The 115,343-nt window shown below is 72.1% G+C and carries 100 protein-coding genes and 2 riboswitches (1 of these 102 running past the window's edge); of the genes, 48 read left to right on the top strand and 52 right to left on the bottom strand.

From position 1 onward, the window contains the following. Nucleotides 1-754: the 3' portion of a ricin-type beta-trefoil lectin domain protein gene (locus tag IF22_RS0124760; protein WP_030335950.1), read on the top strand. Its footprint begins 356 nt before the window's first position; the window shows 754 of its 1,110 coding nt (coding positions 357-1,110); its start codon lies beyond the left edge, outside the window; the stop codon is at nt 752-754. 76 nt (nt 755-830) lie between these two features. Here the strand turns inward: IF22_RS0124760 and IF22_RS0124755 are convergent, their stop codons facing one another. Then, entirely contained in the window at nt 831-1,796 is a 966-nt protein-coding gene (locus tag IF22_RS0124755) for a hypothetical protein (protein ID WP_051708765.1), read from the bottom strand. Between the two features lie 145 nt (nt 1,797-1,941). Here IF22_RS0124755 and IF22_RS0124750 point away from each other — a divergent pair, with 145 nt between their 5' ends. The 4 genes from IF22_RS0124750 to IF22_RS0124735 all read left to right on the top strand — a co-directional run bounded on the left by IF22_RS0124750 (nt 1,942) and on the right by IF22_RS0124735 (nt 5,938). After that, nucleotides 1,942-3,051: an esterase-like activity of phytase family protein gene (locus IF22_RS0124750; RefSeq protein WP_245233727.1), complete on the top strand. Its 1,110-nt coding sequence runs from the start codon at nt 1,942-1,944 to the stop codon at nt 3,049-3,051. Nucleotides 3,052-3,080: 29 nt separating this feature from the next. Continuing rightward, nucleotides 3,081-4,130 carry an NAD(P)H-dependent flavin oxidoreductase gene (locus tag IF22_RS0124745; protein ID WP_030335944.1) on the top strand — a complete coding sequence of 350 codons (1,050 nt, stop codon included), beginning with the start codon at nt 3,081-3,083 and terminating at the stop codon, nt 4,128-4,130. A gap of 67 nt (nt 4,131-4,197) precedes the next feature. Continuing rightward, complete coding sequence (locus IF22_RS0124740) at nt 4,198-5,289, top strand: SRPBCC domain-containing protein (RefSeq protein WP_030335942.1); 1,092 nt, start codon at nt 4,198-4,200, stop codon at nt 5,287-5,289. Nucleotides 5,290-5,302: 13 nt separating this feature from the next. Then, nucleotides 5,303-5,938 (top strand): CG0192-related protein, encoded by a 636-nt coding sequence (locus IF22_RS0124735; protein WP_030335939.1) that lies wholly within the window; start codon nt 5,303-5,305, stop codon nt 5,936-5,938. A gap of 55 nt (nt 5,939-5,993) precedes the next feature. Here the strand turns inward: IF22_RS0124735 and IF22_RS0124730 are convergent, their stop codons facing one another. Then, on the bottom strand, nt 5,994-8,021 hold the full coding sequence (locus IF22_RS0124730) for a glycosyl hydrolase family 28-related protein (RefSeq protein WP_036412224.1): 2,028 nt from the start codon (nt 8,019-8,021) through the stop codon (nt 5,994-5,996). Between the two features lie 217 nt (nt 8,022-8,238). Here IF22_RS0124730 and IF22_RS0124725 point away from each other — a divergent pair, with 217 nt between their 5' ends. Continuing rightward, nucleotides 8,239-9,321 carry a PIN domain-containing protein gene (locus tag IF22_RS0124725; RefSeq protein ID WP_030335936.1) on the top strand — a complete coding sequence of 361 codons (1,083 nt, stop codon included), beginning with the start codon at nt 8,239-8,241 and terminating at the stop codon, nt 9,319-9,321. Nucleotides 9,322-9,602: 281 nt separating this feature from the next. Beyond that, a complete protein-coding gene (locus tag IF22_RS0124720; RefSeq protein ID WP_030335934.1) occupies nt 9,603-9,824 on the top strand; it encodes a hypothetical protein in 222 nt (73 codons plus the stop codon). Nucleotides 9,825-10,261: 437 nt separating this feature from the next. Here the strand turns inward: IF22_RS0124720 and IF22_RS0124715 are convergent, their stop codons facing one another. The 4 genes from IF22_RS0124715 to IF22_RS0124700 all read right to left on the bottom strand — a co-directional run bounded on the left by IF22_RS0124715 (nt 10,262) and on the right by IF22_RS0124700 (nt 14,139). Further along, the gene (locus tag IF22_RS0124715) at nt 10,262-10,810 is read right to left on the bottom strand and encodes a DUF1062 domain-containing protein (RefSeq protein ID WP_030335932.1); all 549 of its coding nucleotides are present in this window, start codon (nt 10,808-10,810) and stop codon (nt 10,262-10,264) included. A gap of 222 nt (nt 10,811-11,032) precedes the next feature. Continuing rightward, nucleotides 11,033-12,094 carry a Gfo/Idh/MocA family oxidoreductase gene (locus IF22_RS0124710; RefSeq protein ID WP_030335930.1) on the bottom strand — a complete coding sequence of 354 codons (1,062 nt, stop codon included), beginning with the start codon at nt 12,092-12,094 and terminating at the stop codon, nt 11,033-11,035. Nucleotides 12,095-12,193: 99 nt separating this feature from the next. After that, nucleotides 12,194-12,859, bottom strand: a complete 666-nt coding sequence (locus IF22_RS0124705) for a response regulator transcription factor (protein WP_030335928.1) — start codon at nt 12,857-12,859, stop codon at nt 12,194-12,196. Beyond that, nucleotides 12,847-14,139, bottom strand: coding sequence for a sensor histidine kinase (locus IF22_RS0124700; RefSeq protein ID WP_030335926.1), 1,293 nt, complete (start codon nt 14,137-14,139; stop codon nt 12,847-12,849). Before IF22_RS0124700 ends, IF22_RS0124705 begins: the two co-directional genes overlap by 13 nt. A 162-nt stretch (nt 14,140-14,301) precedes the next feature. Here IF22_RS0124700 and IF22_RS33995 point away from each other — a divergent pair, with 162 nt between their 5' ends. Next, nucleotides 14,302-14,997: an SDR family NAD(P)-dependent oxidoreductase gene (locus IF22_RS33995; RefSeq protein ID WP_030335924.1), complete on the top strand. Its 696-nt coding sequence runs from the start codon at nt 14,302-14,304 to the stop codon at nt 14,995-14,997. After that, nucleotides 14,991-16,625, top strand: coding sequence for an MFS transporter (locus IF22_RS0124690; protein ID WP_030335922.1), 1,635 nt, complete (start codon nt 14,991-14,993; stop codon nt 16,623-16,625). The genes IF22_RS33995 and IF22_RS0124690 overlap by 7 nt, the downstream gene beginning before the upstream one ends. A 39-nt stretch (nt 16,626-16,664) precedes the next feature. Here the strand turns inward: IF22_RS0124690 and IF22_RS35185 are convergent, their stop codons facing one another. Both IF22_RS35185 and IF22_RS0124680 read right to left on the bottom strand, forming a co-directional pair. Then, nucleotides 16,665-17,270: a hypothetical protein gene (locus IF22_RS35185; RefSeq protein WP_156057846.1), complete on the bottom strand. Its 606-nt coding sequence runs from the start codon at nt 17,268-17,270 to the stop codon at nt 16,665-16,667. A gap of 119 nt (nt 17,271-17,389) precedes the next feature. Continuing rightward, nucleotides 17,390-20,566, bottom strand: coding sequence for an AfsR/SARP family transcriptional regulator (locus tag IF22_RS0124680; protein ID WP_030335917.1), 3,177 nt, complete (start codon nt 20,564-20,566; stop codon nt 17,390-17,392). A 375-nt stretch (nt 20,567-20,941) separates the two neighbouring features. Here IF22_RS0124680 and IF22_RS0124675 point away from each other — a divergent pair, with 375 nt between their 5' ends. From IF22_RS0124675 to IF22_RS0124660, 3 genes are all read left to right on the top strand, one after another. Beyond that, complete coding sequence (locus tag IF22_RS0124675) at nt 20,942-22,645, top strand: FG-GAP repeat domain-containing protein (protein WP_030335916.1); 1,704 nt, start codon at nt 20,942-20,944, stop codon at nt 22,643-22,645. 118 nt (nt 22,646-22,763) lie between these two features. Beyond that, the gene (locus IF22_RS33990; RefSeq protein WP_051708764.1) at nt 22,764-24,662 is read left to right on the top strand and encodes a GH25 family lysozyme; all 1,899 of its coding nucleotides are present in this window, start codon (nt 22,764-22,766) and stop codon (nt 24,660-24,662) included. 109 nt (nt 24,663-24,771) lie between these two features. Next, nucleotides 24,772-25,539: a TetR/AcrR family transcriptional regulator gene (locus IF22_RS0124660; protein WP_030335913.1), complete on the top strand. Its 768-nt coding sequence runs from the start codon at nt 24,772-24,774 to the stop codon at nt 25,537-25,539. 15 nt (nt 25,540-25,554) lie between these two features. Here the strand turns inward: IF22_RS0124660 and IF22_RS35180 are convergent, their stop codons facing one another. Then, complete coding sequence (locus tag IF22_RS35180) at nt 25,555-25,710, bottom strand: hypothetical protein (RefSeq protein WP_156057843.1); 156 nt, start codon at nt 25,708-25,710, stop codon at nt 25,555-25,557. Nucleotides 25,711-25,841: 131 nt separating this feature from the next. On the opposite strand from IF22_RS35180, the gene IF22_RS0124650 reads away from it, so the two are divergent. The 3 genes from IF22_RS0124650 (at nt 25,842) to IF22_RS0124640 (ending at nt 29,209) form a co-directional block, all read left to right on the top strand. Further along, nucleotides 25,842-26,777: an SDR family NAD(P)-dependent oxidoreductase gene (locus IF22_RS0124650; RefSeq protein WP_030335911.1), complete on the top strand. Its 936-nt coding sequence runs from the start codon at nt 25,842-25,844 to the stop codon at nt 26,775-26,777. Nucleotides 26,778-26,873: 96 nt separating this feature from the next. Further along, nucleotides 26,874-27,056, top strand: coding sequence for a hypothetical protein (locus IF22_RS0124645; RefSeq protein ID WP_030335909.1), 183 nt, complete (start codon nt 26,874-26,876; stop codon nt 27,054-27,056). Beyond that, nucleotides 27,053-29,209, top strand: coding sequence for a hypothetical protein (locus tag IF22_RS0124640; protein WP_051708763.1), 2,157 nt, complete (start codon nt 27,053-27,055; stop codon nt 29,207-29,209). The genes IF22_RS0124645 and IF22_RS0124640 overlap by 4 nt, the downstream gene beginning before the upstream one ends. 66 nt (nt 29,210-29,275) lie before the next feature. Here the strand turns inward: IF22_RS0124640 and IF22_RS0124635 are convergent, their stop codons facing one another. The 3 genes from IF22_RS0124635 to IF22_RS0124625 form a co-directional block, all read right to left on the bottom strand. After that, the gene (locus IF22_RS0124635; RefSeq protein WP_030335905.1) at nt 29,276-29,674 is read right to left on the bottom strand and encodes a hypothetical protein; all 399 of its coding nucleotides are present in this window, start codon (nt 29,672-29,674) and stop codon (nt 29,276-29,278) included. Next, entirely contained in the window at nt 29,671-30,120 is a 450-nt protein-coding gene (locus IF22_RS0124630) for a hypothetical protein (RefSeq protein WP_156057840.1), read from the bottom strand. Before IF22_RS0124630 ends, IF22_RS0124635 begins: the two co-directional genes overlap by 4 nt. Before the next feature lie 369 nt (nt 30,121-30,489). Beyond that, complete coding sequence (locus tag IF22_RS0124625) at nt 30,490-31,368, bottom strand: alpha/beta fold hydrolase (protein ID WP_030335902.1); 879 nt, start codon at nt 31,366-31,368, stop codon at nt 30,490-30,492. A gap of 138 nt (nt 31,369-31,506) precedes the next feature. Here IF22_RS0124625 and IF22_RS0124620 point away from each other — a divergent pair, with 138 nt between their 5' ends. Both IF22_RS0124620 and IF22_RS0124610 read left to right on the top strand, forming a co-directional pair. Then, nucleotides 31,507-34,836: an ATP-binding protein gene (locus IF22_RS0124620; protein WP_030335900.1), complete on the top strand. Its 3,330-nt coding sequence runs from the start codon at nt 31,507-31,509 to the stop codon at nt 34,834-34,836. A gap of 112 nt (nt 34,837-34,948) precedes the next feature. Further along, entirely contained in the window at nt 34,949-36,526 is a 1,578-nt protein-coding gene (locus IF22_RS0124610; RefSeq protein WP_030335898.1) for a Na+/H+ antiporter, read from the top strand. A gap of 27 nt (nt 36,527-36,553) precedes the next feature. On the opposite strand, the gene IF22_RS0124605 is transcribed toward IF22_RS0124610, so the two are convergent. From IF22_RS0124605 to IF22_RS0124590, 4 genes are all read right to left on the bottom strand, one after another. Then, nucleotides 36,554-37,297 carry an amino acid ABC transporter ATP-binding protein gene (locus IF22_RS0124605; RefSeq protein ID WP_030335896.1) on the bottom strand — a complete coding sequence of 248 codons (744 nt, stop codon included), beginning with the start codon at nt 37,295-37,297 and terminating at the stop codon, nt 36,554-36,556. Then, nucleotides 37,294-38,064: an amino acid ABC transporter permease gene (locus tag IF22_RS0124600; protein WP_030335893.1), complete on the bottom strand. Its 771-nt coding sequence runs from the start codon at nt 38,062-38,064 to the stop codon at nt 37,294-37,296. The genes IF22_RS0124605 and IF22_RS0124600 overlap by 4 nt, the downstream gene beginning before the upstream one ends. A gap of 39 nt (nt 38,065-38,103) precedes the next feature. Further along, nucleotides 38,104-38,970: an ABC transporter substrate-binding protein gene (locus IF22_RS0124595; protein ID WP_030335891.1), complete on the bottom strand. Its 867-nt coding sequence runs from the start codon at nt 38,968-38,970 to the stop codon at nt 38,104-38,106. Between the two features lie 273 nt (nt 38,971-39,243). Next, a riboswitch (SAM riboswitch) is annotated at nt 39,244-39,355 on the bottom strand. 86 nt (nt 39,356-39,441) lie between these two features. After that, nucleotides 39,442-41,397: a hypothetical protein gene (locus IF22_RS0124590; RefSeq protein ID WP_051708762.1), complete on the bottom strand. Its 1,956-nt coding sequence runs from the start codon at nt 41,395-41,397 to the stop codon at nt 39,442-39,444. A 154-nt stretch (nt 41,398-41,551) separates the two neighbouring features. Here IF22_RS0124590 and corA point away from each other — a divergent pair, with 154 nt between their 5' ends. Beyond that, entirely contained in the window at nt 41,552-42,676 is a 1,125-nt protein-coding gene (corA, locus tag IF22_RS0124585; RefSeq protein ID WP_030335888.1) for a magnesium/cobalt transporter CorA, read from the top strand. A gap of 15 nt (nt 42,677-42,691) precedes the next feature. Here corA and IF22_RS35175 read toward each other — a convergent pair whose 3' ends face one another. Both IF22_RS35175 and IF22_RS0124575 read right to left on the bottom strand, forming a co-directional pair. Beyond that, entirely contained in the window at nt 42,692-42,877 is a 186-nt protein-coding gene (locus tag IF22_RS35175) for a hypothetical protein (protein ID WP_091401337.1), read from the bottom strand. Nucleotides 42,878-43,085: 208 nt separating this feature from the next. Continuing rightward, complete coding sequence (locus tag IF22_RS0124575; protein WP_030335886.1) at nt 43,086-43,601, bottom strand: 2'-5' RNA ligase family protein; 516 nt, start codon at nt 43,599-43,601, stop codon at nt 43,086-43,088. A gap of 79 nt (nt 43,602-43,680) precedes the next feature. Here IF22_RS0124575 and IF22_RS0124570 point away from each other — a divergent pair, with 79 nt between their 5' ends. Further along, nucleotides 43,681-44,190, top strand: a complete 510-nt coding sequence (locus tag IF22_RS0124570; protein WP_030335884.1) for a mycothiol transferase — start codon at nt 43,681-43,683, stop codon at nt 44,188-44,190. 9 nt (nt 44,191-44,199) lie between these two features. On the opposite strand, the gene IF22_RS0124565 is transcribed toward IF22_RS0124570, so the two are convergent. Then, nucleotides 44,200-45,246 (bottom strand): NAD(P)-dependent alcohol dehydrogenase, encoded by a 1,047-nt coding sequence (locus IF22_RS0124565; RefSeq protein WP_030335882.1) that lies wholly within the window; start codon nt 45,244-45,246, stop codon nt 44,200-44,202. Between the two features lie 164 nt (nt 45,247-45,410). On the opposite strand from IF22_RS0124565, the gene IF22_RS0124560 reads away from it, so the two are divergent. Beyond that, the gene (locus IF22_RS0124560) at nt 45,411-45,869 is read left to right on the top strand and encodes an SCP2 sterol-binding domain-containing protein (protein WP_030335880.1); all 459 of its coding nucleotides are present in this window, start codon (nt 45,411-45,413) and stop codon (nt 45,867-45,869) included. Next, nucleotides 45,866-47,923 carry an amylo-alpha-1,6-glucosidase gene (locus IF22_RS0124555; RefSeq protein WP_030335878.1) on the top strand — a complete coding sequence of 686 codons (2,058 nt, stop codon included), beginning with the start codon at nt 45,866-45,868 and terminating at the stop codon, nt 47,921-47,923. Before IF22_RS0124560 ends, IF22_RS0124555 begins: the two co-directional genes overlap by 4 nt. A 40-nt stretch (nt 47,924-47,963) precedes the next feature. Here the strand turns inward: IF22_RS0124555 and IF22_RS0124550 are convergent, their stop codons facing one another. Then, nucleotides 47,964-48,467 (bottom strand): DinB family protein, encoded by a 504-nt coding sequence (locus tag IF22_RS0124550; protein WP_030335876.1) that lies wholly within the window; start codon nt 48,465-48,467, stop codon nt 47,964-47,966. A 134-nt stretch (nt 48,468-48,601) separates the two neighbouring features. Here IF22_RS0124550 and IF22_RS0124545 point away from each other — a divergent pair, with 134 nt between their 5' ends. Then, nucleotides 48,602-49,507, top strand: coding sequence for a DUF72 domain-containing protein (locus tag IF22_RS0124545; RefSeq protein ID WP_051708761.1), 906 nt, complete (start codon nt 48,602-48,604; stop codon nt 49,505-49,507). A 37-nt stretch (nt 49,508-49,544) separates the two neighbouring features. Here IF22_RS0124545 and IF22_RS0124540 read toward each other — a convergent pair whose 3' ends face one another. Together IF22_RS0124540 and IF22_RS0124535 are read right to left on the bottom strand one after the other, a co-directional pair. Next, nucleotides 49,545-49,916: a hypothetical protein gene (locus tag IF22_RS0124540; RefSeq protein ID WP_030335872.1), complete on the bottom strand. Its 372-nt coding sequence runs from the start codon at nt 49,914-49,916 to the stop codon at nt 49,545-49,547. A gap of 218 nt (nt 49,917-50,134) precedes the next feature. Then, a complete protein-coding gene (locus IF22_RS0124535; protein WP_036412220.1) occupies nt 50,135-50,764 on the bottom strand; it encodes a hypothetical protein in 630 nt (209 codons plus the stop codon). 198 nt (nt 50,765-50,962) lie between these two features. Between IF22_RS0124535 and IF22_RS35170 the strand changes: the two genes are divergently transcribed. After that, nucleotides 50,963-51,130, top strand: coding sequence for a hypothetical protein (locus tag IF22_RS35170; RefSeq protein WP_156057837.1), 168 nt, complete (start codon nt 50,963-50,965; stop codon nt 51,128-51,130). Nucleotides 51,131-51,164: 34 nt separating this feature from the next. On the opposite strand, the gene IF22_RS0124525 is transcribed toward IF22_RS35170, so the two are convergent. The 3 genes from IF22_RS0124525 to IF22_RS0124515 form a co-directional block, all read right to left on the bottom strand. Continuing rightward, on the bottom strand, nt 51,165-52,028 hold the full coding sequence (locus IF22_RS0124525) for an alpha/beta hydrolase family protein (RefSeq protein WP_030335868.1): 864 nt from the start codon (nt 52,026-52,028) through the stop codon (nt 51,165-51,167). Between the two features lie 126 nt (nt 52,029-52,154). Next, nucleotides 52,155-53,411 carry an SGNH/GDSL hydrolase family protein gene (locus IF22_RS0124520; protein WP_030335866.1) on the bottom strand — a complete coding sequence of 419 codons (1,257 nt, stop codon included), beginning with the start codon at nt 53,409-53,411 and terminating at the stop codon, nt 52,155-52,157. A gap of 174 nt (nt 53,412-53,585) precedes the next feature. After that, nucleotides 53,586-54,272, bottom strand: a complete 687-nt coding sequence (locus IF22_RS0124515; protein ID WP_030335864.1) for a hypothetical protein — start codon at nt 54,270-54,272, stop codon at nt 53,586-53,588. A gap of 278 nt (nt 54,273-54,550) precedes the next feature. Between IF22_RS0124515 and IF22_RS0124510 the strand changes: the two genes are divergently transcribed. Continuing rightward, nucleotides 54,551-56,608 carry a DNA gyrase/topoisomerase IV subunit B gene (locus IF22_RS0124510; protein WP_030335863.1) on the top strand — a complete coding sequence of 686 codons (2,058 nt, stop codon included), beginning with the start codon at nt 54,551-54,553 and terminating at the stop codon, nt 56,606-56,608. Nucleotides 56,609-56,640: 32 nt separating this feature from the next. After that, nucleotides 56,641-59,124: a DNA gyrase/topoisomerase IV subunit A gene (locus tag IF22_RS0124505; RefSeq protein ID WP_030335860.1), complete on the top strand. Its 2,484-nt coding sequence runs from the start codon at nt 56,641-56,643 to the stop codon at nt 59,122-59,124. A 260-nt stretch (nt 59,125-59,384) separates the two neighbouring features. On the opposite strand, the gene IF22_RS0124495 is transcribed toward IF22_RS0124505, so the two are convergent. Then, entirely contained in the window at nt 59,385-62,198 is a 2,814-nt protein-coding gene (locus IF22_RS0124495; protein ID WP_030335858.1) for an AfsR/SARP family transcriptional regulator, read from the bottom strand. Nucleotides 62,199-62,547: 349 nt separating this feature from the next. Between IF22_RS0124495 and IF22_RS33365 the strand changes: the two genes are divergently transcribed. Next, a complete protein-coding gene (locus tag IF22_RS33365; protein WP_245233726.1) occupies nt 62,548-62,886 on the top strand; it encodes a peptidoglycan-binding domain-containing protein in 339 nt (112 codons plus the stop codon). Nucleotides 62,887-63,032: 146 nt separating this feature from the next. On the opposite strand, the gene IF22_RS0124485 is transcribed toward IF22_RS33365, so the two are convergent. The 7 genes from IF22_RS0124485 to pseB are packed head-to-tail and all read right to left on the bottom strand — an operon-like array spanning nt 63,033 to nt 70,349. Then, the gene (locus IF22_RS0124485; protein ID WP_030335857.1) at nt 63,033-63,668 is read right to left on the bottom strand and encodes an alpha-ketoglutarate-dependent dioxygenase AlkB; all 636 of its coding nucleotides are present in this window, start codon (nt 63,666-63,668) and stop codon (nt 63,033-63,035) included. 55 nt (nt 63,669-63,723) lie between these two features. After that, on the bottom strand, nt 63,724-64,779 hold the full coding sequence (locus IF22_RS0124480; RefSeq protein ID WP_030336033.1) for a PseG/SpsG family protein: 1,056 nt from the start codon (nt 64,777-64,779) through the stop codon (nt 63,724-63,726). Further along, nucleotides 64,776-65,540 carry a cytidylyltransferase domain-containing protein gene (locus IF22_RS0124475; RefSeq protein ID WP_280940613.1) on the bottom strand — a complete coding sequence of 255 codons (765 nt, stop codon included), beginning with the start codon at nt 65,538-65,540 and terminating at the stop codon, nt 64,776-64,778. The genes IF22_RS0124480 and IF22_RS0124475 overlap by 4 nt, the downstream gene beginning before the upstream one ends. After that, nucleotides 65,537-67,363: a class I SAM-dependent methyltransferase gene (locus IF22_RS0124470; protein WP_030335855.1), complete on the bottom strand. Its 1,827-nt coding sequence runs from the start codon at nt 67,361-67,363 to the stop codon at nt 65,537-65,539. Before IF22_RS0124470 ends, IF22_RS0124475 begins: the two co-directional genes overlap by 4 nt. Then, nucleotides 67,353-68,201 carry a hypothetical protein gene (locus IF22_RS0124465; protein ID WP_030335854.1) on the bottom strand — a complete coding sequence of 283 codons (849 nt, stop codon included), beginning with the start codon at nt 68,199-68,201 and terminating at the stop codon, nt 67,353-67,355. The genes IF22_RS0124470 and IF22_RS0124465 overlap by 11 nt, the downstream gene beginning before the upstream one ends. Nucleotides 68,202-68,211: 10 nt before the next feature. Continuing rightward, complete coding sequence (locus IF22_RS0124460) at nt 68,212-69,369, bottom strand: DegT/DnrJ/EryC1/StrS family aminotransferase (protein ID WP_030335853.1); 1,158 nt, start codon at nt 69,367-69,369, stop codon at nt 68,212-68,214. Further along, nucleotides 69,369-70,349, bottom strand: coding sequence for a UDP-N-acetylglucosamine 4,6-dehydratase (inverting) (gene pseB, locus IF22_RS0124455; protein WP_030335851.1), 981 nt, complete (start codon nt 70,347-70,349; stop codon nt 69,369-69,371). The genes IF22_RS0124460 and pseB overlap by 1 nt, the downstream gene beginning before the upstream one ends. A gap of 365 nt (nt 70,350-70,714) precedes the next feature. Here pseB and IF22_RS0124450 point away from each other — a divergent pair, with 365 nt between their 5' ends. After that, a complete protein-coding gene (locus IF22_RS0124450; RefSeq protein WP_167337336.1) occupies nt 70,715-72,451 on the top strand; it encodes a hypothetical protein in 1,737 nt (578 codons plus the stop codon). A gap of 102 nt (nt 72,452-72,553) precedes the next feature. Here IF22_RS0124450 and IF22_RS0124445 read toward each other — a convergent pair whose 3' ends face one another. After that, complete coding sequence (locus IF22_RS0124445) at nt 72,554-73,063, bottom strand: peptide chain release factor 2 (RefSeq protein WP_030335847.1); 510 nt, start codon at nt 73,061-73,063, stop codon at nt 72,554-72,556. A 100-nt stretch (nt 73,064-73,163) separates the two neighbouring features. On the opposite strand from IF22_RS0124445, the gene IF22_RS0124440 reads away from it, so the two are divergent. From IF22_RS0124440 to IF22_RS0124425, 4 genes are read left to right on the top strand one after another with little or no spacing between them, the layout of a single operon-like run. Continuing rightward, the gene (locus tag IF22_RS0124440) at nt 73,164-73,415 is read left to right on the top strand and encodes an acyl carrier protein (RefSeq protein WP_030335845.1); all 252 of its coding nucleotides are present in this window, start codon (nt 73,164-73,166) and stop codon (nt 73,413-73,415) included. Continuing rightward, nucleotides 73,412-74,677, top strand: coding sequence for an AMP-binding protein (locus tag IF22_RS0124435; RefSeq protein ID WP_030335843.1), 1,266 nt, complete (start codon nt 73,412-73,414; stop codon nt 74,675-74,677). The genes IF22_RS0124440 and IF22_RS0124435 overlap by 4 nt, the downstream gene beginning before the upstream one ends. Next, a complete protein-coding gene (locus tag IF22_RS0124430; RefSeq protein ID WP_030335841.1) occupies nt 74,670-75,425 on the top strand; it encodes an SDR family NAD(P)-dependent oxidoreductase in 756 nt (251 codons plus the stop codon). Before IF22_RS0124435 ends, IF22_RS0124430 begins: the two co-directional genes overlap by 8 nt. Then, nucleotides 75,409-75,885, top strand: coding sequence for a hypothetical protein (locus tag IF22_RS0124425; protein WP_245233725.1), 477 nt, complete (start codon nt 75,409-75,411; stop codon nt 75,883-75,885). Before IF22_RS0124430 ends, IF22_RS0124425 begins: the two co-directional genes overlap by 17 nt. A gap of 68 nt (nt 75,886-75,953) precedes the next feature. Here the strand turns inward: IF22_RS0124425 and pseI are convergent, their stop codons facing one another. Together pseI and IF22_RS0124415 are read right to left on the bottom strand one after the other, a co-directional pair. Then, a complete protein-coding gene (gene pseI / locus IF22_RS0124420) occupies nt 75,954-77,006 on the bottom strand; it encodes a pseudaminic acid synthase (RefSeq protein WP_030335838.1) in 1,053 nt (350 codons plus the stop codon). 121 nt (nt 77,007-77,127) lie between these two features. Then, nucleotides 77,128-78,288: a glycosyltransferase family 2 protein gene (locus IF22_RS0124415; protein WP_081883988.1), complete on the bottom strand. Its 1,161-nt coding sequence runs from the start codon at nt 78,286-78,288 to the stop codon at nt 77,128-77,130. Nucleotides 78,289-78,575: 287 nt separating this feature from the next. On the opposite strand from IF22_RS0124415, the gene IF22_RS0124410 reads away from it, so the two are divergent. From IF22_RS0124410 to IF22_RS0124395, 4 genes are all read left to right on the top strand, one after another. Beyond that, on the top strand, nt 78,576-79,805 hold the full coding sequence (locus IF22_RS0124410) for an acyltransferase family protein (protein ID WP_030335834.1): 1,230 nt from the start codon (nt 78,576-78,578) through the stop codon (nt 79,803-79,805). A 92-nt stretch (nt 79,806-79,897) separates the two neighbouring features. Then, entirely contained in the window at nt 79,898-80,320 is a 423-nt protein-coding gene (locus tag IF22_RS33985) for a hypothetical protein (protein ID WP_051708760.1), read from the top strand. Between the two features lie 129 nt (nt 80,321-80,449). Further along, nucleotides 80,450-81,220 (top strand): hypothetical protein, encoded by a 771-nt coding sequence (locus IF22_RS0124400; RefSeq protein ID WP_030335828.1) that lies wholly within the window; start codon nt 80,450-80,452, stop codon nt 81,218-81,220. A 284-nt stretch (nt 81,221-81,504) separates the two neighbouring features. Beyond that, nucleotides 81,505-81,646, top strand: a riboswitch (cyclic di-AMP (ydaO/yuaA leader). 232 nt (nt 81,647-81,878) lie between these two features. Beyond that, entirely contained in the window at nt 81,879-82,727 is an 849-nt protein-coding gene (locus IF22_RS0124395; RefSeq protein ID WP_030335825.1) for a C39 family peptidase, read from the top strand. Nucleotides 82,728-82,800: 73 nt separating this feature from the next. Here IF22_RS0124395 and IF22_RS0124390 read toward each other — a convergent pair whose 3' ends face one another. Beyond that, entirely contained in the window at nt 82,801-83,838 is a 1,038-nt protein-coding gene (locus IF22_RS0124390) for a hypothetical protein (protein ID WP_209444597.1), read from the bottom strand. Between the two features lie 136 nt (nt 83,839-83,974). Here IF22_RS0124390 and IF22_RS0124385 point away from each other — a divergent pair, with 136 nt between their 5' ends. Continuing rightward, nucleotides 83,975-84,721, top strand: coding sequence for an alpha/beta fold hydrolase (locus IF22_RS0124385; protein WP_030335822.1), 747 nt, complete (start codon nt 83,975-83,977; stop codon nt 84,719-84,721). A gap of 4 nt (nt 84,722-84,725) precedes the next feature. On the opposite strand, the gene IF22_RS0124380 is transcribed toward IF22_RS0124385, so the two are convergent. The 4 genes from IF22_RS0124380 to IF22_RS0124365 form a co-directional block, all read right to left on the bottom strand. Next, nucleotides 84,726-86,396: a CDP-glycerol glycerophosphotransferase family protein gene (locus tag IF22_RS0124380; protein WP_030335820.1), complete on the bottom strand. Its 1,671-nt coding sequence runs from the start codon at nt 86,394-86,396 to the stop codon at nt 84,726-84,728. Nucleotides 86,397-86,429: 33 nt separating this feature from the next. Then, a complete protein-coding gene (locus tag IF22_RS0124375) occupies nt 86,430-87,947 on the bottom strand; it encodes a bifunctional cytidylyltransferase/SDR family oxidoreductase (RefSeq protein ID WP_030335818.1) in 1,518 nt (505 codons plus the stop codon). Nucleotides 87,948-88,094: 147 nt separating this feature from the next. Further along, on the bottom strand, nt 88,095-88,871 hold the full coding sequence (locus IF22_RS0124370; protein ID WP_036412239.1) for an ABC transporter ATP-binding protein: 777 nt from the start codon (nt 88,869-88,871) through the stop codon (nt 88,095-88,097). 34 nt (nt 88,872-88,905) lie between these two features. Then, nucleotides 88,906-89,799 carry an ABC transporter permease gene (locus IF22_RS0124365; RefSeq protein WP_030335814.1) on the bottom strand — a complete coding sequence of 298 codons (894 nt, stop codon included), beginning with the start codon at nt 89,797-89,799 and terminating at the stop codon, nt 88,906-88,908. 180 nt (nt 89,800-89,979) lie between these two features. Between IF22_RS0124365 and IF22_RS0124360 the strand changes: the two genes are divergently transcribed. The 3 genes from IF22_RS0124360 to IF22_RS0124350 all read left to right on the top strand — a co-directional run bounded on the left by IF22_RS0124360 (nt 89,980) and on the right by IF22_RS0124350 (nt 94,844). Beyond that, nucleotides 89,980-90,618, top strand: coding sequence for a TetR/AcrR family transcriptional regulator (locus IF22_RS0124360; RefSeq protein ID WP_030335812.1), 639 nt, complete (start codon nt 89,980-89,982; stop codon nt 90,616-90,618). A 125-nt stretch (nt 90,619-90,743) separates the two neighbouring features. Beyond that, nucleotides 90,744-92,858 carry a DUF6077 domain-containing protein gene (locus IF22_RS0124355; RefSeq protein ID WP_051708758.1) on the top strand — a complete coding sequence of 705 codons (2,115 nt, stop codon included), beginning with the start codon at nt 90,744-90,746 and terminating at the stop codon, nt 92,856-92,858. 228 nt (nt 92,859-93,086) lie between these two features. Then, nucleotides 93,087-94,844 (top strand): CDP-glycerol glycerophosphotransferase family protein, encoded by a 1,758-nt coding sequence (locus tag IF22_RS0124350; RefSeq protein ID WP_030335808.1) that lies wholly within the window; start codon nt 93,087-93,089, stop codon nt 94,842-94,844. Between the two features lie 123 nt (nt 94,845-94,967). Here IF22_RS0124350 and IF22_RS0124345 read toward each other — a convergent pair whose 3' ends face one another. Further along, complete coding sequence (locus IF22_RS0124345; RefSeq protein WP_030335806.1) at nt 94,968-95,306, bottom strand: DUF952 domain-containing protein; 339 nt, start codon at nt 95,304-95,306, stop codon at nt 94,968-94,970. A gap of 113 nt (nt 95,307-95,419) precedes the next feature. Here IF22_RS0124345 and IF22_RS0124340 point away from each other — a divergent pair, with 113 nt between their 5' ends. The 3 genes from IF22_RS0124340 (at nt 95,420) to IF22_RS0124330 (ending at nt 97,941) form a co-directional block, all read left to right on the top strand. Then, nucleotides 95,420-95,731, top strand: a complete 312-nt coding sequence (locus IF22_RS0124340) for a hypothetical protein (RefSeq protein WP_030335804.1) — start codon at nt 95,420-95,422, stop codon at nt 95,729-95,731. Between the two features lie 98 nt (nt 95,732-95,829). Continuing rightward, nucleotides 95,830-96,486, top strand: a complete 657-nt coding sequence (locus IF22_RS0124335) for a response regulator transcription factor (protein WP_030335802.1) — start codon at nt 95,830-95,832, stop codon at nt 96,484-96,486. A gap of 9 nt (nt 96,487-96,495) precedes the next feature. After that, nucleotides 96,496-97,941 (top strand): sensor histidine kinase, encoded by a 1,446-nt coding sequence (locus IF22_RS0124330; RefSeq protein WP_030335800.1) that lies wholly within the window; start codon nt 96,496-96,498, stop codon nt 97,939-97,941. 9 nt (nt 97,942-97,950) lie between these two features. Here IF22_RS0124330 and IF22_RS0124325 read toward each other — a convergent pair whose 3' ends face one another. The 4 genes from IF22_RS0124325 to IF22_RS0124310 form a co-directional block, all read right to left on the bottom strand. Continuing rightward, nucleotides 97,951-98,898, bottom strand: coding sequence for a TAXI family TRAP transporter solute-binding subunit (locus IF22_RS0124325; RefSeq protein WP_425339855.1), 948 nt, complete (start codon nt 98,896-98,898; stop codon nt 97,951-97,953). A 71-nt stretch (nt 98,899-98,969) separates the two neighbouring features. After that, on the bottom strand, nt 98,970-99,713 hold the full coding sequence (locus IF22_RS0124320) for a hypothetical protein (RefSeq protein ID WP_245233724.1): 744 nt from the start codon (nt 99,711-99,713) through the stop codon (nt 98,970-98,972). A gap of 107 nt (nt 99,714-99,820) precedes the next feature. Continuing rightward, a complete protein-coding gene (gene yaaA / locus IF22_RS0124315; protein WP_030335794.1) occupies nt 99,821-100,618 on the bottom strand; it encodes a peroxide stress protein YaaA in 798 nt (265 codons plus the stop codon). A gap of 64 nt (nt 100,619-100,682) precedes the next feature. Beyond that, complete coding sequence (locus IF22_RS0124310) at nt 100,683-102,368, bottom strand: ArnT family glycosyltransferase (protein ID WP_030335792.1); 1,686 nt, start codon at nt 102,366-102,368, stop codon at nt 100,683-100,685. 172 nt (nt 102,369-102,540) lie between these two features. Here IF22_RS0124310 and IF22_RS0124305 point away from each other — a divergent pair, with 172 nt between their 5' ends. Continuing rightward, nucleotides 102,541-103,581 carry an App1 family protein phosphatidate phosphatase gene (locus tag IF22_RS0124305; protein WP_036412232.1) on the top strand — a complete coding sequence of 347 codons (1,041 nt, stop codon included), beginning with the start codon at nt 102,541-102,543 and terminating at the stop codon, nt 103,579-103,581. A 17-nt stretch (nt 103,582-103,598) separates the two neighbouring features. Here the strand turns inward: IF22_RS0124305 and IF22_RS35160 are convergent, their stop codons facing one another. From IF22_RS35160 to IF22_RS0124290, 5 genes are all read right to left on the bottom strand, one after another. Further along, the gene (locus IF22_RS35160) at nt 103,599-103,772 is read right to left on the bottom strand and encodes a hypothetical protein (RefSeq protein WP_156057831.1); all 174 of its coding nucleotides are present in this window, start codon (nt 103,770-103,772) and stop codon (nt 103,599-103,601) included. Next, nucleotides 103,769-104,101: a DUF6036 family nucleotidyltransferase gene (locus IF22_RS33980; RefSeq protein ID WP_051708756.1), complete on the bottom strand. Its 333-nt coding sequence runs from the start codon at nt 104,099-104,101 to the stop codon at nt 103,769-103,771. Before IF22_RS33980 ends, IF22_RS35160 begins: the two co-directional genes overlap by 4 nt. Beyond that, entirely contained in the window at nt 104,098-104,490 is a 393-nt protein-coding gene (locus IF22_RS33975) for a hypothetical protein (RefSeq protein ID WP_156057828.1), read from the bottom strand. Before IF22_RS33975 ends, IF22_RS33980 begins: the two co-directional genes overlap by 4 nt. A 70-nt stretch (nt 104,491-104,560) precedes the next feature. Beyond that, nucleotides 104,561-106,663, bottom strand: coding sequence for a 1,4-alpha-glucan branching protein GlgB (gene glgB, locus IF22_RS0124295; protein WP_030335788.1), 2,103 nt, complete (start codon nt 106,661-106,663; stop codon nt 104,561-104,563). Then, entirely contained in the window at nt 106,651-108,945 is a 2,295-nt protein-coding gene (locus IF22_RS0124290) for an alpha-1,4-glucan--maltose-1-phosphate maltosyltransferase (RefSeq protein ID WP_030335786.1), read from the bottom strand. The genes glgB and IF22_RS0124290 overlap by 13 nt, the downstream gene beginning before the upstream one ends. 227 nt (nt 108,946-109,172) lie before the next feature. Between IF22_RS0124290 and IF22_RS0124285 the strand changes: the two genes are divergently transcribed. The 3 genes from IF22_RS0124285 to IF22_RS0124275 all read left to right on the top strand — a co-directional run bounded on the left by IF22_RS0124285 (nt 109,173) and on the right by IF22_RS0124275 (nt 110,989). Continuing rightward, a complete protein-coding gene (locus IF22_RS0124285) occupies nt 109,173-110,117 on the top strand; it encodes an inositol-3-phosphate synthase (RefSeq protein ID WP_030335783.1) in 945 nt (314 codons plus the stop codon). 78 nt (nt 110,118-110,195) lie between these two features. Next, nucleotides 110,196-110,594: a fluoride efflux transporter FluC gene (locus IF22_RS0124280; RefSeq protein WP_051708754.1), complete on the top strand. Its 399-nt coding sequence runs from the start codon at nt 110,196-110,198 to the stop codon at nt 110,592-110,594. Further along, nucleotides 110,594-110,989 (top strand): fluoride efflux transporter FluC, encoded by a 396-nt coding sequence (locus IF22_RS0124275; RefSeq protein WP_030335780.1) that lies wholly within the window; start codon nt 110,594-110,596, stop codon nt 110,987-110,989. Before IF22_RS0124280 ends, IF22_RS0124275 begins: the two co-directional genes overlap by 1 nt. Before the next feature lie 18 nt (nt 110,990-111,007). Here IF22_RS0124275 and glgA read toward each other — a convergent pair whose 3' ends face one another. After that, nucleotides 111,008-112,213, bottom strand: a complete 1,206-nt coding sequence (glgA, locus tag IF22_RS0124270) for a glycogen synthase (protein WP_030335778.1) — start codon at nt 112,211-112,213, stop codon at nt 111,008-111,010. A 72-nt stretch (nt 112,214-112,285) separates the two neighbouring features. On the opposite strand from glgA, the gene glgC reads away from it, so the two are divergent. Beyond that, complete coding sequence (gene glgC, locus IF22_RS0124265) at nt 112,286-113,518, top strand: glucose-1-phosphate adenylyltransferase (protein ID WP_030335777.1); 1,233 nt, start codon at nt 112,286-112,288, stop codon at nt 113,516-113,518. 31 nt (nt 113,519-113,549) lie between these two features. Beyond that, nucleotides 113,550-115,193, top strand: coding sequence for a phosphoglucomutase (alpha-D-glucose-1,6-bisphosphate-dependent) (gene pgm / locus IF22_RS0124260; RefSeq protein WP_030335775.1), 1,644 nt, complete (start codon nt 113,550-113,552; stop codon nt 115,191-115,193). Nucleotides 115,194-115,343 lie beyond the last annotated feature (150 nt).

Here is a 115,343-nt window from a genome sequence, read left to right as displayed (position 1 = left end):
CATCGGCACCAACGACGTGAACCAGAACTACGACCTCGCCAACGCTCCGGCACGCCTCTCCGGTCTCATCGACAAGATCAGGTTGACGGCTCCGCTGGCGGACGTCTTCGTCGCCACCATCACCCCCGAATCCGACCCGAACCGGGAGGCGCGGGTGCAGGCGTACAACGCGGCGATCCCCGGCATCGTGGCGCAGAAGGGCAGCCGGGTGCACCTGGTCGACATGCACGCCGCGCTCACCACCACCGACCTCGCCGACGGCGTCCACCCGAACGCCGGCGGGTACGACAAGATGGCGGCCCGCTGGTACGCCGCGCTGCAGTCGGTGCCCGGCAGCCTGGTCCCGGCGGGCGGACCGCCGGTGGGCACCGCCGTCGGCCTGGTCAACCCCGCCTCCGGGCGGTGCCTGGACGTCTCCGGAGCCAGCACCACGACCGGTACCCCCACGATCATCTGGGACTGCCATGCGGGCACCAACCAGCGTTGGACCCGTACCGCCGCCGGGGAGCTGCGGGTCTACGGCGATCGGTGCCTGGACGTGAACGGCGCAGCGAGCGCCGACGGCACGAGGGTGCAGATCTGGACCTGCAACGGCACCGCCGCGCAGCGCTTTACGTTCCGGACGGACGGCACGATCGTGCTCACCTCCGCCGGCAAGTGCGTCAGCGTGACCTCCGCCGGGACGGCCAACGGCACGACCACGCAGCTCTGGACGTGTGACGGCACCGGCGCCCAGCGCTGGTCCGTCCGCTAGCGGACGCCCAGGGTCCGGCCCACGTCGTACCCTGGCGGGGCCGGCCCTGGGCGGGCCCGGACCGGTGCGACGGCGGTCAGCCGGTCGCCGCCTCGGGTGTGGTGCCCCGACGGGGTCCGGCGGCCAGCCCCAGCGCCAGCAGCGCGCACCCGGCGCCGACCAGGAAGAGCAGCGAGGCGGTCGGCTGGCCCAACCACTCCCAGTACGGATGCCAGGCCGGGTGTGGCTCGTCCCGATGGTGCCCCAACAGGACGGGGACGCTCAGCGGCACCGGCAGCCACCACAGCACCGTGGCCACCCCGACCAGGCCGTTCACCGCGCCCCGGCGTCGACGCCCCTCGGTGCGCCGGCTGACCCAGCCGAAGACCATCCAGCCGGCCACCGCGCCGAGCACCGTGGCGAGCACTCCGGCGGGGACCACCAGGGGCGGCGGCGCCCGGTGCAGCTCGACCGAGAGGTACGTGGCGTCCACGGCTGTCTGGGAGGAGATCGAGGCATTCAGGATGGTGTCGCCACGTCGGGCGGTCAGCGCGGTGTCGCTGATCGCCTCCGGGGTGGCGCAGAGCTTGTCCGCGCAGCCGACCCGGTCGGACACCTGAGGGTCGTACACCCGCCAGCCGGCACCGGTCAGGCGCTCCCTGGCCACCGCGACGGTCTGTGCGGCGGGCACCGATGGCGCGCCGAAGGCAGCGGCGCCGGTGGCGCTCTCCTGATATTCGCCGCCGTCACCGAACAGCAGTGTCTTGACGGTCTTCAGACGCAGCGCGTGCCCGTAGACGACGAAGAGGGCCGGCGGGGTGTCGATCTCACCGAGGTCGTGCCCGGGAAAGACCTCGGTGAGGATGGCGGCGGCCTCGGCCCGGTCGGGTTGCGGCCGAGACGTCTCCCAGGCGGCCCGGCTCGCCAGCGCGCCGGTGAAGAGGCCACAGATGACCGCGGCGAGCGGCACCCACGCGACGGCGGCGCCACCGGCCGGGCGGCCGAGGCGGCGCAGCAGCCGTCGCCCGAACCGGTCGGCCGGCCTGGTGTCGCGCACGGTCATGGACATCCTCCGGCTGCAGAATCGGGCGCAGCGACAGTACATCGACCAGGGGTCCGGGTGCGTCCCCCGGATGACCGCCGCCGCTGGCCGGGATCGGCCAGGATGGGCGGGTGGCCGCTGACGGCCGCGACGAGGAGGGTGGGCGATGCGGGTACGCGGACGGTTGACCTGGGGGCGGCGTGCTCGCGCGCTGGCGGTGCTGACCGTGTTGCTCGCTGGCGTGCTGCCGCCGGCGGTGGCGCTGGTGCCAGGCACCGCCTCGGCGGGCGCGGCGGCGGGCACGCCGGTCTGCGAGGTGCGGGACAACCGGCTCCGCGAGATCTCCGGGATGGTCGCCACCGACGACGGGTACGTGGTGATCAACGACGGGGCCGACGACGAGGCGCGCCGCCGGATCTTCTTCCTCGACCAGCGGTGCGCGGTGCGGCGAACTGTCTCCTTCCCGTCCCGGCCCCGGGACACGGAGGACCTGGCCGTCGGCCGGGACGGCACCGTCTGGGTCGCCGACATCGGCGACAACGACCGGTCCCGGCCGACGGTCGGGGTGTGGCGACTCGCGCCGGGGGCGGAGCAACCGGTGCTGCACCGGATGACCTACCCGGACCGTCCGCACGACGCCGAGGCGCTGCTGCTCGACGCGTCCGGTCGGCCGCTGATCATCACCAAGGGCGGCAGTGGCACCGGCTTCCTCTACGCGCCGACCACCGCGCTGCGGGCGGACGCGACGACGCCGTTGACCGCGCTGGGCCAGGTGACACTGCCGACGACCACGACCAGCAACCCGTTCTCCTTCCTGGGGCGCGGGGTGATCACCGGCGCGGCGGCCGCCCCGGACGGACGGCGGGTGGCGCTGCGCAGCTATGCCGACGCCTTCGAGTACGACGTGCCCGACGGCGACGTGGTCCGCGCGTTGACCACCGGCACCGCGCGGATCACCCCGCTGCCGGACGAGCCCCAGGGCGAATCGATCACCTACAGTCGCGACGGCCGGTCGTTGCTCACCGTCTCCGAGGCCGCCGGCCAACCCACCAGCCGCCCGACGATCCTGCGCTACCCGGCCACCGCCACCACGGCCACCGCCACTCCCGCCACGGAGTCCGTCGACCCGGTGTCGCCCACGGCGGTCCGTCCGGCCGCCGGGGAGATCGGCGGCGCGGGTGGGCGGACGTGGCCGCTGGTGGCCGGAGCGGGGACGCTGGTGCTCCTGCTCGGGCTGGCCGGCGTGCTGCGCTGGAGGCACACCGCGCGCCAGTGAGCGGCCCGGGCCTGCGGCAGGATGGAGGGATGTCCGTCCTGTCCACGTTGCGCCACCCGATCATCGCCGCCCCGATGGCCGGCGGCCCGTCCACCCCCGCGCTCGTGGCCGCCGTGTCCGCGGCGGGCGGACTGGGCTTCCTCGCCGCCGGAATGATCGACACCGAACGGTTGGTCGCCGACGTCGCCGAGGTCCGCGCCCGCACCGACCGGCCGTTCGGTGTCAACGTCTTCCTGCCCGACCCCGGCGGCGTCGACGAGGCGGCCATCCAGGCGTACGCCGAACGGCTCGCCCCGCAGGCCGGGCAGCGCGGGGTGAGCCTGGGCGAGCCGGTGGGAGGCGACGACGCGTACCCGGAGAAGCTGGCCGCGCTGCTCGCGGACCCGGTTCCGGTCGTGTCCTTCGTGTTCGGTCTGCCCGACCGGGCGGCGGTGACCGCCCTGCGCGAGCGGGGCACCGAGGTGTGGGCCACCGTCACCCGCCCGGACGCCGCGACCGCCGCCGCCGACCTCGGTGTGGACGCCGTGGTGGTGCAGGGCACCGAGGCCGGTGGGCATCGTGGCGGCCTGCCGGACGACGACGACTACGGGGTGCTGCCGCTGCTCCGGCTGACCGCCGCCCGCTGTGACCGGCCGCTGGTGGCCGCGGGCGGCCTCGTCGACGGTCCCGCGGTGGCCGCCGTGCTGGCCGCCGGCGCCGCCGCCGCGCAACTCGGCACGGCCTTCCTGCGCTGCCCGGAGGCGGGCAGCTCGCCGATGCACCGGGCGGCGGTGGCCGGCGCCACGCCGACCGCGTTGACCCGGTCGTACACCGGTAAGCGGGCCCGTGGGGTGGCCAACGACTTCCTGCGCCAACACGACGCGGTGGCACCGCGCGGTTACCCCCAGGTGCTCCACCTGACGCGCCCACTGCTGGCCGCCGCCCGGCGCGACGGGGACGCGTCGGTGGCCAACCTGTGGGCCGGGCAGGCCCACCCGCTGGCCCGGGAGCTGCCGGCGGCGCAGGTGGTCGCCGAGGTGAGTGCCGACGCCCGGGCCGCGCTGGCCACAGTGGTCGCACGGTCCGCTCGCTGGGGCTGATCAGGGCGCCGGCAACCGGCTCGGGCGGGCGGGACAGGCCCGGCGGGCAACCGGTTAGAGTCTCGCCGTGATCGAGATCGGTGCGCAGGTCGACCTGTCCCACCCGGCTGAGCGGGTCTGGCTCGCCCTGACCGACCGGCAGTTGCTCGGCCGGTGGTTCGCCGAGGCCGAGACGGTCGAGGGCGTGCCGGACCGGCTGCTGCTGCACACCGCCGGCCTGCCCGGCTTCGACGCCAACGTCGAGGTCGAGGTGACCGAGCGACAGGAGCCGGACCTCCTCGTGCTGTCCTGCGACGAGGCTGGCCGGCTCAGCGAGCTGACCTGCACGGTCACCGCCACCAAGCAGGGCTGCCGGTTGGAGCTCCGGGAGGTCAGCACGCACGGCGCGTGGTCCGGCGAGCAGCACGAGCCCCGTGAGCAACAGCTGCGGCAGGCGCTCACCGTGCGGCTGCCGGCCATTCTCGACTGGCTCGCCTTCCAGCAGGTCGACCTGCGCCGCGCCGACGGTGGGATGACAGCGGAACTGCCGGTGCTCGGCGTACGCGGCGGGGCCGGCCGCAACCCCCGCCGGCGTCGCACGCTGGTCGCCGTTGTGGCCGGGGCGGTGCTGCTGGCCGGGACAGCGGCCTGGGTGACGTTGCCGCCCGACCCGGAGCCGGTCGCCGCGCCCGCACCGGCCCCCAGCGCGTCGCCGACGGTGACCCCGGCCCGGAGCACCGTCGCGCCCACGGCGACCCCCTCGGCGCGCCCCACGCGGGTCACCGCGTCACCGACCACCCGGCCGAGCCGGACCCCGTCGGCGAAGCCCTCGCGCACCACCGAGTCGGCTGCGCCACCCCCGCCACCGACGCCCATGACGGCCCGCTACCAGACCGACTCCAGCCGGCTGTTCGGCTACACCGGCGAGATCGTGGTCGGCAATCCCGGCACCGCCGCGGTGGCGGACTGGGCGGTGGTGGTCACCCTCGCCGAGGGCACCACAGTCGACGACGTGGACGGCGCGAACTGGCGACAGGACAAACGGGTGATCACCTTCACCGGAACCGCCGTGCCGGCCGGGGGATCCCAGACGATCAGCTTCGACGTCCGCGACAGCCGGCCGAAGGCCCGGGAGCCGGAGAGCTGCACGATCGGCGGGCAACAGTGCGCCGGCCTCTGACTAGGCTGCCGTCATGGCACTGCTGCACAGGGCGACCCTGCACCCCACGAAGCTGAACCTGCTGACGGCCTGGCTGCCCGACCGACAATGGTTCGCCGGACCGACCGGCGTCGAGGTGGTGAGCCGGGGCGCCTACCGCTTCGACGACCCGGCCGGCGAGGTCGGCATCGAGACGATGCTGGTCGCCGCCGCCGACGGGCCGGTCCACCAGGTCCCCCTCACCTACCGCGCCACCCCTCTCGACGGTGCCGAGCAGTGGCTGGTCGGCACCACCGAGCACTCGGCGCTCGGCCGACGCTGGGTGTACGACGGCTGCGCCGACCCGGTGTACGCCGCCGCGCTCGCCCACGCGATCCTCACCGGTGGCGGCCAGGCGGAGCAGTACTTCGAGGTCGACGGCCGGCGCGAGGTACGCGAGCCGACGATGACGATCGAGGTCAGCGAGACCGGCAGCGACAACCCGCCCCCGGTCGGCGCCCTGCGCCGGGTCGTCGACGGGGACAGCACGCTCATCAGCACCGACACCGTCGAACTGGTGGTCGTCCGGCGGCCCGGGGCCGGGGCCGACGGGGCCACCGGGGCCACCCTGAGCGGCAGGTGGGATGGTCAGCCGACGAGCGTGCCACTGGCGTACGCCCGGGTGCGCTGACCCGCCTGTCCCGAGTGTGCGGTGGGCGGCCCGGATGCCGGACCGCCCACCGCGTTCACCACCGCGCAGGAGGCGGGGGCGGCGACACGGGCGGCCGGTCGTCGCAGGTGATGGTGTTGGGCAGCAGCCACGGTGCGAGCCACCCGCCGTCGTTACCGCCGAGGTCGGTCACTGTGAACTCCGAGCCGGCCGCGGTGAAGTGGAACGATCCGCAGTTGTTGACGCCGACCGCGCCGACGTTGCGGGCGTCCACGTTGGCGAACGAGGCGGACCCGGCCGTGCGGGCGCTGACCACCGAGGTGCCGGTGCCGTCGACCCGGACGTCCCGGAACCGCACGTCGGAGATCGAGTAGAGGTCCTTCACCGGCCAGTCGCTGACCAGCATGATCGCGTTGTACGTGTTGTCCAGGTACGCGTCGCCGGTCACCTCGATGCCCGCCTCGATGCTGCGATCCAGGGCGAAGAGCCAGATCGCCCCCAGGCCGATGTTCCAGTTCAGCTCGTACGTGCCGGCGCGGGCGGTGGTGTTGTTGGTGAACCGCAGGTGCCCGGTGAACGGCTCCGCGCCGAAGCGGGACCCGGCGTGCAGGCCGCTGCCCTCACGTACCGGGTCGGCGACGAGGTTGTGCGAGACGGTGGTGTCGGTGCCGCCGTAGATGGCGATGCCGTTGGCCAGGGTCGGTGACTGCACGGTGTTGTGGTCGAACGTGTTCCGCGCGTTGGCCGTCTTCTCCGACCACATCGCCAGGCCGTCGTCGCCGGTGTTGCGGACGAAGTTGTGCGCGACCAGGGAGTCGGTCACCCCGGTGTGGAAGTTGAGGGCGTCGGCGATCTGGTCGACGATGATGTTGTTGGTGACCCGGACGTTGCGCATCGGGCCGTCGAACCACAGGCCCGCCTTGGTGTGGTGCAGGTAGAGCCCGTCGATGGTGGAGTCGCTCATCGCCCCGCCGATCGCGTTGACCTGGTCGGTGTCGATGCGCTCCCGCACGTCGCCCTCGATGGCGAAGCCGGAGAGGTGCACGTTGCGGCTGCCGCCGTCGGCGGCGTCCCGACCGTAGAACCCGACTCCGGTGTGCACCGAGCCGTCCGGCGCGGGGGCCGGCAGGGCGACCTCGCGGCCCTTGATGATGGTGTGCCAGTTGCCGGCGCCCTCGATGGTCACGTCGTCGACGATGACGTGCCGGTTGACCTGGTAGGTGCCCGGCGGGAGGTACACGGTGAGGTGGGCGCGCCGGGCGAAGGCGATGGCCCGGTCCAGCGCGTCGGCGGAGTCCCGCCGGCCGGTCGGGTCGGCGCCGAAGGCGAGCACGTTCGCCGCGAGCAGCCGGACACGCGGCGGGGCGACCAGTTCGGAGTCGAGCAGGTCGATGACCGTCCAGGCGGCGGCGCTGCCGGGCGGCGCGGTGAGCCGGACAGTGTCGCCGGCCCGGTACGTACGCCCGAGCAGGAGCCGCTGCTCGTCGTAGAAGTGGGTGGGCCGGAACGGTGTGCTGATGCTCGGGTACGGCGTGGTGGCCGACGGCACGCACTGGCACTCGGTGATCCACCAGTCCGGGTGCAGCAGCCCGGCCTGCGGGTCGTTGGTGAAGGGGTACTGGTTGTAGAGCCACGAGTACTGCGAGGTGAGCGTCATGGTGCGCAGATGCTTGCCGTTCACCGCGACCTTCAGCGGCGCGGTGATCCCACCTCCCTGCGGCGCGTCCGGGATGCTGTACCGCACGGTGATCCCGTTCGCCGCGCTGGGCAGGACGAACTCCACGTACTCCCCGGGGGTGAGCCGGACCGCCCGGCGGCCGGAGGCCTCCGCGGGCAGGGTGTAGGCGGACCGGTCCGGCCCGATGATCTCGCCGTTGGTGCGCGCGTTCTCCGCTTCCTGCTCCAGGAAGCCGACGTCCGCGCCGCGCCCGGCGACCAGCGCCGGGTCGAGGGCGGCGCGGGTGACCACCGGCCGCGCGCCGGCGGACCCCTGTGGACTGGCGGCGGCCGAGGTGGGCCCGGCGACCAGCACGGCGAGACCGGCCGCGAGCGCGACGGCGGTGCCGCCGGGCCGTCCCCGCGTCGGCGTGAGGCTGCGAAACATCGGTGACCCTCCTGAGTGGGTGGTGGTGGAGGTCCGCCCGGCGCCCCCGACGCCCGACATTGATCGTCATGATGCAGCACCGAACATGGCACTGCAAGACACCTATCGAACAACGAAAAAAGACGACTATAAGGCCGCAAGAAATGGACGGTTGTCGAGTTGAGGTGTCGCGCGTCGCCCGCCCCGACCAGCTCGCGCCCGGCGTAGGCTGATCCGCGTGGATCAAGAAGACCGGATCGCCCTCTTTCTCGACTACGAGAACCTCGCGCTGGGCGCGCGTGACCATCGCGGCGGCGTAGCCTTCGACTTCCGGCCCATCGCCGACGCGTTGGCCGAACGGGGCCGGGTGGTGGTCCGCCGGGCGTACGCCGACTGGTCCTACTTCGACGAGGACCGCCGGATGCTCACCCGCTCCCACGTCGAGCTGATCGAGATCCCGCAACGGATGGGCGCCTCCCGCAAGAACGCCGCGGACATCAAGATGGCCGTCGACGCGATCGAGTTGGCGTTCGAACGCGAGTACATCTCCACCTTCGTGATCTGTAGCGGTGACAGCGACTTCACCCCGCTGGTGCACAAGCTGCGGGAGCTGAACAAGCGGGTCATCGGCGTCGGGGTCGAGGGGTCCACCTCGGGGCTGCTGCCCCCGGCGTGCGACGAGTTCCTCTACTACGACCGGCTGGAGGGCGTGGACATCCCGCCGGCTCGTGGTGGGCGCGCGCGTTCCGCCGCCCGGCAGGCCGGCGCGGAACAGCGCCCGCCCGAGCCGGAGCAGGAGGTGGACCGTCGACCGCAGGAGGCGGAGCCCGACCGGGACGCGGACGCGCTCGCCGTACAGGTCGCCCAGTCGGTCGCCGGCCTGCAGGGCAGCGCCAACGGTGAGGTCACCGCGTCCCGGCTCAAGCGCACCCTGCTGCGCAAGGACCCGACCTTCAGTGAGTCCGACTACGGCTTCCGCACCTTCGGTGAGCTGCTGCGCCACCTCGCCGAACGCAACGTGATCGAGCTGGCCGAGGGGCCGGCCAAGGGTGACCCCGAGGTGTCGCTGCCCGAGCACGGCGACCGCGAGGTGGCGTTCGGCCTACTCCGGGGCGTCGTGGCGGACCTGGGCAGCGGCGGCAACCCGGTGGCGCTGTCCGGGCTGAAGAACCAGGTACGCCGGGCCCGCCCGGACTTCAGCGAGAAGAAGCTCGGCTACCGCAGCTTCCTGCAGTTCTGCAAGGCCGCCGCCACCGCCGGCGTACTGGACCTCCGCTGGAGCCCCGAAGCCGACGACTACCTCCTGACAACCCACCCCTGACCCTCCCTTCCCACGCCCTGCCGTGTTGATCAAGAAGTTTGCGTCATCGACGGCGCGATTGGTGACGCAAAGTTCTTGATCAACAGCGGTGGGCGGTGGGAGTTGCGGGGGTGGGGCAGGGTGGGGTTCTCCTGATGCGCAACTCAGGAGCGGGAGAACCGCCCGTTATGGTTTCGAACCGTCAACGGTTGGGCGGAAATGCGCCCGGATTGTCACCCTTGCCCCGGTCCGGTCATACCTGCGCCGTACCCTCGGGGCGGGAATTGCTATACGGTCGGCGAATGAAGGTGGAGGAGCACTGGTGGAACGGAGACACGACCCCGCGCGGGCGCCGGGACGTGTACATCCGTACTGACGGGCAGGGTTGGGAGGTCCGCGCCCAGATCGGTGGGGCGTCGGGTCGTGAGCGGGTGCAGCAGTGCCCCAGCCGGGCCTCGGCGGCCATCCTCGCCGACGCCTGGCGCGGCACCCACCCATCCTGGCGCGAGCTGAAGCAGCGCTGATCCGGCACCGGGCCGGGTCGGCAACGCTCCCGGGTTCCAGCCCGGCGCGCCCGCCGACCGGCCCGGCGCTCGGTACGTCGGTGCCGACAGCGCGCAGCGGTCACCCACCGGCCACGCCGCCTCAAGAGCGGGCGGGCCCTCGTGTCCCCGCCGTCAGTTCGGGTACTCGCAGGGCTGCCGGTCGCGCCCGATGGAGGTCGCCCATGTCGCAGGGCCCCGACGAGGAGAACAGCAGGCTCGACGAGGAGATCCGGGAGGCCGAGCGCCGGCTCGCCGACCTCCGGCAAGGCGCGGTTTCGTCCGGATACCGGTGTCGTATCCGGACGAAACCGCAACGCCGCCGGTCGTCGTCCGGGCCCGCCGCAGGCCGGCCAGTTCTTGTGGAACAGGCCCTCGGGGCCTGCCCGGCGTCGTGCCGGACAGACCCCGAGGACGGGTCAGCGTTTCAGCGTGAAGGTGAAGTCGCCGGAGAGCTTGCCGCTCAACCGGGCCGCCGAAACAACCTTCCCCTCCGTGATGAGTCGGCTGACCTCGCCCCGCGACAGACCACAACCGTCGGCGATCAGCCGGGTCGGCCGGACCGGGATCCGTGCCGCGTTGCGGACCGCGACGTCGAGCACGTCACAGTCCAGGTGATCCGATCCGGCGGTGTCGAGACGCCAGGCGTCGGTCCAGTCCAGGGTGAACCGGTTGCGGTGCTGGACGTCCGGATCCTGGAGCAGTTCGGCGGTCAGGCCGGGCTCGTTGGCGTGGAGCCGGTCCAGCATCTCGGGTGGGATGGTGCGCACGGTCATCCGCTCCAGGACGGTGAGCTTCGCCGTCTCCCCGCACTCGGTACAGAGCGCGAGCAGCCAGGTATCGATGAGCTTGTGGTTGGCGTTGACCCGGAACTTGCCGCTCGCCCGAAGGCGCTGGGACGCGCACCCGTGGCAACGGCGGCGAATGATGGGCAGGCAGGTGGGCACGACGGCCCAATTGATGAGCACAGAGGTACACCGGTTTCAGTGAGAAGTCCGCAGCAAAAAGGAGCGCGGCGCACAGGCGCGACGCGCGACAGATCAGCTCTCGGGAGGTCTCACAGGGTGTACAACGGCACGTCCTTGCCTAGACGACGTGGTTGCGCAGCACGGTAACGGCGCACGGCGGCGCCGCTCCACCGGTTTTCCGCGTACGCCTCAGCAGCCCAGGTGACGGGACGTGCGAACCGGTCAGACGGTCGGGACCGGCAGCACCACGCCCTCGGCCGCCGACCGGTGCGCCAGCTCGATCAGCTCGACCGTGTGGACCGAGTCCCGTGGGTCCACCGGCATCGGTGTGCCGTCGCGCAACGCGGCCGCCACCTGTGCGTAGAAACTCTGGTACGCGCCCGGCGCGGTCGGCACCGGCCGCAGGTCACCGTCGACACCGAGCAGGCCGTAGCGCTCCGGCGGGACCTCGCCCCAGCCCGGCTGGTCCGGTCGGCCGCCGTCGTGCAGCGCCGCCTCCTGCACGTCCAGCCCGTAGCTGGTGTAGCCGGCCCGATCGCCCAGCACCCGCAGGCGCGGCCCGAGCTGAGCGGTCACCGCGCCCATCCACAGGTGCGAGTGGACCCCGTTGGCGTGGGTCAACGCCACGAAGGCGTCGTCGTCGACGGCTGCGCCCGCGCGGCGACGGTCCACCTCCGCGTAGACGCGGTCGACCCGGCCGAACAGCTGCACCGCCTGGTCGACGAGGTGGGCGCCGAGGTCGAAGAGGGCACCACCGGCCTCCTCCGGGCCGGCGAGCTCCCGCCAGCCCGGCTTGATGGTCGGGCGGAACCGCTCGAACCGGGACTCGAAGCGCAGCACCCGCCCCAACTCGCCCCGCTCGACCAGGTGGCGGACGGTCAGGAAGTCGCCGTCCCAGCGGCGGTTCTGAAAGACCGTCAGCGGCACCCCGCGCTCGGTCGCCTCGTCGACCAGCGTGCGGCCCTCCGCGGCGGTCGGGGAGAGGGGCTTGTCGACGACGACTGGCAGGCCGGCGGCGAGCGCCGCGCGCGCCATCGGCACGTGCTGCCGGTTCGGCGTCGCCACCACGACCAGGTCCAGGTCAGCAGGGGTACGCCACAGCTCGTCGGCGTCGTCGACCAGGCGGGCGTCCGGGAAGTGCTGTCGGGCCTGCTCGCGCCGCTGCGGATCACGGGTCACGATGGCGTCGAGCCGCAGGCCCGGGGTCGCGGCGATCAGCGGCGCGTGGAACACCCGGCCCGCCAGCCCGTACCCCAGCAGACCAACCCGCAGCGCCTTCGCCATGCCGTGCCCCCGTCTCCCCGGGCCGTGCCCTGGTGACGGCGGCCCCGCTGATCGAATCTACGCCCCGGGCGGTCGTGCCCGGTCGCGGCCCGGCGCTGGTCAGCTCGCGGCGTCGGCGCGCAGGTAGGTGAGGACCGCGAGCACCCGGCGGTTGGTGTCGTCGCTGGGGGGCAGGTCGAGCTTCACCAGGATGTTGCCGACGTGCTTGCCGACCGCCGCCTCGCTGACGTGCAGGCGGCCGGCGATCGACGCGTTGGAGCGCCCCTCGGCGAGCAGCGCCAACACCTCGCGCTCCCGGGCGGACAGCGCGGCGAGCGGATCGCGGGGGCGGTGCAGAAGCTGCCGGACCACGTCCGGGTCGATGGCCGTGCCGCCGTCGGCGACCCGGCGCAGCGTGTCGACGAACTCGGTGACCTCGGCGACGCGGTCCTTGAGCAGGTAGCCCACCCGTTGGCCGTCGCCGCTGTCCAGCAGCGCCGCCGCGTAGCCGGTCTGCACGTACTGGCTGAGCACCACGACCGGCAGCTGGGGTCGGTCGGCGCGCAACGCGACGGCCGCGCGCAGCCCGTCGTCGCGGCGGCCCGGTGGCATCCGGATGTCGGTCAGCACCAGGTCCGGTTGGTGTTCGCGGGCCGCGGCCAGCAGGTCCGGTGCGGAGCCGACGGCGGCGCAGACAGTGAAGTCGAAGCGGTTCAGCAGCGCCACCAGACCCTCGCGCAGCAGCACCTCGTCCTCGGCGAGCACCACCCGGGTCACCGACGGCATGGCAGCTCCACCCGCACCACTGTAGGCCCGCCGGCCGGGCTGGACAGCAGCAGCCGGCCGCCCACGGCGGCGACCCGGTCGGCGAGCCCGGTCAGGCCGGTGCCCCGCGCCGGGTCGGCGCCGCCGTGGCCGTCGTCGGTCACCTCGACGACGAGGTCACCGCCGGCCTGGGTGAGGCGGACGTCGGCGCGGGTAGCCCGGGCGTGCCGGGCGACGTTGCCCAGCGCCTCGGAGACCACGAAGTAGGCGGTGGTCTCCACGATCTCCGGCAGCTCGCCGTGCAGGTCGGCGCGCACGGTGACCGGGATGGTGGCGGCGTCGGCCAGTTCGCGTACCGCACCGGCCAGGCCGAGGTCGGTGAGACTCTGCGGGCGGATGCCGTGCACCAACTGCCGCAGCATCACCATCAGGCCCCTTGCCTGGTCGTGCGCCACGGCGAGGGGTCGGGAGGCGGGGGAGTCCTCGGGCACGTCCAGCCGGGCCAGCCCCAGCTGCAGGGTGAGGCTGGTGAGTCGGGGCTGTGCGCCGTCGTGCAGGTCGCGTTCGATGCGGCGGCGTTCGGCCTCGTACGCCCCGACCAGTCGGGTGCGGGAGCGGGTGACCTCGCGCAGCGCCGCCGCGTCCACCGGATGAGCCAGCAGCCACCGGGCCACGGCCGCCTGCACGGCGGCGAGCAGGCCGACGGCGTACCAGAGCACCGGGATCAGCAGCACCCCCACGATCGCGTACGGGACGGCTTCGCCGGTGCTGTCGATCGGCTGCCAGATCACCACCGGCTGGTTGGCGTCGCCGGCCAGCCAGGGGCTGGAGATCATCCCGAGGTCCAGCAGGACCAGCAGCAGGAACACCCAGTACGCGACCGGCGCGAAGCCGCCCAGCCAGAACAGGTACGCCACCTCCCGCCAGGTCGCGGCGCTGCGGTAGCGGGCGACCAGGCCCGGCCACGGCGACGAGGGCAGCGCACGACCGTCGACGAGCCCGACCCGCCACCGCTCGACGGCGGCCACCGGAAAGCTGACCAGCGGGGCCAACGCCAGCAGGATGAGGCTGCCGGTGGCCAGGAACAGCGTCAGCGCGACGCTCGGCGGCCGGCCGTGCAGGCGGAACGCGTTGACGGCGGCCAGCAGGGGCGCGCCGATGACGAGCAGCCCGACGGTGAGCACGCCGGCGATCGGCACGGTGGTCACCAGGTAGGCCAGCGCCCGCCAGGGCCACGCGGTGAGCAGCCAGCGGCGGCGGCGCAGCGCCTCGGCCAGGTGCGAAGGGTGTTCCGTGGTCATGCCGCAGACGCTAATCGGCAGCGGCTGGCTGCCCCAGCCGTCCAGATCCACTCTTCGGGGTATGCCCAGCACTACCCGCGAACGGGTGTGCGGGGTCCGGAAAGGGGAAGAACGGGCCGTCACGCGGCCTGCGTGACCGGTGTCGGCGGCGGCTGGAGAGACATGGGTGCCAGAACCTTCGTGGTGGTCGGCGGGACCAGCGGTCTCGGTCTCGCGGTGGCCCGACTGCTCGTCGACGAGCACCGGGTTGTGGTGTTCGGCAACGTGCCGGCCGAGGTCGCCGCGGCGACCGACGAGTTGGGTTGCGACGGGGCGGTCTGCGACGTCTCCTCCTACGAGCAGGTCCGCGACTCCTTCGCCGGGGTGGTCGAGCGCTACGGCACCATCGACGGGGTGGCGGCCTGCGCCTCCATGTGGGCGGGCGGCGACCTGGGGGACCTGTCGGTGGAGCACATCCGGCGGGCCGTGGAGATCAACGTTCTGGGCATCACGTACCTGCTGCGGGAGGCGGTGCGGCACCTTGACCGGCAGGGCCACGGCAACGTCGTCTACATCGGCGCGCTGGCGTTGGCGGCCCCCCGGCCCGGCATCCCCGTCTACCGGGCCACCAAGAGCTACGGCAACAGCCTGGTCGACTCGCTGGCCGAGGCGCAGCACAGCAACCGGGTCAAGGTGATGCAGCTGCACCCCGGGCCGATGCCGACCCGACTGCAGGAACGGGTGGGTGCCGAGTTCCTGGACGAGGTGTACGCCATGCCCGAACAGGTCGCCACCGAGGTCGTCCGGTTGCTGCTGCTCGAACCCGACGACCTCTACGTCTCCGGTGAGCGCGTGCTGCGCGCGGACGGGCGGTGGTGACGGCCGCAGCCGGACCCGCCGACCGTCCGGCCTCGGCGTGGGCGCCGCTGCGGACGGCGGTCTACCGCAACCTGTGGCTGGCCCTGCTCGCCGCCAACATCGGCACCTGGATGCAGACCGTCGGCGCGCAGTGGCTGCTGATCAACCACTCCAACGCCCCCACCCTGGTCGCGTTGGTGCAGACGGCCAGTCTGCTGCCGGTGCTGCTGCTGGCGTTGCCCGCCGGGGTGCTGGCCGACAGCTTCGACCGCCGGCACCTGCTGATCGCCGTGCAGCTGTTCCTGGTGGCGGTGGCGGTGGCGTTGACACTGCTCACAGTCACCGGCCGGATGCCGCCGGCGCTGCTGCTCACCCTCACCTTCGCGTTCGGGGTCGGGCAGGCGTTGACCCTGCCGGCCTGGGCGGCGGTGATCCCGGAGCTGGTGCCGCAGGACCAGCTGCGGTCGGCGTCCGCGCTCGGTTCGATCAGCGTGAACGTGGCGCGGGCGGTCGGTCCCGCGGTGGCCGGTGTGCTGATCGCCCGTACCGGCGTCGCCCCGGTCTTCGGCATCAACGCGGTCGCCTTCGGCGTCTTCGCGTACGCGCTGTGGCGCTGGCGGCCCGACAACGCCCGCGCGGTCGAGGTGCCCGAGCGGTTCACCGCCGCGTTGCGGGCCGGCAGCCGCTACGTCCGTCACTCGCCGACGGTGCGCCGGCTGTTGCGCCGCGCGTTGGTCTTCGTGGTCCCGGCCAGCGCGTTGTGGGCGTTGCTGCCGTTGGTCGCGAGTCGCCGGCTGGGGCTGGGCTCCGGTGGGTACGGGGTGCTGCTGGCCGCCCTCGGCGTGGGCGCCATCGGTGGCGGTGTGCTGCTGGCCGTGATCCGCACCCGACTGTCGGCCAACCAGCTCCTGCTGATCGCCGGGGCTCTGTTCACGGTGGCGCTGACCGTGGTCGGCACCGTGCCGGTGGTGCCGCTGGTGCTGCTCGCCCTGCTGCCCGCCGGGATGGCCTGGGTGACCGTGCTGGCCAACGTCAATGCCGAGATGCAGCTCTTCCTGCCCAGCTGGGTACGCGCGCGGGGCCTGGCCGTCTACCAGGTGTGCTTCGCCGGTGGGCAGGCGGTCGGCGCGCTGCTCTGGGGGCTGGTGGCCGACATGGGCGGGTTGGTCCTCGCGTACCTGGCGGCGGCGGCGCTGATGCTGGTCGGCACCCTGACGAGCCGGATCTGGCCGCTGCCCGACCTCCGGTCGGTGAACCGTGAACCGGCGGCGTACTGGCCACAGTTGCACCTGGCGCACGAACCGGACCCGGGGGTGGGGCCGGTGCTGGTGACGGTGCAGTACACCGTCCGGCCGGAGCGGGCCCAACAGTTCCTGGCGGCGATGGACCTGGTGCGTGGCGCGCGGCAGCGGACCGGGGCGATGCGCTGGGGGCTGTTTCGCCCGGCCGAGACGGTGGATCGCTTCGTCGAGGTGTATGTGGTGCCGTCCTGGGACGAGCACCTGCGCCAGCACGGCGGCCGGTTGACCGGTGAGGACCGCGCGGCCGAGCAACGGGCCCGGGAGCTGACCGACGGGGAGCCCGAGGTCCGACACCTGGTGCCCGCCGCCGCCGGCCCCACGCTCTCCGACGACAGCGAGGCGCTCTGAACGGGCACCGCCAACGCGAGCAGCGGTCCACGCCGGACGTCAACCGGCCAGCGCGCCGCAGGCCGTGCTGATGGCCGGTGCCAGGCCGCCGTCGCCACAGTCGATGTTCGCCGCCGCCTGCCCGGCGAGCTGCCACTGCGCCCCGGACCGCTTCAAAAAGATCTGCGGTTCGGGAAGGGTGTCCGGCGAGCCGGCCGGTACGGCGGTCAGCCGGGCATAGGAGTTCCGACAGGCGAAGACCTCCACTCGGGCGATCCGCACGCCGCCCAGCAGCGCCTGGCTGGCCGCCTGCAACGTGCTGGGCGTACAGGTGGTGTCGGTGTCGATTGCCCGATCCGGCGCTCCGCCGCCTTCCGCTGGTGCGCCGGCACCGGCGGCGGCCCGACCCGAACCGTCACCGGCGACGGTCGCCGCGTCGCTCGCCGGGCCCCGCCCGGCGTTCGCGGTCGGCCCGGCGGTCGCGGTCGGCGCAGTGTCGACGGAGGGCGACGGACCACCGGTCGGCGGTGGTGTCGACGGGGTGGACCCGGGCGAGCTGGCGGCCGGCGCTCCGACCGAGCGCGGGGCGGGTTGCCCACATCCCGCCACCGCACACGTCAGGGCCATCGCCACCGCCATCGCCACGTCACTGCCTCGAACTCGCACAGCTGACTCCCTACCTCGTCGGTCGGGTCGGATTGACTTCCCGGACCCGCCGACGACGGTAGGAGCCGTGCCTCTGCCAGAGCTGGAACAAACCTTGAATCCGCAGGCGGAGCGGCCTTTCAGGCGGCCGACACGGCCAGCGGGCCGCCGGCGGGCGACCCGAAGACGGAGCCACAGTCGGGGCCGCAGGCCCGGTGCCAGCCCGGAGCCTCCGCGGCCTCCCGGGTGCCCAACCTGGTGAACACGGCCAGGGCGTCGGCCCAGGCGGTGTGAGCCCCCGGCAGGTCACCGGCCGCCGCCCGGACCATCCCGGTGTCGCGCAGGGTTCGCGCCCGGCCCAGGTCGTGCCCGAGGGCCTGCCATCCGTCGTACGCCAGCCCCAGTGCGCGGACCGCGTCGTCGAGGTGGCCGGCGGCGAGGTGCAGCTCACCGATGGTGCGCTGCACGAGGGCGGTGCCCAGCCGGTCGTGGAGCCGCTTGCAGGTGATCAGAGAACGGTCGAGCGGCCCCCGGGCCTGGTCGACCTTCCCCTGGCGCAGCCAGATCTTCGCCAGCGCCTGCGACGTGTAGCAGGCGATGTGCTCGTCCTGATGCTCCACGATCAGGGCGTGTGCGCGAGTGCACCACTCCTCCGCCTCGCCCAACTCGCCTCGTGCCCGGTGCACCAGGCCGATGGCACGGGTGGCGATGGCCTCGCCCCGCCAGTGGCCGAGGGTGCGGTACGCGCCGATCGCCTCGCCGAGCCGCGCGGTGGCCGCCGCGTCGTCCCCCAACTCGCGGTGACAGTGCCCGAGCCCGTAGCGGGCGTGCGCGGCGCCGTTCTCGTCGCCGAGTCGGGCCAGCGTCTCGGCGGCGGCCGTCAACAACGGGATCGCCTCGTGATGCCGTCCCACCTCGCGCAGCACGGTGCCGAGACCGTTGCGCGCGGCGGCGGCCCCCGCCTGGTGACCGGCCTCGTCGAAGAGCGCCACAGCGGCGGGAAAGTAGCGCTCCGCCTCGTCGAACCGGTCCTCCTTGTAGCGGAGCAGCCCGATGCCGCACTCGATGACGGCCTGCGCCACCCGGTTGCCCGTGCGGCGGGCGACGCCGATCGCCGCCGCGTGGGTACGGTCCCAGCTCACGAAGTCGTTGCGGACCGCGAACGAGGCGAAGACCAGCGCGTCGGCCAACGCACAGGCGGCGGCGTCCATGTCGAGTTCGGCCGCGCGTTCCACCGCGGCGACCAGGCACGCGCCCTCGGCGTCGAGCCAGCCCGGCCGCAGGTGATCCGCGGCGAGCACACAGGACTGCAGACTGACCGGCATCGGCGGTTGCCGGTACAGCGGTGGCACCGCGTGCGGAAGCCGCTCGCCGAGGCGCTCGCTGAGCTCGGTTGCCGCGGTCAACACCCGGGCCACCGCGGTGTGCAGTTCGGCGGTGCTGTCCTCCTCGACGGCACGCTCGTACGCGTACAGCCGAACCAGGTCGTGCATCCGGTAGCGCACCGTGCGGTGCACCGGGTCCGACACCACCTCGATCAGCCGGGCGTCGACCAACAGGTCCAGCAGGTCCTCGGTGACGTCGACCGGTTCGCCCAGCAGCGCCGCGCCCAGCCACTCGGCGAAGGTGGGCGCCCCCATGAAGCCGAGCAACCGGAAGATCCGCCGCGCGGCCGGGTCGAGGCCCTGGTAGCTGACCGCCACGCTGAGCCGGACCGCCAGCCCGTCGGCGGTCATCTCGTCGAGCCGGTTGCGCTCGTTGCGCAGCCGGTCGGCGAGCCGGGCGATCCGCTGGTGTGGTCGGGCGGTCAGCCGCGCACCGACGATGCGCAGGGCGAGCGGCAGGCCGGCGCAGAGTTCGACGAGCGTCTGCGCCGCCGCCGGCTCACGAGCGACCCGGTCCGCGCCGATCATCTGCCCGAGCAGGGCCAGCGACTGCTGGGAGTTGAACATCGTCAGCTCGACGTGGTGCGCCCCGGGAACAGTGGTCAGCCGGGCCCGACTGGTGGCGATCAGGGCGCAGCCCGAGTCGCCCGGCACCAGCGGACGGACCTCCTCGGCGCTGACGGCCGCGTCGAGGACGATCAGGATGCGTCGTCCGCTGATGGCCGACCGGTACTGGCCCAGCTTCTCCTCGGTGCTGCGCAGCTGCTGGACGTTCGACACGCCCAGGGCACGCAGGACCTGATTGAGGACGCTGACCGGGTCGCTGCGCCGGCCGTCGAGCCCCACGAAGATCTGCCCGTCCGGGTAGCTGGTGCGCAGCAGGTGGGCGAGTCGGACGCTGAGCGAGGTCTTGCCGACGCCGCCGGGCCCGGACAGCATCAGCGGTGGCCGTGCGGTGAGCGTCTGCTGAGGCTGGGCCAGGGCGGTCAGCGCCTGCTCGATCTCCGCCTCACATCCGGTGTGGTCCGGCAGCGGGGGTGGTAGCTGGCAGCCAGGGCCGGCCCGCCCGGCACGCGGTGCGTCGTCCGGCTGGTCCTGCTCGTCCGGGTCGGTCGACGCGACCGGCTGTGGTGGGGCCACGGCGGGTGGCGGCGTCGGTTCGCGCTCGACCGCCGGACGCGGCACCGACTCGTCGCGCAGGATGCGTTGGTGCAGGAGCTGCAGCTCGCTGCCCGGGTCGACGCCCAACTCGTCGGAGAGCAGGGCGCGGGTCCGGGCGTACTGGTCCAGCGCCTCGGCGCGTCGCCCGCCGAGGTGCAGCGCGCGCATCAGGTGCAGGACGAGGGGTTCGGTGAGTGGGTCGCGTTCCAACGCCTGGCTGAGCCGGTCGGCCACCGGCCCGGGACGGCCCTGGCGCAACTCGCTCTCCGCCCACTCCACCAGCGTGCCGAGCGCCTGCTGACGCAGTCGTTCCCGGACCCGGGCCGCCCAGTCGCCGGGCAGCCCGTCCAGCGGGTCGCCGCGCCACAGCTCGACCGCCTGACGCAGCAGCTGCGCCCGTCGCGGGTCATCCGCGTCGAGGTGCTGGATCTGCTCGCTCAGGGTGCGCAGTCGCCGCAGGTCCACCCGGTCGTCGGCGGCCTCCAACTGGTACCCGCCCGCCCGCCGGGCCACCGTGATCGGGCTGACGCCCTCCCCGAGCGCGGCGGCGGCGAGCAGCCGGCGGATCCGGGTGATGTAGGTGTAGAGCACCCCGCGGGCGTCCGCCGGGGGCGAGCCGTCCCACACCCGGTCGATCAGCATCTCGACCGGTACGCCCCGACCGACGTCGACGGCCAGGGCCGCCAGCACCAGGCGCTGTTTCAGCGGACCGAGTTCGATCGGCCGGCCGGCCACCTGGATCTGTAGTTCGCCGAGTATTCGAAGTTCCACGGCATCGCCCCCGCGCCCCGTTTGGTCGTCCACATCGGCCGTCACCAGGCCGGACGTGCTTGTCAAGAATTCGTTCAGCTTCCCTACCGAATGCGGCTGCGAAGGTTTTGCCACAGCCGATCCGATGCACCGCTACCGGAGAGGCGAGCACGACCGACCAGTGCACTTCCCCTTCCGAGAGGAGCCGCCAGCAACAACTTCATCGAACGATGCGCAGAGAGCCGCCGGGGTGCCGGCAGCCCTCGTGATCTTGCACGTTCGCAGCGACTCTAACCGGCGATCGGTGGCTGTCATTGCCCCCGAGGCGATGCCGGCTGCCCCGACGGGCCCTTCACCGGCCCGAAAAACCACCTTTTGCATTGGAGGACACCTGCTATGCGATTCTTCGCAGCACGCGGAAACCGGCAGTACACGACCCGGCTGATCGCCGGCGCGGCGCTGAGCCTCGCGGTCATCGGGGCGAACGCCCTGCTCACGATCTCGCCCGCCGAGGCGTCATCGATCAACGGGCCGATCACCCGGACCGAGATGCTCGACCGCGCACAGAACTGGGTCGATCGCGACATCACGTACACCCAGACCGGCACCTGGGCCAAGGACGTCGACGGTTCGCACACCTACCGGCGGGACTGTTCAGGTCTCGTCTCGATGGCCTGGCACCTCTCCCAGAGCTATGTCACCGACCAGTTCCAGGGCAGCAACGCCATGTGGACCACGCTCGGCAGCATCAACGACTTCCAGCCCGGTGACGCCATGGTGCGCAGCGGCCACATCGAGCTCTTCGCGTTCTGGAAGGACAAGAACGACCACTCCAAGGGCGCCTATGTCTACTCGTTCAACAGCGACGGGCAGACGGTGCAGAACCCGTACGCGAACAACAACACGGGCTCACGCGGCTTCAACGGTTGGGACGACCTGAGGACCTACAAACCCATCCGGCGAACCGGTATCGAGGCCACCGAGCCGACACCGGAGCCGGAGCCGGAGCCAACGCCGGTCGCGGACCCGAACGTGGTGCAACTGTCCGGGGACTTCAACGGTGACGGTCGCGACGACGCCGCCATGCTGTACCTCCACAAGGACTCGTCGATCGAGTTGTTCACCTCGCTGGCCAACGCCAGTGGCGGGTTCGGGGCGTACTTCGGCAGTTACAAGCTGCCGGCGAATTCGTGGAAGTGGAACTCGTTCCGGACCATCGTGGGTGACTTCAACGGTGACGGGCGTTCGGATCTGGGGGCGATGTACTACCAGGCGGACGGGTCGATCACGATGCACACCGCGTTGGCGAACACCAGTGGTGGGTTCGGGGCGTTCACCGGCAGCCTGACCGTACCGGCGAGTGCGGCCTGGAAGTGGGACGCGATCCGGCTGACCAGCGGTGACTTCAACGGCGACGGACGCGACGACGCGGCGATGCTCTACCACCACAAGGACGACTCGATCGAGTTGTTCACCTCGCTGGGCACCACCAGTGGCGGGTTCGGCACGTTCACCGGCAGCTACAAGATCCCGGCGAACGCCTGGACGTGGGACTCGTTCCGGACCATCGCTGGTGACTACAACGGTGACGGGCGTTCGGATCTGGCCGCCATGTACTACCAGGCCGACGGGTCGATCACCATGCACACCGCGTTGGCGAACACCAGTGGTGGGTTCGGTGCCTTCACCGGCAGCCTGACCGTGCCGGCCAGCGCCTACTGGAAGTGGGACTCCGTGCGGTTGACCACCGGTGACTTCAACGGTGACGGCCGCGACGACGCCGGAATGCTCTACCGCTACAAGGACGAGTCGATCGAGCTGTTCACCTCGCTCGGCAACGCCAGTGGCGGGTTCGGCTCCTTCACCGGCAGCTACAAGCTCCCCGCGAACTCCTGGAAGTGGGGTTCGTTCAAGACGATCACCGGAGACCACAACGGCGACGGCCGGTCGGACGTGGCCGCCATGTACTACCAGGCCGACGGATCGATCACGATGCACACCGCGTTGGCGAACACCAGCGGTGGGTTCGGTGCCTTCACCGGCAGCCTGACCGTGCCGGCCAGCGCCTCCTGGTACTGGGACGCCATCCGCCTTCTCTGATTCGCCCCTCGCCGCGGGAGGGCTCGACCGTCGAGCCCTCCCGCGCGCGTCGCCACGTCGGACCAGACCAGCATCAGCCGGCGCCCACCCGCGCCCGTACGCCGAGGAGTAACCAGCAATGATCAGTACAACGAGGTCGGGCGCCATCGCCGCGTTGGCAGCGGTCGCCCTGCTCGCGGTCGCCACACCGGCCGTCGCCAAGGACCCGGGCGCCGACGCCCCGAACGGACACCCGGCCATCTCCGACCTTTCCCGAATGACAGCGACTGCGGCGGTGCCCCCGGGCTATCCGGTGACGGGCATCGACGTCTCACACCATCAGGGCACCATCAACTGGTCGACGGTGGCCGCCGCGGGCGCGAAGTTCTCCTACGCCAAGGCCACCGAGGGGCTCTCCTTCATCGACAGCTCCTTCACCGCCAACTTCCGAGGCGCGAAGCAGAACGGCATCCTGGCCGGCGCCTACCACTACGCCCGCCCCGACAAGTCCGACGGCACCAGCCAGGCGAACTACTTCCTCGACCACGCCCAGTACTCCCAGGACGGCAAGACGCTCATCCCGATGCTGGACATCGAATGGCCCTGGGAGGGGTCGGGCGCGCCGTCCCCGTGTTACGGGCTGAGCACGAGCCAGATGTCGACGTGGGTCAAGCAGTTCGTGGACCGGGTCTACGCGCGCACCGGCCAGCGAACGATGATCTACACGAACACCAACTGGTGGAATCCGTGCACCGGCAACAACGCGACGTTCGGCGCCAACCCGCTCTTCATCGCCAACTACAGCTCCACGTACAAGCCGTTGCCCGCGGGCTGGAACCAGTTCACCCTGTGGCAGTACTCGGACAGCGGCTCCCTGCCGGGCGACCAGGACGTGTTCAACGGAAGCCTCAGCCAGCTCCAGGCGCTAGCCGGCGGCAGCCCGGCGCCGACTCCGGTCGCGGACCCGGACGTGGTGCAACTGTCCGGGGACTTCAACGGCGACGGTCGCGACGACGCCGCCATGCTGTACCACTACAACGACGACTCGATCGAGTTGTTCACCTCGCTGGCCAACGCCAGTGGCGGGTTCGGGGCGTACTTCGGCAGTTACAAGCTGCCGGCGAATTCGTGGAAGTGGGACTCGTTCCGCAGCATCGTGGGTGACTTCAACGGTGACGGGCGTTCGGATCTGGGGGCGATGTACTACCAGGCCGACGGGTCGATCACCATGCACACCGCCTTGGCGAACACCAGTGGTGGGTTCGGGGCGTTCACCGGCAGCCTGACTGTTCCGGCGAATGCGGCCTGGAAGTGGGACGCGATCCGGCTGACCAGCGGTGACTTCAACGGCGACGGACGCGACGACGCGGCGATGCTCTACCACCACAAGGACGAGTCCATCGAGTTGTTCACCTCGCTGGGCACCACCAGTGGCGGGTTCGGCACCTTCACCGGCAGCTACAAGATCCCGGCGAACTCGTGGAAGTGGAACTCGTTCCGGACCATCGCCGGTGACTACAACGGCGACGGGCGCTCGGATCTGGCGGCCATGTACTACCAGGCCGACGGGTCGATCACCATGCACACCGCACTGGCGAACACCAGCGGTGGCTTCGCGGCGTTCACCGGCAGCCTGACCGTCCCGGCGAGTGCGGGTTGGTACTGGGACGCGATCCGCCTGACCACCGGTGACTTCAACGGTGACGGTCGCGACGACGCCGGCATGTTCTACCGCTACAAGGACGAGTCCATCGAGCTGTTCACCTCGCTGGGCACCACCAGCGGCGGGTTCGGCACGTTCACCGGCAGCTACAAGCTCCCGGCGAACTCGTGGAAGTGGGACTCGTTCCGAAGCATCACGGGCGACCACAACGGCGACGGCCGTACCGACCTCGCGGCGATGTACTGCCAGGCGGACGGGTCGATCACCATGCACACCGCGCTGGCGAACACCAGCGGTGGGTTCGGGGCGTTCACCGGCAGCCTGACCGTGCCGGCCAGCGCCTCCTGGCAGTGGGACGCCATCCGACTTCTCTGAGCACGACCGCTCGGTGTGGGAGGGTTCCCGAGAACCTTCCCACACCGCTGTCGTCGCTGGCCCCGCTGCCGGTACGACGTACGGCACCGGCGGTTAGCATGGCGGGACTATGGCGACTGAGCGTAAGGCGACCGCGGACCCGGCCCGCAGCCTGGCCCTTCTCTGGCGCACCCGGGAGCCGACCAGCCGCAGCGCCGGCCCGGCGCTCAGCGTCGACCGGGTGGTCCGGGCCGCGATCGACATCGCCGACACCGAAGGGCTCGACGCGCTGACCATGCGCCGGGTCGCCGAGGCGCTGGGCGTCGGCACCATGTCCGTCTACACCTACGTGCCGGGCAAGGCCGAACTCGTCGCCGTCATGATCGACACCGCGTACGGCGAGATGCCGCGACCCGCCGTCGAGGGCGACTGGCGCACCCGGCTGGAGCGGATCGCCCGCGACAACCTGGCGCTCTACCAGCGGCACCCCTGGATGCTGCGGGCCGAGACGACCCGACCGGTCCTCGGCCCGCACCTGATGGCCAAGTACGACTACGAGCTCGCCGCGATCGTCGACATCGGGCTCACCGACGTCGAGGTCGACGCGGTGCTCACCCTCGTGCTCGGTCACGTGAAGAGCGCCGCGCGCGCCGCTTCCGAGGTGGTCGACCTGGAGCGCGAGACCGGCATGACCGACGGCCAGTGGTGGCAGTCGCACGCGCCCTGGCTGGAGCGGTTCATGACGGCGGGCGCCTACCCGATCGCCTCGCGGGTCGGCACCGCTGCCGGCCAGCAGCACGGCGCCGCGTACGGCCCGGAGTACGCGTTCGAGTTCGGTCTGCAACGCGTCCTCGACGGCATCTCGGTGGTGGTCGCCGAGCGGGCGGCCAACCGGTAGCCCGGCCGGTTCGGGTCAGCGCGACGCGCCCCGGTCCGCCGCCCTGCCGACCCTGCGGGCCAGCCGGGCGAGTGACCGCGCCGACGGGCTGCCCGGCAACCCGACGTCACCCGGCCCGATCAGCTCGCGCCGGGCACGCAGATATTCGCCGAGCGGGCCGGCCGTGCTCACCCGCCCATCGTAGGAGCAGCCACCGGCCGCCCAGACTGGTCCTGTCACTACCAGGAAAAACAGGGAACCGGCTAGCCCCGGCCCATGGGGTGACAGTGTCGGGGTAAGCGTGATCGAGAGACGGGACAGCAATGACAGAGCCCATCACCACCCCCTTCGGTTTCGCCTCGACCGCCGACGAGGTCCTCGCCGGGGTCGACCTGACCGGCAAGCGGGCCGTGATCACCGGCGGCGCCGCCGGAATCGGCGTCGAGACGGCGCGTTCGCTCGCCGCCGCCGGCGCCGACGTCGTGCTCGCGGTCCGCCGGGTCGCGGCGGGTGAGCAGGCCGCCGCCGACATCGCGGCCAGCATCGGCGCGCAGCGGGTCACCGTCCGCGCGCTGGACCTGGCAGACCAGGATTCGGTACGCCAGTTCGTCGCCGGCTGGGACCAGCCACTGCACATCCTTGTCAACAACGCCGGGATCATGGCGTTGCCCGAGCTGGAGCGCACCGCCGAGGGCTGGGAGATGCAGTTCGCCACCAACTTCATGGGGCACTTCGCGTTGACCGTCGGCCTGCACGACGCCCTCGCCGCGGCCGGCGGCGCCCGGGTGGTGTCGGTCAGCTCCAGCGGCAATCTCTTCTCCCCGGTGATCTTCGACGACCTGCACTTCGCGTTCCGGCCGTACGACCCGCTGCTGGCCTACGGGCAGTCCAAGAGCGCCGAGGCGCTGCTCGCCGTGGAAGTCACCCGCCGCTGGGCGGGCGAGGGCATCCACGCCAACGCGCTCAACCCGGGCGCCATCGCCACCGGTCTGCAGAAGCACACCGGCGGCCTGCGTACGCCCAAGGAACGGCAGAAGACCCCGCAACAGGGCGCGGCGACCTCGGTGCTGCTCGCGGCCTCCCCGCTGCTGGACGGGGTCGGGGGTCGCTACTTCGAGGACTGCGCCGAGGCCCCGATCGTCAGCGAACGGCCGGCCGACTACAGCGGCGTGGCCGGCTACGCCGTCGACCCCGGCAACGCCGAGCGGCTCTGGAGCGTGGCGTCCGACCTGATCGCGCGGCGCGGCACCGGCCGTTGACCGCGACGCCCGGGCTCGGCGGAACCCGCCCAGGCCCGGCCGTCCGGGTGGTACGACTGGGGCGGCGGTGGCAGCTGCGGCCGGGGAAGGGTGGCGATGGCGGGCAGGCTTCCGGGACGGCTGCTGCTCCGGCGGGAAGACTCGGACCGGGCCCCGCTGATCGTCGCCCTGCTGCTCTGGGTGATGTTCGACGCGATGCCGGGGCTGTGGCGGTTCATCCGGCGATCCGGTGAGAGTGGCGTGCCCGACCAGCTGCGACACGGACAGCGGCCCCGATGACCGAGCAGGGACGACAGCACGGCGACCAGCCGCGACGACCCGACGTGGTGGAGTTGCGGGTGCACGGCGTGTCCGGGGGCGACCCCACTGTCATCCTCGACCGGCCGCAGGTCCGGCAGGTCGCCGGCGACGACAGCGGGGGCTTCCACCGCGACGCCCGATCGGACGACGCCGAACCGGGCGGGGTGACGCTGGAGGCGTACCGCTGGGGTGACCTGCCCTCCGGCACCGTCGGCCGGACCCTCGCCATGGTCTTCCTGCTGCCGTTCATGCTCGGCAACGTGGCGGTGTGGATGCGACCCACGGGCCGCCACCGCGCGGCCGGGGTCGACGTGCTGTGTCGGCTCCTCGCGCTCAACCTCACCGTGTTGTACGTGGTGTCCGTCGCCGGGGTCGCCCTCGACCTGATCGCCTGGCGCTGTCTCGGCGCGGCCCGGTGCCGCCCGCCCTTCGACACGATGGCCGGACTCGACGGCCGGCACGTCGGGGAGCGGCTGGCCGTGTTGGCGCTCCTGCCGATCGCGGCGGTGGTGCTCCTGCGCCTACTGGGTACCCGCTGGTCCGGCCCGACCGATCATCCACTGTGGGCGATGGAGCCGCTGGTGCGCCGGCTGCGCGCGATCCATGTCGCCGCCGCGCTCGCCGTACTCGACCTCGTGCTGCTCACGGCCCGCCGCGTCGGCGGCGCGACGTTCGGGACGACGCTGCTGCTGGCGCTCAACGCGGCGGTGCTGCTGGCCTGCGTCGGGCTGCTCGCCGCTCCGGGAGTGATCGACCGGCCGGCGACCATGCGAACGGCCAGCTGGACCGCCCGCACGGCGGCCGGCCTGTGCGCGGCGACCCTGGCCGTCGTGGCGGCGGACCCGCGGGGTTGGGCGCCGGCGACCGGGCTGCCCGGCTACGGCGGAATCGCGGGTGGGGCACTGCTCGGCCAGATGGCCCTGCTGGTGCTGCTCAGCGCGGTGGTGCTGGGGCACCACGGTCGGGTGGGCGGCCGGTCCGCGCTGCCCGCCGGTCTGGGGGCGGCCGTCCTCGCCACCATCGCGGTCGGCCTGGCCGGTGGGCTCTCCGCCGACCTCGTCTACCAGAGCGGGGAGTTGCTCGGCGGCTACCGCGGTGACGGGGGGCCACCGTTGCCGTACCGCTGGACGCTGCTGGCCTTCTTCCTGCACTTCGTCGCGGCGGCGCTGCTGTGTGCCGTGATGACAGTCGTGTCCCGGCGGCGTCGGCTGCGGGCGGCGGCGGCCATCACCGCCCGCGACTTCCCGGACGTAGCGCCGGAGGCGGTCGGTCGGCTGCGGTTGACGACGAAGACCGTCGCCCGGGCCCGGTTCACCGAGTGGTGGGGTCTGCTGGCCGTCACGTACGCGGCGCTCGGGGTGATCGGCCTGACCACGAGTCTGGTGGGGGGCACCGGGCGTGATCCGGAGGAGTTGGCGCGGCGGTTTCTCGGGCTGCCGGCCGGAGTGATCGAGATGGGGCTCAACGGGAGCAGCTACCTCATCGCCGCGTTGGCGTTCACGCTGTTGGCCGGCGGTGTGTTCGCCTTTCGGACCAACTGGTTCCGTCGGCACGTCGGCATCCTGTGGGACCTGGGCACCTTCTGGCCCCGGGCCGCGCACCCGTTCGCGCCGCCGAGCTACGCCGACCGCGCGGTGCCGGAGTTGGCCGACCGGATCAGCCAGCTCGCCGAGCGTCACGTCGGGGTGCTGCTCTGTGGGCACAGCCACGGGTCCGCGCTGCTCGCGCTCGCGGTGCTGCGGCTGCCCCCGCAGGTAGGTCAACGGGTCGCCCTGCTCACCTACGGGTCACCGCTGGACCGCCTGTACGCCCGGCTCTTTCCGGCCTACTTCAACGAGGAGATGCTTCGTGAGGTGGGGGAGCGGGTCGGCTGGCGGTGGCTCAACCTCTGGCGGGACACCGACCCGGTCGGCGGGTGGGTCTTCGCCGCACACCGGCCCGGCGATCCGCCTGCGGACCCGGCCGATCCGGCGAGTCACGTCGACCGGCGGTTGCGGGACCCGACGGACCTGCTGCCGGCACCGGGGGAGCGGTCTGCGCCAGTGCTACGGGGGCATCATCCGGGGGAAACCGACCCCGACTTCCGGGCCGCGGTGAACGACCTCATCGCACGCCTGCGAGCCGCGGGCTGAGCTGCGCCGGACGCCGACGGCGCTGAGCTGCGCCGGGCGCGAGGGCGGCGCTGGGCCGCGTCGGCGTCAACGGTCCATCTCGGGGATCCGGTCGGACTCCGCCACCGTCGCGCGGACCTTCCGCAGCGTGGCGTCCGGGGCACGAATGGCGGCACGCCAGCGGTCCAGCGTCCGGGTGAGCACCCGGACCACGAACTGCAACTGGTTGACCTGCTCGCGGAGCGTGCCCAGCTCGGACCGGGCGCTGAGCGCCTCGCCCTCCAACTGGGTGATCCGGGTCTGCAACGGCTGCACGAGGGTGAGGGCGGCCTCGGTGAGGGTGTCGGCGGCATCGGCCTTGAACTTGCCCCGCTGCACCACAACGGCGGCGATCGCGGCCAGGCCGGTGCCGCCGCCGAGGATGCCGAGCACGCTGAGCGCCACCTGCACCCAGTGCGGTGCCGCCGGTGGGGGTGAGCTGTTCACGTGACACCTGTCCGCAACTGTTCGTAGGTGACGAGTTCGCAGGCGCGGGCCAGGCGACGCAGGTCGATGGCGATCTGTGCGGCCCGCCAGAGCGATCCCACAGTCACCGCCATCACGAACGAGATCGCGACGAGGGAGTTCCGGCCGGACATCACCAGTACGGCAACCGCGTACATGCCGGTGATCGTGCCGAGCACCAGCACCGACGCGAGTTCGAGGCCGAGCCCGGTGGAGAGCCGGCCGGGCCACACGATGCCCAGTAGCCCACCCACGCCCACCGCGATCAGCCCCAGTTCCCAGGCGACCTGGATCGGTGCCGGCATGGACGTCTGAACTGATGTCGGACGGACGTTGAGGGTCAGCATCAGCACGCCGCACAGCGGCGCCGCGGCCAGGACAGCGATCTCGTACGGCTGGTGGCGGGATCGGATACGGAGGTTTCCCACGGCAACTCCTTGGTCCAGGACCGACGTCCGGCAGTGGCCGGCGGACCAGTGCCGTTGGGTGGGTCGCGCTGTCGAGCGGCGATCCGTGCGGCGAGGCCCCCAGTGGTGCGTTGCCTGCTGACGGTCGTTGGGCGAGAAGTACGGAGCGACCAGACGTCGTTGGCTGCCGTTATCTGCCTGTGTAGCACCGATGACCGGTTGTCGTCCACCTGGCGTAACGTCGTATTACCGCAGGTCAGGGCGCATTTCAGAGGCCTCTGGACGGCATGTGCGCGGCAGGCGGCGACCCGGTCGTTCCACCACCTCGCCGACGGTCGGTGTCGGATATCTTACCGAGGGTGACAGTGGGGTGACTGGGTCGCCGATCGGTCAACGCGCAAGCAGGGCGCGCACCGCCCGGAGCACCTCGGCCGGGGCCTCCTCCGCCATGAAGTGTCCGCAGCTGACCGTCTGGTGCTCCAGGTCCGGCGCCCAGGCCCGCCACACCGCCGCCGCGTCGTAGCCCAGCGCCGCGCCCCAGTCCTGCTGGAGCACCGTCACCGGCATCCGCAGCTGGTTGCCGGCCGCCCGGTCAGCGGAGTCGTGCGCCACGTCGATCCCGGCCGACGCCCGGTAGTCGGCGACGATCGAGGGGACCGCCTCGCGGGACGCCCGCAGGTACGCGGCCCGCACGTGCGCCGGAAGGGCCTCCGGGTCACGGGTCCAGATGTCCAGGAAGTGACCGAAGAAGGCGTCCGGGCTGCCGGCGATCAGCTTCTCGGGCAGGCCGGGCGGCTGCGCCATCAGGTACAGGTGGAACGCGACACCGGCGCTGGTGCCGTGCAGCACGTCCCACATGTCCAGGGTGGGTAGCACGTCGAGCAGGGCCAGCTGGCTGACAGCCGCCGGGTGGTCGAGGCCGGCCCGGAACGCGACCAGGGCACCCCGGTCGTGCCCGGCCAACGCGAACCGGTCGTGACCGAGCGCGCCGGCCAGCGCCACGATGTCGGCGGCCATGGTGCGCTTGGCGTACCCGGTGCCGTCGGTGTCGAGCGGCTTGTCGCTGTCGCCGTAGCCGCGCAGGTCGGGGCAGATGACAGTGTGGTCGGCGGCCAGGTCGGCCGCGACGTGCCGCCACATGAGGTGGGTCTGCGGAAAGCCGTGCAACAGCACGACCGCCGGCCCGGAGCCGCCCACGGCGGCGTTGAGCGTCACCCCGTCGGCGACGGTGACGCGGCGGTAGTCGAATCCGTTGATCCTGGGGTCCACGGGAAATCTTCCTGGTGAGCAGTGCCGGCGGGGGCGGTGGCCCGTCGCCGTCGTACCTCGTCGAGCCTGCCCGCCGGTGATCAGCAGCCGGTCAGCGTCCGATCAGTGCCGGCCGGGCCGCCCGCCTACTGTGGTGCCATGACCAGGCAGCTGACGGCGCCCGTCGCGGTGACCTTCGGCGTACTCGGGCCGGTGATCGCCGCGACCGAGCACGGCCCGGTCCCGTTGCGGGGCCACCGGCAGCGCCTGGTGCTGGGCCGGCTGTTGATCGCCCACGGCCGGGTGGTGCCGGTGGAGCGCCTCGTCGACGACCTGTGGGAGGTCGCACCGGACGGCGCGGTGGGCGCCATCCGGACGTTCGTCGCCGACCTGCGCCGGGCCCTGGAGCCCGATCGACCACCCCGGCAGCCGCCCCGGATCCTGGTCACCGAACCACCCGGGTACGTGCTGAAGGTCGCCCCGGACGCGGTGGACGCCGGACGATTCGAGGCCGCCGTCGGCGAGGCGGCGGACCTGCTGGCGGCCGGCCGTCCCACACCGGCCGTGGCCGCGCTGGATGCGGCGCTCGACCTCTGGCGCGGGCCCGCGTACGCCGACTGCGCCAACGAGTCCTGGGCGGTCGCGGAGATCAACCGGCTGAACGAGCTGCGGATGCTCGCCGTCGAGCGGCGGGCGGAGGCGCTGCTGGCGGTGGGCCGACCGGACGAGGCCGCCGCCGACCTACCGGCACACCTGGCCAGCTATCCGCTGCGCGAGGACGCCTGGCGGCTGCTCGCCGTGGCCCGCTACCGCGCCGGCCGGCAGGGCGACGCGCTGGCCGCGCTGCGGGAGGCCCGCCACGTCCTGGTGACCGAGCTGGGCGTGGACCCGGGGCCCGAGCTGCGACAACTGGAAGCCGACATCCTGGCCCAGGCCCCGCACCTCACCCCACCGGTCGACCGGCCGGTCGCCCCCGGCCTCGGCGAGCCGGCTCGCCCCGTCGCGGCCGGGCAGCGCCCGTTCGTCGGCCGCGACGCCGAGCTGGAGCGGCTGCGGCGCGCCGCCGACGCCGCGTCCCGGGGCCACCAGCCCACACTCGCCCTGCTCAGCGGCGACCCGGGCGCCGGCAAGACGGCGCTGGCCGAGGCGGTGACCCGGCAACTCGCCGCCCAGGGCTGGACCACGGCGTGGGGACGCAGCCCGGAGTACGAGGGCGCCCCGCCGGCGTGGCCCTGGACCCAGATCACCGACGCGCTCGCCGGGCCGAACGCCCCCGTCGTCACCGCCGACCCGGAAGACGACCCGACGGAACCGGCCGACCCCGCCACGGTGCGGTTCCGCCGGCACCGCGCGGTGGCGTCGCTGCTCACGGCGGTCGCCGACCGAGCGCCGGTCCTCCTGGTCCTCGATGATCTGCACCGCGCCGACGGTGACACCCTGGACCTGTTGACCGCGCTGCTCACCGGCCCGCAACCGGCCAGCGGGCCGGTGCTGATCCTCGGCACCTACCGGGCCACCGAGATCAGCCCGGAGCTGACCGCCACCCTGGCCCGCGCCGCCGGGCTGGAGCCGGTCCGGGAGTACCTCGCCGGCCTGCCCGCGTCGGCGACCGGTGAGCTGGCCGGCGCCATCGTCGGTGCGGAACTGGACCAGGCCACCGCCCGGTCGATCCACAACCGCAGCGGCGGTAACCCCTTCTTCGTCCGCGAACTGGCCCAGTTGTACGCGGCCGCCGGGGAGTCGGGGCTGGCCGCCGTGCCGCCCGGCGTACGCGACGTGATCCGGCACCGGTTGGCGCAGCTGCCCGCCCCGACCCGTACCGTGCTGCGCCAGGCGGCAGTGCTCGGCCGGGACCTCGACCCGGACGTGCTGGGCGTGCTGGCCGGTGACCCGGCGGCGGTGCTGGACGCCGTGGACCGCGCCCTGGCAGCCGGATTCCTCAGCGAGCGGGAGCCCGACGGGCGGCTGCGTTTCACCCACATCCTGGTTCGCGACACGCTCTACGCCGACCTGTCCGCGTCGCGCCGCTGCGCCTGGCACGCTGCCGTCGCCGAGGTGCTGCGACAGCGGGAACCCGTCGAACCGGCGGCCCTCGCGTACCACCTGCTGCGCGCCGGTGGGCCGGTCGCGGCCGCTGAGGCGTCGAGGTACGCCCGGGTGGCGGCCGAGCGGGCCGAACGGGGCGGCAACCCCCATGAGGCGGCTCGGCTGTGGGGTCAGGCGATCGACGCGTACGACCGCGCCGGTGGGGTCGAGCCGGGCGGGCGGGTGACCGCGCTGCTCGGCCTGGGGCGGGCGCTGGCGGTGACGGGCCGGTTGGCCGACGCGCGGCGACGGCGCGCCGAGGCGATCGCCGCCGCCGAGTCCACCGGCGACCCCCAGCTGATCCAGGAGGCGCTGGCCGGCTTCGACGTGCCCGCCAGTTGGACGCGCAACGACGACGACGTGCTCTCCGGGCACATCGTCCGGGCCGCCGAACACGCGCTGACAGCGCTCGGCCCGGTCCGCTCGGCGCAGCGCAGCCGGCTGCTGAGCACCCTCGCGCTGGAACTGCGCGGCACCACCACCGATCGTGGCCGCCGTGCCGCCGACGAGGCCGAGGCGATCGCCCGCAGCGTCGGCGATCCGGGGCTGGTGGCCTTCGCGCTCAACGCCCGCTTCATGCACTCCTTTCACCGCGTCGGTCTGGCCGGCGCGCGGGCCCGGATCGGCGTCGACCTGGTCGACCTGGCCGTCCGGCACCAGCTGGTGACCTTCGAGGTGCTCGGTCACCTCGTCCTGGTCCAGGCCAGCTGCGCGCTGGCCGACCGGCCCGGCGCGGATACCCACGCGCGCGCCGCCGACGATCTCGCCGAGCGGTACGAGCTGCCATTGGTCGGCGTCTTCACCAGGTGGTACGCCGCACTGCGGCTGGCGCTCGACGGCGACTCGGCGGCGGCAGCGCGGGCGTACGCCTCGGCAGCCGACCGCACGAGCGCCGAGGGCATGCCGGGGCTGACCCGGGGCCTGCTCCCGTTGGCACTGCTCGGCCTGCGGCTTGCCGACACCATCGGCACCGACTGGCCGGCCACCGGGCCCGGCGGTGCGGACCGGCTGATCACCGGCGCTGACGACGGGGCGGACCTGGACTGGGGTCCGCACGAACCGTGGGTCCGACCACTGCTGCTGCTCGCCGCCGGTGAACGGGACGCCGCCGCGGCCGCCCTGCGGGCCCTTCCCGAGGGACCGCACGACCTGCTGCGGGAGGTACGGCTCTGCCTCGTCGGTCGGGCGGCGCGCGTGCTCGGCGACCGGGCCACGATGACCCGGGTTCACGCCGAACTGCTGCCGGCCGCCGGTGAGTTGGCAGCGGGCAGCGGGGTGCTCACCGTCGGACCGGTGGCCGGGCACCTCGCCGACCTGGCCGCCGCCCTGGGCCGGGACGAGGAGGCGGCCGAACACCGTCGTACGGCCGGTGCGGTGACCGCCCGCGCCCGTGCCGGGGCCTGATCCGCACCCGCGACCACCACAACTTGCCGGTTTCCGCCGGAACGCACCGACCGGTGCGGTCAGATGGAGCCACCGGCGCGTCCGCCGTCGGCCATGGTCCGAGGGGGTAGGCGTGGAGGCGCTCGTCCTGATCGTGGTGCTCGGTGTCACAGTGCTCGTCGGTACCACCGTCGGCGGTCGGTACCGGGTGGCCCCGCCGGTCCTGCTCATCGCGTTGGGCGTGCTGCTCGGGTTCACGCCGCCGCTGTCCGAGGTCACCCTGGAACCGGATCTGGTCCTGCTGATCTTCCTGCCGGCGATCCTGTACCGGGAGAGCCTCACCATCAGCCTGCGCGAGATCCGCGCCAACCTGCCGGTGATCGGGATGCTCGCCGTGGTGCTGGTGGTGCTCACCATGGTCACCGTGTCGTACGCCGCGCAGGCGTTCGGGGTGAACCCCGCCGCTGCCTGGGTGCTCGGCGCGGTCCTCGCGCCGACCGACGCCGCCGCGGTCACCGGTCTGGCCAAGCGGTTGCCCCGCAAGCTGCTCACCACCCTGCACGCGGAGAGCCTGATCAACGACGGCACCGCGCTGGTGGTCTTCGCGGTGGCAGTGGGTCTGCTCAGCCAGAGCGCCGAGCCGGGCGTGCTCGGCGTCGGCGAGGAGTTCGTCGGCGCCAGCGTCGGCGGTGTGGTCGCCGGTCTGCTGGTGGGGGCCGCCGTGGTGCTGGTCCGCAAACGGCTCGACGATCCGCTGCGCGAGGGCGCGCTCAGCGTGCTGACCCCGTTCGGCGCCTTCCTGCTCGCCGACTCGGTGCATGCCAGCGGTGTGTTGGCGGTGGTGGTCGCCGGCCTGGTGCTGTCCTACGCCGGCCCGCGGGTGATCCGCGCCCGGTCCCGGGTGCTGGCGTTCGCGTTCTGGGACCTGTCCACCTTCCTGATCAACGGTGGCCTGTTCGTCCTGCTCGGCACGCAGATTCCCCGCGCGGTGCGGGGCATCACCAGCACGTCGCCGCAGCGGGCGCTGCTGATCGCGCTGGTGGTCACGGTGGTCGTCGTGGCCACCCGGCTGCTCTTCATCTATGTCACAGCGCAGTCGGCGCGACTGCGCCGCCGCCGGATGGTGGACGACGTCGGTCGAGGTCCCTCCGGCTGGCGGGTGGGGACCGTCGGGGGCTGGGCCGGTTTCCGGGGTGCGGTGTCGCTCGCCGCCGCCCTGGCCGTCCCGACGATGACTGTGGATGGCCGGCCGGTTGTCGAACGCGACCTGATCATCTTCGTCACCGCGCTGGTGATCGTGCTGATCATGCTCCTGCAGGGCACCACCCTGCCGCTGGTGGTGCGCTGGGCCGGGCTCAGCGGCGACCCGGGACGCGTCGACGAGGCCCGGCACGCCCGGCGGCGGGCCGCCGAGGCGGGCCTGGCCGCCCTCCCGCAGGTCGCCGCGGAGATCGGTGTCCAGGGTGATTCGGTGCGTCGGCTGGAGGCCGAGTACCAGCGGCACCTGGAGGACCTCAACGAGGGCGGTGGGACCATCGCCGATGAGCGCCGGCTGGAACGGCAACTGCGCCTCGGCGTCCTCGCGCACAAGAGGCGGGAGGTCACCCGACTGCGCGACAACCGGGAAATCGACGACCTGGTGTTGCAGGAACTCCAGTCCGCGCTGGACAACGAGGAGATCCGGCTGCTGGGGCGCGAACCCAACGAGTGACCGTCGGCCACCGCGCGCCCGCGCGGCTCAGAGCACCTGGTCGAGGAACCGGCGCAGCCGCGGATGTTCGGCCCGCTCGAAGACGGCCTCGGGCGGGCCGGCCTCCAGCACCACACCCCGGTCCATGAAGGCGACGGTGTCGGCGACCTGCCGGGCGAAGCCCATCTCGTGGGTCACCACCACCATGGTCATTCCGGCGGCGGACAGGTCGGCCATCACCCCGAGCACACCCTTGACCAGCTCCGGGTCGAGCGCCGAGGTCGCCTCGTCAAAGAGCATCACCTCGGGCCGCAGCGCCAGCGCACGGGCGATCGCTACCCGTTGCTGCTGACCACCGGAGAGTTGCGCCGGTCGGGAGTTCGCCTTGCCGGCAAGCCCCACCAGCTCCAACTGGGCGCGGGCGAGCGCGTCCGCCTCGTCCTCACCGAGCTTGCGCAGTCGGCGCAGCGCCAGCGTGACGTTGCGCAGCACGCTCATGTGCGGGAAGAGGTTGAACTGCTGGAACACCATGCCCACCCGCTGCCGCAGCGCGTCCGGGTCGTCGCCCCGCACGCTGCGCCCGTCCAGCAGCACGTCGCCCCGGTCCGGTTCGATCAGCCGGTTGATGGTGCGCAGCAGTGTGGACTTGCCCGACCCGGACGGGCCGATGACACAGGCCGTCGCGCCACGCGGCACCGACAGGTCGACGCCACGCAGCACCCGGTTCGGTCCGAAGGCGAGGTGCACGTCGCGTACGTCGAGGCTGACCGAGGTCGTGCTGGCGGCGGTCATCGCCGATCCCCTTCCATCGCGTACGGCGCGGTGTCGTCGTCCTCGTCTGTCGGCGCGGTGGCCGGCCGACCGTTGCGCAGCCGGCGGTCGATCCAGTTGACGACGTGCGTCAACGGAACGGTCAACGCCAGGTAGCACAGGCCCGCCAGCAGCAGCGCCGACTCGTTACCGGTGGTGGCCGCGTAGTCCTGCCCGATCCGGAACAGCTCCCGCTGGCTGGCCACCAGACCGAGGAAGTAGACCAGGCTGGAGTCCTTGATCAGCGCGATGAGCTGGTTCACCCAGGCCGGCAGCACCCGCCGGATGCCCTGCGGGACGATCACCAGCCGCATCGCGTCGGCCCAGGAGAAACCGAGCGCCCGGGCGCCCTCCAACTGGGCGGCCTCCACCGACTGGATGCCCGAGCGGAAGATCTCCCCGATGTACGCGGCAGCGATGAGCGACAGCGCCAGGATGCCCAACGGGTAGGGGTCCGGTCCCCAGACCTGCATGCCCAGCGGGGCCAACCCGACGCCGATCAGCAGGATCGTCGCGGCGGCCGGCAGCCCCCGGAACACGTCGGTGTAGACCCGCGCCGGCCATCGCAACCAGCGGCTGCGGGAGATCCCCGCGACGGCCAGCAGCAGGCCCAGCACCGAGCCGAGCAGAGCGGCGGAGACCGCCAGGATCAGCGTGTTGGGCAACCCGACGGTCAGCATCTCGGGCAGCGCCTCGCGCATCGAGTCCCAGTCGAAGAACGTTTCCCACAGGGTGCTCAACGGATCCATGTGTCGCCTCTCCTACCGCCCCGCTCGCTCGTCACCGGTTCAGGACGCCGCCGACGCGGACGCCGACGGCGCCACAGTGACCGCGCCGCTGCCCGGCTTGAAGTCCGCCGGGATCGGCCGGCCCGGGTAGTACTGCGCCTGCAACCGGGTCCAGGTGCCATCGGCGATGACCTCGTCGAGGCTCTTGTTCAGCGCCTCGCGCAGCTTGTCGTTGCCCTTGGCCACGGCGTACGCGGTCGGTGCCGGGCTGAGCTGCTTGGCCGCCACGGTGATCTTGCCGTTGCTGTCGGCGGCCGACTTCTCGCCGATCTCCGCCGGGGCGATCCACGCGTCGGCGGTGCCCGCCTTGAGCTGGTTGATCGCACCGTTGTAGTCCGGCACCCGCACCGGGTTCAGCTGCTTGCCGGTGGCGTAGTCGTCCTGGACCGTGCCCTGCACCACCACCACCCGCTTGCCGGTGAGCTGGTCGAAGTTGGTGATCGGCGAGCCGGCCGGGACGTCCAGGCCGAAGTAGCCGAAGTCGTAGCCGTTGCCGAAGTCGACTGTCTTCTTGCGGGCCTCGGTGATGGTGATCGAGGAGCTGCCAACGTCGAACTTGCGGTTGTTGACCTGGCTGAGCAGCGCGGAGAAGTCGGTGCCGACGAACTCCACAGTGAGGCCGAGCTTGCCGGCCACGGCGGTCAGCAGGTCGTTGTCGAAGCCGGTGAACCTGCCGTCCTTGAGGTACACGTTCGGCGGGGCGTCGGTCAGCGTGCCGGCGCGCAGCACGCCCGGCTGGGCCAGGCCGTACGGGTTGGTGGTGGCGTCGGACGAGCTGTCGTCGCCGCAGGCGGTGAGGGCGGTGGCGGCCAGGATCGTCGCCGCCCCCAGGGCGGCGGCACGGGTCACTGCGGGAAGGAATCGCACTGGTGTCTCCGAAGGGTGGTGTCTCGGCGGGCGTGGGTGCGCGCCACCGACGGCGCGCCCGATGGGCGTACCGGTGGAAAGGGGTTTCGGGAGGGTGGTGCTAGAGCGCGGTGCCGCGACGACAGGCGGCGCTGCACATTCGCATCGTGTCCACGTGCCGTCGCCGGGTCAGTGCGGGCGAGGGTCGACCGGTGCGGAGGTCCGCGACGTCAGTCGGTGGGGTGGTGCTGAGGATGCGCATGGTTCTCCCGGGTCTGTGCTGACCTGGGTGCCAGGCCACGCTTGCACCGACGTCGTGCCGGTGCCTGGTCTTCACCCGGGGCACCCCACCGCGGAGGAGGGTTGCCGGCCAGCGAGCCGGGGCTTCGCGCTGGCGCTCATGACCTGCGCCGAGGCTAGCAGCACCAACGGGTGCCGCGTCCAGTCGGTATGACCACGCTCACCGTGCGCGACGAGCCGTCCGCGCCCAGGTCAGCCGGCGTGCACGTGCGGTCGACGGTGTGGGTCGGGTTCCTGGCGGCGCAGGATCTCCCGGGTCACCGAGGCGATCGCGCCCTGCCCGAACGCCAGGTAGCGCAGGAAGTTGCGAACCGGGCCGCCCTCGGACCACTCGAAGTAGATGTGGGGCCGCCGACGGCTGCGGTCGCGGATCTCCAGCAGCAGGGCGGCCAGCGCGGTGGGCACCGACGAACTGGCCAGGCTGAGCACCGGGAAGCGGCCGTCGACGACGCTGCCGCGGACCAGCACCTCGGTCTCGAAGTCGGACGGGTCGGTGACCTCGACCTCGACGAAGATGACGTCGCTGTCGTCGGGGAAGTCGTTGTCCGCCATGGTCTGGGCGAGCTTGGCGCGGTACTCCGCCTCGTCGCGCCGGTCGGGTTCGTGCGCGATGAGGCGGATCCGCCGGCCGGCGCGTTCGTCGATGATCCGGGCCGCGGCCGGATCCAGTTCGACGTGATCGACGCGCAGCTCGTAGGCCCGCATCAGCCGGGACAACACCGACACCAGGATGATCCCGCCGATGAAACAAGCGGCGATCTTGACGCCACTGGGGCGTTCCACCACGTTCGCCAGCGTCGTGTAGACGAAGATCACCGCGATGACGCCGAACGCGATGGTGCGACCGCGCTGACGCTGCCGCAGCGCCGCGAGCGTCACCGCCGTCGCGGCCGAGGTGATCAACACCAGCACCCCGGTGGCGTACGCGCCGCCCTGCGCGTCCACGCTGGCCTCGAAGACGATCGTGATCAGGAACGCCACCGAGGTGAAGACCAGCACCAGCGGCCGGACGGCTCGCGCCCAGGTCGGCGCCATGCCGTAGCGGGGCAGGTAGCGCGGCACGAGGTTGAGCAGACCAGCCATCGCCGACGCCCCGGCGAACCAGAGGATCCCGATGGTGGACAGGTCGTAGATGGTGCCGAACACCTCGCCGAGGTGAGCGTGTGCCAGATAGGCCAGCGCCCGCCCGTTCGCCGGCCCGCCCGGCTGGAAGGCGTCCGGCGGGATCAGCACCGTTGTCGTCACGCTGCTGGTGATCAGAAAAACGCTCATGATCACCGCTGCGGTGGTGAGCAGCCGGCGCGCGCCACGGATCCGGCCCAGCGGTCGTGCCTCCGAATCCTGCGGGTCACCCCGTACGCTCGGCATCACCGCCACCCCGGTCTCGAAGCCGGACAGACCCAACGCCAGCTTCGGAAAGACCAGCAGCGACAGCCCGACCACCAACCACGGGTCGCCGTGCCCGGTGGTCAGCGCGGTGGTCCAGTCGCCCACCGCGCTCGGATGCCTCACCACCCGCCACAGCGCGTCGGCCACCACCACCGCGTTCAGCGTCAGGTAGACCGCGACCAGGACGACGGCGATCCCGATCGCCTCGGTGAATCCCTTGAGGAACACCGCGCCCAGCAGCGACACGAGCAGCAGTGTGACCAGCACCTCGTGCCCCTTGAGCGCACTCGGCCAGAAGGGGTTCTCGTCGATGTGCGCCGTCGCGTCGGCCGCCGAGAGGGTGATGGTGATGATGAAGTCGGTGGCCGCGAAACCGAGCAGCACCAGCACCAGCAGCTTGCCCGGCCAGTAGCTCAGCAGGCGGACCAGCATCGCGATGGAACCCTCACCGTGCGGGCTCTCCACCGCCACCCGCCGGTAGACCGGCAACGCGCCCAGCAGCGTCACCAGCACCAGCACCAGCGTCGCCACCGGCGAGAGCGCCCCGGCGGCCAGCGCCGCGATGCCCGGCTGGTAACCCAGCGTGGAGAAGTAGTCCACACCGGTCAGGCACATCACCTTCCACCACGGGTGGTGCCGGTGCTCCGGCGGGCGCCCGTGCGGTCCCGGGTGCTGCACGGCCTGGTCCGAGCCGGCGAGCAGCCACCCCCGCAACCGGCCGGCGCGTCTGTCGAACGTCACCGGCGCGTCCCCCGTCATCCCGCTCACGGTCACCGTGAGTATCCGCCCATGGGGCCGCTGCCGTCCGCCGGTGCGCGGAACCCAGCCGACACCCCGGCGGGTTTCGGGCCCAGGGCACCGGGGATGCAGCCTCCCGGTCCGGACCGGACGGCACCGGGGGAGGGGACAGGGCATGGTCGGCCGTCGTTTCCGCCCGGGTGGTGGCTTCGGCCGTCAACTCGACGAGTACGAGACGAGGGTCGGCGTGGTGCCGCCCCCGGAGTCGCCCGCAGCCTCCCACGGCCTGGTGGACAGCGCGGTCTACCTCCGGGGGCACCGGTTCGCCTCGCCGTCCGGCCTCGCCGAGACGTACCGCTGCCTGCAGGAGCAGGACGACGCGATGGCCTGGATCGGGTTGTACCGGCCCGACATCGAGCAGATCACCTCACTGGCCCGCGAGTTCCGGCTGCACGACCTGGCGGTCGAGGACGCGATCAACGCCCACCAGCGGCCCAAGCTGGAGCGCTACGGCCACACCCTGTTCGTGGTGCTGCGCGCCGCCCGCTACGACGACCTGCGGGAGGAGGTCGAGTTCTCCGAGCTGCACCTGTTCATCGGGCCGGGTTTCGTGGTCACCGTCCGCCACGGTGAGGCACCGGACCTGGCCGCGGTGCGGCGGCGGATGGAGACCGAGGCGCAGATGCTCGCCCGGGGCCCGGAGGCGGTCCTGTACGCGATCCTGGACCAGGTCGTCGACGGGTACGCGCCGGTGGTGGCCGGGCTGGAGAACGACATCGACGAGATCGAGACCCAGGTGTTCGGTGGCGACCCGAACGCCAGCCGCCGCATCTACGGCCTCAGCCGCGAGGTCATCCAGTTCCAGCGGGCCGCCCGCCCCCTGCTCAGCGTGCTCGACGCGCTGGCCGTCGGCGCGGGCAGCGCCAGCGCCGACGAGGAGCTGCGCCGCTACCTGCGCGACGTGACCGACCACCTGACCCAGGTGGTGGAGCGGGTGGACGGTTTCCGGCACCTGTTGCAGAACATCCTCACCGTCAACGCGACCCTCGTCTCGCAGCAGCAGAACGAGGAGATGCGCAGTCTCACGGCGGCCAGCTACAGCCAGAACGAGGAGCTGAAGAAGGTTTCCTCCTGGGCGGCGATCCTCTTCGCTCCCACGCTCATCGGCACCGTGTACGGCATGAACTTCGTCCACATGCCGGAGCTGAACTGGCGCTTCGGTTACCTCTTCGCGCTGCTGTTGATGCTGCTGGTCTGCGGCACCCTCTATGTGATCTTCAAGCGGCGCGGCTGGCTCTGAGCCCTTGGCCGCGGCTCACTCGATGCCGCGCAGGATGTGCCGTTCGTCCTCGACGTCGTCGTCGCCGGCACCGATCCGGCCGAGCAGTACGGCGGCCGCCCAGATCGTCAGGGGGGTGGCTGCCCCGGTCATTCCGCCGCCGGTCCGGTCGTCCCGGGTCTGGCTCCGCTCCGTGCGCGGTGGCCTGCGCTGAGCCTGCATGGGCCCTGCCTCTCCTCGTCGAAGCCGCCGTGGGCGGCGCGGGGTGAATTCGCGCCACCGGCCGGGTGGGACCGCCCGTGAGCAGCCCACCACCGGTACGACAGCCACTCGAACCTTCCCACGCCCGGCCACTTCCGCACCGCTTGTTTTCGGGTTTCCGACTGCCGCCTGCCAAACCGGACATTACGCAGCGACGGTCGAGTCACGGTCAAGGCAGCGGGTGGGCGATGCCCCGGGCATGGTCGGTGAGCGCCGCGCCGACCACCGTCGCGGCCAGCGGCAACACCTCCAGACAGCGGCGCACCGCGGCGGCCATCAGCGTGTTCGGCACCCGCATGGACAGCGTGCAGTGCGGCACCCAGCGCCCCGGCTGGTAGTGCTCGGCGAGGGGGATGCCGGCGGCGGCGAGCCGGTCGTGCACCAGCCGGTGGTGCGCCAGCAACTCCGGGGTGGGCGTCGGACCGAGCCAGAGCACCCGACCGACGAACTGGCCGGCGTGCTGGAATTCGAGCCGCAACGGGGCGGCCACCACCGTCCCCTGTAACGCCTCGGCGACCTGCTCCGGGTCGAACCGGGGCGCCACCATGAGCGAGACGTGTGGACGGTGGCGCTGCTCCAGCAGCGAGCGCATGCTCTGCACGCCCTCGGCCTCCAGCGCGTCCCAGAGCACCCGGATCCGGCGGGTGGCGTCCGGGTCCAGGTACAACTCCAGCGCGGCGACCATTTGATCACCGTAGCGGCCGAGGTTTGCCCGCCCGTCTCCGGCGGTACCTGATCCGCAACCGACCAGGAAGGCGCAGCACGTGAATGTGAGTGACCTGCTGACCGAGGCGTACGACCGACTGCCCGACCTCGTCCGCGCGGCGGTCGAGGGCCTCAGCCCCGAGCAACTGCGCCACCAGCCCGCCCCGGGCGCCAACTCGATCGGCTGGCTGGTCTGGCACCTCACCCGGGTGCAGGACCATCATGTCGCCGAGATCCTCGACGCCGACCAGATCTGGGCCAGCGGCGACTGGGCGGGGCGGTTCGGGCTCGCCGCCGACCCCGACAACACCGGCTACGGGCACTCGCCCGCCCAGGTCGCGACGGTTAGGCCGGAGAGCGCGCAGGCGCTCATCGACTACTACGGGGCGGTCGCCGGGCGTACCGGGGACTTCCTGGCCGGTCTGGCCCCGGCGGACCTGGACCGTGTGGTCGACGAGGCGTGGGATCCGCCGGTCACCCTCGGCGTCCGGTTGGTCAGCGTCGTCGAGGACGACCTGCAACACGTCGGCCAGGCCGCCTACGTGCGTGGCCTGCTCGAGGCCGGCTGACGGCCGGGCTCACGGCACGATCACCGCCCGGCCCTCCAGGGTCCCGTCGCGCATCTGGCGGTACGCGTCCAGGGCGTCGTCCAGCGCGAAGGTGGTGATGCTCGGCCGGACCAGGCCCCGGGCGCCCAGGTCGAGCACCTCCACCAGCTCGGGTCGGCTGCCCCAGTAGGTGGTGGCGATACTCAGCTCGTACGGCACGGAGAAGAACGACACTCCCACGGTGCCGCCGCCGATCCCCACGATGGTCAGGTCGCCCACGGTGCGGGCCGCCGCCACGCCGAGCGCCAGGGTGCTGTCCGCGCCGACGAAGTCCAGCACCACGTCGGCGCCCCGCCCTCCGGTGGCATCCCGGATCTCCTCGGCGGCGGTCGGTCCGGAGGTCACCGTGCGATCCGCGCCGCACTCCTCGGCCAGTCGCAGCGCCTCGGCCCGGGTGTCCACGGCGATCACCCGCGCGGCGGTGGTGGCCTTGAGGATCTGCACGCCCACGTGCCCCAGCCCGCCGACCCCGATCACCACGGCCGTGCTGCCCGGTGGCAGCTTCGGCCAGGAGCGCCGGACGGCGTGGTACGGGGTGAGCCCCGCGTCGGTCAGCGGTGCGGCTTGCACCGGATCCAGACCCTCCGGTAGAGGTACGACGTGCCGCGCGTGCGGGACAAGTTCGAACTCGGCCATCCCGCCGTCCAGTCCGAGCCCACCGCCTCCGCTCGGCACCGGCGCGGCGGAAGGGTTCTCGCAGTACGGGTCGATCCCGAGCCGACAGCGTGCGCAGGTGCCACAACCCCATGCCCCGAACACCGCGACCGGTTGCCCGACGGACAGCCCGGTCACCCCGTCGCCGAGGGCGTGCACCCAGCCGGCGTTCTCGTGACCGAGGGTGAACGGCGGGTTCCAGGGCACCGTGCCCGGCTCGAACTCGTCCATCAGGTGCAGGTCGGAGTGGCACGCGCCGGCACCGCCGATCCGGACCACCACCTGACCCGGCCCGGGCGTCGGGTCGGGGACCTCGACCAACTCCGGTTCCGACTGCCACTCCCGCAACCGCAGTGCACGCATGCCGGTGCTCCCGTCTGTGTCGGCTGAACCACTGGCCTGCCCACCTCGTCGCGCGGCAAACGGGCCGCCACCGGCGCGACCCCGGGGCACCCTCACCCGTTCCGGGTGAACCGGCCTCACCCGGGCGCGGGTGATCCTGCGGGGAACCGTGGGGAGGGGATCTGATGGGTGCGACGGCGGAGCAGTACCTGCGACAGCTGGACACCGGTCGGCGACCCGACCTGCCGGAGACCACCGCGGGGACGCTGCGGTTGGATGTCCGTGACGACGGCAGCACCGACCACTGGTACCTGACCATCGCCGACCAACACGTCCAGGTGACCCGTTCGGCCGAGGACGCCGAGCTGGTGGTGCGGGCCGACCGGGCGGTCTTCGACCGGGCGGTCTTCGACCGGATGGTTCGCGGCGAGTTGCACCCCGGAGCGGGCCTGCTGCGCAACGAGGTGACAGTGCACGGCAACGTGCAACTGCTGATGCTGCTGCGGCGGATCTTCTCCGGGCCGGACGGCGCCCGTCACCCGCGCGAGCTGGGCCGGGCCGCGCTTGCCGGCCGAACCGCGCCGGCCGGCGGGGCCGTGTCTGCTGGCCGGGCCGTGACGACCGCTCGGGGTGGTCGGCCGTGAAGCAGGAACTGGTGCACGTCATCGCGGGCAACATCTTCGCCATCACCGACGCCCAGGGCGACATCGAGCCCGACCCGCAGCTCCCGGTCGGACTCTTCGCGTACGACACCCGGTTCCTGTCGCACTGGGTGCTGCGGATCGACGGTGAACGGACCAACGCCCTGTCCCGGGACGACCTCACCTACTTCGAGACCCGGTTCTTCCTGGTTCCCGGCACGGCGAGCCACTACATCGACGCCGACGTGTCGATCATCAGGCACCGTTCGGTTCACGACTGTTTCCACGAGAACATCACGGTGCTCAACCACTCGTCGCAGCCCGCCGAATACACCGTCCGGCTGGAGATGGCCAGCGACTTCACCGACATCGTCGAGGTCGGGCAGGTGCGGCAGCGGGCCGTCGAGGTCGCCGCCGACCCGGCGCGTCAGCAGCTCGTGCTGCGCTACCAGCGGGAACGGTTCATCCGGGAGACCACGGTGTGCAGCACCGTCCCCGCCGACGTGGACGAGCAGGGGATGACCTTCCGGATCCGCATCCCACCCGAGGGGAGGTGGGAGACCGACCTGCACGTCACAGTGACCATGGGCGGCGAGGAGGGCCGGGATCTCCGCGCCGACCTGCAGTCGCACCAGCACGCCCTGCGCACGGGGATGGACGAGGACCTGAGCCGGTGGCTGGACCGTGCGCCGCAACTGGTGGCCGAGCGCGCCGGCCTGGAAGAGCTCTACCAGGGCAGCCTCGCGGACCTGGCGGCGCTGCGCTACCAGCCGTTCTCGTACCGCGAGCGGGTGCCGATCGGTGGTCTGCCGTGGGCGATGGGTCTGTTCGGGCGGGACAGCATCATCACCTGCCTGCAGACGATGGCGTTCACCCCCGAACTGGCCCCGTCGACGCTGCGGATGCTGGCGCTCGTGCAGGGCGGTCAGCTCGACGACTGGCTGGAAGAGGAGCCCGGCAAGATCCTGGCCCACCTGCGGTACGGCGAGACGGGGGCGTTCCGCGAACGGACGAGCGCGTTGTACTACGGCGCTGCCGACACCACCCCGCTCTTCGTCGTCCTGCTCGACGAGTACGAGCGCTGGTCCGGTGACGCGGACCTGGTCCGCGAGCTGCGCCACCCGGCCCGGATGGCGCTGGACTGGATCGACGAGTACGGCGACCTGACCGGCGACGGCTACGTGCGCTACCAGCGCCGCAACGAGCGCTACGGCGCGGTCAACCAGAGCTGGAAGAACTCCCCGGACGCGATCGTCGACGCCCACGGTCGACAGCCCGCCTTCCCCCGCGCCACCTGCGAGTTGCAGGGTTACGCGTACGACGCGAAGCGCCGAGGCGCCCGGCTGGCCCGCGAGTTCTGGGGCGACCTCGCGTACGCCGACCGGTTGGAACGGGAGGCGGCAGCGCTGAAGGAGCGCTTCAACCGGGACTTCTGGTTGCCACACCGGGGGTACTACGCGTTGGCGCTCGACCCGTACGGAGAGCCGGTCGACGCGCTGGCGTCCAACATGGGGCACCTGCTCTGGAGCGGGATCGTCGCTGACGACCGCGCGGAGGCGGTAGCCGAGCACCTGGTCGGGCCGCGACTGTTCAGCGGTTGGGGGGTACGCACGTTCGCCACCGGGCAGCGCACCTACAACCCGGTGGGCGCGCACCTGGGCGCGGTGTGGCCGTCGGACAACGCGGTGATCGCCGCCGGGCTGCGTCGCTACCGCCTCGACGCTCAGGCGGCCCGGATCGCCGCCGGCGTCTTCGACATGACGCTGACGCTCGGTGGCGAGGTGCCGGAGGTGATCGCCGGCTACGAGCGCAGCCTGACGACCTACCCCGTGCAACTGGCGACGAGCTGCCGCCCGCAGGCGTGGTCGTCGGGGTCCCTGCTGATGCTGCTCGCCACCGTGCTGGGCCTGCGGCCCACCGGCGACAACCTGCTGGTCGACCCGGCGGTGCCCGAGGGGTTCGGCCGGCTGGAACTGCTCGACATCCCCGGCCGTTGGGGTCACTCCGACGCCTACGCGAGAGATCGGAGCACCGAACGCCGGCACCGCCTGCGGTGAGGCCGAGAATCAGCGCAGGCGGTGGCGATGACGGTCGGCGTCAGCCCATCGTCTTGGCGCCGTCGATCGACTCGCGCAGGATGTCGGCGTGCCCGGCGTGCTGGGACGTCTCGGCGATGAGGTGCAGCAGCACCCGGCGGACCGTCCAGCTCGCCCCCGGCTCGAACCAGGGAGCCTGCGGCAACGGGTGCGCCGCGTCCAGGTCGAGGGTGGCGACCAACTCGTCGGTCCGGGCGGCCACCTCCTGGAAGCGCTCGACCAGACCGGCCAGTGTCTCGCCCGGTGCCATCTGGAACTGACCGACCCAGTCGACCTCCTCGCGGCCCATCGCCTCCGCGCCGCCCACCGCGAAGAGCATCCACCGGTGCTCGACGCCGGCCACGTGCTTGATGAGGCCGCCGAGGCAGAGACCGCTGACGGTGGGGCGACTGGCCGCCTGCTCATCGGTGAGCCCGTCGACGGTCTGCAAGAGGAAACCGCGGTGCCTGCGGAGCGCCTGCAGGAGATCGGTGCGCTCACCGGTGAGCTGCTCAGTGCTGGTCATGCCGCCACCCTTTCGTCGATGTCCACCCGGTGCCACCGTATTGCCGGGCACCGACACTTCCCGGGCACGGCACCAGGTCGACGGAGGACCGCCAGCGGTTGCCGATCCGCGTCGATGGCGGTCCACTGAATGACATGGCTGTGATTAAGGTGGGCACGTCGTCCTGGGCGGACCAGTCCCTGCTGCGCTCCGGGTGGTACCCCCGCTCGGCCAGCACGCCGGCGCGTCGGCTGGGCTTCTACGCCAGCCAGTTCCCGTTGGTCGAGGTGGACACGTCCTACTACGCCATCCCGGTGCCGGAGACGACCCAGAGCTGGGTGGACGCCACACCGGACGACTTCACCTTCGACGTCAAGGCGTTCAGCCTCTTCACCGGTCACCCGACGCCGGTCACCGTGCTGCCCCGGGATCTGCGTCCGGCCGCCGGCCCGAGCCGGATCCGCCGCCGTGACCTGCCGGAGCGGGCGTACGACGAGCTGTGGACCCGGTTCCGCGCGGCCCTGGCGCCGATCGCGGCGGCCGGCAAGCTCGGTGTGGTGATGTTGCAGTTCCCGCCGTGGCTGGTGCGCAGCCCGGCGGCCGAACGCCGGATCGTCGAGCTCGCGCAGCGCTGCCGGCCGTGGCGGGTCGGTGTCGAGCTGCGGCACGGCTCCTGGTTGGACGACGCGGCCGCGGCGGACACCCTGGACCTGCTCCGCGCCCACGACCTGTCAGTGGTCTGCGTCGACATGCCACAGGGACACCCGTCGTCGGTGCCGCCGATCCTGAGCATGACGGCGGAGCCGGCGGTCGTCCGGTTCCACGGTCACAGCGACGCCTGGGTCGAGGGCGACAAGCAGGAGAAGTTCCGCTACGCCTACGCCGAGGACGAGCTGCGGCACTGGGCGGGACGGCTGGCCGAGTTCGCGGCTCTCCCCGACGAGCTGCACGTGCTGTTCAACAACTGCTGCGCGGGGCAGGCCCAGCGCGACGCCACCCGGCTGGCGCAACTGCTCACCGAGACGATGGTCGCCGATCACGCCGTCCCGACGAACGGTTGACCGGCGCACCTGCCGGCCGGCCGGGGTGCGGGTCCGGTCAGGACCGCCGTCCCCGGCTGCGCAGCGCGTCCTGGGTCGACTCGCCGATCTCCGCGTCGTCGGGGAAGGTCCGGCCACTGGGCGCGGGATCGGGTGGGGCGCCCGGCCCGGCCATCGGCGTGCGCGTCGGCTCGACCGAACCGAAGCCGTGTCGACCCGCCGGGCCCGTCCGACCCGCCGGGGCACCCGCCCGCCGCTCGCCGCGCCGGCCCTCGGGCACCGCTGTCTCCTCGCTGCCCTCGTCCATCGGTGAGTCGTCGTCGGTGCCCCAGGGCGCGTCGGCGTCGAAACCGTCGCCGGTGCCCCACGGGTTGGTCGCCTCCGGCTCCAGCCGGTCGTTGTCGCCGCTGCGTCCCTTGTGCGCCGTCATGGCCACCCCGCTCGTCGGTCCGCCGCCACCGGCGGACGATGTGCCGTCCTCGGGCCGGGCTGCCCGCCCGCCCTCGCCGCCCGACAGGTCACCGGCGCGCCGCCGCACGGGCGCCGACTCGTCGTCGCGTGGGATTCGTCGTCACTCCGGTTACACGCGCGGGGCCGGCCGGCGCCCCGCCGTCGAGGTGGCGGCGGGACGCCGGCCGGCCCGACGCTTCAGCGTCCGGCCATCGCCATCGGCCGCTTGCCGTTGCTCATTCCCGCCATCTTGATCATGCTCTTGGACGCGCCCTTCATCCCACCCGCGCGACCGAGCATCCCGCGGAACACCTGGCCGGGCTTCTGCTGCTCACCCATGTACGCGGTGACCACGACCAGCGTCCCGGTCAGCGCCGGAATGGCCCACTGGAGCAGCTTCATCTGCCGTTGCGACGAAGCCACACTGGCCGGGGTCTGGTGGTTCGGCTCGGTGGCACCGCTCACCGACGGGCCGCCGGCCTTCTCCAGCCGCATGCCGACCAACCGGCTGTAGCCGGTGACCGCGAGCGCACCGATGGTCAGCGCGGTCTTGATGGCGCTGGCCCGGCCGACGCCGGACTGGGCCGCCATCCGTGGGCTCTCGGTCACCAGTTCGCCGACGGCGCCGGCCAGGTGGGCGCCGATCGCGGCCGCGTTGACCGGGGTCCACTTGGACCATCCGGCCGAGGCGACCGGGAGCCGCTGGGTCGAGTCGCTGATTTTCGCCGCTGCGCCGTTGACACCGAAGGCACCCATGAGGGAGCCGCCAAACCAGGCCGCCAGGCCCAGATCGTGCATCGAACGCAGTGCGGTGTGCCGTTCGGACATGTGATCCCCTTCCGCCGTGTCGGGCGGTGCGGCTTACCCGCCGCTCGGGCGGCTAACCCCGGCGCGCCGGGGCCGATCAGCGTCGTGGCGGGCAGCTACGGGACATCCGTGTCGTCGGTGCGTCGGCCTCGTCCGGGCAGGAGTCGTTCGCCCGGTGGCGGGTAGATCCTCCAGCGACGCCGACGAGAGGGGAACGCGATGTCGCAGCCGGACGAGAGCCGGGAGAAGACCCCCAAAACAGACGCGGTGCTCATGCACCCCGACAACGACCCGAACCGGAACACCGCCGAGGTCGCGCCCCGCAAGGAGCACGCCGACATCCAGGTCGAGCGGGACGGTGAGTTGGTGCCGCTGGAGGACGAGTGAGTCGACCCGCGCCCCCCCGACCGGCCGGTACGGCTCAGCGGGGCGGCAGGTCGGTGGCGAAACCGGCGATGCGCCGTGCCAGCGGGACGCCCGCGCGGACCCAGGTGAAGTGGTCCATCGGCGCGCCGGACTGCGCCACTGTGTACCGTTCCCGGGTCACCGGCGCGTCGCCGAGCTTCGCGCAGAGGTGGTCCATGGTCTCGTGCGGGGTGTACTGGTCGTCGTCGACGCTGACGGCCAGCACCGGTGTCCGTACCGTGCGGACCGCGGCCTCGGTGTCCGTACCGTTGAGCCGGGGGAACCGACCGGTCCGTGCGGTGTACGCCCAGTCGCGGATCACGCCGCGCGCCTGCCGGCCACCGAAGCCCCAGCCCGGCCAGACGCCGAGCAGCGCCGCCGTGGCGGCGATGCCCTGGGTGTAGGGCAGCACGCCGAGGCCGCGCCGGCCCGGGTAGCTCCGCCAGTGCGGGATGCCGACAGCTACCAGCGCCAAGCCGTCCACCTCGCCGCCGCCGTGCAGGGCGAGGTGCAGCAGCGCGGCCTGCCCGCCGAGTGAGTGCCCGAGAAGCACTCGGGTGCGCCCGTCCAGCCGCGGCTTGAGGGCGGCCAGGACGGCGCCGACGTCGTCGGCCAGTTCGGCGTAACCGTGCCGGTCCGCCCGACTCGGCGCGGGCGTGCTCGCCCCGGTGCCGCGCAGGTCGGCCACGACCACGGCCAGCCCCGCGGTGCGCAGCGCGGCGGCGAAGGGCCGGTAGTAGCGGGCCCGGACGCCCATCGCGGGCCAGATCACCACCACCGGCGCGCCGGTCACTCCGGACGGTTCCGGATAGACCTGCACACCCAGCCGGCCACCGTCGACGTCGACGAACTCCTGCGCGTACTCCAGATCCCCGTTCACCGGCCCAGCCTACGGCCCTGACGTTACCGGCGGGTAGCAGCAGGCCGTCGACGACCGGGGCGCAGCTGACGCCGCACGCGATGGAGGGCCCCGCCACCTGGCGGAGCCCTCCGACCGACGCTGCGCTCAGGAGACCGAGATGGCCCCGTTGCTGGCGCGCACGCAGGCCACCGAGCGGGCGCTGGTGGAGGCCGCGCCGCTCAGGCACTGGCCGAGCACCTGGTGCCCGGTGGCGTTCGGGTGCCACGACTCCTGGCAGGTCTGGAAGTAGCTGACGCAGGTGTTCGCGATCCGCTGGATGGCGATCTTGTCCTTGCCGGCGAGGCTGGTGACGAAGGTGCCGGTCGCGCCGTCCTGAAGCCGGATCGGAGTGGCCAGCGCGCCGGTCGGGCTGCCGGTCTGCTCGCAGAGCCGGGCACCGTTGAAGGCCTGCTGCACGTTCAGGTACACCAGGTCGTCGGCCGGGAACTCGGCAGCGAGGGTGTCCCTGGTGGACTTCACGATGCTGCCCAGGCCCTGGGAGAAGCGGTGCCCCGGCGCCAGGCTGGCCCGGTGGATCGGGCACCCGCCCGCGTACCGCTCGGCGCCGAGGTCACGGAACTTGTCCCGGGTGTCGTCCCGGCCGTCCTCCTCGTGGAACGTCTGGTTCAGGTCCAGCGGCAGCGGGTTCGTGTAGTCCTGGAACACCACCCGGTGCTGACCGTCCGCGTCCACCTGGTCGAGGGTGGTGAGGATCTGGCGTACGGCCGCCGTGGTCTCCGCGGTCGCGGCGCTGAGCTGCGCGGCGGTGGCCAGGTCGGCGTCGCTGCACGGCTTCTGCTCCACCGGGCCGTTCAGGTACGCCCAGAACTCCCACCAGCCGGTCCAGGCGTCGGCGATGAACCGGTTGGCGCACTTCTCCGCGACGCTGCCGAAGGTGAACGAGCTGTTGTTGGAACCGAGTCCGATCAGCACCAGGTCGATGTCCTGGGTCTGCGCGACGGCGCGCAGCTGGCTCAGCTGCGAGGCCACGGTACGACCGTTGGCCCGCGCCTGGGAGGCGTTGGCGATGTCGTGCGGCTGGCCGCCGGAGCAGGCCAGGTTGAACCGGTTCTGGATGCCCGGCAGGTTGGCCTGGTGGAGCGAGGCGTTCGCCGAGCGGTGGCAGAAGAACGCGTTGTTGTTCGCCGCCGTCCAGCCGGGGAAGCCCTGGCTGGCGCCGTTGACGTCGACCACCGGGGTGTACGCCCCGGCGCCCTCGCCACTGATGAAGCTGTCTCCGAGCGCCACCGCGGCGGTGGGCAGCGCGGCGGACGCGGGTGCGGGCAGCGCGACGGCGGTCGACAACGCGGCCATGGCGATCGTGAGTCCCGCGGCGAGCGCGGTACGCCGGAACCTGGGCATGGGGCCCCCATCCATCGAAAGATGAAAGATTCTCTGAGGGCGCGATCAGATCACCCCTGCACGACGGACGTCAATGGCCCGTAACAGATTCGTTCGATGAAAGACACGCGCGCGTAGGCAGGACGCGGTACCGCGTCGAGGTCGGCGTGCGGTGGTGGGTGGTGGCGCGCGGCGCTACCGGGCGACCCGGCCGCCGCGGTTCAGCACCGCCGCGCCGGCGACGTTCAGACCGACACCCCAGATCAGGAGTACGCACAGCCACTGCACCCACCGCAGCGCCGTCATCTCTCCCGAGAGCAGGTTGCGCACGCTGCCGAACGGGGTGAGCCACGGCTGCGCGGCCTCCACCCCGCCCAGCAGCGCGAACAGCCCCAGCGGCAGGACGATGGTGGCCAGGAACGCCACCGCCGCCGAGCGCACCAACAGGCCCAGCCCGGTGCCCACCAGCCCGGCGACGAACTGCACCAGCACACTGCCCACCGCTACCGTCCAGGCGTTCCGCCACGGCTCGTCGGCGACCTCGGCCGTGGTGAGGGCGAGCGTCGCGGCGCAGATCAGCACGCCGATGACGCCGATGACGACCGCCGGCAGCCCCACCGCGAGCACGGTGGGCAGGATCGCCGGGCGCACCGGCGCCCGGCGCAGGTCGCTGACCAGCAGGATGCCGAAGAGCGGGGTCGCCACCGACATCAGGCTCTGGACGGTGCCCGAGAGTTCGGCGAAGGTCCGGTCGGCCGGAGCCACCGCCGCGACCAGCGCCACGGCGGCCAGCAGCCCCGCCACCAGGGTGCCCACCAGCAGCCACCGCCGGGCCCGGGTGCCAAGGGAGCGCCGTAGGGCATCGCGAAACGTCTCGGTCACCGCAATCGCCTCCCGATCTCCTCGACCCGGACCGGCGCGCACCCCGCGCGCACATTGGCCGCGATCACGGCTGAGCGTACCGGCGGCGCTGTCTCTGCGTGGCCCCATGATCACCCGGCGGCTGTTCGTTGGCTCACGTCCCGAGGGACCCGCGCGGCGGGTCGCACAGGGCCTCCGACACTTGTCCTAGCCTCGGGCTAGGCTCGCTGCGGCGCGCCACGCCGGCTGATGTCGCCGGTGACCGGCAGCACACCGCCGAGACCGGGGAGTACGACCAGTTGACCGCAGAGCCTGACACCCTGTACGGGGCCGATGACCTCACCCACCTTGAGGGGCTGGACGCTGTCCGCAAGCGGCCCGGCATGTACATCGGTTCCACCGACAGCCGTGGCGTGGGTCACCTCGTCAACGAGATCCTCGACAACTCCACCGACGAGGGAGTCGCCGGCCACGCCAGCCACGTCGAGGTGATCCTGCACCCCGACGGCTCCGTGCAGGTCGACGACGACGGCCGGGGCATCCCCACCGACGTGCACGCCAAGTCCGGCATCTCCGGCGTCGAGCTGGTGCTGACCCGGCTGCACGCGGGCGGCAAGTTCGGCGGCTCCGGCTACAAGACCTCCGGCGGTCTGCACGGCGTCGGCGCGTCGGCGGTCAACGCGCTGTCCCGCCGCTTCGACGTGACCGTCCGCCGCGCCGGCAAGATCCACACGATGTCGTTCCGGCACGGCGTCCCGGGCATCTTCGACGGCGACGGGCCGGACGCCCCGTTCACCGCCGGCCCCGGCCTGCAGGTGACCGGCGCCATGAAGCGCGGCCAGCGCACCGGCACCTCGATCCGCTGGTGGCACGACGCCCGCTACTTCGAGACCGGTGCGGCGCTCGACGTCGACGCCGTCCGGATGAAGCTGCGCAACACCGCGTTCCTGGTCCCCGGCGTGACCTACCTGCTGCGCGACCTGACCGGTGAGGCGCCCGCCGAGGAGCGGTTCCACTACCCCAACGGGCTCAGCGACATGGTGGAGTTCCTCGCCCCGGCCGGCGACCGGCCGGTCTCCGGCATCCTGCTGGTCAACGGTGAGGGCACCTACCGGGAGAACGCCGCCGACGCCAACGGCGTCATGCAGTCCAACGTGCAGCGGCGGGCCGAGGTCGAGGTGGCGTTCCGGTGGGGCACCGGTTACGAGCGCACCGTCGAGTGTTTCACCAACACCATCCGTAACGCGCACGGCGGCACCCACCGCAAGGGCTTCGAGCGGGCCCTGGTCCGCGCGCTCGCCGACGCGATCCGCAACACCCGCGGTCTGCTCAAGGCCAAGGAGGAGCCACCCACCCTGGACGACGTCCTGGAGGGGATGACGGCCGTGGTGCACGTGCGGATCCCCGAGCCGCAGTTCACCTCCCAGACCAAGGACGAGCTCTCCACCACCGGCATCACCAAGGTGCTCCAGTCCCTGGTCGACGCGCACGTCAAGGCCTGGCTGGAGGACCGGCGCACCAAGGCCGAGGCGCGCACCGTCCTGCAGAAGATCGTCGACGCCGCCCGGGTGCGGCTCACCCAGAAACAGCAGAAGGACGCCGCCCGGCGCAAGACCGCCCTGGAGGGCGCGTCCATGCCGCCGAAGCTGGTCGACTGCCGGGCCACCGGCATCGACCGCAGCGAGTTGTTCATCGTCGAGGGTGACAGCGCCCTGGGAACGAGCCGGATGGCCCGCTCCTCGGAATACCAGGCGCTGCTGCCGATCCGCGGCAAGATCCTCAACGTGCAGAAGGCCAACCTCCAGCAGGTTCTGGACAATGCCGAGTGCGCGGCCATCGTGCAGGTGCTCGGCGCCGGCTCGGGGCGCACCTTCGACCTCTCGGCGCTGCGTTACGGCCGTGTGCTGATCATGGCCGACGCCGACGTGGACGGCGCCCACATCCGGACGCTGCTGATCACCCTGTTCGCCCGGTACATGCGGCCGCTGATCGAGGCCGGTCGGCTCTACGCCGCGATGCCGCCCCTGCACAAGATCACCACCAAGGGGCGCAACCCGCAGACCGTCTACACCTACACCCAGGCCGAGATGGAGACGACGGTCCGCAAGCTGGAGAAGGCCGGCAAGCAGATCGTCACCCCCATCCCACGGTTCAAGGGTCTCGGTGAGATGGACGCCGACGAGCTGTGGGACACCACGATGAACCCGGCCACCCGTGCCGTCCGCCGGATCACCCTGGACGACGTCGAGGCCGCCGAACGCATCCTCGAACTGCTGATGGGCGAGAAGGTCGAGCCGCGCCGCAACTGGCTGATCGACTCCGCCGACCGGGTCGACCGGGAAGCGATCGACGCGTGAGCATCCGTCTCGCTCTAGTGGAAAGCTGAGTCATGGCACGCCGTAAGGAAAACAAGGTCGACCTCTCCTCGTTCGACCAGGCCGGCGCGCGGGTCTTCGACAATCCGCTGGTCACCGAGGTTTCCGACTCCTACCTGGAGTACGCGTTCTCGGTCATCCACTCCCGCGCCCTGCCCGACGCCCGCGACGGCCTCAAGCCCGTGCACCGGCGCATCCTCTGGTCGATGTACGAGCAGGGTTACCGCCCCGACCGTGGGCACGTGAAGTCCGCCCGAATTGTCGGGGATGCGATGGGTAAGTACCATCCGCACGGCGACACGGCGATCTACGACGCCATGGTGCGCCTCGCCCAGGACTTCTCGCTCAACGTGCCGCTCATCGACGGGCACGGCAACTTCGGCAGCCCTGACGACGGCCCGGCAGCATCGCGGTACACCGAAGCGCGGATGTCCCGCGAGGCCATGCTGCTCGTCGGTGAGCTGGGCGAGGACACCGTCGACGTCGAGCCCAACTACGACGGGTCGCTGACCCAGCCGACGGTGCTGCCGGCGGCCTTTCCCAACCTGCTGGTCAACGGCGCGTCCGGGATCGCGGTCGGGATGGCCACCAACATGATCCCGCACAACCTGGCGGAGGTCGTCTCCGCCGCCCGCTGGCTGATCAACCACCCGGACGCCACTCTGGACAAACTCATGGAGTTCGTCCCTGGCCCCGACCTGCCCACCGGCGGGGTGCTGCTGGGCCTGGACGAGGTGCGCCGGGCGTACGAGACCGGGCGCGGCGTGGTGCGGATGCGCGGCAAGGTGGAGATCGGCCCGATCGAGGGCAGCCGGGGCCGCCAGGCGATCACCGTGGTCGAGCTGCCCTACGGCGTCGGCGCGGAGAAGGTCATCGCCGCGATCACCAACGAGGTCACCAAGACCAAGCGGCTGACCGGCATCGCCGACGTCAAGGACCTCACCGACCGGGAGAGCGGCACCCGGCTCGTCGTCGAGTGCAAGGTCGGCGTCAACCCGCAGGCGCTGCTCGCCGACCTCTACCGGCTGACCCCGCTGGAGCAGTCGTTCGGCGTCAACAACCTGGTCCTGGTCGACGGGCAGCCGCGCACGCTGGGTCTCAAGGCGCTGCTGGAGGTCTTCCTGTCGCACCGCTACGAGGTGGTCACCCGACGCACCTCGTACCGCCGCCGCAAGCGTCAGGAGCGGCTGCACCTGGTCGACGGTCTGCTGATCGCGCTGCTGGACATCGACGAGGTGGTCCGGCTGATCCGGGGCAGCGACGACGCGCAGGCCGCGAAGGACGGGCTGATGAGCCGGTTCGGCCTCTCCGACATCCAGGCCACGTACATTCTGGACACCCCGCTGCGTCGGCTGACCAAGTTCGACCGGATCGAGCTGGAGGCCGAGCAGGAACGGCTGCGCGGCGAGATCGCCGAGCTGAGCAAGATCCTCGACGACGAGCGGGTGCTCCGCAAGGTGGTCTCCGACGAGTTGGCGTCAGTGGTCAAGCAGTTCGGCACCGACCGTCGGACGACGCTCGTCGACGGTGACCTGAAGGAGGTGCTGGCCGCGTCCGCGCCGGCCGGCCCGCTGGAGGTCGCCGACGATCCGTGCCAGGTGATCCTCTCGGCGACCGGGCTGGTCGCCCGGACCGCTGCCGAGTCGGAGGAGAGCGCCGAGGGGCGTCGCCGCAACGGCCGGGTCAAGCACGACACGGTACGCGCCATCGTGCATTCCACCGCCCGGGGCCGGGTGCTGCTGTTGACCAGCGCCGGTCGGGCGTTCAAGGTCGACGTCCTGCCGCTGCCGGTGCTGCCCGAGCAGGCGGGCACGGTGTCACTGCGGGGTGGTATGTCGGCGGCCGAGCTGGTGCCGTTGGCGGCGGGGGAGACCGTCGTCGGCCTGGCGCCGCTCGGCGGGCAGGCGGATGGCTCCCCGGGGCTGGCGTTGGGCACCCGGCAGGGCGCGGTGAAGATCTGCGCGCCGGAGTGGCCGGTGCGCTCCGACGAGTTCGAGGTGATCGGTCTGCGCGACGGTGACGAGGTGGTCGGTGCGACCTGGCTGACCGACGGCGCCGAGACGTTGACGTTCGTCACCTCGGAGGCGTCGCTGCTGCGCTTCCCCGCCGGGTTGGTCCGCCCGCAGGGCCTCAAGGGCGGTGGTATGGCTGGCATCAACCTGCCGGCCGGCGCGCGGGTGGTGTTCTTCGGCGCGGTGCGCACCGACGACCCGGGGCATGGCGATCCGATGGTGGTGACCTCCACCGGCGCGACGGTGAAGGTGACGCCGTTCAAGGCGTACCCGGCGAAGGGTCGGGCGACCGGCGGCGTGCGCGCGCACCGCTTCCTCAAGGGTGAGACGGACGTGGCCGTTGCCTGGGTGGGCCCGCGACCGGTCGGCGCGACCGGCACCGGCGACCCGGTGGAGCTGCCCGCGGCGGATCCTCGGCGCGACGGCAGCGGCTTCGCGGTGATGCTCGGCCCGACGGTGGTGGGTCACCTGATCGAGCGCGACTGACCCACCCACCTGAGGCGTCGCCCGAGCGTGCCAGGTCCGCCGAAGATCGTGCTCGATCCTGGAAGTAGTGGCATCACCGACGCGGTGATGCCACTCGATCCTGGATCGAGCACGATCATGGGGAGCGGGGTTTCCGGAAGAGCGCTATGGTGGGGCCCTCTGTTGTCGGCGGCGGTGGAGATCCCGATGGTCGGCCACGGCTACAGCCTGAACGTCGCGGTAGCCGGCTCCCTGGTCCTCTACAAGTTAGCCGGCCTCCTCTAGCACAAGGCGAGACGTTCGAGGCGGCGGCGGACCTCCTCGGCTGCGGGGTCGCGCACGTCCTCGTAGATCCGCGCGGCCAGGCGCCAAGCGGCAGCGGCGGCGTTCCGGTCGCCCATCCCTTCCCGGGTGTCCCCGAGCCGGATGAGGGTTTCCGCCTCGTGGTACCGGTCCGCGGAGGCGCGAAAGAGGTGGATCGCCTGCTCGTAGCAGTCGACCGCGCGGTCGCGTTCACCGAGGCGGTCGTAGGCGAACCCGAGGCTGTCCAGCGTCGCGGCCTGACCGTTGCGGTCGTCGGTCCGGCGTTGCTGGTCGAGGGCCTCGCTGCAGCTGGCGATGGCCTGGACGTAATCGCCGGTGGTGGCGAGCAGCCAACCGATCGCGTTCAGGGTCCGGGCTTCGCCCGCGTGGTTGCCGACGAGCCGGTAGAGCCGCAGCGCCTCGCGACCGTGTGTGAGCGCCTCGTCGAGCCGGCCGTCCAGGTAGCAGAGTTCGCAGTAGTTGTGCAGCGTCTGGGCCTGACCGATCGGGTCGCCGAGCCGTTCGTGCAGCTCAAGCGCGCGCTTGAGCCGGTGCTCGGCCGTGGTGCGGTCGCCCAGTCGGATCAGTGCGCGGGAGAGCAGCCGGTTGGCGACGGCCTGTCCGGCGAGGTCGTCGATCTTCTCCGCGGCCGTCAGCGCGACACTCTGGATGGCGAGTTGGTCCTGCCAGAGGCCGCGCGGCGCCGAGAAGGTGGTCAGCGCCCACGCGATCTGCCAGGCGTACGCTTCGAAGCCGTTCTGGGCGGCCTGTCGGACCACCCGGACCAGCACCCGATGCTCCGCCGTGAACCAGGCGAGTGCGCCGTCGTGATCGGTCACCGGCCGCCTGGCGGGTACGGGAAGCGGGGCCACCGGCTCGATTGGGGGCCACTGCGGCTGCAACAGCAGGGCGGCCGGGTAGGCGGCGTGCAGGTAGTGGTCGTACAGGCGCTGTCGGGCTGCGACGTGTTCGTCGCCGCGTTCCGACGACTGCGCGAGTTCGGCAGCGTAGGCGCGCAGGAGGTCGTGGAAGGCGAACCGGCCGGGCGTGTGTTCCGTCAGCAGGTGGAGCCGGGTCAGTTCCCGCAGGATCGGTGTGACGGCGGTGGCCGGCACGCCGGCGAGCGCCGAGGCCGCGGCGGCGGTCAGGTCCGGGCCCGGATGCAGCCCCAGCAGGGTGAACAGCCGGGCCGCGTCCGCACCGAGGGCCAGGAACGACCACGAGAAGACGCGCCGGACGTCGCCGTCGGCCAGCGCGTCCAGCCGTGCCTCGGCCGAGTGCAGTTCGGCGGCGATCGCGCTGAGCGGAAACGTGGGATGGGTCGCGGCACGCGCCGCGACGATCGACAGTGCCAGCGGAAGCCGGCCTGCGGCCTCGATGATGTCGGCCACGGCCCCTGACGCGGAGGCTAGCCGGTTGTCCCCGAGACGTCTGGCCAGCAGGCTCATCGACTCCTCCGCCGTGAGCACGTCCAGTGTCAACGGCGTGGCGCACTCGCTGGCGACCAGGCCGCCGAGTCGGTCACGGCTGGTTACCACGACCATGCAGCGGCCCGCGCCGGGCAGCAGGGCGCGCACCTGGGCGGAGTCGCGAGCGTTGTCGAGCACCAGGAGCATCCGACGGGAGGCCAGCAGGCTGCGGTAGAGACCAGTCCGCGCCTCCGTGTCGGAGGGTATCCGCGCGTGGGGCACGCCGAGCGCTTCGAGGAAGCCGGACAGGGCGTCGGCCGGGGACACCAGGCCGACTTCGTCGTAGCCGCGAAGGTTCACATAGAGCTGGCCGTCCGGGAAACGGTCGGCCACCCGGTGCGCCCAGTGCAACGCCAGGGTGGTCTTGCCGACTCCGGCCATGCCGGACACCACAGAGATGGTCACGCTCGTGGGCAACTCGGCCCCGCCGCTCAGCAGCCTGTCGAGGCTCGCCAACTCGACGCTGCGTCCGACGAACTCCGGCACCGCACGTGGCAGTTGCTCGGGACGTTGATGGAGCGGCCCCACCGCCGTGCCCGACGCCGGCCGGTCCGGCCCCGTCGGTGGTTGCGCCGTCAGTCCCGGGCGGTGATGCAGGATGTCGTCGTACAGTGCGACGAGCTCGGGTGCGGGATCGAGGCCGGTCTCCTCGGCCAGTTTCTGTCGGGCCTGCCGGTAGGCGTCCAGCGCGCCGGCCACGTCTCCGATGCGGTACAGGCCCACCATCAGTTGGCCCCACGCCCGCTGTCGCAGCGGGTGCCTGTCGAGCAGGCCGCGTAACCGGTGCACGACGTCGGCCGACGCGCCGAGGGCCAGCATCGCCTCGGCGTGGTCCTCCTCGACGAGCAGCCGGCGCTCCTCCAGTTGCGCCACCCGCCGCGCCAGCCGTGGGCGCAGTGGCAGGTCGGACAGTGGTGCACCACGCCACAGGCGTAGCGCGTCGGAGAGTTCGGCCTCGGCCCGGTCCAGGTCGGCAGCGGCGAGCGCCTCTCGGCCCCGTGCCGCCGCGGCGTCGAACAGGTCCAGGTCCCGTTCGCCGGGGCCCACCCGCAGCAGGTAGCCGCCGGCCGCGGCGGTTATCCCGTCCCAGGTCGCCCCACCGCCCAGTGACCGCCGTAGTCCGCGTACGTAGGTGCGCAGGTTCGCGGCGGCCGACGGCGGCTCGTCGTCGCCCCACAGCATCGCTGTCAACTCGTCGGTGCCGACGACCTCATTCGGGCGCAGCAACAGGGTCGCCAGCAGGAGACGCTGCTTCACCGAGCCCAGTGGAACCGACCGGCCGTCGTGGTACACCCGGAACGGGCCGAGGAGTTCGAAACGCAACCAGGCACCTCACCTGTGGGCACTGCCATGTGCTGCCACGTTTACAACACCCGGACAACGCGGGCGAGCGGATGTCTGTACGCCAGTTGTGCGGCGGTTGTACGGGGCCCACCGTACCGTTCTACCGTCCGCACCGCCCCATCCACGAGCGTCCACCCCTTGCCCCCGGTCGACTCGTCTCGTCGTGCCCGGGGTGGGACCGCGTGGCCGGCCGCCTGAGGGCCGATGTGGCCGGTTTGACCCCTCGTCATCGTCCCGACGACCCGAACATCAGATTGGATCACACTCAATGAAATCCAGGATTGCCGCGCTACTGACGGCCGTCGCACTGGCATTCACAGCAATGGTCGTGACAGCAGGTCCGGCCTCCGCCGCCACGGCCCCGTGCCGCCAGTACAGCTACGGCTACGGCGGAACCGGCAACTGCGTCAAGGCCATTCAGGGCATCGCGAACGTCCTCTCGATCACCAACGCTGCGCGGTCCGAGGCGGGTCCGGTCGCCCGGGACGGTCGCTTCGGCTCCCAGACGCAGGCCGCGATCATCAAGATCCAGCGTGCGGCGGGCATCGCCGTCGACGGATACGTCGGCCCGCAGACGTGGCGGGCGCTCTGCTACTACGGGGCGTTCTGGGGACACGACATGCAGGCCAAGGCCGACTACCGCTGGGCGAAGTCGTACGCCTGCTGATCCGCCCATCAGCCGGCTGCGACGCAGCTGCCGACCAGCGACTCGCAAGGTAGGTCCGGACGCGGGGGGTGTCCGGACCTACCTTGCGGTTCCCCCGGCCTCATCGCCGTCGCGGCGGTGGGGCGGCTGCCGCCCGAGGGCCAAGGTCAGGCGACGTTGTGGGGGCGGAACTGAACGCTCACGCGAGGGCCCACCGGGCGGGTGGTCTTGGGGATGGCGTGCTCCCAGGTGCGTTGACACGAGCCGCCCATGACGATCAGGTCGCCGTGGCCCACCGGGAAGCGGAGGCTCTCACCGCCGCCGCGTGGGCGGAGCAGCAGCGGTCGGGGCGCTCCGAAGGAGACGATCGCGACGATGGTGTCGCTGTGCGCGGAACGGCCGATGGTGTCGCCGTGCCAGGCCACGCTGTCGCGCCCGGAGCGGTAGAGGCACATGCCGGCGGTGACGAAGGGCTCGCCCAACTCGGGCGCGTAGTGGCTGGTCAGCGCGGCCCGCGCGGCGGTGAGCACGGGGTGGGGGAGTTGCCGTGCGCCGTCGTACCAGCAGAGCAGCCGGGGCACGTCGACCTCGGCGTCATACATGGTGCGCCGCTCGGCCCGCCAGGGCACCTCGGTGAGCAGGGTGTCGAGGACCGAGTCGGAGCCGCGCACCCAGCCGGGGAGGTGGTCGACCCAGGCGCCCCGGCTGAGCTGGTGTCGGCGGATCTGGCCGGGCAGTGGTCCCAGTGTGGGCCCGGCGTCGGCCAGGTCGAGCATCGACGGCTGGTAGGCGGCCTGCGTCATGCAGCCACCCTAGCAGCAGTTTCGTACACCCGTGCGAATGGTGGCGGTGGCGCGGTCAGCGCGGCACGGCGACACGCACCGCGTCGAACACCGCGTCCACGACCCGGGCCCGGCCGTGCCCGTCGACCGTGGACCAGGCGCGCGCGGTGAGCGTCGCCCGCCGCTGCGGCGAGCTGAGCAGCCCGTGCAGGGTCCGCGCCGCCGTGGCGCGGGCGGCGCGTCCGGCGACACCGCCGGCGGTCAGCTCCGGCAGTTCGCCGAGGCCGGCGGCCAGGCCGTGCCGTACCACCCGGGTGTACGACTCACGTTGGTTGTCGACCACGCAGACCAGGGCGCTGGGGGCGCCCAGGCAGCAGAGTTCCCAGGTGGACGTGCCGGCGGCGCTGACCACCAGGTCGGCTCCGGTGATCAGGGCCGGCAGCGAGGTGGTGGGCGGGACCGGTCGGATGATCTGCCCCCGCCCGGGGGTGACGTCCTCGATCTCCGCTTCGATCTCGGGTCGCCCGACGATGACCGTGAGGTCCATCGGATGCCCGGCGGCCACCAGCACCCGGGTCAGCACCGGGGCGGCACCCACCGCGTCGGTACCGCCGAAGAAGGCCAGCACCCGGGGGCGGCTGACCGCCGTGGCGGGCGGGGCGACCGGCGGTCGGGCGTTGATCACGCTGTCGCGCAGCAGGGCGTACCCGCTGCCGGCGAGCAGCCGGCCCGGCAGCCCCGGCAGCTCCGCGCCGAAGTTCTGGTCGAGGTAGAGATCGGCGACCTGGCCCCGGCTGTCGCCGTCGATGATGGCGACCGTGTACACACCGGCGGCGCGAAGCGCGCCCGCGCCGGCCGGGTCCAGGTCGTAGGAGTCGAGGACCAGCACGTCCAGTTCGTGTCGGCGGGCCGCCTCGACCAGATCGGCCGCCGAGTCCGGGCCGGGGAGCAGCGGGATGCCCCGCGCGGCCAGCTCCGCGGTGGCCCAGTCGAGCCGTTCGACGGTGCCGAACACCGTGACGTCGGCGCCCCGGGCGAGGAACTCCTCGGCGAGCGCCAGGCAGCGGACGAGATGGCCGACACCGCGCCGGGGGCCGGCGTCGCAGCGCAACCCGACCCGCACAGTGCTCAGGACTCCTCCAGTTGCTTCTGTCGGACGTCGGCGTTGAGCGCGCGCAGCCGGGGCTGACCGTCGAGCCAGTCGGTGAGCTTGGCCAGCGGCACGCTGACGTCCCCGAAGTGGTCGATGATCGCGCTGACCAGCGCCCAGTCCTGCTCGGTGTCGAGGGTCAGCCGCAGTGCGGAGCGGTCCGGGGTGAGCGTCACCCCGAGCACCCGGAACAGCTCCGGGTGGGTGTACGCGTACGAGGTGACGTGCACCCGGTGGTGGTCGGTGGCGAGCCGGCCCAGGGTGCGGAGCGTCTCCGCTCGGATGATCTCGACGTCCAGCCCACGGGGCAGGGTCCGGGCGATCGACGTGCTCGCGTAGTCCAGCCCGGGGACCGCCCGGTACACCGACGCGACCAGGTTGATGATCTCCGGGTCGAGCAGCGGGCAGTCGGCGGTGAACCGCATGACGGCGTCCCCCGGGTGCGCCGCGAGGGCGCCCACGAACCGGTCCAGCACGTCGTCGACCGGCCCGCGGTGGCACGGCACGTCCAGCCGCGCGCACTCGTCGGCCACCGCGTCGTCGACAGTGTCGGTGCTGGTGGCGACCACCAGGTCGGCGAGGACACCGCTGTCCTGGGCGGCGCGGACCACCCGGCCCAGTACGGACCGTCCGGCGAGCGGGCGGAGCACCTTGCCGGGCAGCCGGGACGAACCCATGCGCGCCTGCACGATGCCGACGATCCGTGGCGGCGTGCCGGTCCCGGGCGGCGGTACGCCGGTCACTGCTGCTCCTCCTGCTTGGGGGCGAGCACCGCGATGGCCCGGCGTTTGGCGGCGCGGGCGCCCCGTTTGGCCAGCCGGGCCGGGGTGATGGCGAGCCGACCCACCCGGTAGCTGATCGACCCGCTGAGCAGGCTGATCGTGGTCTCGGCCCGGCGCAGCGCCCGTTCCCGTGAGGTGAGCAGTTCCTCGGTCCACGCGGTCAACGCGGCCAACCGGGTGAGTTCCTCGCGCTGGCGCAGCCACGCCTCACGCAGCTGCTGGTAGCTGTGCCCGCCGATGGGTGGGTCGGTCGGGGCGACGGCGTGCAGCTCGGTGGCGAGGTCGGCAGTGCCTGCGGCGTCCAGCCCGTGCAGGGCCGCGGCGATGGCCGCCTCGGCGTCGACCGCCTCGCTGACTGTCGCCCGGTCGAGGTCGTGGCCGGCGAGGCCGCCGAGCACAACGGTCAGGCCCGCCACGTCGAGGGTGGACGGCCATGGATGGGCGTACCCGCCGGTGAGCAGGCCCGTGGCGAAGCGCCACAGCGCGCGGGCGAGCACCACGTCGGCGGGGAGCGCGGCGGTGACCCGCCAGCTGGGGTCGAGCACCGCGTACCGCTCGCCGTCGAACACGACGTTGTCGGTGCCGGCCAGCGCCGCCGCGCCGGCGATCCGGCCGTCGGCGTCGGCCTGGTCGGTGAGCCAGCCCGCGTACCCCCGCAGCAGCGCGCGCACCGTGCCCAGGTCGCGGCGCACTGCGGCGTCGAGCAGCACGGTACGCAGCAGCCGGCCGGACGGCACCGGCCCGGACAGCGCGTCCGCGTCCCGGTAGGCGGCCTTCCCGCTGGCGAACGGTGCGCCGGCCGGGGTCCTCGGGTCGCTGGTGGGGATGAGTCCCCAGCGCCAACCGGAGGGGCCGTGCAGCACCTCGAGCACGCCGATCCCGGGACGGCCGGTCTGCACGAGCGCCACCGGCAGGTCCCGGTCGGCGGTCGGCGTGCTCGGGTCCTCCGGGTCGGCGGGGCGGTGGGCGAGGGTCAGCCAACCCGGCGCGAGGTCGGCGGCGCGCCCGGCGTGCAACGCGTCCACGGCCAGCCGGGCCGGGTCCTGGAGCACTGTGGCGCTGGTGAAACCCCCGGCGCAGGCACCGTGCAGCACCGCGTCGAACAGACCGGAGCCGGCGTCCCGGTCGAGGTGGTCGGCGTCCAGCAGGGCCGTCGGGGTGCTGACATCGGGGTACGCGGCCCAGCACGTGGCCGGCATCAGCCCCGCCACGCTGAGCCGCTCGCGCAGCTGGTCCCGGTTGGCCGGGCGGGCGCGGTCCAGCACGCCGCCGATCGCCCAGGCGGCATCGTCGCGCCGGGCGTACCAGGGGGTGGTGTCGACCAACCGGTGCAGGCCCAGCGGGTTGTCCAGGCGCAGCAGCAACGCGCCACCCGGTCGCAGTACGGCGACCAGTCGGGCCAGCACGCCGTCCCAGCCGAGCTGGGTGCCCTCCACCGACTCCACCGGGTCCAGTCCGGCGGCCGCGATGACCACGTCGTACGTCTCGTCGTCGGGCAGCCCGGCCGGGCCACCCACCACCAGGCGGGCCGCCCGGTGCGCCAGCGCCACCGCGTCCGGGTGGCTGCGCAGCAGGCAGGTCACCTCGGCGTGGGCGAGCTGGTCGAGCAGCGCCGGGTCGTGTGGGCCGGCCACCAGGACCCGGGCGCCGGGCGGCACCAGCCGGGCGGCCAGCGCGGCGAGCGGCCCACCGTCGGCCAGCCGTTCCTGCGGCAGGTCGGACCAGGCCAGCATCTCGCCGCCCGGCAGGGTGATCCGGCCGGCGGGTGCCGTCTCAGTCGTCACGGTCTTCCTCTTCCTCCTGGAGGTTCGCCCAACCGAGCAGCTCGCGCAGCTCGGCCGGCGTGCAGCGGTGGTCGGTGCCCAGCTCGGCGCGGGCGATCTCGACCGCGGTGGGCAGGTCGACAGTGCTGCCGTGCAGCTGCGGCCACTGCCGCCGGATCCGCGCGGTGCCGCCGAAGGTGGGGTCCTCGTTGGACAGGATCATCGGGTCGCCGTAGACGGCTGGTTCACACCCCGCCGCGATGCCGTAGAAGATCGCGCTGGTCAGCCGGTTGGAGGCGACCCGGCGGTGCCGGCGCAGCTCGGTGAGCTGTCGGTCGAGGAAGTCCGGGTCGGTGTCCTTCCACCAGTGCCCCCGGTAGCCGTGGCAGATCACCCGGAATCCGGCGCGTTCGTAGAGCCGGCGCACGTTGCGCATGCGGTACTCGTGCCAGTAGAGGCAGACCGTCACCGGGCCGGGTTCGGTGTCCCGGATCAGGGCGATCAGTTTGCGGTGGTCGCCCTTGACGTGCTGCCCCTCCCAGCCGTGGAACGGGTACCAGATGGTGCCTTCGCGCTCTTCGGCCGGTGGGTCCTCGCGTCGCAGGGCCAGCAGGTAGACGAACGGCGCGCCCATGACGACCACGTTGCGTCGCCCCACGGACCAGGCGCGGCGACGGGTCTGCTCCGACCAGAGCAGGCTGGGGGTGCGCTCGGCGTACGGGTGCCCGGGGGCCAGACCGTCACCGATGTTCCAGCCGTGCTGCACGTACCCGTTGATCCGGGGTGGGTGCCGGTCGCCGAGGCCGGCGTAGCGGGCCAGCACGTGCGCGTGGCCGTAGAAGTGGTTGGCGTGGTGCATCAGGTTCCCATCAGGCGGCGGTACGCACCGAGCCGACCCGCACCGCGGCGGTCAGCGCGTCGATGACGCGGTCCTGGTCGGCGTCGCTGAGCCCCGGGTAGAGCGGCAGCGACAGCTGTTGGGAGTAGAACGACTCGGCCACCGGGCAGGAGCCACGTCGGTAACCCAGGTCGGCGAAGGCCGGGTGCCAGTGCACCGGGATGTAGTTGACCTGGACCCCGATGCCGGCGGCCCGCATCCGGTCGTACACCTCGCGGCGGCGACCGTCGAGCACCCGGATCGGGTAGAGGTGCCAGGCCGGGTCGGCCCACGGTTTGCGGGTGGGCAGCAGGACGCCGTCCAGGTCGGCCAGTGCCTCGTCGTAGCGGGCGACCAGAGCGCTGCGCCGGGCGGTGAACTCGCCGAGGCGACGCAGTTGACTGCGTCCCAGGGCGCAGAGCACGTCGGGCAGCCGGTAGTTCAGCCCGAACTCGTGGACCTCCTGGTGCCAGCCGCCCTCGTCCGGGAACCGCAGGTCGTCGCGTTCGCGGACCACGCCGACGCCACGGAACCGGCGGGCCCGCTTCAGGACCTGCGGGTCCAGTGCGGCGACGGCACCACCCTCGGCGGTGGTCAGGTTCTTGGTGGGGAAGAACGAGAACGTGGTCAGGTCGGCGAGCGAACCCACCGGCCGGCCGCGGTACGTGCCGCCGATCGAGTGCGCCGCGTCGGCGAGGAGCAGCGCGTCACTGCCCTTGACCGACGTGCGCAACGCGTCGTAGTCGGCGGGGTGGCCGGCGTAGTCGACCGCCGCGACGACAGTGGTGCGGGAGGTGACAGCGGCGGCGGCCGCCGCCGGGTCGAGGCAGAACGTCTCGTCCTCGACGTCCGCGAAGACGATCTTCGCGCCGAGGGCGGCGGCGCTGCTGGCCGTCGCCACGAACGTCATCGGCGGGACGACCACCTCGTCGCCCGGTCCCACCCCGGCTGCCGCGTACGCCACGTGCAATGCCGCGGTGCCGTTGGAGACGGCGGCGACGCCGACCCCGCCGGTCCACCGGGCCAGGTCGGCCTCGAAGGCGTCGACCTGCGGGCCGGTGGTGAGCCAGTCGCCGCGCAGCACGTCGGCGACCGCCGCGATGTCGTCCTCGTTGATCGACTGCCGGCCGTACGGGAGCATCCCTGTCATCAGTTGATGCCGAGCATGTCGCGCAACTGCTCGACGGTGAGCCACTCGTCGTTGGTGTCCGACTGGTAGGCGAAGCCGTCCGGCACCGGGTCGCAGTCGACCGGTGCCTGGTAACCCCAGGTGGCGATGGTCGGCTGGACGATGAACCGCCCCTCGGCGCGCAGCGTCCGCCGGCTGTCGTCGGGCGCGATCATCTCCTCGTGCAGCTTCTCGCCCGGCCGGATTCCGATCTCGTGCGTGGTGGCGTCCGGGGCCACGGCCTCGACCAGGTCGAGGATGCGCATGCTCGGGATCCGTGGCACGAACAGCTCGCCACCCTGCATCTGGTCGAACGAGTCCATGACGAACTGCACGGCCTGGTCGAGGGTGATCCAGAAGCGGGTCATCCGCTTGTCGGTGATCGGCAGGCTCTTGCCCTCGGCGGCCAGCCGACGGAACAGCGGGACGACCGAGCCGCGGCTGCCCACCACGTTGCCGTAGCGCACCACCGCGAACCGGGTGGGGTGCTGGGCGGCGTAGTGGTTGGCCGAGACGAAGAGCTTGTCGCCGACCAGCTTCGTCGCGCCGTACAGGTTGATCGGGCTGGACGCCTTGTCGGTGGAGAGCGCGATGACCTTCTTGACACCGGCCTCGATCGCCGCGTCGACGACGTGCTGCGAGCCGGTGATGTTGGTCGCGATGTACTCCGAGGGGTTGTACTCGGCGGTGTCCACCTGCTTGAGCGCGGCGGCGTGCACCACGTGGTCCACACCGTGCATGGCCCGGGTGAGGCGGTGCCGGTCCCGGATGTCGCCGATGAACCAGCGCAGCCGCGGGTCGTCGCCGAGTTGCTGGCGCAGCTCGTACTGCTTGAGCTCGTCGCGGGAGAACACCACCACGCGGGCGGGGTCGGCCTCGTTGAGGATGTGCCGGAGGAACGTCCTGCCGAAGGAACCAGTTCCCCCGGTGATCAGAATGGACGATCCATTCAACTCACTCAATGTGGTGCTCCCGTGTTCGTGGATGAACGAGCGGCCCTGGGCCAGCCGACCGGGGTGACACGCTAGCCATGGCGGGTTAACTCCCCGGCGCTCGCGGGTGAACCGCAACCTCTGCTCCTGTGAATGCCGGACACCGCGCAGGCGAACACTTCCGGCCGCCCCGGATGTGGGCTGACCTGGCCGGATCCGACCGCTACAGTGGCCGCGCGAACGACCGGCGGCAGTGCGCGCGACCCGGTCCCGCGTTCACCCGACATCCACACCAGCTCGGTGCGAGCGGGCCAGCCAGTGCGGCACCGACGCCAGCCGACGAGCCTGACGGGCCGGCGCGGGGCCTGGTCCGGCCGGCAATTCTGGAGGCGTTGATGGCACCCGGTAGTGACGTGATCGACCGGCCGGTGGTGGTGGCCGAGACGCCCAGCGGTCTGCCCGCCAGGCGGTGGCTGGTGCCGCTGGTGCTGCTGGCCGGGTGGGTGCTCAGCGTGGCCTGGCGGATGTGGTTGTCCCGGCACATCGTGCTGCCGATCGCCCACACCGACGAGGACAGCTACCTGAACACCGCCCGCGCGCTGGCCGGCGGACCGGGCGGCTTCAGCAGCGAGAACGATCTGCTGCGTCGGGTCGGCTACCCGATGCTGATCTCGCCGGCGTTCCTGGGGGACCGGGATTTCACCGACAGCTACCGGATCGTCCAGCTGATCAACGCGATGGTGAACTCGACGCTGCTGCCGTTGGCGTACCTGTTCGGTCGCCGACTGTTCCAGCTGCGCCGGTCGTACGCGCTGCTCGGCGCGGTCGCGGCGGCGACCCTGCCGGCGACCGCCTTCTACGCGGGCGTCGCCATGATCGACGCGGTGCTGGCGCCGCTCGTGGTGGCCTGGCTGCTCGCCGTGCACCGCTGGATCGCCCGGCCCGGCCCGGTCGCCGCCGCCACCGTCGGCCTGCTGGTCGGTGGGTTCCATCTGCTGCACTCCCGTGGCCTGGTGATCGTGGCCGTGCACGCCGGACTGGTGCTGCTGCTGTTCGTCCGCCGCCGGATCAGTCCACCCGTGGTGCTCGCGGCGCTGCTGCCGGTCCTCGCCATGGCGCTCGTCAACGAGGCCGCCATCCGCCACCTCGGCGGCAGGGTCTACCTGCTCGGCAGCACCCCCGACGGCAGCACCTTCGAGGCGCTCGCCTCCGCCCAGGGGCTGGTCCGCACGAGCGCGGCGGTCACCACCCAGCTCTGGTACCTCGTGGTGATCACGTTCGGGATGGCCGGGGTGGCCTGGGCCGGTGCCGTGCGCGAGCTGTGGCGCCCCCGGCACGGCGACGCGGGCCGTTGGACGATGGGGGTGGCGCTGGTGGTGACCATCGGGGTGGCCGGTGGCGCGTCGGTCATCCTGTCCGGAGTCACCGGCAAGCCGTTGGACGCCATCTACGGCCGCTACGTGCAGATGCTGGCGCCGTTCTGGCTGCTGGTCGGCCTCGGGGTGCTGTTCACCGCCGGGTGGCGGGTGGTGCAGCGCCGGGCGGCCGTCGCGGTGGCGCTGCTGGTCGGTGGCGGTGCGCTGGTCGCCGCTCGACTCGCCTATGTGGCCAGCCAGGGCCACCGGTTGCGGTACGGCGGTTTCAGCGCGCCGGACCTGATGGCGTTGACCGGGGGCTGGCGGGAGCTGCGACCGGTGGTCGGTTCGCTGGTCGGCATCGCCGGCTGCGTGCTGCTGGTCGCCACGGTCCGGGTGCCCCGCCTGCGGCTGCCGATCCTCGGCGTCCTCGTGGCGGCCAACCTCGTCACGATGCAGGTGATCGACCAGCGGATCGTGCGGCCGACCGCCGAACGCACCCAGCCGACGCCCCGGGTGGCCGACGTCGGCGTACGCCCCGGTGAGCGGGTGTGGGCCTCGACCGGTGTGCAGTACATCCTCCGGTTCAACCTCAGCCACCAGGTGACCTGGACCGACGTGCGGTGGTTCGACGACGGGCGACCGCCGGCCGTGGCGCAGGTGGTCTTCGCCCGCTGGGCGCCCGGGCAGGCCGACGACTGGGACGGCACGGCGTACGGGTTCGTCCGGCTCGGCGGCAACCCGCAGCAGCACTGGGCGGCATGGCGGCGGGTCTGATCTGCCACGCCCCGGTGGACACCGCTGTCCGTGAACGGCGGATGTCCACCGGAAGCACTGTCGGTTAATGATTCCGGTCCATTACGCGAAAGTGTCCGACAATCAGCGCTGGCGGCGATCCTCCCGCGCCAGGGAAATCGGGATGACGGTGATTTCCCGGCCGTCGGTCAGCTCCTGTTTCGGGGTGCCCTCGACGAATCGGAAACGCCGGTTCATCTGTCGTACGACGGTATTGTGGCCGAGCACCTCGCCGTCGAGCCGGTCCAGGTGCAGGCCGTCGAAGGCGTACTCCACGGCCTCCCGCATGACCCCCAGCCAGGCGGGCAGCGTCTCATCCCGCCCGGCCAGCCCCTCGGCGTCGAGATAGAACCCCCACGCCCCGGTACGCGGGCCGTCCAGCCGCAGGTCGAAGAAGGTGACCACGCCGCAGGGGCGGTCGTCGCGCACGTACACCAGCACCCGTCGGGACGGGTCTTCGCGGACCGCCGACCACCACCGGGCGTGCTCCTCGGCGGTGATCTCGTGACTGGTCTTGCTGACCTGTCGATTGGTTTCCTGATTACGCCAGGACAACATCAGATGAACGTCGTCCGTCGTCGCTTCGCGCAGCACGTGCGTCTCGCTTTCCTAGCCGTTCACGTCGGGTGCCGGCACCTTACCCGGGCCTACCGGGAAATGGGATACGCATTCATTGGGTTGTAGACTGCGGCGCATGAACGAATTGAGTCGCGCGCAGATCCGCGACCTCATGGCTCAGGTGCTGAAAAACCAGGACAAGGAGCTGCCGGGCGACGACGCCGCCCAGTTGCGGGAGATCGGCTTCCGGTCGCTCGACTTCTCCGAGCTGGCGCTGCGGGTGGAGGACGAGACGGGGGAGGAGCTCAACTTCGACGCCCCCGGGCTGCGTCGCATCGCCACCGTCGGGGACGTCCTCGACTTCCTCGTCGAGTTGCAACACCAGTGACCGTCGCGACGTCGCGCCACAGCGCCCCCGCGCCCGCGGAGCCGGCCGGTGTGGACAACCGGCTCGTCGTCGGTGGCGCCGCGCTGACCTGGCGGTCGCTGCCGACCCCCACACTGCCCGACCCGGCGGCGGTGCTCGCCCACTCGGCGGTGCACGCGCTCACCGCGGCGCGGCAGCACGCCGTGCACGGCACCGAGCTTCTGCTCAGCACCGCGAGCCGGGTCGACGCGGCGCTGCGTACGGAACTGCTGGAAGCCGGGTTCACCGTCGGCGTCCTCGACGACGACGGCGTGCACCCGGGCGCACCGGCCCGGCCGCGAGCCGCCGAGCCGGGCCGGCTCTGGCTGCTGACCTCGGGCTCCACCGGGCGTCCGAAGCGGGTCGGGCACACGCTCGACACGCTGACCACCGTGCGGGTCGACCAGCCCGGCCGGACCTGGCTGTGCCCGTACGCCCCCGGCACGTACGCCTGGTGGCAGGTGGTCACCCTGTCGTTGACCCAGCCGGACCAGCACCTCGTGGTGGTCGAGCCCGACGAGTTGGACGACTGGCCCGGTGTCGCCGCCGCGCACGGGGTCGACGCGGCCTCGGGCACCCCGACCTTCTGGCGGCGCACCCTCTACCGCGACGCCGAGGCGCTGGCCCGGGTGCCGCTGCGCCAGATCACCCTCGGCGGTGAGCCGGTGGACCAGGCGATCCTGGACCAGCTGCGGGAGGTCTTCCCAGCGGCCCGGGTGTCCTGGATCTACGCGTCCTCGGAGGTGGGGGCGTCCATTGTGGTGCACGACGGGCGGGCCGGGTTCCCGGTCGACTGGCTGGACCGGGACACCCCGGGCCGACCGACGCTCTCCGTCGTCGACGACGAGCTGGTGGTCACCTCCCCGTTCCACGGTGCCGGTCTCGCCGGCCCGGTCCGCACCGGCGACCGTGTGCAGGTGCTCGACGGCCGGGTGCTGATCACCGGCCGACTGGACTCCGACGAGATCAACGTCGGTGGCAGCAAGGTCTCCGCCGGCATGGTCCGCGGCGTGCTCGCCGGTCATCCGGCGGTGGCCTGGGCCCGGGTGACCGGCCGCCGGGCCCCGGTGCTCGGGCGGATGGTGGTCGCCGAGGTGGTCCTCGCCCCCGCCGCCAGCGGTGTGCCGGACGAGGCCGCGCTGGTCCGCTGGTGCGCCGACCGGCTTCCCGAGCACGCGGTGCCGCGCCGCATCCGCGTCCTGACCGACATTCCCGTCAAGGAGACCCTGAAGAGCGATGTCTGAGCCCGCCGACACCCAGCTCGTCCCACCCAGCTCCGTGGTTCTCGTCTCCGGCGGGTCCCGTGGCCTGGGCCTGGCCATCGTCACCGACCTGCTCGACGCGGGCGTACGGGTGGCCGCGTTCGCCCGCACCATCACCCCTGAGTTGGAGAAGCTCGCCGCCGAGCACCCCGACCGGGTGCACGTCGGCGCGGTGGACGTCACCGACCTGCGGGCCGCGCAGAGCTTCATCCGCGAGGTGGAGCAGCACCTCGGCCCGATCGACGGCATCGTCAACAACGCCGCCATGGGGCAGGACTCCCTGCACGCGCACACCGCCACCGACGACATCGCCCGGATCATCGAGACCAACCTGACGGCCCCGCTCCAGCTGACCCGGCTGGTGATCCGCCGGATGCTCGCCAAGGGGCTGCGCGGGCGGATCGTCAACATCACCTCGATCTGCGGGCAGCGCGGTTTCCCCGGCCTCGTCGCCTACTCGGCCACCAAGGGCGGCATGGACGCGGCCACCCGCTCGCTGGCCCGGGAACTGGGCGGCCGGATGCTGGTCAACTCCGTCGCGCCCGGCTTCTTCGCCTCGGAGATGTCCGCGGTGCTCGGTCCGACCCAACTCGACCAGATCGTGCGCCGTACCCCGACCGGTCACCTGACCGAACCGGCGGAGGTCACCCCGGTGGTGCGGATGCTGCTGCGGGAACACACGAACATCAACGGCCAGGTCATCGTGGTGGACGGTGCCGCCTCCGTCTGACCTGCGACCGGTTCTGGGGCCGGCGCGGCACGGCGACGTCGCCGTGCCGCGTCCGGTGCCGGGGCTGCTCGCCGCCGCCGAGCAGCATCTGCGGATCGGGTCACCGGCCACGATGGCCGACGCGGTGACCCGTAGTCACGTCGACGATGGACGGTGCGTCGGCTGGTACGGCCCACCGGTGCCCGGCTGGCGGGTGGCCATCGACGCGGAGCGCGCGGACGCCCCGGTGCCCCCGGCGCTGGCCCGCCGCTTCGGCACCGGTGACTTCTGGGCCCGCTGGACCCGGGCCGAGTGCTGCTGCAAGCTGGCCGACGTGCCGATAACGCTCTGGTGGCGCCGACACGGCCTGACCATCCCGTCCGACGGCGCCGCCCTCTGGCGAACCCTCCGCCCGCAGAACCTGGTCATCACCGTCGGCTTCGCCCCCACCCTCCCGCCCTCGCGATCTTGCACTTTCTGACGCCGAATCGCGGCTGATGCGCCTTTCGTCGGGACAGTAACTGCAAGATCGCGGGGGTGGGGGCGGGGTTAGATGAGGTTCCAGGTGAGGGGGGTCCCTCGGGGGACGTCGGTGGTGAAGGTGCGGCCGAGGACCCGGTCGATCTCCACCGGGGGCAGGCCGCCGGCTGGGCGGATCGAGCGGACGTTGTGCGCGGTCACCGGGTCACCGGCCCGGACGTCCTCGACCACGAAGAGCGACCGGCGGAACCGCAGCCCCTCCCGCTCGGCGGGGGTCGGGCCGATCGCGGTGCCGCCCAGGGCCGCGTACGCGCGGCCGGACTCGGCGACCAGGGCCGAAAGCTCCGCCGGGTTCAGGGAGAAGTCCGAGTCCACGCCACCGTCGGCCCGGTCCAGCGTCACGTGCTTCTCGATGAAGCAGGCGCCGAGCGCCACCGAGGCGACCGCAACCCCGATGCCGGGCGTGTGGTCGGAGAGCCCCACCGGCACGTCGAACGCACCGGCCAGCACCGGCAGCCGGCGCAGGTTGCTGTCGGCCGCCGGCGCCGGGTAGGACGCGGTGCAGGCCAGCAGGATGATGCCCGCCGCGCCACCGGCGCGGGCGGCGCGCACGGCGGCGTCGATCTCGGCGACCGTCGCCATTCCTGTGGAGATCACCATGGGCTTGCCGGTGCTGGCCACCAGTCGGATCAGCGGCAGGTCGACCAGCTCCGACGACGCGATCTTGTACGCGGGCGCGTCCAGCGACTCCAGCAACTGCACAGCGGTCGCGTCGAACGGTGACGAGAAGACGGTCAGGCCACGCTCGCGGGCCCGTTCGAAGATCGGGGCGTGCCACTCGTACGGGGTGTGCGCGCGCTCGTAGAGGCGGTACAGGTTCTCCCCGCCCCACAGCTCGTGCCCACTGGAGATCCGGAACGCCGGGGTGTCGACGTCGATGGTGATGGTGTCCGGCCGGTACGTCTGGAGCTTCAGTGCGTGCGCCCCGCTGTCGGCCACCGCGTCGACGATGGCCAGCGCCCGATTCAGATCGCCGTTGTGGTTGCCGGACATCTCGGCGACCACGAACGGTCGCTCACCGGCACCGACCGCGTGCGGTCCGATCTTGATTGTCGCCGTCATTCCGACCTCTGCTCAGGTACGCCCGCACCGGAGTGCGGTGGTGCTGTCGTCGTCCACCCGGCGGGCGGACGACCTGGAAAACCACGGTGCCGGGTGCCGCCTCGGGGTGCGGTGGGGTCGATCACGTCAGCCGGCCGCCGGCCAGCGCGTCACGGCGCTCCGGGGTGGGCGCACCACTGCGTGTCGGCGCGTTGTCCGCCCGTCGGCCCGGTTCCTCGTCGACGGCTGGCGAACCGCCGTCGGCAGCCGCCGGGCCCGGCCGACGCAGCCGACCGGCGACCCGGTGGGCCTGGCGCAGCGCCGAGTACGCCAACCAGTCACCCCGCCCGACGAGGCGGTGCTTGAGTCCCGTCGCGCCGGGGGGCAGCGGGTAGCCGCCGGTGGGCAGGTACCGGCGGTAGTGCGCGGCGGCCCGGTGGAAGAAGTCGCGCCGCAGGTGCGGGTGCAGCCGGCCGTCGTTGCCCACCACCACCAGGTAGTGGCTGATCATCAGCTCGAAGAGTTCGGCCTGCAACCGCTCGTCCGGGTGTTTCCGGGCCACCCAGTCCATCAGCCGCTCGTACTGGTCGAAGGCGTCGAAGTGCCGGCCGCTGCGGGTGGAGGTGATCGCGCCCTGGCGGCCCTGCCGGTAGAGGTAGCAGACCCGGTCCAGCACGGAGATCTTCTCGGCCCCGATCAGCAGCGGGTGGCTGAACGGGATGTCCTCGTACCAGCCGGGGAAGAAGCGCAGCTCCAACTCGTCCATGAAGCCCCGCCGGACCACCTTGTTCCAGGCGGTGTGCTGCACCCGCAGCAGGCGCGGCTGGTCGGCCAGCCGGGTGACGCCGGTGATCCCGCGCAGCAGCGGGCTGCTCGCGTCGACCTCCCGCCGGCCGTCCTCGTGCACCCGCAGGTGGTCGAGCATCAGCACGTCGGGCTGGTGCTGGCGCAGCCGGTCCAGCACCGCCGCGATGGTGCCCGGCGGCAACCAGTCGTCGCTGTCGACGAACCAGACGTACCGGCCGCTGGCCACGTCGAGCCCCGCGTTGCGGGCCAGCCCCAGGCCCACGTTGCTGCTCAGATGCACGACGCGGACGCCGTCGCGACCGGCCGCGTACGCGCGGAGCATGTCGCCGCAGCCGTCCGGGGAGGCGTCGTCGACGGCGATCAGCTCGACCGCGTCCGACTCGCCCGCCGGGATGTCGGCCCGGATCGACTCAAGGCACTGGTACAGGTACGCCTCGACGCCGTACACGGGCACGACGATGCTCAGCAGCGGTGCGTGCGTCGGCTCATTGACCACGCCCGCCACCTTCGACGACCCGGGTGGCCGGCCCCGGAACCTGACGTTGCCGCCGATGGTGGAGTCTCTGAACTCCCGGGCAGCGGAAGGTTAACGCCGACTGGCGGGCGGTGCCGTGGCGCGGAAAACGGCGGGTGGGACGCGTCCGGTTCACCCAGGAGTGACCCGGTAGGGTGCCTCGGTGCGGCCCTGCCGGGCCGTCGCGGGCGTCGCCGTCGCGCCGTCCGAAGCCGCGCCGAGGAGGCTACGACAGTGCTGGTGACCCCGCCGAGCGCCGGGATCCCGGCATGACGAGCGTCGCCGCGACGTCGGCCGCCCCACCCGCACCCGCCCTGCCCCGGCTGCCGTCGCTGACCGGGCTGCGCTGGATCGCCGCCCTGCTGGTCTTCGGCTTCCACGCGGGCACCATGCGGATCATCGCCGAGCCGGACTACAAGGCCGTGGTCGATGCCCTGTTCACCCTGGGCCTCTCCGGGGTGCAGTTCTTCTTCATCCTCAGTGGTTTCGTGCTGGTCTGGTCGGCCCGGCCGGGTGACTCCCGGCGGACCTTCTGGCGGCGGCGGGTCGCCAAGATCTACCCGAACCACCTGGTGCTGTGGGCGGCGACGCTGGTGGTCGCCTGGTGGTTCGCCGACCCGGTCCTGCCGGCGGCCGCGCTGGAGAACCTGCTCCTGCTGCAGGCCTGGGACCCCCGACCCGGCTGGTTCTACAGCATCAACACGGTCAGCTGGTCGCTCTCCTGCGAGTTCTTCTTCTACCTCTGCCTGCCGCTCGCCCTGCCGTTGCTGCGCCGGGCCCGGCCGAAGCTGCTCTGGGCGCTGATCGTCGCGCTGCCGCTGCTGATCCTCGCGCTGTGGCCGGCGCAGGAGTTGGTGCCGGAGGTGAGTCGGTGGTGGTTCACCCAGATCTTCCCGCCGGTCCGGTCGCTGGAGTTCTGGTTGGGCGCGGTGGCCGCCGAGCTGATGCGCCGAGGGCTCTGGCGCGGGCCGGGTCTGGCCGTGGCCAGCGCGATCTTCGTGGTCACCTGGGTGGCGGCCGCGCAGTGGATCCGCGCCGAGTTGTGGACCACGTTGCTCGCCGTCGCGTACCTGTTGGTGATCACCGCTGCCGCTGACGCGGACGTGCGGGGTCGGCGCTCGCCGTGGCGTTCCCGGCCGTTGATCTGGCTCGGTGAGGTCTCGTTCGCCTTCTATCTGGTGCACGTGCTGGTGATGACGAGCGTGCTGCGCTGGAGCGGGGACTGGGGGACCGGCTTCGCGGGCTGGCGTGGGCCCGCCGTGGTGCTCGGCTTCCTGGTGGCGAACCTGATCCTCGCCGGGCTGCTGCACCGCTTCGTCGAGACCCCGATGATGCGCCGGCTCGCACCGCGCCGTCCGGCCCGGCCGGCGCCCGTCCCCCGGCAACGCGCGGCCGGTGCCCCGACCGCCGGTGACGGCGACGCCGAGGGCGGGGCCGCGGGGGCCGCCGACGAGGTCGGTTTGGCCAACGGCCGATCACCGTACGCCGACCGGCGCTGACAGCGTCCACCCTGGTCAAACGGGTCGGCGCGGCGCGATCCGACACGCCCGTGGTCGGTGCGCCCGCCTCGGCGTGACGGTAGCGTGGGGATGTGCTTCCGGTCGCGTTCACCTGTCCGCTGTGGTGGGTGGCGCGCTGGGCGACGCGGGTGCTGACCAGCCTCGCCGTCGTCGCGGCCCTGGCGCTCGGCGCAGGCCCGGCCACGGCCGCCGCGTCGACGCCCAGCCCGGTGCCACCGTCGAGCGTGGTGTCGGCCTCCGTCGCCGCCGGGCCGCTGGCGGCCTCCGGTCGGCACGTCGGGGCGCACGCTGCGGCGCGCCCGGCAGCGGCGATCCCACCGGACGCCGTCGAGGAGGGCGTTCCCGCCTGGGCCGTCGACTCGCCCGGGGCGCTCCCCGAGGAGCACTGCGTCACCGCGACCGGCGTGCTTCCGGTCCGCGCGGCGGAGTCCGACCGGCTGCCCCTCGTCGACAGTGCGAGCGGTCGGGCCTGCCGGGCCCCACCCCGGCGCTGAGCCACCGGGACGATCGTCCCGCCGCCGCGCCTGTCGCCCCACCCGCTTCCCACCCGCCGACCGGTGGCCCGCCGTGGCCCGCCGGCCGGTGTGGCCCCATCGCACTGCTCTCTCCCCGAGGTGCCGACCATGGAGACCGCCGTCTTCTACCAGTTCGTGACCGAGGTGCCGCGAGCCGCCGCCATCTGGTCGACCCTGGTCCTGCTGACCCTGGGCCTGCTCACCGTGCTGGCCGCCCGCCCCGAACGGGACCGGCCCGCCGACGACCCGCTCCCGGCAGCGCCCACCGCCCGGGAGGTGGCCGCCGCCGAGGCTGCCGACCTGCGCCGCTACGCCGAGGAGGTGGCCGTCGCCGCGGCCGGCGCGGCGACGACAGCCAGGCGGAGACGTGCCGCCTGGCTGAGCGCCCAGGAGCAGATGGAGCGGGCCTGGACCGGGTACGACGCGGCGGACACCGCCGCGCGTCGCTTCGCGGGCGCCGGGGCGCTGCCCACCCCACGGACCCCGCACACCCCCGCCGAGTACGCGGCCCGGGAGCGCTATCTGCACCGGGCGGCGATGGCGGCGTACTGGCGGGGTGACCTGAGCATGGTGCAGCTCGGTGACGTGTTCGGGCACCGGCACGGCTGGGATCCCCGACGCCACCCGGTCGAGCAGGAGGTGTTGATCAGCCGGGTGGTCCGGGATGCGCGGCTGGCCGACTACCAGGCGGCCGCCGTCCGTGAGCGGGCCGCCTGGCGTGACGCGGAGCTGGCCGCCGAGTCGGCTCGTACCCTCGCCGAGGAGGCGTACGCGGCGGCGGCCCGGCTGCGCCCGCACCCGGTGGCCGCCCGCCGGACGGTGGCGGGGGCGTTGCGCCCGGCCGTCGTGGCACGGTGGCGACCGGCCCGGGCGGGTTGAGCCCGATCTGTGATGTGAGGCCGGTCACGCAATTGTGAAATCGGACGTCCGGCACGAGCCGCGCCATTGTTCCCGCGATTATGGTCGCGTTCTTCGTCGCCTGTCCGGTTGTCGCCCGCAGGCGCGCCCGTAACCGGTTGTCCCATCGAGTCACATCATCGGCAATACGCGCAGAAATTGCCTCGCCGATTGAGGTTTACGCAGGTGAACCCGGCTTGGCAGGGCGCGGAGCCGCCAGTACTGTCGTCCTGTCCGATGCGGTAACCGATCGCAAGACGCGACGCCGCATCGACCCGCTTAATCGTGATCAACGAACCGGGGACCCATCAGTAAGTCCGGGGTGAATCCGCGAGCCACGGCCCGCGGTAGGGCGATCTTCCCGCCCGAATCCGTCAGCTAACCCGGTAGGCGGTGTCGGAAGGAGTCCCATCCTCGTGCAGCACCTTTCCACCCCTCGGTTGTTCCCTCGCCTCCACGGCGCGGCGGTGCACCCGCTCATTCGTCCAGTGACGGTGAGCTGACCCCCCGGGTCATCGCCTTCCCCGCCCGGCCACGCCGGGCGTTCCCCTGAGCGGTTCACCATCCGCGGACCACGGTCCGCGCGCTGGCGCCTGCCCGGATACCGGTCCGGCCCGGTGTGCCGCTCTCCCCCCGATCCGTGGAGGACCCCGTGAAGCACACCCTGCAGCGTCAGCTCCGCCGCCTCGCCACCGAGCGCCCGTACCAGATCGTTGTCGCCTCCGCCGCGGCTCTCGCCATCGCCACCACCGGCGGTGCCCTCCTCACCACCGCCGACGACGCCCCGGCCGACCAGCGCACCGCGACCACCGTCGCCGAGATGCGCAGCGACGTCGCCGCCTCCCGTGGCGACGTTCGGGACGCGTCCCCCTCGGCCAGCGCCGCGCCGACCACCGCCGCGCCGGCCACCAGCGCCGCGTCCCCCGCCGCGAAGGCCAAGAGCAACCCCGACCTCACCCGTAAGCCGACGCCCCCGAAGCCGCCCGCGACCAAGGTGCTCGACTACGACTACGAGGCGCAGAACACCTACTACAACTGCGGCCCGGCGGCCACCCGCAACGCGCTCAGCGCCGCCGGCATCGACCGCACCCAGGAGGAGCTCGGCGCCGAGCTGGGCACCACCGAGATGGGCACCAACTCGGCCGAGGACACCACCCGGGTGCTCAACGCCGAGGTGAAGGGCTCCCCGTACCGGACCCGGATGTTCCCCAGCGCGCCCAGCCCGGCGCAGATGGACCGCCTCCAGGCCGACGTGGTGAAGGCCATCACCGACGGCCGGGGCGTGGTGGCCAACGTCGTCGGGGACGCCACCGACACCGACGGCGGCTGGCACTCCTACGGCGGCGGGCACTACATCGCCGTCGTGGGCTACAAGGACAACGGTCGCACCGTGCGGATCGCCGACTCGGCCAACGCGGCCGACCCGTCGTACTGGATCACCACCATCGACCTGGCCAACTGGATCACCAGCCGGGGCTACTCCGCCTGACCCGGGCACGCCGAGGACCGCGGGCGTCGTCCCCCACAAGGGGCCGGCGCCCGCGGCGTCTTCGGCGGTGCGGTCAGTAGGTGATGAAGCCGTACAACGCCTTGTGGTTCGACTTCGTCCCGACCACGGTGTGGTCGACGGCGGACGACTGCACACTGCCCCTGACGAACAAGTAGTCGATCTTGCTGGAACCGTTGGTGGCCGCCGACCCGTACCCGGTCATGCCGTAGCCGCTGAGCGTGCCGGGGGCGATGCCGGTGCGGTTCGCGTCGATGCCCACCACGCGGATCGTCGACGCGTTCAGCAGCGTGGTCGCGTCCGCACCGAGGTGGATGCCGCTGTTGGCGATGCCCCGGTCGCCGTCACCGGCGCAGGCGTTCTGCCGGTTCTCCTGCGGCAGGTGCATCGTCGCGGCGAACACGCTGGTGCCGGTCGCCTTGATGGTGAAGCGCGCCGCGATCGCGCTGGTCCGCTTCCACTTGTAGTAGTCGGTGCTGTCCGGGTCACTGTTCGGCGGCTTGTACAGCGTGCACCCGGCGCCGTTCGCGTACGCCGTGCCCGGCTTGAGCCAACCCGCGCTCCAGTACTTCGAGATGTCGCCACTGGCGAGGTTGAGCGTGCGCTTGTTCCAGAGGATGGCGTTGGTCTGCTTCTTCTTCAGGTCGCCGAGCGACTGCGAGCTGCACTTGTGCGTGCTGCCCCACGGCTCCGGGTCGTCCCACGCCACGATCGCCCCGTAGCTGCCCGCCGGGTAGCCGAACTTCGCCGACAGCTGGTCGGCGTACGCCTCGGCCTGGCCGGTGCCGCGCACCTGCTGCACGATCAGGATGTCGGGCGCCACCACGCCGCTGGTGCCCGTGCGACCGGCGTCGTCGACCAGGATCGAGGTCAGGTGGTCCGGTCCGGAGATCCGGGTGCAGCTCCCGTCGGAGTTGTTCACCACCAGGTTCTCGATGTTGTTGTTGTAGACCCGCAGCACCCGGTCGGCCGCCGTGACCGCTGCGCCGTTCGGTGCGGCCACGTCCGATGGCGTCGCGGACGCCCGGTGCGGTACGCCGAGCGTGACGGCTGCCAGTGCCGCGACCAGCGCCGACCCGTACATCCTGTACACAGTGGCTCCCCTCGGGACGGAATCGACAGGTGGCTCTGTCCGTCCGGCCCGGAACTCTACAGTGGATCATTCTTTGGTGGGGGCGGCGTGGATGACGGCTCTCGTACCAGGCCGTGAACCGTGGGAGACTGCGGCCGTGGTGGATGAATCGGGTGGTCAAGCCGGTCGCGGGCGGGTCCTGCTGCTCCTGCACGGGATGGGCACGACCGGGGACGTCTGGTTGCCGTGGGCGCCTCTGCTGGAGCAGCGCTGGGCGGGGCGGTGGCTGGCACCGGACCTCGCCGGCCACGGCTGGGCGGCACCGCTTCAGTCGTACACGTTCGCGGGGTTCGCCGACCGGATAGCGCGCGGCCTGGCGCCCGGCGACCGGCTCGTCGTGCTCGGACATTCGCTGGGCGGGGTGGTCGGCCTCGCGCTGGCCGCCCGCGCCGCCGGTACGCCGGTGGACGCCGTGGTCGGGTTGGGCATCAAGGCCGTCTGGTCACCCGACGAGCTGACCCGCGCCGCCGACCTCGCCGCCCGCCCGATCAGTTGGTTCGCGACCCGCGCCGAGGCGGCGCGCCGCTACCTGCGGGTCTCCGGGCTGGCCGGCCTGGTGCCGCCGGACGACCCGGTGGTGGACGCCGGGCTGCGCCAGGTCGACGGCCGGTGGCGCCTCGCCATGGACCCGACCGCGTTCGCCGTCGGCGAGCCCGACCTGGCCGCGCTGCTGGCGGCGACCGACGCGCCGGTCGTGCTGGCGCGCGGGGAGCACGATCCGATGGTCACCGACGAACAGCTCAAGGAGTACGGCGTGCCGGTGGCCACCCTGCCCGGCCTCGGCCACAACGCGCACGTGGAGGACCCGGCGGCCGTGCTGGCGCTGCTCGACCCGTACCGCTGAGCGGCTATGCCGGGGTGGACGCGGTGAGCGTCTCGGCCGGTGCCAGCTCGCGCCGGGCGGCTGCCAGGAACGCCTCGGCGTACGACTCGGCGGGGAAGTCACCCAGGTAGCGGCGGCGGGTGGCCCAGCGGGCCTCGGCCAACGGGTCGGTGTCCAGCAGTGCGGTGAGCACGTCGTCCACGTTGGACATGTCCCGGCGCAGCACGTAACCGGACCCGGCCAACGGGAAGCGCTCCACGAACCGCTCGCCCTCGCCACCCATGTCGGTGACCGCGTACGGCTTCCCGGAGTAGAGGAAGTCGGAGATCACGCCGGACACGTCGGAGACCAGCGCGTCGGAGGAGTTGACGCACTCGGTGAGGCTCAGCTCCCGAGCCGCCGCGCCGACCACGTGCTGGCGGCCGGTGCGCGCCCGGTCGACGACGAGCAGTTCGGTGAGGCGGCCCAGCTGACGGGCCGACGCCGGGTTCTGCGCGGTGTACGGGTGGGCCCGCAGGATCACCGTCGCGCCGCGCTCCAGCAGCCGCTGCAGCAGCCTCTCCGCCACCGGCAGCGAGCAGTAGTCGGCGTCGGCGTGGTGCCCGGTCCAGGTCGGGGTGTACAGCACCGTGGGGTGTGCCAACCCGCGCGCCGGCTCCGCGCGTACCTCGATCGACTCGACCTGTGGGCGACCCACCACCACGAACTTGTCCGCCGGGATCTGCACCCCGGCGCGGGCGTACCTGTCGATCGCCGCCTGCCCGGCCACGAAGATCCGGTCGAAGATCCCCGACACCGGGTTGGCGCTCGGCGCCTTGTCGCTGTCGCCGTGGTGCAGCTGGACGTGGGTGAGCTGGGTGAAGCGGACACAGTGGCTGTTCTTCGCCCCGTGGTTGACGTAGAACGCCACCCGCAGGCTCGGCACCAACGCCTCGTCCATCGCCCCCAGGGTGGGGCAGTAGACGACCGGCGCGTCGGTTGCCGCCGCGATCGGGGCCAGGAACTCTGGTTCGCGCACCACGACCAGGAACGGTCGGCCGATCCGTTCCAGGTACGGCAGCCACATGGTGACCTGGTATTCCGACCCGGGAGGTGCGGAGAAGTAGAGCAGGAACTCCGGGCGGTGCCGGCGCAGCGCGGCGGCCACCGGCCCACCGCCGGCCCGCGGCCGGAACCGTCGCCGGGCCAGGTCCAGTGCGACAGCACCGGCGCCCGCCCCGACCAGCAGGCTGGCGGCCAGCGCCACCCCGGCCGGCAGGGCGAGCGCGGCGGCGAGCGCCAGGGCGGCGAGCAGCCCGAGCAGCGCCGTGCCGAGCTGGTTGGCGACCAGCGGCGTCCAGGCGCGGACCGGCAGGTTGGCCGCCCGGATCTCCAGACTGCCGGCGGTGCGCAGCGGACCCACCAGCAGCACCAGCCCCAGCAGGACCAGCCCGGTGACGACCAGTGCGACGTTGAGCCCGTCGTCCAGCCGCCGGGCGTAGCCGACCAGGATCGCCGCGGCGATCAACGTGGTCTCCGCCACCAGGTCGGCGCCGGGCCGGATCCGCTGCTCGGCGGCCGTGGCGGCCAGCGCGGCGACGGCCAGTGCCAGCCCCCAGCCGGTGGCACCCGTGAGTGCCAGCACGACAAAGGCCAGCACGGCCAACCCGATGGTCAGGCACCGGGCGGCCAGCTTTCGGACCAGGTCGCCGCGCATGTCGCTCCGTTCGTGGTTCCGCCGCCGCCAGCGTCAGTTCGCCGACGTCGCGCCGGCCGGTGCCTCGAGAGGACCCGACCCGGCCTGGGCCGGCACGGTCGGCGTGGGCCCGTCACCGGGCGCCCGGCGTACGTCGATGACCTGACCGGTCAGGTCGGAGATCAGCACGTCCAGCGACGACTGGGCGACGGCCTCGGCGGCGAGCAGGGTGTGCTCCGGCTCCTCGCCGAAGGCCCGGGTCCGCATCGGGGTGGCGGTGCGCTCCGGGTTGATGCAGTTGACCCGGACGCCCACGTCGGCCCACTCGTCGGCGAGCGCCTGGGTGAGGTTGACCAGGGCGGCCTTGGTGGCCGAGTAGAGCGCGTAGCGGGCCCGGCCCCGGGTGTAGGAGCTGGAGGTGTAGAGCAGCAGCTGACCCTTGGTCTGCTGGAGGTACGGCAGGGACTGCCGGGCGATGGTCACCGGGCCGACGAAGTTGACCTGGAGCACCCGGTCCATCGTCTCCTCGTCCATCTCGGCGAGGGCGCCCCGCTCCAGGATCCCGGCGGTGACCACCACGTGGTCGATCCGGCCGGTGGCCTCGAAGGCGGTCGTCAGCGCGGCCTCGACGTCCTCGGCGCGCTCGACGTGGGTGCCGGTGGTGGAGCGGCTGAACGGGAAGACCTGCGCGCCGTAGCGGCGGGCCAGCTCGGCCAGCTCGTGACCGATGCCGTAGCTGCCGCCGAACACCACGATGGTGCGGCCGGTCAGCTCCTCGGCGTAGCTGCGGTGGTCGGTGAGCCGTGGGGCCTGCGCGGCGGCGAGCTGGAAGAGCTTGTCCGCCAGGTGCACGTCGACCGGGTGGGTGACCTTGATGTTCTCGTCGGAACCGTCGATCACCTTGATCGGAGTGCCGGGCAGGTAGCGCAGCACCACGCCACAGTCGTCGGTGGCGGCGAAGGCCGGGTCACCCTCGGCGATCCGGTACGCCTCGCGGATGGTGGGGGAACGGAACGCCTGCGGGGTCTGGCCACGGCGCAGGCGGGAACGCGTCGGGATGTCGGTGATGCAGTCGTTGTCGTCGACCTGGATGATCGTGTCCGCGGAGGGGATGGCCACGTCCACGGCGGCGTAGCTCCAGAGCGCGTTGACGCACTCGCGCACGATCCGGCCGCTGAGCAGCGGACGTACCGCGTCGTGGAAGAGGATGTTGCAGTCCGCCGGGCCGACCGCGTCCAGCGCGATCCGGGTGGTGGCGTTGCGGGTGTCGCCACCCTCGATCACCTTGGTGACCTTGCGCAGGCCGGCCTTCTCGACGATCTGCCGGGCGTCCTCGACGTGGCCGCTGGCCATCAGCACGATGATCTCGTCGATCTCCGGTGCCGCCTCGAAGACCGCAAGGGTGTGCTCGATGATCGGCTTACCGGCGATCTTCAGCAGCTGCTTCGGGATGCCGAGGCCCAGCCGGGTCCCGGTGCCTCCGGCGAGAACCACCGCCACTGTCCGTGAGGGGCGCCACGGCGTCGGGTTCTCCGCTTCGGCGTCCGGGCCAGTGGTCTGGTCCTGCGTCATTGCCGGATCCTCACTCTCAGGGATGCGTTAACGGAAGGTTCCGCCCGAGCGGCGACGGAATGAACCTTAACGCGCGGACCGCGCCGCCCCAACGCGGGCGACGCGGTCCTCGGGGGTGCCATGTCGATGCCGGACGTTCGCGGAACTCTACTTGCTGTTCGCGTACGCCTCGTATGCCCGGATGACCTCGTCGGTGGGGCCGTCCATCCGGATGACGCCCGATTCCAGCCAGATCGTCCGTTCGCAGGTGTCCCGTACGGAGGAGAGCTGGTGGCTGACCAGGAACACCGTTCCCGCGCCCTCGCGCAGCTCCCGCACCCGCTGCTCGCTGCGCTTGCGGAAGCCCTTGTCGCCGGTGGCGAGCGCCTCGTCGATGAGCAGCACGTCGTGCTTCTTGGCGGCGGCGATGGAGAACCGCAGCCGGGCCGCCATGCCGGACGAGTACGTCCGCATCGGCAGGCTGGCGAAGTCACCCCGCTCGTTGATCCCGGAGAAGTCGATGATCCCCGCGGCCTGCTTGGCCACGTCATCGGGATGCATGCCCATGGCCAGGCACCCGAGAACGACGTTGCGCTCCCCGGAGAGGTCGTTGAGCAGGGCGGCGTTGACGCCCAGCAGCGACGGCTGCCCCTGGGTGTGGATGGCGCCCCGGTTGACCGGCAGCAGGCCGGCGATGGCCCGCAGGATGGTGGACTTGCCGGAGCCGTTGCTGCCGATCAGCCCGATCGCCTCGCCCCGGTACGCGGTGAAGGAGATGCCCTTGACCGCGTGCACCTCCCGGACGTTCGGCGCGTGGGTGCGCTTGACCAGCCGGCGCAGCGCGGCCACCGGCGTGGTGCCACCGGCGGCGCCCTGGTGCACCCGGTAGATGATGTGCGCGTCGTCCACGACCACTGTCGGGATGCGTTCCTGCGTCCGGGTCATCGTCGCGTTCGCCTCGGTGTGGGCGTTGAAGTGCTCAACCACGGCCGTACTCCTGTTCGCCGCGCCAGAAGTAGAAGAAACCGCCGATGCCGGCCACCAGCGCCCAACCGGCGCCGACCAGCCAGAGCTGGGTCAGCGACTCGTTGAGCAGCGGTGCCTCCTCAAGCAGCGCGTACCGTGCCAGCTCGATGTAGACCAGGAGCGGGTTGAACTGCACGAGGGTCGTCGCCCAGCCGGGCAGCCGTTCGAAGAGGCTGACGCTGTAGAGCACACCGGAGCCGTACATCCAGGTCCGCATGATGAACGGCATGACCTGCTTCAGGTCGCTCGACTTGGAGCCCAGCCGGGCCACCAGCAGCACCACGCCGGCGTTGAACACCGCCTGCAGCAGCAGGGCCGGCACCAGCAGCAGCCACTCCCAGGTGAGCGGTTCGCCGGTGACCAGCACGATGCCGACGAGCACCACCATCGAGGCCAGCAGTTGCTGGAACTGCGTGATCGTGGTGGACAGCGGCAGGCTGGCGCGGGGGAAGTGCAGCGCTCGAATCAGCCCCAGGTTGCTGCTGATCGACTGCGTGCCGGCCAGGACCGCGCTCTGGGTGAAGTTGAAGATGAACAGCCCGGTGGTCAGGTAGGCGATGAAGTTCGGGATCTCGTTCTGCGCCAGCACCACCCCGAAGATCAGGTAGTAGACCGCCGCGTTGGTCAGCGGGGTGAGCACCTGCCAGAGCTGACCCAGCTTGGCGTTGCTGTACGAGGCGACGAGCTTGGCGTTGGCGTACGCGGCGATGAAGTGCCGGTAGGCCCATAGTCGGCGGCTGTACTCGACGAGGCTGGGGCGCTCACCGGCGACCCGGAGCCCGTGCCGAGCGGCCAGCTGCGCCTGGGTCAGGCCCGTGTCGGGGTCGACCAGCGCGGTGGTGGCCATGGAAATGGCGCTCCGATCTTTCGTGCAGACGGGGGTTGCTCGCGACGATCGCATCCTAGTGGGAAATTTGCGCGGGGCGCCGCCTCGTCGCTGCCAGGACAGTAGTCCGAAACACGTCGGGACGCAACCGTACCGTCGTTGCGCTAGGCTGTGTGGCGTGACCTGCGATAAGAGCCCTCGATGACCACCGAGAAGAGGCGGGCACCGGCCGGCGCGGCGGTGCTGCGCGACGAGATCACCACGGCGATCCGCCGCGCGCTGATGCAGGAGCTCGCCGCTGTCGGCTACGGCCGGCTCTCCATCGAGGCGGTGGCCCGCCGGGCCGGCGTCAGCAAGACGGCGATCTACCGACGGTGGAGCTCGAAGCTCGACCTGGTGCTGGAGATCGTCGCCGCCGCGGCCCACGGCAAGCTCCCCGCGCTGGACACCGGCACGCTGCGCGGTGACCTCGCGCTGCTGTTCCAGGTGGTGGCGCACGCGCTGCGGCACCCACTGGCGTCGCAGATCATCCCGGACCTGCTGGCCGAGGCCGCCCGCAACCCCACCATCGACGCGACCCTGCGTCAGGTGCTGCACACCCGGCAGCAGGAGATCGGCGGTCGCCTGGTCACCCGGGCCGTACAGCGTGGTGAGCTGCCCGCCGACACCGACCTGGACGCCGCCGTCGACCTCATCGTGGGGCCGCTCTACTGGCGGCTCGCCATCGCCCGGCTCCCGCTCACCGACGGCTACCTCGACAACCTGGTCGAGTCCGTGGCGGCCGGGCTCGGCGCCGACAACGTTCTGCCCCGCCCCCGGGCGGCCCCGAGATCGGACTGACCAGCACCCCGACACTCGGTCGCCGGCAGCAGCGGTCGCTCTGCCCGATTCCGCTACGCTGCCCCCTTGACACCCGGCCATCACCGTGCCGAGGCCCCTCATCCGTCTGACGAGTAAGGACGCCCGTGGCCAACGTCGACAGCATCGCCGTAGCGCCCGCCGAACCGGATCCGACGCCCCGGAGCGGGCAGGCACCCCGACCGTCCCGCGCTCGGGGGCTGTCCCGGGTAGGCGCGCTGGTGGCCCACGCCCCGGCGGTGCTCACCGATGGCGCCGTGATCGCGTTCGCCCTCTTCACAGTGCTCTACCACCTGGCCTTCCTGGGGGACCTGCGTCCGTCGGTGACCTTCCGGATCTGGCTGGTGGCCTGTGTGGTGCTCGCGGTGGTGGCCGTGCTGCGCGCCCGCCGCCGCGCCGGCACCCGGACCGACAGCGCCCCGACCGACAGCGCCCCGGCGGCTCCGGAGGAGCCCGACGGTGCGCGGCCCGCCACCGACCGTCGCCTGCTGATCGGCGTTCTGGTCGCCGCCGTGGTGGCCGCCGTCTCCGCCGGTGCGGCCGGTACCAGCATCGACCTCACCTGGTGGATTCCGGCCGTCGCCGGCCTGCTCGCGGCCGTCGGCGGGCTCCTGCTGGTACGCCAGGCGTGGCTGCGCGGCCCGGTGCCCGCCCCGGCCGCCCCGGCACCCACCGCGGCGCAGTCGGCGTACGCGTTGGTCGTCTCGGTACTGGTCGGCATCTCCTCGTTCTTCATGGCCCGCAACACCCCGGACGACGTCTACTACGTCGGCAAGTCGGTGTGGATCGCCGAGCGTGACCTGATCCCGCTCAACGATTTCCTCTTCTCCGAGAACGTGCTGCCGGCCATGGGCTCGCAGCCGCCCATCCCGTCGATCGAGGTCTTCGACGGCGCGTTCGCCAACGTCGTCGGCATCCACGCCAGTTCGGCCCTCTGGTACGTGCTGTTGCCGATCATGGCGATGCTCGCCGCGCTGGCGCTGTGGCGGTTGACGCACCGGTGGGCCCCGCGCCGTGTGTTGCTCGCCTTCACCGTGGCGATCGCGTACCTGTACCTCGTCGCCGGCGACGATGCCGCACTGGGCACGTTCCACCTGCTCCGGCTGCACGAGGGCAAGGGCATGTTCGTCTCGGCGGTCATCCCGCTGATGTGGCTCTACCTGACCGAGTGGTTCGACACCCGGTCGCGGCGCAGCCTGGTGCTCATCGTGGCGCTCTCGATCACCGCGATCGGGCTCACCAACACCGCGGCGATCATCCTGCCGATGCTCGTCGGCGCCGCCGGCTTCGCCATGCTGCTGGTCGGCCGGTGGAAGGCGGCCGTCGTGGCGGCGGTCGCCGCCCTCGCGTACCCGATCGGCTCGCTGGTGGTCTCCCGCCTGGTGCTCGGCGGGATGACCGCGACCGGCGCGGACGACGCCTTCTTCGACGCGGCGTACACCTATCGGCGGACCCTGCTGTTCGGCGTGGTCGGGGTCATCAGCGGTCTCGCGCTGTGGTGCGGCGCGTTGCTCGCCCGCCGCCGCACGCCCGCGCTGCTCGCCGCCGGCGCCGCACTGGCGTTGAGCGTGTTGTTCGTGCCCGGCGTGCTGGAGGTACTCAGCGCGTTGAGTGGCATCTCGGTGGTGTTGTGGCGGGTGCCGTGGCTGCTCGCCCTGCCGACGCTGATCGGTCTGCTCTGCACCGTGCGTGTGCCGGCACCGAGCCGGGCGCTGCGCCGGGCCGCGTCCGGTGGGATCGCGGTGCTGCTGGTCGCGTCGTTCGCGGTGTTCGCCACCCCGATGTGGTCGTCGAAGAGCTGGGTCGAGGTGCACCCCCGCCCCACCTGGAAGCTCCCGCAGCAGCGTCAGGCGATCGCCTTCTGGATCAAGGGTCTGGACCGCCCGGAGGGTCTGCTGCTCGCCCCGAAGACGATCATGCGGACGACGCCGATCGTCACCAGCGAGGTCCGGGTCGTCCTGCCCCGTGACTTCTACCTCGTCGAATACGACCTCAACTCCCAGTTCGCCAAGGACCGACTGTTGCTGTCCGAGTTCGCCGACGGCACCGCCAGCCCGACGCCGGCCGAGCTGACGCCGGCCCTGGACCGCCTGGACGTGGGCACCATCTGCGTCTACAACGGCAACCGGTACGCCCGCGACACCGCGCCGAAGCTGGGCTACCAGGAGTTCGCCAAGCGCCCGAGCCCCGGCGGGATGACCTGCTTCCGGCGGGCCGGCTGACCGCTGCGCCCACCCCACGCGCCCGACCCCGTGCGGGGGTCGGGCGCGTCCCGGGCCGGAATTTTGCCCGAAATGGTGCCGGATACCCGAGCGACACCGAGCTGTCCGCTCGCGTTAAGGTCGCAGTCACACGCAGCGGGCCGCGACTGAGCCACTGCGCGACGGGGGAGTGACGTCGGTCCATCACGGGCACCGCCCGCAACGAAATCTCGTAGGGAGCGAACTCGCTTGTTCGGCACGTTGACAGGACGCCTCGGAGTGGCCGCCCAGAGTGCGCTACTGGTACTGGCCTACCTGGTCATGCTCGTCGCTGGCGTATTCGGTTGGGTCGGCCTGTTCGCCGTCGCCGGGTTGGCCGCCATCATCGGCGAGTTCGCCGTCGCCCGCTGGTCACCGCCGTCGCAGCTGCTGTTGGAGAAGGTGGGCCTGCACTGGTCCTACCGGCAGTTGACCCGGGACCTCGCCGCCGTGCTGCTGGTCGCCGCCGAGGTGCGGCTCAGCGGCGGCGAACTGACACTGCTGCTCGTACTGCCGGCCGCGGTGTGGGTCGTGTCGGTCTTCGCCGGCGCGTTCTCCACCATGATCGAGCGTCGTAACCCGATCTCCGCCATGGTGCGCAACATCGAGCTGGGTCCACTGTCCAGCGCGCCCACGCCGCCCGCCTGGGCGGCGGCGGTCGCCGGTGACCGGATGCCCCTGCTCAACCTGCTGCTGGTGCCGGCCGGTGTGGCCGCCGCGGTGCAACACGACCCGACGCCGTTCTTCGTGGCCGGTGCGGTGGCGGTCGTGGCGACCGGTCTGGTGGGCGCCATCATCGCGCTGACCTGGCTGCGGGGTCGGGGCGCGGGACAGGGTCCGCTGCTGCCGGCGGTCCAGCGGTGGCTGGACAACTACCGGCCGGAGGTGGCGCTCTACTTCGCCGGCCCGGCCAAGGACGTCTACCAGGCCAACATGTGGCTCGCCCCGACCGAGGCGCTCCAGCAGCGCGCGGTGGTGCTGATGCGCAGCCGGGAGGCGTTCCTGGAGCTGGCCGACACCCGGCTGCCGGTGATCTGCGTACCGGCCGGTGTCGACTTCATGAACCTCGACCTCGGCGGCGTCCGCGCGGCGCTCTACGCCGCCAACGTCGGCGCGAACATCCACATGCTCCGCGAGCCGGGTACGAAGCACGTCTTCGTCGGGCACGGCGACAGCGACAAGCAGGCCAGCGTCAACCCCTACAGCAAGGTGTACGACGAGGTCTGGGTCGCCGGCCTCGCCGGTCGGGAGCGTTACGCGCGAGCCGGTGTGGGGGTCCTCGACTCGGACATCGTCGAGATCGGCCGGCCGCAGCTCGCCGGTGTGCACACCTTCGGCGCCGAGTCGGTGGACCGGCCGTTCACGGTGCTCTACGCGCCCACCTGGGAGGGTTGGCTCGACGACGACCCGTACCACACCTCGCTGGTGTTGATGGGTGAGCGGATCGTCAAGGGGCTGCTGGCCACGAACCCACGGCTGCGCCTGATCTACAAGCCGCACCCGCTCACCGGGTCGCGGTCCAAGGCGGCGAGGGCGGTGCACGAGCGGATCGTCGCCGCGATCCGCGCTGCCGGCGGCGACGCCGACGCGTCCTCGTTGGACGGCACCGCGCACCTGGTGGTCACCGGCCGCACGCCGGCGCTGTTCGACTGCTTCAACCAGACCGACCTGCTGATCAGCGACGTGTCCAGTGTGGTGTCCGACTTCGTGCAGAGCCAGCGGCCGTACGTGGTGGCCAACCCGGCCGGCCTCTCGGAGGACGACTTCCGCCGCGAGTACCCGACGGCTCGGGCCGCGTACCTGCTCTCCAAGGACTGCGGTGAGCTGGAGAAGATCGTGACGGTCACCCGGGCCGGCGACGACCCGATGACCGAGGCCCGCCGGGAGCTGAAGACCTACCTGCTCGGCCCCGCCGAGGCGAACCCGATGGACCGTTTCCAGCAGGAGATCGACCGGCTCTGTCACTGAACTGTTTGTCAGTACGGCAGCGCGCCCGGCCCGACACCGTCGGACCGGGCGCGTTCGCGTCAGCGTGGGTGCGGGTCGGCGTGCGTGCGGGCCGGCGTGCGTGCGGGTTAGCCCACGTTCGGGTCAGCCCAGCAGGGCGGCCACCGCGTCGGGGACCGGAAGGTCCACCGGCAGCGCCCGCGCCGCCACCACCGCGGTGACCGGCAGCGAGCCGTACACGTGCGGGAACAGCTGACCGCCGCGCGACGGCTCCCACCGCAGCGCGTCGCCCAGTCGCTCCTCCTCGACGCTGAGCAGGGTCAACCCGGTGGCACCGGCGAAGTGTCGCCGTGCCGTCTCCACCACCTGGTCGCCGGCGGAGAGGTGGATGAAACCGTCCTGCCGGTCCACGGCGGAGCCGGCGAAGGCGCCGACGGCGAGAGCGTCGTCCCACTCCGCGCTCGACAGCAGTTTGTAGATCACCACAGCAGCGTACGGGGCGACCGTCGGCGCGCTCGCCCGGTTTTCGCCGGTACCGCCGCGCCCGCCGCCTCCCGCCGGGCATGCTCAGGTCAGAGGCCGCGGAGGGATGGGCGATGCAGAGCTACGACGATGACTGGACCGACAGCCAGCGGGCACTGTACGACGAGTGCTACCGGGCCGGCGGCGAGTGGGCCGAGGACCCGGACACTCCGTCCGACGACGTACAGCACGTGATCAACCTGGCCGAGGCGGACGACGACGCCTTCGACGATGCCGAGATCGACTACCCGCCGCTGGTCGACGCTGTCACCCAGGCCAGCGGGGTCACCGTCACCAGCGTGCCGGCCAGCCACGAGGACCCCGGTTTCCGCGGGTTCACCGACGGCGTCAGGGACGCCACCGCCGAGGACGTCTTCGGCCTTTAGGGCGTGGGTCGCCGCCCGGCGCGGGCGGGCGGCCTCCCGGTCCGCGCGCGCTTCTGCCACCATTCGCAGAACAAGCGCTGCGACGGACGGGGGCACGGGTGCGAATCCTGCTGGTGGAGGACGACCGCCGGGTGGCCGCTGCGCTGTCCTCCGCCCTCACCCGCCGGGGGTACGAGGTCGAGCACGCGGCCACCGTCGCCGCCGCCCTCTCCGCCGCCCCGTGCGACCTGGTGCTGCTCGACCTGACCCTGCCCGACGGGGACGGCACCGACCTGTGCCGGGAGCTGCGTCGGCGCAGCAGTCAACTCGGCATCATCGCGGTGACCGCCCGGGGTGAGGAACGGGACCGGGTGCTGGGTCTGCGCCTCGGCGCGGACGACTACGTGGTCAAGCCGTTCTCGATGGTGGAGTTGCAGGCCCGGATCGAGGCGGTGCTGCGCCGCGCCGCGAACGCCGCCCCCGAGCGGCACCTCATCGAGGCCGGTCCGGTACGCATCGACGTGGCCGCGCGGACGGTCACCGTCGACGGACGGGTCGTCACGTTGACCCGCAAGGAGTTCGACGTGCTGCTCTCGCTGGCCCGCCAACCCGGGGTGGCGGTGCCCCGCGACCGGATCCTGCTCGACGCCTGGGGCACCACCTGGGCCGACCGGCACACCGTCGAGGTGCACGTCGGGTCGCTGCGCGGCAAGCTCGGCGACGCCCGTCTGGTGGAGACCGTGCGCGGCGTCGGTTACCGGCTGCGCGACGCGTGAGGAGCTGACGTGCGTCGCCGCCTGGTGATCAGCTATCTGCTGCTGATGGTCCTCGTCCTCATCGCGTTGGAGACCCCGTTGGCCGCCACCATGGCCAGCCGGGAGACCGAACGGGTCCGTGCCGACCGGCTCGCCGACGCCACCCGGTTCGCCTCGCTGGCGGGGCCGGCGTTGCGCGACGGCGGGCCCGGCCCGATCGAGTCGGAGCTGACCAGCTACGACGACCTGTACTCGATCAGCGCGGCGATCGTCGACCGGGACCGGAACACCCCGGTCTCGTCTCCCCGGTGGCAGCCCACCCCGGGCACCGCCACGGTCCTGGACGTCGCGCTGTCCGGGCAGCAGACCAGCGCCCCCGAGTCGGTCTGGCCCTGGACGACCGACCCGGTGGTGGTGGCGGTACCGATCAACGACGGCGGTGAGGTGCTCGGCGCGGTGGTGATCGTGACCCCGGCCGACCCGATCCGCCGAGCTGTCGTCGCGTGGTGGCTGCTGCTCGCGCTGGCCGGTCTGCTCGCTGTGCTGGCCTGTGTGCTCACCGCGTTCGGGCTGGCCGGTTGGGTGCTGCGTCCGGTCACCGAACTGGACGCGGTCACGCACGAGATTGCCGAAGGCGACCGGGGCGCCCGGGTGCAGCACCGGCTGGGGCCGCCGGAGCTGCGCCGCCTCGCGGCCAGCTTCAACCACATGGCCGACGTGGTCTCCGACGTGATGGACCGGCAGCGCGCCTTCGTCGCGCACGCCAGCCACCAACTGCGCAACCCGCTCACCGCGCTGCGGCTACGGGTGGAGGAGCTGGGGCCCAGCCTCACCGACGAGGACGGTCGGTCCGAGCACCGGCTGGCCCTGGAGGAGACCGACCGGCTCGCGTTGGTGCTCGACGCGCTGCTCACCCTCGCCAGGGCCGAACGGGAGGAGAACGAGCGCGTCACCGTGGACGCCGCCGCGGTGGCCGCCTCCCGGGTGGCCGCGTGGGCGCCGCTGGCCCGGCACCGGTCGGTCGCGTTGCGGCTGGCCACCACCGACGCCCCGGCGTACGCCCAGACCGTGCCGACCGCCGTCGACCAGGCGTTGGACGCGCTCATCGACAACGCGGTGAAGTTCAGCGGGGCGGGTGGGGCGGTGACGGTGACGGTGGCCCGCCGCGACGGCGGGGTGGCGCTGGAGGTTCGCGACTCCGGCCCCGGCATGACCGAGAGTCAGCTCGGCCAGGCGACCGAGCGGTTCTGGCGGGCCCCGGACGCGCAGAACGTGGACGGCGCAGGGCTGGGCCTGACCATCGCGGCGGTGCTGGTCGACGCTTCCGACGGGCGGCTCACCATGCGCCCGGGGGAGTCGCGGGGGCTGGTCGCCGCCCTGTGGTTCCCGGCGCCGGTCCTCGGCGTGGAGCCGGCGGAGGAGGAGCCGGCGCAGGAGGAACCGGCCACCGACCTGCGGCCCAGCCCGGCGCGCTGAGCCCGGCCGTCACGGTTTGGTGGCGCGGTACCACGCGGCGGCGCCCGGGTGCAGCGGCAGCGGCGCGGTGACGATCGCCGAGCGGGGGCTCATCCGTCCCGCCGCCGGATGCGCGGCGGCCAGCTCGGCGCGGCGGTCCATCAGCAGCCGGGTCACCTCACGGACCAACGGTTCCGGCAGCCCGGCCCGGACGATCAGGTAGTTCGGGTTGGCGACAGTGGTCACCGCGTCCACCCCGTACACCGAGCGGGGGATGTCCCGGGAGACGTAGACCTGGCCGTAGCGCGAGCGCAGCGGCTCGGTCCACTCGCTGAGGTCCACGATCCGGATGGCGCTGGCGTCGGCCAACTCCTCAATGCCCCGCACCGGCAGGCCGCCGGAGAAGAAGAACGCGTCGATCCGCCCGGAACGCAGCGCCTTCACCGAGTCGTCCAGACCGAGCCGCTCGCGGCGCACCTCGCCGCCACCGAGGCGGGCCACCTCCAACAGCCGGGTCGCGGTGATCTCGGTGCCCGAGCCGGGCGCGCCGACGGAGACGCGCCGGCCGCGCAGGTCGGCGACAGTGCGAACCGGGCCACCGCTCGTGGTGACCAGGTGCAGTTGGTCGTCGTACACCCGGGCGACGGCGGCGACCGCGGGGCTTCCCGTCGTGCTGGTGGGCAGCACGTCGGCCTGGGTGAAGCCCAGCTCGGCCCCGCCGGAGCCGACGAGCTGGACGTTCTCCGCCGAGGCGGCGGTGACCACCACGCTCGCCCGGACGTCGGGCAGTTCCCGGTTGAGGATGGCCGCCAGGGACTGCCCGAACGCGTAGTAGACAGCGGTGGGGCTGCCGGTGGCGATCCGGATCGACGTCGGCGGGGTCGGGGCGTCCCGGCAGCTGGCGACCGCGAGGTTCGCGATCAGCAGCACCGTCCACAGGGCGGCCAGGCCGGTGCGGCTGGACGAGGTACGACTCACGCGGTGCACTGTGCGCCGTCGTGCCGGTGCGCGCAAGCCCGGGTCGGGCGACGTCCGGACGCCGGCACCGATCAGCAGGCGGCGCGACCCGCCGGCGCACCGACAGCACGCGCCGGGTTCATCCCGCGTGCTGTCGCCGTCCCGGGTGCCGCCATCGGTGCGCGCGCCGGCTCCAACGCCGCGCTGCGCAGGATCCGCTGCCGGTCCGGGCCGTCGGCCACGCTGACCAGGAAGCAACCGGTGCCGGGGCGGAGCCGGGCCGGCACGTCGAGCACGGCCGCGCCCCGGATGAGCACCGCTGCCAACTCCCGGTCGGTGAGCCGGACACCGAGGATGTGCCGGCGGACGTGCCGCCCGGCGGCCAGCAGCGCCGAGCGCCAGGCCGCCTCCGCCAGCCGGGTCACCAACCGCCGCCGGGCCGGCGAGGCGCCGGGCAGCGGCCCGCCGAGCAGCTCGCGCCGCCCCTGCCACCAGCCCGCGTCCAACATCCGGGTGTACGCGCCCTGGTGCTCCCGGGGCACCCACAGCCGGTGCAACTCGTAGCGGCGGCGCAGGCCGCCGACGGCAACCTCGTGGGTGACCGGGATGTCCAGCCGGGCGAGCAGTTGCCGCATGCGCTGCGCGGCGTCCTCCCGATTGAACTCCACCCCGGGGGTGTGCTCGGCCCGTACCGCGCTCGGTCGGGCGGCGGTCGGCGGCGGTGTGCACCGTTGCAGGCAGGCGGCCTCGAACGCGTCGCCCAGTGTCAACCAACCCAGCGGGGCCGGGGACGTCGAGGGGTGGGGCCGGTCGAGCAGGGCGGGTTCGCGGGTCAACGGAGGCTCCCTTGTCGGAGTCTGGGTCGCCTTACCGTGGCCCCTGTCACGCCGTTACGGAACCGCTCCGGCCGAGCCTTGAGCAAATCTTGCGGCTGCCGTGCCCGCTACAGGTCGGTGACGACCACATCCACCTGCCGTACCCGGCCCGCGGCGGTGCCCTGCTCCAACACCGTGTGCTTCAACTCCCGCAGGGTGCCCACCAGCTCCGCCGCGGTACGCGGCCGGGCGCCGGCGACGAGGAGGTCGCGGACCAGCCGCCCCTTGGTGGCCTTGTTGAAGTGGCTGACCACCGAGCGGACCGGCACCCCGTCGACCTCCCGCTCGTGCAGAACCCGCACGGTGACGGTGCGCTCGGCCAGCTCTCCGCGCGGCGTCCAGGTGGCCGCGTACGCACCGGAGCGCAGGTCCAGCACCGGGCCCCGCCCGGCAGCCCCGTCCACCGCCGGCGTCAGCTCCCTGCGCCAGTACGCCGACAGCGCCCCGACCTCGGGCAGTCGGGCGCCGATCGGGCAGCGGTACGGCGGGATCCGGTCGGCCAGCCGTACCGCGCCCCACAGGCCGGAGCTGATCAGGATCGACCGGCGGGCCGCCCGTTGCGCCGCGGCCGGCAGGGAGGCCAGGTCCAGCGCCTCGTAGAGCACCCCGGTGTAGAGCCGCTCGACCGGGGCGGTGGCCGCCTCCCGCAGTCGGGCGTTGCGCCGCAGTTCGCCGCGTTGACCCTCGCTGAGGCCGAGTGCCGACCGCGCCGCCTGCTCGTCCGGCCCGGCGCTCAGCGCCACCAGGGCGTCCAGCACCCGCTCGCGGGCCGGGTTCAGCTCGGGCAGCGACAGCCGGTCCGGGGTCCAGCGCCGTCCGGTGCCGGCGTCGGCCTTCCCCTCCGAGGGCGGCAGCAGGATGAGCATGGGTCTCCTCGACGGGCGAAACGCGGCGCCCCACGCGCCGGCCCGGCCAGCGTACGACCAGCCCCTACCGCCAGGGCCGCACCGGGGTGTCGGGGTGGTACACGCGATAGCCGCCGACCTCCCGCACCGGCGTGGCGTCACCCCGGTCGGCGAGCAGCCTCCGCAACCGCCGGTCCATCGGCGAGCCGGCCTCCACCACGTAGCCCGGCCGCTCGGCTCGCCCCACCTGCCGCCAGTACGGCCGGTAGCGGTTCTGCCCGGGGGACAGGTCGGCGTCGAGCACCCCGCAGACCACCGACTCGTCCGTGTTGAAGATCAACCGGTTGCAGGTCCAGTAGTCCCCGTACACCTCGTGGGGCCCGTCGGCGCGCAGCGCGGCGGCCAACTCCCGGGCCTGGCGCTCCTCGGTCCGCGACGCCGCGGTGCCGGTGGCCGCGAAGAGCACGGTGATCACCAGCGTGGTCACTGTCAGCGCGGCCAACACGGCGGCGGACAGCGCGCCGGCGATCCGGCCCAGCACGCTGCTGGTGCCCCGCCAGGCGGTCAGCGCCGCCACCCAGAGCGGCCAGAGTACCGCCGGCAGCGACAGTTGCAGCACCGACAGGTAGCGGGCGTTGTCCAGTGGGCTGGTCGCGGCGAGCGGGCTGCGCACGTACGACAGCAGTGTCAACGCCGCGCCGGCGATCAGCGCGAGCTGCACGACCGGCCCGACCCGCTCTGCACGCAAACCTCCGGGCCTTTGCTCTGCACCCGCGGACGCGACACCGGCGCGTTCGACCCGCTCCCTACCCGGAGTTGCGGCCGCGCGACGGTACGCGAGCACCGCGAGTGCCGCGCCGGCCACCAGCAGCACCGGGTACAGCACGCCGAACCACTGTTGCCAACGTCCGCAGCCGTCCACCGGGCAGAGCCCGTGCGCCAGCGGCACCCCCTCCAGCAGGCCACCCCGGATCCGGTCGGACCACGGTGGCTGCGGCCCGGTCTTGGTGCTGACCTCCCGGAACACCGACAACGAGTCCTCACCGGGCCCGGCCCGCAGGTTGTCGACGATCATCGGGGCCACCCCGACGACCGCCCCCGCCACCAGCAGCAGACCGCACCAACCGAGCAGCTCCCGCCGTACCGCCCAGAGCAGGGCCAGCCCGGCCACCGCGAGGTACGGCAGGATCAGCCAGTCCGACCAGACCGACAGCCCGACGAGCAGCCCGAACAGCCCGATCGCGAGGCGTCGGCGGTGAACCGTGCCGACGGCCAGCCCCACGGTGATCAGCAGCATCAGCAGCACCGCCGGCTTCACCTCCGGCCGCCCACCGACGACGGTGAGCTGGTCGCGCACCACCCGTTCCGGCCCGAGCGCGAGCAGACCCACCACGAAGGCGGCGAACCACGGTGTGCAGAGCCGGCGGGTCAACCGGTGGATCAGATAGAGGAAGACCGCGTACAGCACGAGCATCGGCAGCCGCAGCACCGGCCAGCTCGGCCCGGCCACCGCCATCAGGGGAGCGGCCAGGTACGACTCCAACACCCCCATGTAGTGCTGGCCGTAGAGAAAGATCGGGCGTTCCCGGCCCTGGGCGATGTGCAGCGCGGCGAGACCGAAGGTCGCCTCGTCGCTGTTCGACACCGGCACGGTGAAGAGCGTCAGAATCAGCCGGTAGACGACACCGGCGACCCCGAACAGCAGCGCGACGAGCGCCGGCCGGTCGAGTCGCGGACGCCATCGCCCGCGGTGCTGCTCTGGATGCGACACGACCAACGCCCCCGTCGTCGTCCCGACCGGAGTGTTTCACGTCCGGCCGGGCCGCCGAGGTGGATCGGCGCAGCCAGGGTTGGCGGGGCCGGTACGGCCGGGGCTGGCTGGGCCGGTGCGGCCGGGGACGGCTCGCGTGGCCGTGGCTGCCGACGTGTGGCAGGGTTGGCGCGTGCCACCCACTCCCGCCGGCCAGCTGGCCGTACCGAACCTGCACCGGGCCGCGCGGATCGAGGACGCCGTGCACCAGCTCGTCGAGCGTCGGCTGCGGCGCACCGGCTGGCGGATCAACATCGTCGCGTACACCGGTTACGGCGCGCCGGGGTGGGTGCGGGTGATGTGTCGGGTCCTGCTGGGCCGTCCGGACACCCGCCAGCGGGGTCGGCTGGACAAGGTCCGCGGCTGGCGCAGCTTCACCACACTGCCCGCCAAGCACGTCACGGTGACCATCGAGGCCGGCGGGGTGTGCCACGAGACGCGGGCCGACCGCAGCGGCTTCGTCGACACGCTTGTCGAGGCCGACCTGCCGCCCGGTTGGGGCACGGTCCGGCTCAGCGTCCCGGACGCCGAACCGGTCGACGCGCCGGTGCGCATCCTCGACCCGGACGTCAAGTTCGGCATCCTCTCCGACATCGACGACACGGTGATGGTGACCGCGCTGCCCCGACCGCTGCTCGCCGCCTGGAACACGTTCGTGCTCGACGAGCACGCGCGCAACGCCGTGCCCGGCATGGCGGTGCTCTACGAACGGCTGGTCACCGCGCATCCCGGCGCCCCGGTCTTCTACCTCTCCACCGGCGCGTGGAACGTGGCGCCCACGTTGACCCGCTTCCTGTCCCGGCACCTCTACCCGGCCGGGCCGCTGCTGCTCACCGACTGGGGGCCGACCGCCGACCGCTGGTTCCGCAGCGGCATGGAACACAAGCGCAGCACCCTGGCCCGGCTGGCCAAGGAGTTCCCCGACGTGCGCTGGCTGCTCGTCGGCGACGACGGCCAGCACGATCAGGAGATCTACCGCGAGTTCGCCGCCGCCCACCCGGAGAACGTCGCCGGGGTGGCGATCCGCCGACTCTCCCCGACCCAGTCGGTGCTGGCCGGTAGCCTGCCCGCCCCGGCCGGCCGCCCCTCGTCGGGGCCGGTGGGGCAGAAGTGGCTCTCCGCCCCGGACGGTGCCGGCCTGTGGCAGCTGCTGCGCGACGCCGGCCTGGTCTGACCGTCAGCCCCGCCGAGCTATCGGCCGTCGAATACGTCTTCGAGGACAAGTCTCGCCCGGCCGGGGACCTCTTCGTCCGGGAAGATCTCGGTGCAGAGGCCGAGGACCTCGTCGGGGTTGTTCAGCCCGAGGTGCTCCACCAGGAAGCGGATGTCCTCGGCATCTCGGCGCCGTGCCGCGAGTACCTTCATGGCAAGCAGGTGTTCCGGGGACGCCGCCGAGACCCGCAGGCCAGGGTGATCGAAGACTCGTGGTGCCTCCGCCAGCGGCGACGTACACGCTCGCCTGTTCGTTCAGCCACCACCGCGGCAGCCCGCGCTTCGTCGAGCACGATGCCGTGCGGCTGAAACACAGCGTCGATGTCCCGGGTCGCCCGACGGGCGTCGTAGGCCAGCGCCATTGCAGCTCCACCGAAGATGTACAGGTCGGCGATCACACCTCGCTTTGCCAGCCGGTCACCGAGCCTGCGGAAGGCGTCCTCGATGGCAGTACGGTCCAGCAGCGGGTCGTCGGCGCTCACGCGACCTTCAACTCCTGTGGGGAGATGAACACCCCACGGCGCCGGAATGCCGCAGGCGAGTGCACCACGGCGTCGACGCGGGCGGCGCGAGTGTTGAAGGGGAACCAGAACTGCCGTAGCGACCGCGTCTCGACCCACGAGGGAGCGCCGCGCCCGTCGCGGGCGGCGAGGTACTCCGTCAGCGCCGCGAGGAAGACGTCCCAATGATCGTCACCTGTCGGAGCTGGCTCCTGGATCAGCAAGTCAGCGCGACGCTCGGACGATTCCCAGCTGTACTCCTCCAGGAACTCCGCCACCAGACGCCACCGCCTGGGGTCGTCGACCCCGGCGAGCAGGACGCCCAAGCGTGCCATCGTCATCGGCTCGTACATCGCAGGACGATTGCTCACAGCGTCAACGCTAGTACAGGTCTGCGCCGACCTGCCGTAAGCCCTGCCCTTCTACCGTCAGCGGCGGCTGTCAGCTTTGGCGGAGCCAGATCGCACCCAACGGCGGCACCTGGAGGGCCGCTGACGCGACCATCCCGTGCCACGGCACGTCCTCGGCCCGCACCTCACCCAGGTTGCCCACCCCGGACCCGCCGTAGTGGTGGGCGTCGGTGTTGAGCACCTCGGTCCAGGTGCCACCGGCCGGCAATCCGATCCGGTAGTCGTGCAGCGGCTGGGCGGAGAAGTTCGCCACGCAGACCAGCGTCGAGCCGTCCGGGGCGATCCGGATGAACGACACGGTGTTGTTGGCGACGTCGTCACCGGCGATCCAGCGGAAGCCGGCCGGCTCGGTGTCCTGGGCCCAGAGCGCCGGGGTGTCCCGGTAGACCCGGTTGAGGTCGCCGACGAGGCGTTGCACGCCGGCGCGGGCCGGGTCGTGCAGCAGGTACCAGTCGAGGCCGCGTTCCTCGCTCCACTCCCGGTCGTCTGCCAGCTCGGAGCCCATGAAGAGCAGTTGCTTGCCGGGGTGCGCCCACATGTACGCCAGCAGCGCCCGCACGTTCGCCAGCCGCTGCCAGGTGTCGCCGGGCATCTTGCCGGCCAGTGAGCCTTTGCCGTGCACGACCTCGTCGTGGCTGATCGGCAGCACGTAGTTCTCGCTCCAGGCGTACGCCAGGGAGAAGGTGAGCTGGTGGTGGTGGTGCTGGCGGTAGATCGGGTCCTTCGAGGTGTAGAGCAGGGTGTCGTGCATCCAGCCCATGTTCCACTTGAACCCGAAGCCGAGCCCGCCCTCGGCGGTGGGTCGGGTGACCCCCGGCCAGGCGGTGGACTCCTCGGCGATCATGACGACGCCGGCGTGGTGCTTGTAGACGGTGGCGTTGACCTCCTGGAGGAAGGCGATGGCCTCCAGGTTCTCCCGGCCGCCGTACTGGTTGGGGGCCCACTCGCCGTGGTTGCGGGAGTAGTCCAGGTAGAGCATCGAGGCGACCGCGTCGACCCGCAGCCCGTCGACGTGGAACTGATCGCACCAGTAGAGCGCGTTGGCGACCAGGAAGTTGCGGACCTCGTTGCGGCCGAAGTCGAAGACGTACGTGCCCCAGTCGGGGTGTTCGCCGCGCCGCGGGTCGGGGTGCTCGTAGAGCGGGGTGCCGTCGAACCGGGCGAGAGCCCACTCGTCCTTGGGGAAGTGCGCGGGCACCCAGTCCAGCAGGACGCCGATGCCGGCGGCGTGCAGTTGGTCCACCAGGTACCGGAAGTCGTCCGGGTCGCCGAACCGGGAGGTCGGCGCGTAGTAGCCGGTCACCTGGTAACCCCAGGAACCGCCGAACGGGTGCTCCATCACCGGCAGGAACTCCACGTGGGTGAAGCCCAGCTCGGTGACGTACGCGGTGAGCTGCTCGGCCAGCTCGCGGTAGCCCAGGCCGGGCCGCCACGAGCCGAGGTGCACCTCGTAGACGCTCATCGGCTCCTGGTGCGGCTGCCGTTCGGCCCGCCGGGCCAACCAGTCCGCGTCGTTCCACCGGTACGTCGAGTGGTGCACCACCGAGGCGGTGGCCGGCGGCACCTCGGCGTACGCGGCGAGGGGGTCGGCCTTGTCCCGCCACTGCCCGTCGGCGCCGAGCACCCGGTACTTGTAACGGGCCCCGACCCGCGCGTTGGGGACGAACAGCTCCCACACCCCGCTGGAGCCGAGCGAGCGCATCGGCCAGCCGTCGTCCGGCCCCCAGCCGGTGAAGTCGCCGACCACCCGCACGCCCTGGGCGTTGGGCGCCCAGACGCTGAACGCCACGCCCTCGTCGAACACCCGGGCGCCGAGCGCCTCCCACAGTCGCTCGTGCCGGCCCTCGCGGATCAGGTGCAGGTCCAGGTCGCCGAGGGTCGGCGGGTAGCGGTACGGGTCGTCGTGCGCGGTGCCGTCGACCTCCACCCGGTAGTCGAGCACGACGCCGTCGACCTGCGCCTCGAAGACGCCCACGTCGTGGACCCGCTTCATCGGGTGCCGCTCGTCGCCGACGAGCAGCATCACGTCCCCGGCGCCCCGGCGCATGGTGCGGATCGTCGTCGACGAGTCGGCGGGGTGCGCGCCGAGCAACGCGTGCGGGTCGTGCGTCGCGCCGGAGATCAGCTGGTCCATCGGTCGTCCTTCGGGGCGGGAGCGGTCGGCGCGGAACGGGACGGGCGGGTGGCGGCCGCACGGGCCGCCGCCCGGGACGCCAGGGTGGCCGGCGTCGCCGCCACGCTGGCCGGGGGCCCCGGAGCGGCGGTTGGGGCCGATGGCGCGGTGGCGGGGGGAGACGGTTCGGTGGCCGGGGCCACCGGGGCGGTGGCGGGGGCCGACGGCGCGGTGGCGGGGGGCGACGGCGCGGTGGCCGGGGCCACCGGGGCGGTGCCGCCGGACAGGTCGTCCGGCACGTCGGCGACGGTGAGGTCCGCCGGTTCGGCGCCCGCCAGCGGCGGCGCGACCGGCGGGGTCGGGCGACGCACCGTCAACACGTGCGCGGGTTGCAGGTACGGGTCGAGGCGTACCGCGTTGCGTTGACCCCAGTCGTAGCTGGTGCCGGTCAGCTCGTCGTACACCGTGAAGCGCTCGTGCCAGTCGAAGCCGAGCGCCGGCATGTCGAGGGTGGTGTTGCCCCACTGCACCTCGCGCGGGTCGAACGAGCAGATCACGATGACCGTGTTGCCGGTCTCCGGGTCGTGCTTCGACCAGCACAGCAGCGCCGGGTTGTCGATCTCGTGGAACCGCAGGTTGCGCAGCTGGTGCAGGGCGGGGTTGTCCCGGCGTACCCGGTTGAGGGTGGTCAGGAACGGCGCCAGCGAGCGGCCCTGCGCCTCGGCGGCGGCCCAGTCGCGGGGGCGCAGCTCGTACTTCTCGTTGTCCAGGTACTCCTCGGCGCCCGGCCGGGCCACGTGCTCGAACAGCTCGTAACCGGCGTAGAGGCCCCAGGAGGGGGAGAGCAGCGCGGCCAGCACCGCCCGGATCTTGAACATCGGCGGGCCGCCGTGCTGCAACGACTCGTGCAGGATGTCGGGGGTGTTCGGCCAGAAGTTCGGCCGCATGTAGTCGGCCGCCTCGATCAGCTCCTCGCAGTACTCCCGCATCTGCGCGGCCGTCGTGCGCCAGGTGAAATAGGTGTACGACTGGGTGAAGCCGATCTTGCCGAGGCCGTGCATGATCGCCGGCCGGGTGAACGCCTCGGCCAGGAACAGCACGTCCGGGTCGACAGTCTTCACCTCGGCGATCAGCCAGTGCCAGAAGTCGAACGGCTTGGTGTGCGGGTTGTCCACCCGGAAGATCCGGATGCCCTCACCGACCCAGTGCAGCACCACCCGCAGCACCTCGGCCCGGATGCCCTCGGGGTCGTTGTCGAAGTTGACCGGGTAGATGTCCTGGTACTTCTTCGGCGGGTTCTCCGCGTACGCGATGCTGCCGTCGGCCCGGGTGGTGAACCACTCCGGGTGCTCGGTGACCCACGGGTGGTCGGGCGCGCACTGCAACGCCAGGTCCATCGCGACCTCCAGGCCCTGTGCGGCAGCCGCCTGGATGAAGGCTCGGAAGTCCGCCGGCGTACCCAGGTCGGGGTGGATCGTGTCGTGGCCGCCCTCGGCGGCGCCGATCGCCCACGGCGAGCCCACGTCGGTCGGACCGGCGGTGAGCGCGTTGTTGCGGCCCTTGCGGTTGATGCGGCCGATCGGGTGGATCGGCGGCAGGTAGAGCACGTCGAAGCCCATCGCGGCGACACCCGGCAGCCGTTCGGTGGCGGTCGCGAAGGTGCCGGACCGGCCACCCACCGCCCCTTCGGAGCGGGGGAAGAACTCGTACCAGGCCGAGTAGAGCGCCCGCTTGCGGTCAACCCAGATCGAGTACGCGTCACCGGCGGTGACCAGCTCTCGCACCGGGTGCTCCCAGAGCAGGTCGGCCAGGGCCAGAGCCGGCCCGACCCGCTGCGCCAGCGGCAGGTCGGTGTCGACCAGCGCCGTGAGCGCGTCGGCGACCCGGGGCCGGTCGGCGGCCGGGACGAGGCTGCGGGCGGCGGCGAGTACCCGAGCGCCTTCGGCCAGGTCGTTGGCCAGGTCCTCCGGCCCCTGCCCGGCGGCGACCTTCTTGGTCACCGCGTTCTGCCAGGTCAGGTACGGGTCCTGGAACGCCTCGACGGAGAAGGTCCACGAGCCGACGGCGTCGGGGCAGATGGTGGCGTGCCAGCGGTCCTGACCCGGCTCGCCGGGGCGCATCCGGGTGAACGGCCGCGGCTCGCCGTCGGGGCCGGCCCACACCACGTTGCAGCCCAGCGCGTCGTGCCCCTCCCGGTAGGCGCGCGCCGACACCGGGACCGGTTCGTCGACCACCGCCTTTGCCGGGTACCGCCCGCAGGAGACGACGGGGGAGACGTCTTCGATCGGGAACCGTCCAGTCACCCCGCCAACCTACTGCGCGAGATCCGTTCGCGCGCGGCCAAGCGTGCCGCTCTGTCCCACACCCGGTGCACGGAAGGTGTCGCGACGATCCGAAGGACGCAAGATCGCGCAAAATCCTGGTTCTAGTGGTGTCGGAGCCTCGGCGATGCCACCAGATCGTGGTTCCAGCGTGATCTTGACGGCGGCGGAACGGGATCACCGAGCCGGAGGTGCCGTAGCCTCCGGTCATGATCAAACGGGTGAGGGTCGCGGTCGTCGGTGTCGGCAACAACACGTCAGCGCTGGTGCAGGGGATCGCGCTGCACCGCCACAACGGCAGCCTGGTGGGTGTCCGCCGGCCGGTCGTCGACGGGATCGCGGTGGGCGACATCGAGTTCGTCGCGGCCTTCGCCACCTCCAAGGAGAAGATCGGCAAGGATCTGACCGAGGCGATCTTCCTGCCGCCCAACAACGTCCCTCGGCTGAACTGCGACCTGCCCAGCTCGGGTGTGCCGGTCACGAAGGGGCTCGTCGACGCGACCGGGGTGGACCGGGTGGCGGCGGCACTGGCCGGGGCGGAGGTGCTGCTCTACTCGGCGCCGAGCGGCCGACCGGAGACCGCCCGGGCGTACGCCGAGGCGGCGCGCATCGCGGGCGTCGCCTTCATCAACACCACCGCCGACCCGATCTCCCGCGATCCGCAGGTGATGAGCCGGTTCGAGGCGGCCGGTCTGCCGCTGCTCGGAGACGACCTGGCCAGCCAGTTCGGCACCTCGGTGGTGCACAACGCGCTGTTGCGGCTGCTGCGCGAACGGGGCCTGGCGCTGATCAGTTCCTACCAGGTCAATCTGGGCGGTACCGAGGACTTCCGCAACCTGGTCGAGAACCCCAACACCAAGAAACAGTCCAAGCTCAACGCCCTGCCGGACGCCGACAAGGTCGAGGTGGCTCCGCTCGGCTACCTGCCGCACCTGCGATCACAGAAGGTGGCGCACCTCAACATCGAGGCGCAGGGCTGGGGTGAGACGACGCTGAGCCTCGACGTGAAACTGAAGGTTGACGACCCGAGTGGCGCGGCCGGGGTCAACATCGACCTGATCCGCATCGCGGCCGTCGCGCTCCGCAACGGGCACGGCGGTCACCCCGCACAGGCGACGTCGTTGTTCAAGTCCCCACCCGGAACGCCGATCTGACCGGGCGGACGTCGACCGTACGGGTGAGGGCCGCCCGGCCGGGGCGTCGGTGGCATACGACGGTGAGTCAATGGGCCAATGACAATCCTCGCGATCGTCGTCGGCGGTGGTATCGGCGCCACCCTGCGGTACCTGCTGGGGCTCGGCTTCGCGCCGTCCACGCCACCTGACTTCCCCTGGGTCACCTTCGTGATCAACATGGTGGGCGCGTTCGCGCTCGGCGCCGTGATGACGCTGCTCGCGGCACACCGGCTGCCGGGCCCGTGGGGCAAGCCGTTCCTGTCGACCGGGCTCATCGGCGGGTTCACCACCTGGTCGCACTTCATCGTCGAGAGCGACCAGCTGATCGGGGCGCGGCGCAGCGGAATCGGCATCGTCTACCTGGTCGTGTCCATCGTCCTCGGAGTGCTCGCGGCGGCGCTCGGCGCCCGCCTGGTGGAACTGCGCACCGGGCGTCCGACGGCAAGGAGTGCCTGATGTGGGTCGGCATCGGGGTGTTCCTGGCCGGCGGACTCGGAGCGCTGAGCCGCGCCGGCGTCGACGCGTTGGTGAAGCCGTGGTGGAGCAGGCGGGCCACCGGGTCCAGCAAGGCGTTCCCGGCGAGCACCTTCCTGATCAACGTGTCGGGCGCGTTCGTGCTCGGCATCGTCACCGGCTACGCGGTGAAACACACCGCCGGAGGCGCGCAGGACTTCGCCACCGTCGTCGGCGTCGGCTTCCTCGGCGCGTACACCACCTTCTCCACCGAGGAGTGGCACACCCTGGGACTGCTGCGCAAGAACGCCGCCGTCGAGGCCTTCAACGTGCTCGGCAGCCTCTGCGCGAGCCTCGTGCTGGCCGCACTCGGCCTGTGGCTCGGCAGCCTGCTCTAGCGCCAGCAGGCAGCCTGTCTAGCGGGCCAGCACGGAGCGGTAGACCTCCAGGGTCTGCCCGGCGATGGCGTCCCAGGAGAAGTGCTCCACCGCGCGTCTCCGGCCGGCCAGGCCGAACCGTTCGGTGCGCGCCGGGTCCGCCAGCAGAGTGTTGATCGCCGCCGCCAGGTCGGCCACGAAACGGTCCGGGGCCAGGGGCGTGCCGGAGCCGTCGGTGGCCTGCTCGATCGGCACCAGCAGCCCCGTCTCACCGTCGGCCACGACCTCGGGGATACCGCCGGTGGCGGTCGCCACCACCGCCGTCTCGCAGGCCATCGCCTCCAGGTTGACGATGCCCATCGGCTCGTACACCGACGGGCAGGCGAAGACGGTGGCGTGGGTGAGCACCTGGATCACCTCGGTCTTGGGCAGCATCTCGGCCACCCAGACCACCCCGGAACGGTTGGCCCGCAGCTCGGCCACCAACTCCTCGACCTCGGCGGCGATCTCGGCGGTGTCCGGCGCGCCGGCCAGCAGCACCAGTTGGGTGTCCGCCGGCAACTCCCGGGCGGCGCGCAGCAGGTACGGCAGCCCTTTCTGCCGAGTGATCCTTCCCACGTAGACCACGCTCGGCCGGGACGGGTCGATGCCGAGCCGGTCGAGCACGTCGGTGTCGGCGTCCGGGGCGTACTGGATGGTGTCGATGCCGTTGTAGACCACCCGGACCCGGTCGGGGTCGATCTGCGGGTACGCGGTGAGAACGTCGGAGCGCATCCCGCCGCTGACCGCGATGATCGCGTCGGCCGACTCGTACGCCGTGCGCTCGATCCACGAGGAGAGCGCGTAACCGCCGCCGAGCTGCTCGGCCTTCCACGGCCGCAGCGGCTCCAGGCTGTGCGCGGTCACCACGTGCGGCACCCCGTGCAGCAGCTTCGCGGTGTGACCGGCCAGGTTCGCGTACCAGGTGTGGCTGTGCACCACGTCGGTGCCGGCCGTGCCGGCGGCCATCTCCAGGTCCACGCCCATGGTGCGCAGCGCGGCGTTCGCGCCGGTCAGGCCGGGCGGTTCGGGGTACGCGGTGACGCCCGGCTCGGTGCGCGGCAGGCCGAAGCAGTGCACCCGCACGTCGGTGCGGCGGCGCAACTCCCGGGCCAGGTACTCGACGTGCACGCCCGCGCCGCCGTAGACCTCCGGTGGGTACTCGCGGGTGAGCAGATCGACGCGCGGCGGGGTGGGTTCCGTCATGACCCCGCACCCTAGTGCAGAAGACTCCCCGTACGAGTGGTGAAGTGGGGCGAGGGTGGATAGCGTCGGGGCATGGCTGCCAAGGTGCTCGCGATCGTCCTGGCGGGTGGGGAGGGCAAGCGCCTGATGCCACTCACCACGGACCGGGCCAAGCCGGCCGTCCCGTTCGGCGGGATGTACCGCATGGTCGACTTCGTCCTCTCCAACCTGGCCAACGCCGGCTATCTCAAGATCGTCGTGCTGACCCAGTACAAGTCCCACTCCCTCGACCGGCACATCACCAAGACCTGGCGGATGTCCACGCTGCTCGGCAACTACGTCACCCCGGTGCCCGCGCAGCAACGTCGCGGCCCGTGGTGGTTCGCCGGCTCGGCCGACGCCATCTACCAGAGCTTCAACCTCATCAACGACGAGCAGCCCGACTACGTGATCGTCTTCGGCGCCGACCACATCTACCGAATGGACCCGCGGCAGATGGTGGAGGACCACATCGCCTCCGGTGCGGCGGTGACCGTCGCCGGCATCCGCCAGCCGCTGTCGATGGCCGACCAGTTCGGCGTCATCGAGGTCGGCGAGGACGGCAAGCGGATCCGCGCGTTCCGCGAGAAGCCCACCGACGCGGTCGGCCTGCCCGACGCGCCGGACGAGATCTACGCCTCGATGGGCAACTACGTCTTCACCACCCGGGCCCTCTGCGAGGCGGTCGAGCGCGACGCCGAAGACAAGACCAGCAAGCACGACATGGGCGGCAGCATCATCCCGATGCTCGTCGAGCGCGGCGAGGCCAACGTCTACGACTTCCGCGACAACGAGGTGCCGGGCAGCACCGACCGCGACCGCGGCTACTGGCGGGACGTGGGAACGCTCGACTCGTTCTACGACGCGCACATGGATCTGATCAACGTGCACCCCGTCTTCAACATGTACAACTTCGACTGGCCGATCTACACCGAGCAGCCGCCGTGGCCGCCGGCGAAGTTCGTCCACCAGTGGGGTGAACGGGTCGGCCGGGCGGTCGGCTCGATGGTCTCCCCGGGTGTGGTGATCTCCGGCTCGCTGGTGGAGAACTCGATCGTCTCGCCGAAGGTGCGGGTGCACTCCTGGGCGCACGTCGAGGGCTCGGTGCTGATGGAGGGTGTGGAGATCGGCCGGCACGCGGTGATCCGACGGGCCATCCTGGACAAGAACGTGTTCGTCCCGGAGGGCGTCGAGATCGGCGTCGACCTGGAGAAGGACCGGCAGCGCTACACCGTCTCCGACAACGGCATCGTGGTGATCGGCAAGGGCCAGAAGGTCGTGCCGTGAGCGTCCCGCACTTCCCGAGGAGGATCCCGCAGTGACCCACCCCCGTGCCGGCCAGCCCGCCGAGCCCGCCGACCTGGTCGACGTGCCGCGCCTGGTGACCGCCTACTACGCCGAGCATCCGGACCCCGCGGACCCGGCCCAGCAGGTCTCCTTCGGCACCTCCGGGCACCGCGGCTCCAGCCTGCGCAACGCGTTCAACTCCGACCACATCCTCGCGGTCACCCAGGCGCTCTGCGACTACCGACGCGAGCAGGGGTTGGACGGGCCGCTCTTCCTCGCCCGGGACACCCACGCGCTCTCCGCGCCGGCCGCGGTGGACGCCCTGGAGGTGCTCGCCGCCAACGGGGTCACCGTGCTGGTGGACAGCCGCGACGGCTACACCCCGACCCCGGCGCTGTCGCACGCGATCCTCACCCACAACCGGGGGCGGACCAGCGGGCTCGCCGACGGCATCGTGATCACCCCGTCGCACAACCCGCCCGACGACGGCGGTTTCAAGTACAACCCCACCAACGGCGGGCCGGCCGACACCGACGTCACCCGGTGGATCCAGGACCGGGCCAACGCCATCCTCGCCGCCGGGCTCAAGGAGGTCCGCCGGATCACCTACGCGCGGGCGCGGGCCGCCGACACCACCGGGGAGTACGACTTCCTCGCCCACTACGTCGACGACCTGCCGGCGGCGATCGACATCGACGCCATCCGTGACGCGGGGATCCGCATCGGCGCGGACCCGCTGGGCGGGGCGAGCGTGGCGTACTGGGGTGAGATCGCCGAGCGGCACCGGCTGGACCTGACGGTGGTCAACCCGACCGTCGACCCGACCTGGCGGTTCATGACCCTGGACGGCGACGGCAAGATCCGGATGGACTGCTCCTCGCCGAACGCGATGGCGTCGTTGATCGCCGCGCGGGCCGATTACCAGATCTCCACCGGCAACGACGCGGACGCCGACCGGCACGGCATCGTCACCCCGGACGCCGGGCTGATGAACCCCAACCACTTCCTGGCGGTGGCGATCGGACACCTGTTCCGCACCCGCACCGAGTGGGGTCCGGCGGCCGCCGTGGGCAAGACCCTGGTCTCCTCGTCGATGATCGACCGGGTTGCCGCCGACCTGGGCCGACCCCTGCTGGAGGTGCCGGTCGGCTTCAAGTGGTTCGTACCCGGCCTGCTCGACGGCGCTGTCGGCTTCGGCGGTGAGGAGAGCGCCGGGGCGTCGTTCCTGCGCCGCGACGGCTCGACCTGGACCACCGACAAGGACGGCATCCTGCTCTGTCTGCTCGCCGCCGAGATCCAGGCCACCACCGGCCGCAGCCCGAGCGAGCACTGGGCGGAGTTGGCCGAGCGCTTCGGCGCGCCCGCGTACGCCCGGATCGACGCCCCCGCCACCCGGGAGCAGAAGGCAGTGCTCGGCAAGCTCTCCCCGGACCAGGTCACCGCCACCGAGCTGGCCGGTGAGCCGATCACCGCGACGCTGACCACCGCCCCGGGCAACGGCGCACCGATCGGTGGCCTGAAGGTGAGCACCGAGTCCGGCTGGTTCGCCGCCAGGCCCTCCGGCACGGAGGACGTCTACAAGATCTACGCCGAGTCCTTCCAGGGCCCCGACCACCTGAAGAAGATCCAGGAAGAAGCCAAAACCCTGGTAGACCAAGCCCTAACCCAGGCCTAACCCCACGCGCCCCCTCCTGCCCCCCTCTACCCCGGTTGATCAAGAGGTTTGCGTCATGCCGACCGGCGTGTCGTGACGCAAACCTCTTGATCAACGGCGTCGCGGGGCAGGCAGCAGGGGGGCAGCGGGGTGGGGGGTATTCAGCAGGGT

The sequence above is a fragment of the Micromonospora parva genome (assembly GCF_000718515.1).
In the GTDB taxonomy this organism is placed as follows: domain Bacteria; phylum Actinomycetota; class Actinomycetes; order Mycobacteriales; family Micromonosporaceae; genus Micromonospora; species Micromonospora parva.
Note: the sequence above shows the minus strand (reverse complement) of the source record. Positions and strands in the feature narration are given on the sequence as shown.

Bases quoted from the DNA above. Each gene is read 5' to 3' on its own strand.
- IF22_RS0124710 (WP_030335930.1), bottom strand. From the start codon at position 12,094: ATGGCGAAGGCGCTGCGGGTTGGTCTGCTGGGGTACGGGCTGGCGGGC.
- IF22_RS0124640 (WP_051708763.1), top strand. From the start codon at position 27,053: ATGACCGAGCAGGGACGACAGCACGGCGACCAGCCGCGACGACCCGAC.
- IF22_RS0124545 (WP_051708761.1), top strand. From the start codon at position 48,602: ATGGCTGTGATTAAGGTGGGCACGTCGTCCTGGGCGGACCAGTCCCTG.
- IF22_RS33990 (WP_051708764.1), top strand. From the start codon at position 22,764: ATGATCAGTACAACGAGGTCGGGCGCCATCGCCGCGTTGGCAGCGGTC.
- IF22_RS0124730 (WP_036412224.1), bottom strand. From the start codon at position 8,021: ATGTTTCGCAGCCTCACGCCGACGCGGGGACGGCCCGGCGGCACCGCC.
- IF22_RS0124365 (WP_030335814.1), bottom strand. From the start codon at position 89,799: ATGGCCACCACCGCGCTGGTCGACCCCGACACGGGCCTGACCCAGGCG.
- glgC (WP_030335777.1), top strand. From the start codon at position 112,286: ATGGCTGCCAAGGTGCTCGCGATCGTCCTGGCGGGTGGGGAGGGCAAG.
- IF22_RS0124370 (WP_036412239.1), bottom strand. From the start codon at position 88,871: ATGACCCGGACGCAGGAACGCATCCCGACAGTGGTCGTGGACGACGCG.
- corA (WP_030335888.1), top strand. From the start codon at position 41,552: ATGGTCGGCCGTCGTTTCCGCCCGGGTGGTGGCTTCGGCCGTCAACTC.
- IF22_RS0124565 (WP_030335882.1), bottom strand. From the start codon at position 45,246: ATGCGTGCACTGCGGTTGCGGGAGTGGCAGTCGGAACCGGAGTTGGTC.
- IF22_RS0124340 (WP_030335804.1), top strand. From the start codon at position 95,420: ATGCAGAGCTACGACGATGACTGGACCGACAGCCAGCGGGCACTGTAC.
- IF22_RS0124650 (WP_030335911.1), top strand. From the start codon at position 25,842: ATGACAGAGCCCATCACCACCCCCTTCGGTTTCGCCTCGACCGCCGAC.
- IF22_RS0124620 (WP_030335900.1), top strand. From the start codon at position 31,507: ATGACCAGGCAGCTGACGGCGCCCGTCGCGGTGACCTTCGGCGTACTC.
- IF22_RS0124535 (WP_036412220.1), bottom strand. From the start codon at position 50,764: ATGTCCGAACGGCACACCGCACTGCGTTCGATGCACGATCTGGGCCTG.
- IF22_RS0124590 (WP_051708762.1), bottom strand. From the start codon at position 41,397: ATGACGGGGGACGCGCCGGTGACGTTCGACAGACGCGCCGGCCGGTTG.
- IF22_RS0124360 (WP_030335812.1), top strand. From the start codon at position 89,980: ATGACCACCGAGAAGAGGCGGGCACCGGCCGGCGCGGCGGTGCTGCGC.
- IF22_RS0124400 (WP_030335828.1), top strand. From the start codon at position 80,450: ATGGAGACCGCCGTCTTCTACCAGTTCGTGACCGAGGTGCCGCGAGCC.
- IF22_RS0124755 (WP_051708765.1), bottom strand. From the start codon at position 1,796: ATGACCGTGCGCGACACCAGGCCGGCCGACCGGTTCGGGCGACGGCTG.
- IF22_RS0124430 (WP_030335841.1), top strand. From the start codon at position 74,670: ATGTCTGAGCCCGCCGACACCCAGCTCGTCCCACCCAGCTCCGTGGTT.
- IF22_RS0124720 (WP_030335934.1), top strand. From the start codon at position 9,603: ATGAAGGTGGAGGAGCACTGGTGGAACGGAGACACGACCCCGCGCGGG.
- IF22_RS0124705 (WP_030335928.1), bottom strand. From the start codon at position 12,859: ATGCCGTCGGTGACCCGGGTGGTGCTCGCCGAGGACGAGGTGCTGCTG.
- IF22_RS0124700 (WP_030335926.1), bottom strand. From the start codon at position 14,139: ATGACCACGGAACACCCTTCGCACCTGGCCGAGGCGCTGCGCCGCCGC.
- IF22_RS35160 (WP_156057831.1), bottom strand. From the start codon at position 103,772: ATGAAGGTACTCGCGGCACGGCGCCGAGATGCCGAGGACATCCGCTTC.
- IF22_RS0124440 (WP_030335845.1), top strand. From the start codon at position 73,164: ATGAACGAATTGAGTCGCGCGCAGATCCGCGACCTCATGGCTCAGGTG.
- glgA (WP_030335778.1), bottom strand. From the start codon at position 112,213: ATGACGGAACCCACCCCGCCGCGCGTCGATCTGCTCACCCGCGAGTAC.
- IF22_RS0124485 (WP_030335857.1), bottom strand. From the start codon at position 63,668: ATGACGCAGGCCGCCTACCAGCCGTCGATGCTCGACCTGGCCGACGCC.
- IF22_RS0124520 (WP_030335866.1), bottom strand. From the start codon at position 53,411: ATGCCCAGGTTCCGGCGTACCGCGCTCGCCGCGGGACTCACGATCGCC.
- pseI (WP_030335838.1), bottom strand. From the start codon at position 77,006: ATGACGGCGACAATCAAGATCGGACCGCACGCGGTCGGTGCCGGTGAG.
- IF22_RS0124735 (WP_030335939.1), top strand. From the start codon at position 5,303: ATGGCACTGCTGCACAGGGCGACCCTGCACCCCACGAAGCTGAACCTG.
- IF22_RS0124600 (WP_030335893.1), bottom strand. From the start codon at position 38,064: ATGGATCCGTTGAGCACCCTGTGGGAAACGTTCTTCGACTGGGACTCG.
- IF22_RS0124465 (WP_030335854.1), bottom strand. From the start codon at position 68,201: ATGCACCACGCCAACCACTTCTACGGCCACGCGCACGTGCTGGCCCGC.
- IF22_RS0124375 (WP_030335818.1), bottom strand. From the start codon at position 87,947: ATGACGCAGGACCAGACCACTGGCCCGGACGCCGAAGCGGAGAACCCG.
- IF22_RS0124745 (WP_030335944.1), top strand. From the start codon at position 3,081: ATGTCCGTCCTGTCCACGTTGCGCCACCCGATCATCGCCGCCCCGATG.
- IF22_RS0124450 (WP_167337336.1), top strand. From the start codon at position 70,715: ATGGCACCCGGTAGTGACGTGATCGACCGGCCGGTGGTGGTGGCCGAG.
- IF22_RS33995 (WP_030335924.1), top strand. From the start codon at position 14,302: ATGGGTGCCAGAACCTTCGTGGTGGTCGGCGGGACCAGCGGTCTCGGT.
- glgB (WP_030335788.1), bottom strand. From the start codon at position 106,663: ATGGACCAGCTGATCTCCGGCGCGACGCACGACCCGCACGCGTTGCTC.
- IF22_RS0124275 (WP_030335780.1), top strand. From the start codon at position 110,594: ATGTGGGTCGGCATCGGGGTGTTCCTGGCCGGCGGACTCGGAGCGCTG.
- IF22_RS0124750 (WP_245233727.1), top strand. From the start codon at position 1,942: ATGCGGGTACGCGGACGGTTGACCTGGGGGCGGCGTGCTCGCGCGCTG.
- yaaA (WP_030335794.1), bottom strand. From the start codon at position 100,618: ATGCTCATCCTGCTGCCGCCCTCGGAGGGGAAGGCCGACGCCGGCACC.
- IF22_RS0124575 (WP_030335886.1), bottom strand. From the start codon at position 43,601: ATGGTCGCCGCGCTGGAGTTGTACCTGGACCCGGACGCCACCCGCCGG.
- IF22_RS0124280 (WP_051708754.1), top strand. From the start codon at position 110,196: ATGACAATCCTCGCGATCGTCGTCGGCGGTGGTATCGGCGCCACCCTG.
- IF22_RS0124380 (WP_030335820.1), bottom strand. From the start codon at position 86,396: ATGCGCGGCGACCTGGTCCGAAAGCTGGCCGCCCGGTGCCTGACCATC.
- IF22_RS35175 (WP_091401337.1), bottom strand. From the start codon at position 42,877: ATGCAGGCTCAGCGCAGGCCACCGCGCACGGAGCGGAGCCAGACCCGG.
- IF22_RS0124675 (WP_030335916.1), top strand. From the start codon at position 20,942: ATGCGATTCTTCGCAGCACGCGGAAACCGGCAGTACACGACCCGGCTG.
- IF22_RS0124410 (WP_030335834.1), top strand. From the start codon at position 78,576: ATGACGAGCGTCGCCGCGACGTCGGCCGCCCCACCCGCACCCGCCCTG.
- IF22_RS0124560 (WP_030335880.1), top strand. From the start codon at position 45,411: ATGGGTGCGACGGCGGAGCAGTACCTGCGACAGCTGGACACCGGTCGG.
- IF22_RS0124505 (WP_030335860.1), top strand. From the start codon at position 56,641: ATGGCACGCCGTAAGGAAAACAAGGTCGACCTCTCCTCGTTCGACCAG.
- IF22_RS0124540 (WP_030335872.1), bottom strand. From the start codon at position 49,916: ATGACGGCGCACAAGGGACGCAGCGGCGACAACGACCGGCTGGAGCCG.
- IF22_RS0124605 (WP_030335896.1), bottom strand. From the start codon at position 37,297: ATGACCGCCGCCAGCACGACCTCGGTCAGCCTCGACGTACGCGACGTG.
- IF22_RS0124660 (WP_030335913.1), top strand. From the start codon at position 24,772: ATGGCGACTGAGCGTAAGGCGACCGCGGACCCGGCCCGCAGCCTGGCC.
- IF22_RS0124550 (WP_030335876.1), bottom strand. From the start codon at position 48,467: ATGACCAGCACTGAGCAGCTCACCGGTGAGCGCACCGATCTCCTGCAG.
- IF22_RS0124460 (WP_030335853.1), bottom strand. From the start codon at position 69,369: ATGACAGGGATGCTCCCGTACGGCCGGCAGTCGATCAACGAGGACGAC.
- IF22_RS0124285 (WP_030335783.1), top strand. From the start codon at position 109,173: ATGATCAAACGGGTGAGGGTCGCGGTCGTCGGTGTCGGCAACAACACG.
- IF22_RS35170 (WP_156057837.1), top strand. From the start codon at position 50,963: ATGTCGCAGCCGGACGAGAGCCGGGAGAAGACCCCCAAAACAGACGCG.
- IF22_RS0124645 (WP_030335909.1), top strand. From the start codon at position 26,874: ATGGCGGGCAGGCTTCCGGGACGGCTGCTGCTCCGGCGGGAAGACTCG.